The sequence below is a fragment of the Rahnella woolbedingensis genome (assembly GCF_003602095.1).
Taxonomy (GTDB): domain Bacteria; phylum Pseudomonadota; class Gammaproteobacteria; order Enterobacterales; family Enterobacteriaceae; genus Rahnella; species Rahnella woolbedingensis.
The window spans coordinates 1-103,302 of record NZ_RAHH01000022.1 but is presented as its reverse complement, the minus strand read 5'-3'; the positions used below and the strand labels follow the sequence as shown (position 1 = coordinate 103,302).

At 52.3% G+C, this 103,302-nt stretch carries 94 protein-coding genes, 1 tRNA gene and 1 other RNA gene; 55 read left to right on the top strand and 41 right to left on the bottom strand.

The window, feature by feature from the left end; genetic code table 11:
- The 6 genes from D6C13_RS18025 to D6C13_RS18000 form a co-directional block, all read left to right on the top strand.
- Nucleotides 1-1,374 (top strand): lipopolysaccharide biosynthesis protein (locus D6C13_RS18025; RefSeq protein WP_244212716.1); only part of this gene is annotated, 1,374 nt, incomplete at its 5' end.
- 8 nt (nt 1,375-1,382) lie between these two features.
- The gene (locus D6C13_RS18020) at nt 1,383-2,372 is read left to right on the top strand and encodes a glycosyltransferase family 2 protein (RefSeq protein WP_120134075.1); all 990 of its coding nucleotides are present in this window, start codon (nt 1,383-1,385) and stop codon (nt 2,370-2,372) included.
- Nucleotides 2,373-2,488: 116 nt separating this feature from the next.
- The gene (locus D6C13_RS18015) at nt 2,489-3,910 is read left to right on the top strand and encodes a mannose-1-phosphate guanylyltransferase/mannose-6-phosphate isomerase (RefSeq protein WP_120134074.1); all 1,422 of its coding nucleotides are present in this window, start codon (nt 2,489-2,491) and stop codon (nt 3,908-3,910) included.
- Nucleotides 3,911-3,924: 14 nt separating this feature from the next.
- Nucleotides 3,925-5,304 (top strand): phosphomannomutase CpsG, encoded by a 1,380-nt coding sequence (gene cpsG, locus D6C13_RS18010; RefSeq protein ID WP_120134073.1) that lies wholly within the window; start codon nt 3,925-3,927, stop codon nt 5,302-5,304.
- Between the two features lie 85 nt (nt 5,305-5,389).
- Nucleotides 5,390-6,544, top strand: a complete 1,155-nt coding sequence (locus D6C13_RS18005) for a glycosyltransferase family 4 protein (RefSeq protein WP_120134072.1) — start codon at nt 5,390-5,392, stop codon at nt 6,542-6,544.
- Between the two features lie 123 nt (nt 6,545-6,667).
- Nucleotides 6,668-7,738 (top strand): GDP-mannose 4,6-dehydratase, encoded by a 1,071-nt coding sequence (locus D6C13_RS18000; RefSeq protein ID WP_120134071.1) that lies wholly within the window; start codon nt 6,668-6,670, stop codon nt 7,736-7,738.
- A 78-nt stretch (nt 7,739-7,816) separates the two neighbouring features.
- Here D6C13_RS18000 and D6C13_RS17995 read toward each other — a convergent pair whose 3' ends face one another.
- Both D6C13_RS17995 and D6C13_RS17990 read right to left on the bottom strand, forming a co-directional pair.
- Entirely contained in the window at nt 7,817-8,149 is a 333-nt protein-coding gene (locus tag D6C13_RS17995; RefSeq protein WP_120134070.1) for a DUF1294 domain-containing protein, read from the bottom strand.
- A gap of 98 nt (nt 8,150-8,247) precedes the next feature.
- A tRNA-Phe gene (locus D6C13_RS17990) sits at nt 8,248-8,323 on the bottom strand.
- Nucleotides 8,324-9,008: 685 nt separating this feature from the next.
- Between D6C13_RS17990 and speF the strand changes: the two genes are divergently transcribed.
- Both speF and D6C13_RS17980 read left to right on the top strand, forming a co-directional pair.
- Nucleotides 9,009-11,171 carry an ornithine decarboxylase SpeF gene (speF, locus tag D6C13_RS17985; RefSeq protein WP_120134069.1) on the top strand — a complete coding sequence of 721 codons (2,163 nt, stop codon included), beginning with the start codon at nt 9,009-9,011 and terminating at the stop codon, nt 11,169-11,171.
- Between the two features lie 230 nt (nt 11,172-11,401).
- Nucleotides 11,402-12,796, top strand: coding sequence for a glycoside-pentoside-hexuronide (GPH):cation symporter (locus tag D6C13_RS17980; protein ID WP_120134068.1), 1,395 nt, complete (start codon nt 11,402-11,404; stop codon nt 12,794-12,796).
- Nucleotides 12,797-12,843: 47 nt separating this feature from the next.
- Here the strand turns inward: D6C13_RS17980 and mltC are convergent, their stop codons facing one another.
- From mltC to mutY, 3 genes are all read right to left on the bottom strand, one after another.
- Nucleotides 12,844-13,923, bottom strand: coding sequence for a membrane-bound lytic murein transglycosylase MltC (mltC, locus tag D6C13_RS17975; RefSeq protein WP_120134067.1), 1,080 nt, complete (start codon nt 13,921-13,923; stop codon nt 12,844-12,846).
- Nucleotides 13,924-13,999: 76 nt separating this feature from the next.
- Nucleotides 14,000-14,272 carry an oxidative damage protection protein gene (locus D6C13_RS17970; protein WP_120134066.1) on the bottom strand — a complete coding sequence of 91 codons (273 nt, stop codon included), beginning with the start codon at nt 14,270-14,272 and terminating at the stop codon, nt 14,000-14,002.
- Nucleotides 14,273-14,281: 9 nt separating this feature from the next.
- Nucleotides 14,282-15,349, bottom strand: coding sequence for an A/G-specific adenine glycosylase (gene mutY / locus D6C13_RS17965; RefSeq protein ID WP_120134065.1), 1,068 nt, complete (start codon nt 15,347-15,349; stop codon nt 14,282-14,284).
- Between the two features lie 235 nt (nt 15,350-15,584).
- Between mutY and trmB the strand changes: the two genes are divergently transcribed.
- The 4 genes from trmB to D6C13_RS17945 all read left to right on the top strand — a co-directional run bounded on the left by trmB (nt 15,585) and on the right by D6C13_RS17945 (nt 18,390).
- Entirely contained in the window at nt 15,585-16,304 is a 720-nt protein-coding gene (trmB, locus tag D6C13_RS17960) for a tRNA (guanosine(46)-N7)-methyltransferase TrmB (RefSeq protein WP_120134064.1), read from the top strand.
- Nucleotides 16,304-16,630: a YggL family protein gene (locus D6C13_RS17955; RefSeq protein WP_120134063.1), complete on the top strand. Its 327-nt coding sequence runs from the start codon at nt 16,304-16,306 to the stop codon at nt 16,628-16,630. Before trmB ends, D6C13_RS17955 begins: the two co-directional genes overlap by 1 nt.
- Nucleotides 16,631-16,704: 74 nt before the next feature.
- On the top strand, nt 16,705-17,631 hold the full coding sequence (glsB, locus tag D6C13_RS17950) for a glutaminase B (RefSeq protein ID WP_120134062.1): 927 nt from the start codon (nt 16,705-16,707) through the stop codon (nt 17,629-17,631).
- A 24-nt stretch (nt 17,632-17,655) separates the two neighbouring features.
- Nucleotides 17,656-18,390: a YggN family protein gene (locus tag D6C13_RS17945; RefSeq protein WP_120134061.1), complete on the top strand. Its 735-nt coding sequence runs from the start codon at nt 17,656-17,658 to the stop codon at nt 18,388-18,390.
- A gap of 67 nt (nt 18,391-18,457) precedes the next feature.
- On the opposite strand, the gene hemW is transcribed toward D6C13_RS17945, so the two are convergent.
- From hemW to D6C13_RS17915, 6 genes are all read right to left on the bottom strand, one after another.
- Entirely contained in the window at nt 18,458-19,594 is a 1,137-nt protein-coding gene (gene hemW / locus D6C13_RS17940; RefSeq protein ID WP_120134060.1) for a radical SAM family heme chaperone HemW, read from the bottom strand.
- Nucleotides 19,587-20,195, bottom strand: coding sequence for an XTP/dITP diphosphatase (locus tag D6C13_RS17935; protein WP_120134059.1), 609 nt, complete (start codon nt 20,193-20,195; stop codon nt 19,587-19,589). Before D6C13_RS17935 ends, hemW begins: the two co-directional genes overlap by 8 nt.
- 21 nt (nt 20,196-20,216) lie before the next feature.
- Nucleotides 20,217-20,522, bottom strand: a complete 306-nt coding sequence (gene yggU / locus D6C13_RS17930; RefSeq protein WP_120134058.1) for a DUF167 family protein YggU — start codon at nt 20,520-20,522, stop codon at nt 20,217-20,219.
- Nucleotides 20,507-21,061: a YggT family protein gene (locus D6C13_RS17925; RefSeq protein WP_120134057.1), complete on the bottom strand. Its 555-nt coding sequence runs from the start codon at nt 21,059-21,061 to the stop codon at nt 20,507-20,509. The genes yggU and D6C13_RS17925 overlap by 16 nt, the downstream gene beginning before the upstream one ends.
- Before the next feature lie 156 nt (nt 21,062-21,217).
- On the bottom strand, nt 21,218-22,039 hold the full coding sequence (gene proC, locus D6C13_RS17920; protein ID WP_120134056.1) for a pyrroline-5-carboxylate reductase: 822 nt from the start codon (nt 22,037-22,039) through the stop codon (nt 21,218-21,220).
- An 82-nt stretch (nt 22,040-22,121) separates the two neighbouring features.
- A complete protein-coding gene (locus D6C13_RS17915) occupies nt 22,122-22,841 on the bottom strand; it encodes a YggS family pyridoxal phosphate-dependent enzyme (RefSeq protein ID WP_120134055.1) in 720 nt (239 codons plus the stop codon).
- 21 nt (nt 22,842-22,862) lie between these two features.
- Between D6C13_RS17915 and D6C13_RS17910 the strand changes: the two genes are divergently transcribed.
- On the top strand, nt 22,863-23,900 hold the full coding sequence (locus D6C13_RS17910) for a type IV pilus twitching motility protein PilT (RefSeq protein WP_120134054.1): 1,038 nt from the start codon (nt 22,863-22,865) through the stop codon (nt 23,898-23,900).
- Here the strand turns inward: D6C13_RS17910 and ruvX are convergent.
- The 8 genes from ruvX to metK all read right to left on the bottom strand — a co-directional run bounded on the left by ruvX (nt 23,891) and on the right by metK (nt 31,162).
- Nucleotides 23,891-24,319, bottom strand: coding sequence for a Holliday junction resolvase RuvX (gene ruvX, locus D6C13_RS17905; protein ID WP_013576828.1), 429 nt, complete (start codon nt 24,317-24,319; stop codon nt 23,891-23,893). The two genes, D6C13_RS17910 and ruvX, sit on opposite strands and share 10 nt — an antisense overlap.
- Complete coding sequence (locus D6C13_RS17900) at nt 24,319-24,882, bottom strand: YqgE/AlgH family protein (RefSeq protein ID WP_120134053.1); 564 nt, start codon at nt 24,880-24,882, stop codon at nt 24,319-24,321. The genes ruvX and D6C13_RS17900 overlap by 1 nt, the downstream gene beginning before the upstream one ends.
- A 130-nt stretch (nt 24,883-25,012) precedes the next feature.
- Nucleotides 25,013-25,963 (bottom strand): glutathione synthase, encoded by a 951-nt coding sequence (gene gshB / locus D6C13_RS17895; RefSeq protein WP_120134052.1) that lies wholly within the window; start codon nt 25,961-25,963, stop codon nt 25,013-25,015.
- 11 nt (nt 25,964-25,974) lie between these two features.
- Nucleotides 25,975-26,706: a 16S rRNA (uracil(1498)-N(3))-methyltransferase gene (gene rsmE / locus D6C13_RS17890; protein WP_120134051.1), complete on the bottom strand. Its 732-nt coding sequence runs from the start codon at nt 26,704-26,706 to the stop codon at nt 25,975-25,977.
- Nucleotides 26,707-26,807: 101 nt separating this feature from the next.
- On the bottom strand, nt 26,808-27,521 hold the full coding sequence (gene endA / locus D6C13_RS17885; protein ID WP_120134050.1) for a deoxyribonuclease I: 714 nt from the start codon (nt 27,519-27,521) through the stop codon (nt 26,808-26,810).
- A gap of 92 nt (nt 27,522-27,613) precedes the next feature.
- A complete protein-coding gene (locus tag D6C13_RS17880) occupies nt 27,614-28,135 on the bottom strand; it encodes a SprT family zinc-dependent metalloprotease (protein WP_120134049.1) in 522 nt (173 codons plus the stop codon).
- Nucleotides 28,136-28,210: 75 nt separating this feature from the next.
- Nucleotides 28,211-29,605, bottom strand: coding sequence for a sugar porter family MFS transporter (locus tag D6C13_RS17875; RefSeq protein WP_120134048.1), 1,395 nt, complete (start codon nt 29,603-29,605; stop codon nt 28,211-28,213).
- A gap of 402 nt (nt 29,606-30,007) precedes the next feature.
- Entirely contained in the window at nt 30,008-31,162 is a 1,155-nt protein-coding gene (metK, locus tag D6C13_RS17870) for a methionine adenosyltransferase (RefSeq protein WP_104923205.1), read from the bottom strand.
- 880 nt (nt 31,163-32,042) lie between these two features.
- Between metK and speA the strand changes: the two genes are divergently transcribed.
- Nucleotides 32,043-34,022, top strand: coding sequence for a biosynthetic arginine decarboxylase (gene speA, locus D6C13_RS17865; RefSeq protein WP_120134047.1), 1,980 nt, complete (start codon nt 32,043-32,045; stop codon nt 34,020-34,022).
- A gap of 374 nt (nt 34,023-34,396) precedes the next feature.
- A complete protein-coding gene (locus D6C13_RS17860; RefSeq protein WP_120134046.1) occupies nt 34,397-35,878 on the top strand; it encodes an efflux transporter outer membrane subunit in 1,482 nt (493 codons plus the stop codon).
- Between the two features lie 48 nt (nt 35,879-35,926).
- Here D6C13_RS17860 and loiP (D6C13_RS17855) read toward each other — a convergent pair whose 3' ends face one another.
- Both loiP (D6C13_RS17855) and loiP (D6C13_RS17850) read right to left on the bottom strand, forming a co-directional pair.
- Nucleotides 35,927-36,685, bottom strand: a complete 759-nt coding sequence (loiP, locus tag D6C13_RS17855) for a metalloprotease LoiP (protein ID WP_120134045.1) — start codon at nt 36,683-36,685, stop codon at nt 35,927-35,929.
- Between the two features lie 196 nt (nt 36,686-36,881).
- A complete protein-coding gene (gene loiP, locus D6C13_RS17850; protein WP_120134044.1) occupies nt 36,882-37,634 on the bottom strand; it encodes a metalloprotease LoiP in 753 nt (250 codons plus the stop codon).
- Nucleotides 37,635-37,882: 248 nt separating this feature from the next.
- Between loiP (D6C13_RS17850) and tkt the strand changes: the two genes are divergently transcribed.
- The 11 genes from tkt (at nt 37,883) to D6C13_RS17795 (ending at nt 52,693) form a co-directional block, all read left to right on the top strand.
- Nucleotides 37,883-39,877, top strand: a complete 1,995-nt coding sequence (gene tkt / locus D6C13_RS17845; protein ID WP_120134043.1) for a transketolase — start codon at nt 37,883-37,885, stop codon at nt 39,875-39,877.
- A 495-nt stretch (nt 39,878-40,372) separates the two neighbouring features.
- Nucleotides 40,373-41,389: an erythrose-4-phosphate dehydrogenase gene (epd, locus tag D6C13_RS17840; protein ID WP_120134042.1), complete on the top strand. Its 1,017-nt coding sequence runs from the start codon at nt 40,373-40,375 to the stop codon at nt 41,387-41,389.
- A 72-nt stretch (nt 41,390-41,461) separates the two neighbouring features.
- The gene (gene pgk, locus D6C13_RS17835) at nt 41,462-42,628 is read left to right on the top strand and encodes a phosphoglycerate kinase (RefSeq protein ID WP_120134041.1); all 1,167 of its coding nucleotides are present in this window, start codon (nt 41,462-41,464) and stop codon (nt 42,626-42,628) included.
- A 126-nt stretch (nt 42,629-42,754) separates the two neighbouring features.
- Nucleotides 42,755-43,834 carry a class II fructose-bisphosphate aldolase gene (gene fbaA, locus D6C13_RS17830; protein WP_056773197.1) on the top strand — a complete coding sequence of 360 codons (1,080 nt, stop codon included), beginning with the start codon at nt 42,755-42,757 and terminating at the stop codon, nt 43,832-43,834.
- Nucleotides 43,835-43,967: 133 nt separating this feature from the next.
- Nucleotides 43,968-44,348 (top strand): lysozyme inhibitor LprI family protein, encoded by a 381-nt coding sequence (locus D6C13_RS17825; RefSeq protein ID WP_120134040.1) that lies wholly within the window; start codon nt 43,968-43,970, stop codon nt 44,346-44,348.
- Nucleotides 44,349-44,370: 22 nt separating this feature from the next.
- Nucleotides 44,371-45,453 (top strand): LacI family DNA-binding transcriptional regulator, encoded by a 1,083-nt coding sequence (locus D6C13_RS17820; protein ID WP_120134039.1) that lies wholly within the window; start codon nt 44,371-44,373, stop codon nt 45,451-45,453.
- Nucleotides 45,454-45,587: 134 nt separating this feature from the next.
- Nucleotides 45,588-48,686 carry a beta-galactosidase gene (locus tag D6C13_RS17815; protein ID WP_120134038.1) on the top strand — a complete coding sequence of 1,033 codons (3,099 nt, stop codon included), beginning with the start codon at nt 45,588-45,590 and terminating at the stop codon, nt 48,684-48,686.
- 60 nt (nt 48,687-48,746) lie between these two features.
- Nucleotides 48,747-50,015, top strand: coding sequence for an MFS transporter (locus tag D6C13_RS17810; protein WP_120134037.1), 1,269 nt, complete (start codon nt 48,747-48,749; stop codon nt 50,013-50,015).
- Nucleotides 50,016-50,150: 135 nt separating this feature from the next.
- Nucleotides 50,151-51,038 carry a small-conductance mechanosensitive channel MscS gene (gene mscS, locus D6C13_RS17805; protein ID WP_120134036.1) on the top strand — a complete coding sequence of 296 codons (888 nt, stop codon included), beginning with the start codon at nt 50,151-50,153 and terminating at the stop codon, nt 51,036-51,038.
- A 195-nt stretch (nt 51,039-51,233) separates the two neighbouring features.
- Nucleotides 51,234-51,851 (top strand): arginine exporter ArgO, encoded by a 618-nt coding sequence (gene argO, locus D6C13_RS17800; RefSeq protein WP_120134035.1) that lies wholly within the window; start codon nt 51,234-51,236, stop codon nt 51,849-51,851.
- Between the two features lie 104 nt (nt 51,852-51,955).
- Entirely contained in the window at nt 51,956-52,693 is a 738-nt protein-coding gene (locus D6C13_RS17795; protein ID WP_120134034.1) for an oxidative stress defense protein, read from the top strand.
- A gap of 63 nt (nt 52,694-52,756) precedes the next feature.
- Here D6C13_RS17795 and D6C13_RS17790 read toward each other — a convergent pair whose 3' ends face one another.
- On the bottom strand, nt 52,757-53,659 hold the full coding sequence (locus D6C13_RS17790; protein ID WP_120134033.1) for a LysR family transcriptional regulator ArgP: 903 nt from the start codon (nt 53,657-53,659) through the stop codon (nt 52,757-52,759).
- 227 nt (nt 53,660-53,886) lie between these two features.
- On the opposite strand from D6C13_RS17790, the gene rpiA reads away from it, so the two are divergent.
- Together rpiA and serA are read left to right on the top strand one after the other, a co-directional pair.
- The gene (gene rpiA / locus D6C13_RS17785; protein WP_120134032.1) at nt 53,887-54,549 is read left to right on the top strand and encodes a ribose-5-phosphate isomerase RpiA; all 663 of its coding nucleotides are present in this window, start codon (nt 53,887-53,889) and stop codon (nt 54,547-54,549) included.
- Between the two features lie 336 nt (nt 54,550-54,885).
- Entirely contained in the window at nt 54,886-56,124 is a 1,239-nt protein-coding gene (serA, locus tag D6C13_RS17780) for a phosphoglycerate dehydrogenase (protein ID WP_120134031.1), read from the top strand.
- 126 nt (nt 56,125-56,250) lie between these two features.
- Here serA and ydgU read toward each other — a convergent pair whose 3' ends face one another.
- The 5 genes from ydgU to zapA form a co-directional block, all read right to left on the bottom strand.
- Nucleotides 56,251-56,331, bottom strand: a complete 81-nt coding sequence (gene ydgU / locus D6C13_RS26300; protein ID WP_476655299.1) for a small membrane protein YdgU — start codon at nt 56,329-56,331, stop codon at nt 56,251-56,253.
- Between the two features lie 118 nt (nt 56,332-56,449).
- Nucleotides 56,450-56,923, bottom strand: coding sequence for an acid resistance repetitive basic protein Asr (asr, locus tag D6C13_RS17775; RefSeq protein ID WP_120134030.1), 474 nt, complete (start codon nt 56,921-56,923; stop codon nt 56,450-56,452).
- Between the two features lie 270 nt (nt 56,924-57,193).
- Nucleotides 57,194-57,790: a 5-formyltetrahydrofolate cyclo-ligase gene (locus D6C13_RS17770; protein WP_120134029.1), complete on the bottom strand. Its 597-nt coding sequence runs from the start codon at nt 57,788-57,790 to the stop codon at nt 57,194-57,196.
- 38 nt (nt 57,791-57,828) lie between these two features.
- Nucleotides 57,829-58,012, bottom strand: a non-coding RNA gene (gene ssrS, locus D6C13_RS17765) — 6S RNA.
- A gap of 47 nt (nt 58,013-58,059) precedes the next feature.
- Complete coding sequence (zapA, locus tag D6C13_RS17760) at nt 58,060-58,389, bottom strand: cell division protein ZapA (protein ID WP_112290630.1); 330 nt, start codon at nt 58,387-58,389, stop codon at nt 58,060-58,062.
- A 253-nt stretch (nt 58,390-58,642) separates the two neighbouring features.
- Between zapA and D6C13_RS17755 the strand changes: the two genes are divergently transcribed.
- From D6C13_RS17755 to D6C13_RS17720, 8 genes are all read left to right on the top strand, one after another.
- Nucleotides 58,643-59,215: a YecA/YgfB family protein gene (locus tag D6C13_RS17755; RefSeq protein ID WP_120134028.1), complete on the top strand. Its 573-nt coding sequence runs from the start codon at nt 58,643-58,645 to the stop codon at nt 59,213-59,215.
- A 41-nt stretch (nt 59,216-59,256) separates the two neighbouring features.
- The gene (gene pepP, locus D6C13_RS17750; RefSeq protein ID WP_120134027.1) at nt 59,257-60,573 is read left to right on the top strand and encodes a Xaa-Pro aminopeptidase; all 1,317 of its coding nucleotides are present in this window, start codon (nt 59,257-59,259) and stop codon (nt 60,571-60,573) included.
- A 1-nt stretch (nt 60,574) separates the two neighbouring features.
- Nucleotides 60,575-61,753, top strand: a complete 1,179-nt coding sequence (gene ubiH / locus D6C13_RS17745) for a 2-octaprenyl-6-methoxyphenyl hydroxylase (protein WP_120134026.1) — start codon at nt 60,575-60,577, stop codon at nt 61,751-61,753.
- A 17-nt stretch (nt 61,754-61,770) separates the two neighbouring features.
- Nucleotides 61,771-62,997, top strand: coding sequence for an FAD-dependent 2-octaprenylphenol hydroxylase (ubiI, locus tag D6C13_RS17740; RefSeq protein WP_120134025.1), 1,227 nt, complete (start codon nt 61,771-61,773; stop codon nt 62,995-62,997).
- A 310-nt stretch (nt 62,998-63,307) separates the two neighbouring features.
- Nucleotides 63,308-64,405: a glycine cleavage system aminomethyltransferase GcvT gene (gene gcvT, locus D6C13_RS17735; protein WP_120134024.1), complete on the top strand. Its 1,098-nt coding sequence runs from the start codon at nt 63,308-63,310 to the stop codon at nt 64,403-64,405.
- 62 nt (nt 64,406-64,467) lie between these two features.
- Nucleotides 64,468-64,854, top strand: coding sequence for a glycine cleavage system protein GcvH (gene gcvH / locus D6C13_RS17730; RefSeq protein WP_120134023.1), 387 nt, complete (start codon nt 64,468-64,470; stop codon nt 64,852-64,854).
- Between the two features lie 107 nt (nt 64,855-64,961).
- Nucleotides 64,962-67,835 carry an aminomethyl-transferring glycine dehydrogenase gene (gene gcvP / locus D6C13_RS17725; RefSeq protein ID WP_120134022.1) on the top strand — a complete coding sequence of 958 codons (2,874 nt, stop codon included), beginning with the start codon at nt 64,962-64,964 and terminating at the stop codon, nt 67,833-67,835.
- A gap of 355 nt (nt 67,836-68,190) precedes the next feature.
- Nucleotides 68,191-68,934 (top strand): SDR family oxidoreductase, encoded by a 744-nt coding sequence (locus tag D6C13_RS17720; protein ID WP_120134021.1) that lies wholly within the window; start codon nt 68,191-68,193, stop codon nt 68,932-68,934.
- 37 nt (nt 68,935-68,971) lie between these two features.
- On the opposite strand, the gene D6C13_RS17715 is transcribed toward D6C13_RS17720, so the two are convergent.
- From D6C13_RS17715 to D6C13_RS17705, 3 genes are read right to left on the bottom strand one after another with little or no spacing between them, the layout of a single operon-like run.
- Entirely contained in the window at nt 68,972-71,566 is a 2,595-nt protein-coding gene (locus D6C13_RS17715; protein WP_120134020.1) for a glycoside hydrolase family 38 N-terminal domain-containing protein, read from the bottom strand.
- Nucleotides 71,563-72,690, bottom strand: a complete 1,128-nt coding sequence (locus D6C13_RS17710) for a PTS fructose transporter subunit IIC (RefSeq protein WP_120134019.1) — start codon at nt 72,688-72,690, stop codon at nt 71,563-71,565. The genes D6C13_RS17715 and D6C13_RS17710 overlap by 4 nt, the downstream gene beginning before the upstream one ends.
- Entirely contained in the window at nt 72,683-72,997 is a 315-nt protein-coding gene (locus D6C13_RS17705) for a PTS fructose transporter subunit IIB (RefSeq protein WP_120134018.1), read from the bottom strand. Before D6C13_RS17705 ends, D6C13_RS17710 begins: the two co-directional genes overlap by 8 nt.
- An 843-nt stretch (nt 72,998-73,840) precedes the next feature.
- On the opposite strand from D6C13_RS17705, the gene D6C13_RS17695 reads away from it, so the two are divergent.
- Genes D6C13_RS17695 through rbsK form a run of 8 tightly spaced genes read left to right on the top strand, consistent with a single transcriptional unit; the run spans nt 73,841 to nt 81,925 of the window.
- Complete coding sequence (locus D6C13_RS17695) at nt 73,841-74,698, top strand: DeoR/GlpR family DNA-binding transcription regulator (protein WP_120134016.1); 858 nt, start codon at nt 73,841-73,843, stop codon at nt 74,696-74,698.
- Between the two features lie 18 nt (nt 74,699-74,716).
- Nucleotides 74,717-75,703: a substrate-binding domain-containing protein gene (locus tag D6C13_RS17690; protein ID WP_425272724.1), complete on the top strand. Its 987-nt coding sequence runs from the start codon at nt 74,717-74,719 to the stop codon at nt 75,701-75,703.
- A 2-nt stretch (nt 75,704-75,705) separates the two neighbouring features.
- Nucleotides 75,706-77,238, top strand: coding sequence for a sugar ABC transporter ATP-binding protein (locus D6C13_RS17685; RefSeq protein ID WP_120134015.1), 1,533 nt, complete (start codon nt 75,706-75,708; stop codon nt 77,236-77,238).
- A complete protein-coding gene (locus D6C13_RS17680) occupies nt 77,231-78,220 on the top strand; it encodes an ABC transporter permease (protein ID WP_120134014.1) in 990 nt (329 codons plus the stop codon). Before D6C13_RS17685 ends, D6C13_RS17680 begins: the two co-directional genes overlap by 8 nt.
- A gap of 11 nt (nt 78,221-78,231) precedes the next feature.
- Complete coding sequence (locus D6C13_RS17675) at nt 78,232-79,317, top strand: ABC transporter permease (protein WP_120134013.1); 1,086 nt, start codon at nt 78,232-78,234, stop codon at nt 79,315-79,317.
- A 38-nt stretch (nt 79,318-79,355) separates the two neighbouring features.
- A complete protein-coding gene (gene alsE / locus D6C13_RS17670) occupies nt 79,356-80,036 on the top strand; it encodes a D-allulose 6-phosphate 3-epimerase (protein WP_120134012.1) in 681 nt (226 codons plus the stop codon).
- Between the two features lie 15 nt (nt 80,037-80,051).
- Complete coding sequence (gene alsK / locus D6C13_RS17665) at nt 80,052-80,996, top strand: allose kinase (RefSeq protein ID WP_120134011.1); 945 nt, start codon at nt 80,052-80,054, stop codon at nt 80,994-80,996.
- The gene (rbsK, locus tag D6C13_RS17660; protein ID WP_120134010.1) at nt 80,993-81,925 is read left to right on the top strand and encodes a ribokinase; all 933 of its coding nucleotides are present in this window, start codon (nt 80,993-80,995) and stop codon (nt 81,923-81,925) included. Before alsK ends, rbsK begins: the two co-directional genes overlap by 4 nt.
- Before the next feature lie 56 nt (nt 81,926-81,981).
- Here rbsK and D6C13_RS17655 read toward each other — a convergent pair whose 3' ends face one another.
- Entirely contained in the window at nt 81,982-82,590 is a 609-nt protein-coding gene (locus D6C13_RS17655; RefSeq protein ID WP_120134009.1) for an HD domain-containing protein, read from the bottom strand.
- A 370-nt stretch (nt 82,591-82,960) separates the two neighbouring features.
- On the opposite strand from D6C13_RS17655, the gene trhA reads away from it, so the two are divergent.
- On the top strand, nt 82,961-83,611 hold the full coding sequence (gene trhA / locus D6C13_RS17650) for a PAQR family membrane homeostasis protein TrhA (protein ID WP_120134008.1): 651 nt from the start codon (nt 82,961-82,963) through the stop codon (nt 83,609-83,611).
- Nucleotides 83,612-83,671: 60 nt separating this feature from the next.
- Here the strand turns inward: trhA and D6C13_RS17645 are convergent, their stop codons facing one another.
- Nucleotides 83,672-84,952 (bottom strand): lysine N(6)-hydroxylase/L-ornithine N(5)-oxygenase family protein, encoded by a 1,281-nt coding sequence (locus D6C13_RS17645; protein WP_120134007.1) that lies wholly within the window; start codon nt 84,950-84,952, stop codon nt 83,672-83,674.
- Between the two features lie 152 nt (nt 84,953-85,104).
- Between D6C13_RS17645 and D6C13_RS17640 the strand changes: the two genes are divergently transcribed.
- Entirely contained in the window at nt 85,105-85,986 is an 882-nt protein-coding gene (locus D6C13_RS17640) for a PhzF family phenazine biosynthesis protein (protein WP_120134006.1), read from the top strand.
- Here D6C13_RS17640 and D6C13_RS17635 read toward each other — a convergent pair whose 3' ends face one another.
- Nucleotides 85,987-86,856 carry a LysR family transcriptional regulator gene (locus D6C13_RS17635; protein ID WP_120134005.1) on the bottom strand — a complete coding sequence of 290 codons (870 nt, stop codon included), beginning with the start codon at nt 86,854-86,856 and terminating at the stop codon, nt 85,987-85,989.
- 194 nt (nt 86,857-87,050) lie between these two features.
- Here D6C13_RS17635 and D6C13_RS17630 point away from each other — a divergent pair, with 194 nt between their 5' ends.
- The 5 genes from D6C13_RS17630 to D6C13_RS17610 all read left to right on the top strand — a co-directional run bounded on the left by D6C13_RS17630 (nt 87,051) and on the right by D6C13_RS17610 (nt 92,682).
- Entirely contained in the window at nt 87,051-88,253 is a 1,203-nt protein-coding gene (locus D6C13_RS17630) for a M20 family metallopeptidase (RefSeq protein WP_120134004.1), read from the top strand.
- A gap of 57 nt (nt 88,254-88,310) precedes the next feature.
- Nucleotides 88,311-89,105: a transporter substrate-binding domain-containing protein gene (locus D6C13_RS17625; RefSeq protein ID WP_120134077.1), complete on the top strand. Its 795-nt coding sequence runs from the start codon at nt 88,311-88,313 to the stop codon at nt 89,103-89,105.
- Complete coding sequence (locus D6C13_RS17620; protein ID WP_120134003.1) at nt 89,105-90,790, top strand: M28 family peptidase; 1,686 nt, start codon at nt 89,105-89,107, stop codon at nt 90,788-90,790. The genes D6C13_RS17625 and D6C13_RS17620 overlap by 1 nt, the downstream gene beginning before the upstream one ends.
- 210 nt (nt 90,791-91,000) lie before the next feature.
- A complete protein-coding gene (gene ada, locus D6C13_RS17615) occupies nt 91,001-92,098 on the top strand; it encodes a bifunctional DNA-binding transcriptional regulator/O6-methylguanine-DNA methyltransferase Ada (RefSeq protein WP_120134076.1) in 1,098 nt (365 codons plus the stop codon).
- Between the two features lie 53 nt (nt 92,099-92,151).
- Nucleotides 92,152-92,682, top strand: coding sequence for a GNAT family N-acetyltransferase (locus tag D6C13_RS17610; protein WP_120134002.1), 531 nt, complete (start codon nt 92,152-92,154; stop codon nt 92,680-92,682).
- Between the two features lie 39 nt (nt 92,683-92,721).
- Here the strand turns inward: D6C13_RS17610 and D6C13_RS17605 are convergent, their stop codons facing one another.
- The 7 genes from D6C13_RS17605 to gatZ all read right to left on the bottom strand — a co-directional run bounded on the left by D6C13_RS17605 (nt 92,722) and on the right by gatZ (nt 98,997).
- On the bottom strand, nt 92,722-93,423 hold the full coding sequence (locus tag D6C13_RS17605) for a GNAT family N-acetyltransferase (protein WP_120134001.1): 702 nt from the start codon (nt 93,421-93,423) through the stop codon (nt 92,722-92,724).
- A gap of 121 nt (nt 93,424-93,544) precedes the next feature.
- The gene (locus tag D6C13_RS17600) at nt 93,545-94,399 is read right to left on the bottom strand and encodes a tagatose bisphosphate family class II aldolase (RefSeq protein WP_120134000.1); all 855 of its coding nucleotides are present in this window, start codon (nt 94,397-94,399) and stop codon (nt 93,545-93,547) included.
- A gap of 4 nt (nt 94,400-94,403) precedes the next feature.
- Nucleotides 94,404-95,453, bottom strand: a complete 1,050-nt coding sequence (gatD, locus tag D6C13_RS17595; protein ID WP_120133999.1) for a galactitol-1-phosphate 5-dehydrogenase — start codon at nt 95,451-95,453, stop codon at nt 94,404-94,406.
- A 42-nt stretch (nt 95,454-95,495) separates the two neighbouring features.
- On the bottom strand, nt 95,496-96,863 hold the full coding sequence (locus tag D6C13_RS17590) for a galactitol-specific PTS transporter subunit IIC (protein ID WP_120133998.1): 1,368 nt from the start codon (nt 96,861-96,863) through the stop codon (nt 95,496-95,498).
- Nucleotides 96,864-96,866: 3 nt separating this feature from the next.
- A complete protein-coding gene (gatB, locus tag D6C13_RS17585) occupies nt 96,867-97,151 on the bottom strand; it encodes a PTS galactitol transporter subunit IIB (protein ID WP_120133997.1) in 285 nt (94 codons plus the stop codon).
- A 75-nt stretch (nt 97,152-97,226) separates the two neighbouring features.
- Nucleotides 97,227-97,709 (bottom strand): PTS galactitol transporter subunit IIA, encoded by a 483-nt coding sequence (gene gatA, locus D6C13_RS17580; RefSeq protein ID WP_120133996.1) that lies wholly within the window; start codon nt 97,707-97,709, stop codon nt 97,227-97,229.
- A complete protein-coding gene (gatZ, locus tag D6C13_RS17575) occupies nt 97,702-98,997 on the bottom strand; it encodes a tagatose-bisphosphate aldolase subunit GatZ (RefSeq protein ID WP_120133995.1) in 1,296 nt (431 codons plus the stop codon). Before gatZ ends, gatA begins: the two co-directional genes overlap by 8 nt.
- Nucleotides 98,998-99,276: 279 nt before the next feature.
- On the opposite strand from gatZ, the gene D6C13_RS17570 reads away from it, so the two are divergent.
- Nucleotides 99,277-100,059: a DeoR/GlpR family DNA-binding transcription regulator gene (locus D6C13_RS17570; RefSeq protein WP_120133994.1), complete on the top strand. Its 783-nt coding sequence runs from the start codon at nt 99,277-99,279 to the stop codon at nt 100,057-100,059.
- Between the two features lie 193 nt (nt 100,060-100,252).
- On the opposite strand, the gene D6C13_RS17565 is transcribed toward D6C13_RS17570, so the two are convergent.
- Complete coding sequence (locus tag D6C13_RS17565) at nt 100,253-101,032, bottom strand: ABC transporter substrate-binding protein (protein WP_120133993.1); 780 nt, start codon at nt 101,030-101,032, stop codon at nt 100,253-100,255.
- Nucleotides 101,033-101,403: 371 nt separating this feature from the next.
- On the opposite strand from D6C13_RS17565, the gene D6C13_RS17560 reads away from it, so the two are divergent.
- The 3 genes from D6C13_RS17560 to D6C13_RS17550 form a co-directional block, all read left to right on the top strand.
- A complete protein-coding gene (locus tag D6C13_RS17560) occupies nt 101,404-102,189 on the top strand; it encodes a capsid protein (RefSeq protein ID WP_120133992.1) in 786 nt (261 codons plus the stop codon).
- A 6-nt stretch (nt 102,190-102,195) separates the two neighbouring features.
- Nucleotides 102,196-102,372: an ogr/Delta-like zinc finger family protein gene (locus D6C13_RS17555; RefSeq protein ID WP_120133991.1), complete on the top strand. Its 177-nt coding sequence runs from the start codon at nt 102,196-102,198 to the stop codon at nt 102,370-102,372.
- A gap of 375 nt (nt 102,373-102,747) precedes the next feature.
- The coding region (locus D6C13_RS17550; RefSeq protein WP_147408187.1) for a hypothetical protein at nt 102,748-103,302 on the top strand (555 nt) is incomplete at its 3' end.

Genomic DNA, 103,302 nt, shown 5'->3' with positions numbered 1-103,302 from the left:
CTCTGTTCTAGGGGATTGAATCCGCCAGCTAAGATTATTGCATTTGGATCAATTTTTTTTATTGCCTTACTTGTTACACAGTTTTTTCGAAATGTCATATTCGATAGTATCGCAACATCTATCGTGAGAATGAAGTCACCGACATCTGTAGATTATAATTCTGCATTTTTTTTATGTTTCTCTTTATCTGCACCTGCATTTTTGATTGTTTTCTTTTCCGCCCCGCTTATAGAGGCGTATATGAAAGTACCGGAGCTGGCCAATGTGATCCGGGGAACAGGAATTATTATTGTCGTCAGCGGATTGAGCCGGACACACGAGGCTTGGTTAACGCACAATATGATGTTCCGCCCCTTAGCGATAAGATCAATCTGTTCTATCTCTATCGGGGGCGTTGTCGGGGTGGTGCTTGCATATAAAGGCTATGCTGTTACCAGTCTGGTGGTTCAGCAAGTTGTCACTTCCCTGATTTCTCTGGTCGTGCTGTGGGTGACAACTCCCTGGAAGCCAAAAATGAAAATTTCGAAGGATTCAATTCGCGAGTCTTTAGGGTTTTCTAAGCATGTGGCTCTGAGTAATATTACTAACTTCGCGAATCAAAATAGTGATGTTTTCTTTATTACATACTTTATTGGAACAGCAGGTGCCGGTGTTTATTCGGCTGGTAAGCGTATAGTAAACACCCTGAACACCGTTCTCTCGTCCGCATTAATGCGGGTTTCATTACCCGCATTCACCCGGTATAAAAATGACTTGAATGAATTTGGTAAAAAGTATCTGCAAGCAACCTATTTTACAGTTCTGGTAACAGCGCCTGCTTTTGTTGGCCTTAGTTCTTTATCCCATGATATTACTTTTCTGCTGCTGGGACAGAAATGGATGCCATCTGTACCCATAATGCAGATTGTCAGTGCTGTAGGTTTTGTTACATCTATTGGATATTACAATCATTCCGTCATGTTTGCCCGTGATAAACCCGAGTGGCAAGCCAGATTAACACTGCTTTATGCAATAAGTAATGTTTTGGCATTTTATATTTTTGTGCGATTTGGTTTGATTGCCACTGCACTGGTATTTTCCATCCGTACAATACTTCTTTACCCTGTTTCTGCATGGTGTGCATTAACATTGTTGAATTTAACATTCAGACAATACATAAGAGAGATTATTGTTCCCATTATATGCTCCGGGGGCATGTGTTTGATTCTGATGGGTATGCAGGAGTTTACGTTATTAAATGAGTCCTGGTCTGGAATAGCAATAAAAGTTCTCGTTGGTGCGATATTTTATTTTATTCTTATTTTCACTATCACGTCTAAGAGTAAGAAGATAATGATACTTTCATTCACGAGAAAGATATTTAAGAGGGGTTAGATAAATTTATGGCAACGCAATTAGCATTAGTTAGCATCCTTATTCCTCTTTTCAACTCTGAAAAGTATATCAGGAAGGCCCTGGAGTCTGTTGCTTTTCAAACCTATTCTAATATAGAAGTGGTTATTGTCGATGATTTTTCTAATGATACCTCAGTGGCAATCGTTGAAAATTTTTTTATTGAGCACGCTCATATTGCTCATAGTATTTCTCACAATGTCAAAAATGAAGGGGTATCTTTCACACGGAATGAGTTGGTGGATAATGCAAAGGGTGATTTTATTTGTTTTTTGGATTCTGATGACTACTTCGAGCATGATGCTATAAGTTATTTAATAAATATTGTGGTAAATAATAATACGGATATAGGCCAGTGCTTGTACTACTCTGAAACACCTGAAGGCGTCCAAACTGGTACAGTAAATAAATTTTCTCCCAATAGGACACTCAGAGGTAAAGAGGCTGTTTTTTCCATGCTGGACAATGAAATAACAGGTTTTCTTTGGCATAAAATATTCAAAAGGAATCTTTTCAGGAATGTTAGCTTTGATGCTAAGTTACCTGTTTTTGAAGACTACCTTGTTATTATGAAAATGTTTATCAATGGAGCTGACATCTCATTTGGCAGCGAACCTAAGTACCATTATATTCAGCATAATTCCTCGTTAACAAAAATGTCCTATCGAAAAGCGCTAGACAGAATGCAATACCTGGAAATTACAAAGTCACTGGTAAATCCTTTAATTATTTCAGGTTCAGATGAGTTGAAGATAATAAAACATGAGTATATTGTGAGTTTGATGGTTTTTATTAATGCAATTAAATTTGGTGCTCCGAAAAATGAAGTTAAAGAAATAGAAAAACACATCAATGTTTCTTATTTACTCAGGTTAAAATCTCAGCTTAATTATAAGAAGTTTTACTCAATACTCATGATTAAAATTTCACCTGCATTACTATTTTTTGCCTTTAAAACGATCTTTAAAATCAAAAAATAAATTACTCAATATTTGCCTGTACTCATTATGAATGATAATTCAGTTATTTCTCTACGCACCGAATCGTTATTTTCCATGATTTAATATTATCTGAATTTTTTCTTGAGACGAATATTATGATCCTTCCAGTAATCATGGCTGGTGGCACCGGTAGTCGTTTGTGGCCGATGTCTCGCGAGCTTTATCCAAAACAATTTCTTCGTCTGCATGGCGATCACTCAATGCTTCAGGAAACGATCACCCGTTTAGATGGGTTGAATGTTTCTTCGCCGCTGGTTATTTGTAATGAAGAGCATCGTTTTCTTGTCGCTGAACAATTGCGGCAAATAAACCAACTTTCGGACAATATTATTCTTGAGCCGGTCGGGCGCAATACGGCGCCTGCGATCACGCTGGCTGCGCTCAGTGCTATCGATGACGGCCATGACCCGCTGTTACTCGTCCTTGCCGCTGACCATGTAATTGAGTCTCCAGCGGCCTTTCATCGGGCCGTACAGAATGCTATTTCGTTTGCCGAGCACGGGAAACTGGTGACTTTCGGCATTGTGCCGACAGGCCCTGAAACCGGATACGGCTATATACAGCGGGGGACGGAATTCAGCGGTGATGCCGAATCTGTTTTTAGGGTGCAACGGTTTGTTGAGAAACCTAATCTTCCTACTGCATTGCAATATCTTGAAAGCGGCGAGTATTACTGGAACAGCGGCATGTTTCTGTTCCTTGCTAAGCGTTTTCTTGAGGAGATGCAGAAATTCAGACCAGACATACTCGAAGCTTGTCGCAAAGCTATTGAAACCGCGCAGTCGGATGAGCAACAGGATTTCATTCGTGTGGATAGAGAATCTTTTATTTCCTGTCCGGATGAGTCTGTTGATTACGCGGTCATGGAAAAAACCACTGATGCGATCGTGGTTCCTTTAGATGCGGGATGGAATGATGTGGGTTCCTGGTCGGCGCTTTGGGAAGTGAATGACAAAAACGGTGAGGGGAATGCCGTTAATGGTGATGTATTTACTCATAATGCGACGAATTGCTATATCAACACTGATGAGAAATTAGTGGCAGCGATTGGTGTGGATAATCTGGTGATTGTTAATACGAAAGACGCCGTATTAGTAATTGATAAAAACCAGGTTCAGGATGTTAAAAAAGTCGTCGAGTATCTGAAAAGTAATAAGCGCCGGGAATATCGTTTACATCGCGAATCATATCGGCCATGGGGACGTAACGATAATATCGTGACCGCGCCGCGTTATCATGTGAACAGGATAACCGTAAAACCCGGAGGACAGTTCTCATTACAAATGCATCATCACCGGACTGAACACTGGGTAATTCTTTCAGGTACCGCCAGGGTTATTCTCGAAGATAAGGATTATCTGCTCACTGAAAATGAATCCACTTTTATTCCCGTTGGTGCTCAGCATCGTCTGGAAAATCCTGGGAAAATTCCACTGGAGCTTTTGGAAATACAGTCGGGCTCTTATCTGGAAGATGACGATATTATCCGTATAAAAGATCACTATGGTCGCTGTTAATTTAGGGGTAAAATATGTCAGGTAAATTAACCTGCTTTAAAGCTTATGATATCCGCGGTGAATTAGGCATCGAATTAAACGAAGACATCGCTTACAGAATAGGTCGCGCTTATGGCGAATATTTAAAGCCTAAAAAGATGGTATTAGGCGGGGATGTCCGTTTAACCAGTGAATCATTAAAGTTTGCCCTGGCCAGAGGGTTGCAGGACGCTGGTACTGATGTGGTCGATATTGGGGTTACGGGAACGGAAGAGATCTATTTTGCCACTTCCTACCTGGCTTTGGATGGTGGTATAGAAGTCACGGCCAGCCATAATCCGATGAATTATAATGGCATGAAGCTGGTCCGCGAGAACTCAAAGCCTATAAGTGGCGATACCGGCCTGCGCGATATCCAGGCGCTGGCGGAAGCAAATGCTTTTGGGCTGGGGGACAGCGCTTCCCGTGGGACCTACGAAAAAGCCTCAGTGCTTGATGCTTATGTGGACAAGCTTCTTAGCTACGTCAATCTGGACAATTTTACCCGGCCACTGAAACTGGTCATCAACTCTGGTAACGGTGCTGCCGGACATGTTATCGATGCCATTGAGCAGCGTTTTATTCAGGCAGGCGCGCCGGTTGAGTTTATCAAAGTGCACCATCAGCCGGATGGCACCTTTCCGAACGGTATCCCTAATCCGTTATTACCGGAGTGCCGGCAGGATACCACTGACGCTATTATTAAACATAAAGCGGATATGGGGATCGCATTTGACGGGGATTTTGACAGGTGTTTTCTCTTTGATGATGCAGGTAACTTTATCGAAGGTTATTACATCGTGGGTCTGCTTGCGGATGCCTTTCTCGAAAAATATCCCAGCTCACGTATTATCCATGACCCGCGCCTGAGCTGGAATACCATTGATATAGTCACCGAAGCCGGTGGTATACCGGTAATGTCGAAAACCGGTCATGCTTTTATTAAAGAACGTATGCGTCAGGAAGATGCGGTCTATGGTGGTGAGATGAGCGCCCATCATTACTTTCGCGATTTCTATTATTGCGACAGCGGAATGATCCCCTGGTTGCTGGTCGCTGAGTTATTACATGTTAAAGGGAAATCACTACGACAATTAATTAATGACCGGATCACGGCTTATCCTGCTTCCGGCGAAATTAACAGTTACCTGCAACACCCCAATGAAGCTATTGCCCGCGTGTTAGCCATGTATCAAACTGATGCGGTTAAAGTGGATCATACTGACGGGATCAGTCTTGAATTTGATGAATGGCGTTTCAATCTCCGCAGTTCTAATACTGAGCCTGTGGTTAGGTTAAATGTAGAATCCCGCGCTAATACAAAACTCATGCAGGAACAAACCAGAAGAATTCTATCCATTCTTCGCAGTATGTAATGATTAATAATATTTTAATTAAGTGAGTGATAGTAACTCGCTCTGGATTCGCATTGCTCACTTATCAATTTATAAGGTTAAAAATATGTCACATGATGTGAGTGTGGGGATTGTCGCTGACTGGTTGGTGACATTTGCAGGGTCAGAAAAAGTTATCGCCGAATTTATTAAATTATACCCACACGCAGATATTTACTCTGTTGTCGATTTTCTTTCTGACGAATCGCGTAAGAAGTTCTACGGTAAGGAAGCGAAGACATCTTTTATTCAGCGCTTGCCTTTTGCTAAAAAGAAATATCAGCAATACCTGCCTTTAATGCCGCTGGCTATAGAACAACTTGATGTCACCGGGCATGACATTGTGCTCTCCAGCAGCCATGCGGTGGCAAAAGGAGTGCTGACCGGCCCTGACCAGTTGCATATTAGTTATGTGCATTCTCCGATCCGTTATGCCTGGGATTTCCAGCACCAGTATTTGCGCGAGGCAGGCCTGAACAAAGGTTTCAAAGGCAAGCTGGCCCGCTGGTTTTTGCATAAAATCAGGATCTGGGATTACCGGACCGCCAATGGTGTGGATCACTTTATCGCGAATTCGCACTTTATCGCCCGCCGGATTAAGAAAGTCTATGGCCGCGATGCTGATGTTATTTATCCGCCAGTTGATGTAGAGCGCTTTACATTGCAGGAGAATAAAGAGGATTTCTATTTTACGGCTTCTCGCATGGTGCCTTACAAACGTATTGACCTTATTGTTGAGGCCTTCAGCCAGATGCCAGATAAGAAGCTGGTGGTCATTGGTGATGGCTCTGAAATGAGCAAAATTAAAGCGAAAGCGGGCAGTAACATTGAAATACTGGGTTATCAGCCTGACGATGTAATGCAAGATTATATGCGACGTGCGAAAGCGTTTGTTTTTGCAGCGGAGGAAGATTTTGGCATTACGCCGGTTGAAGCGCAGGCCAGCGGGACACCGGTGATTGCTTTTGGCAAGGGAGGTGTTCTTGAAACTATCAGACCTTACGGTGAAAAGAATGCGACCGGAGTATTTTTCGCGGAACAAACAGCAGAATCACTCATTAAAGCCGTACATCACTTTGATACGATACAGAAATCTATTCTTCCGCTGGACTGTCGCGAAAATGCGTTAAAGTTTTCTGCACAACGTTTTCATAATGAACTGGATGAATATATCAAAACTAAATGGCATGACTTTAATGAGAGCAAACGCGTCGTTTATTAATATTGTTATTTTCATTTTATGTCGTTGACTTACTAATCTGCAATTCATCTCACTTACATAACCTTGCAATTATAATCGTGCATCTTTCCTGATGCTTTTTAAATTGTAATCTAAGGGTTTACTATGTCTAAGGTCGCTCTTATTACCGATATCTCCGGGCAAGACGGCTCCTATCTGGCTGAGCTTTTGCTTAAAAAAGGTTACATCGTCCACGGTATTATTCAACACCGTCCGGTTATGAATACTGAATCTTTCAATGATGATGAATATTTTAATCATCCTGATTTTCGTATTCATCATTATAACCAGGGCGAAATTTCCAATTCGGGTGGATTGCTGGCGTTGATTCGTCCGGATGAGATTTATAATCTGGATATCACCAGCGGGACAGCAACTCACTCCACTTTACCCGCCGTCGGGATCAGTGCTCTGAGAATGCTGGAAGCTATCCGTTCGCAGGGACTGGAGCACAAAACCCGTTATTACCATGCGTCATCTCCCACATTGTGCGGACTGGTTGATGGAATGTCGATCAACGAAATGGTCACATTTAATGTGCCTTCTGCGGATGCGGTCGCGCAAATCAGCGACTTCTGGACGGTGGTGAATTACCGGGAAACTTTTGGTATGCACGCCTGCAACGGCATTCTGTTTAACCATGAATCGCCGCGGCGCAATGAACGTTTTGTGACGCGTAAAATCACGCGGGGCCTGGCAAATATCACGCAGGGACTGGAGAAATGCCTCTATCTGGGCAATCTCAATGCATTACGCGACTGGGGCCACGCCAGGGATTATGTCAAAATGCAATGGCTAATGTTACAGCAGGATAAACCTGAAGATTTTGTCATTGCCACCGGCGTGCAATTTACAGTGCGTCAGTTCGTCACATTTGCCGCCCTTGAGCTCGGGATCAAGCTTCGCTTCGTCGGTAAAGGTATCGAGGAGAAAGGTGTGATCGCGGCGATTATCAGCCCGTTAGCAGCGGCACTCAAAGTCGGGGACGTCATTGTCGCCGTCGACCCCCGTTGTCTCCGCCCGGCAGAGGTCAGCAAGGTTTCAGCAAACCCGTCAAAAGCGCGGCGTCAGTTAGGCTGGGCCCCCGAAACCTCATTGCAGGATTTGGTGATTGAGATGGTGCTGGCCGATCTGGCCACGGCCAAAAGGGCTGCGCGCCTGAAGCTGTACGGATAACGGCAGCTGCCTTTTGTGAAGAAGTACAAAAAATCCGGAGAATGCGCTGACATTCTCCGGCTTTTTTTTGCCTGCTATTTACCGCCCGTACATCAGCCAGACGCCCACTGAAACAGCAGCAATATTGGCAGCGATGCTTAACATAAACCAGGTGCGGAAAGGTTGTTTATGCGTTTTATGCCTGAAAAGTTGCTGACCGACCAGGGCTCCGATCCAACCCCCGAGCAGCCCGAACAACAGTAGCGTGTTTTCCGGTATCCTCCGCCAGCCTCTGCAGGCTGCAAGCTTATCGGCCCCGTATATCAGCAGTGTCAGCAGGTTGAGCAGGTGCAAACCGATCCAGACAGGATATGGCGTAATGAGGCTGGTACCGACCACTAAAACCAGCAGGACGTAACACGCAGAATTCATTGAGATATCACCGGAAATTGAAGGAAGATCCCGTGTAACCAGTAAGGTTGTAAATGCCAGAAAGCAAAAAACCCGCCATAGGCGGGTTCTTCTAAATATGGTGCCCGGACTCGGAATCGAACCAAGGACACAGGGATTTTCAATCCCTTGCTCTACCGACTGAGCTATCCGGGCAACGGGGCGCATTAAACCGTATTGGGCATGTGTCGTCAACGGCTTTTTGTGACAACGGGGGTGTTCGTCATCTGAATGATGCTTTTTACGACGATTTGTCGATTTAACTGCCGCAATCGGCGGTTTGCCGGAAATTTACAGGATGAATTCCCGGCCAGGTGGTGTCGTATTTTGTAAGAAAATCGCGCGATTTACAGGGTTGAACAGGGGTCTAAAAGATGCCATTATTGCGCCGATTTATTAAACAACTCTGTTCCCGTTTTCACGCGACAGCTCAAGAGGGTTGCGGCATGGCTGGTTTATCACATCGCGCTTTTTATAAGTGCAGAAAAAATCTGATGATGATCTCCGGGTGCTGTAAACACCACGATTTCAGCTTTTCTCCTTATGCAGTTTCTTTCATGCGGTAAGGCTACCGTTTGTCCGCTGTTAGGCATTATTAAAAACAGAGAGTCATCCACAGGGCATTTCTCTGATTTTACTGTTGTCTATCAGACGTGGCTGGCCTGAAACTCGATTTGTCACCACTTTGCCGTACCGGCATTGTCCTGCCGCACTCGATAACTCGCTTCAGCTAACGTCATTTGCCGGGCCGGGATCTGCGCGCAATTGTTCTACGACGTAAGAACCTGCTCATTGCCGTGCCATCTGGCACACCCTCTTACTTAACCGTTTGAGAGTCTGAATGAAACACTTAAAACTTGCAGCAAGCGCTTCAGTCGCCCCTTATCTCCAGACGGCACGTCTGGTCGTTGACCTGCGTCGCGCCGATTACGCGGACGTTGCGGCCATCATCATTTCTGTGGGTGACCTCAACCACGGCCGGCTGGCGGAGATTGAAACGCTGGGATTTGGTATTCCCGCGTTTGTTGCTGTGCAGGGAACGGAGCAGGTTTCGCCGGAATTTTTACCGGTGCTGAAAGGCGTGATCACCTTATCGGATGCTAATCAGGCGTTTTATGCGGCACAAATTGAATCCGCCGCCCAGGCTTATGAGGAAGCGCTATTCCCGCCGTTTTTCGACACGCTGAAAAAGTATGTTGAGATGGAGAACGCCACGTTTGCCTGTCCGGGACATCAGGGGGGGGAGTTCTTTCGTCGCCATCCGGCCGGGCGTCAGTTTTATGATTTCTACGGCCCGAATATTTTCCGCTCCGACATGTGTAATGCGGACGTCAAACTGGGCGATTTGCTGATCCACGAAGGCTCGGCGAAAGACGCTCAAAAGTATGCTGCTAAAGTCTTCAGTGCCGATAAAACCTATTTCGTGCTCAATGGCACGTCTGCGGCCAATAAAGTCGTCACAAACGCGCTGCTGACCCGCGAGGACCTGGTGCTGTTCGACCGTAACAATCACAAATCAAACCACCACGGCGCGCTTTTGCAGGCAGGCGCGACGCCGGTGTATCTCGAAACAGCACGCAACCCGTTTGGGTTTATCGGCGGCATTGATGCGGCCTGTTTCGACGAAGCTTATCTGCGTAAACAGATCAAAGAAGTGGCGCCGGATCGCGCTGACGAGAAACGTCCGTTCCGTCTGGCGATTATCCAGCTCGGCACCTACGACGGCACGGTGTACAACGCGCGTCAGGTGGTCGATAAAATCGGTCATCTGTGCGATTACATCCTGTTTGATTCCGCATGGGTCGGTTACGAGCAATTCATCCCGATGATGAAAGAATGCTCGCCGTTGCTGCTGGAGCTTAACGAAAACGATCCGGGCATTATCGTTACGCAGTCGGTGCATAAGCAGCAGGCAGGATTCTCCCAGACTTCGCAGATCCACAAGAAAGACAATCACATCAAAGGCCAGAAGCGTCATTGCAGCCATAAAAAGCTGAACAATGCGTTTATGATGCACGCCTCCACCAGCCCGTTTTATCCGTTGTTTGCCGCACTGGATGTGAATGCGCGTATTCATGCCGGTGGCAGCGGAAAACATATGTGGATGGAGTGCGTGAAGCTCGGCATCGAAACCCGCAAAATGCTGTTGGATCAGTGCTCGATGATTTTGCCGTTTGTACCGCCAACGGTAGGTGGCAAACGCTGGCAGGATCATGAAACGAATGAGATGGCTAACGATGTGCGCTTCTTCGATTTTGTGCCGGGTGAGCGCTGGCACGCGTTCGACGGTTACGCTGAGAAGCAGTATTTCGTTGATCCGTGCAAACTGCTACTGACCACGCCGGGCATCGATGCATCCAGCGGTAAATACACTGAGTTCGGGATCCCGGCGACCATTCTGGCCAACTATCTGCGCGAGAACGGCATCGTGCCGGAGAAATGCGACCTGAACTCGATCCTGTTCCTGCTGACGCCTGCCGAAACACCGGCCAAAATGCAGTTGCTGGTGGAAGAGCTGGTGCGCTTTGAGCAGTACATCGAAGAAGATGCACCGCTCAGCGAAGTGTTGCCGACGGTGTATCGTAAAAACGAAGATCGTTACCGCAATTACACCATCCGTCAGCTGTGCCAGGAAATGCATAACCTGTACGTCAGTTTCGATGTGAAAGAGCTGCAAAAAGAGATGTTCCGCGAAAAGAGCTTCCCGAAAGTGGTGATGAATCCACAGGACGCGCACAACGAGTTTATCCGCGATAACATCGAGCTCGTGGCAATTGGTGATGCCGAAGGGCGTATCGCCGCAGAAGGCGCGTTGCCGTATCCTCCGGGCGTGCTGTGCGTAGTACCGGGCGAACTGTGGGGCGGGGCGGTACAGCGTTACTTTATGGCGCTGGAAGAGGGGATCAATCTGTTACCTGGCTTCTCGCCGGAATTACAGGGCGTGTATATCGAGAAGAAACCGGTCGGCTGGAAACGCGTGATGGGGTACGTTCTCGCGCAATAGTCCACCTGAAAACCCATCTCCGGATGGGTTTTTTATGGTTATCTCCCGGTAATAAACGGGCGTCCGGAACTGTGATGCAGGTCGAAAATAACCCTATCATTCAGTCAGAGTATAGATACCTGCGTCACAGTTGATTAAAAGCATAAAACGTAAATGAGAAATCACAATATTCAGAGTGATTTTCTGGAATTATAACTAATGCAGATCTCCATCTTAATAAAGGTGACTGCATGTCAGCATTAACTGAAAGGATCAGTGCGAAAGAAAAACTGGGTTTTGGATTAGGTGATGCCGCAAGTCACATTGTTTTTGATTCCTCTGTCGCTATTCTTGCTTATTTCTATACGAATATTTATGGCTTACCGCCGGCTGTAATGGGCACGCTGTTCTTAGTGGTCAGGGTGCTTGATGCGGTCACGGATCCTATTATGGGTGCCATTGCCGATCAGACAAAAAGTCGCTGGGGAAGATTTCGTCCCTGGTTACTGATTATTTGCATTCCTTTTGCCGTCAGTTGCGTACTGGTTTATTCGACACCGAACTTTGAACAGACCGGTAAAATTATCTATGCAGTCTTCGCCTATATATTTATGACCTTAATGTACACGGCGATTAATATTCCTTACTGCTCTTTAGGCGCGGCTATTACGGCGGATCCGCAGGATAATCTTTCCCTGCAATCCTGGCGCTTTGCGATTGCGCCGATCGGTGGCGCAATGGGCACGGCGCTTATCCTGCCGTTAGCGGATTATATCTCTCCAGGAGACCGTGCGACCGGCATGCAGTGGGCGATGGGCATCTTCGGCGTAATTGGTTGCGTGATGTTCTTTGTGTGTTTTCTGACGACGCGGGAACGTATTACGCCGGTGAAGGAAGAGAACATGAATATTGTCCGCGATGTCCGTGTTCTTTTGCAAAATGACCAGTGGCGGATCCTCTCCGTTTATAATCTTGCTATGTTATGCGGCGTGGTTGTTCGCGGCAGTTTGCTGGTTTATTTTGTGCAATATGTTCTTCATCAGGGAAGTGGAATTATTTCCATGTTCATGATGGCGACCACTGTTGCCGCCGTTATCGGCAGTTTATTTGCCAAAAAGCTCGGTTCGTGGATGTGTAAAATCCGCGCGTCGATTTGGGTAAATATATTAAGCGCATTCGCTGGATTACTCTTCTTTGTGCTCCCCACCGATTACTGGATCCCTGCCTTTATCGTGCATATTGCCCTTAACTTATTACAGGGGATAAATGCGCCGCTGCAATGGTCAATGATTACCGATGCCAATAATTACGGCGAATGGAAAACCCAGCGCCGTATAACCGGGATGAACATTGCAGCGAATATTTTTGTGATTAAGCTCGGTGTGGCGATTGGTGGCGCGCTGACAGGCTGGGGGCTGGCATGGTTTGGTTATCAGGCGGGCGTGGAACAACAATCGGCAGAAGCGGTACGCGGCGTTCTGATTTTATTCACCGTCTTACCGGCTATTTTCTATCTGATAACGGCTTTCTCTATCCGTTATTATCAGCTGACAGAAGAGCGCATGAATCACATTGTTAGTGATTTGGGTGAAGGTAAATTCCAGACGCAAAGTCTGCAAACGCAGAGTGTACAGATTCACAGTTAAGGCGTTCGTACCGGCTCCTCACGCCTGAAGAGCCGGTACGGTAAACGTTAATCCACGCGGCGGTAACTGCGCTGAGTATTGTTCACTTTGTACAGATAGCGGCGCGATTCTGCCGACGGGTGTTTTGTCGTCAGAGTGGTGTAAACGTCACCCGGTGCCATATTGTTGATGATGTTAAACGCCTGCGTTTTGTTCTGTGAGAACACGCGAAGAACGCTGCCTGCACCACCGTTATAAGCCGTAATCACTGCATAGCGACGTGAAGTCGGGTTATCGATATTCCCCAGATACACGTTTTGAAGCATCGCCAGATAAGCCGTACCGGTATTAATATTATTCTGTGGATCAAACAGATAGCTTCGGCTTGGTTTGCCCCATTTGCCCTCAGATTTGAACACATCCACCCCGGCGGTGTGCTGCACAACCTGCATCAGCCCCAGCGCATCGGCATTACTCACCGCATAAGGGTTAAAGGCAGATTCAGTTTGCATAATCGCGAGTATCAGTGACTGATCGACGCCATATTTGGCGGACGCCTCACGGATCATCGGCAGATATTTATGCGCACGTTTGTTCAGGTGGTTTGGCACCATCTGGATAGTCACGGAATAAATCACGTGCAGACCGGACTGACGGCGCATCAGCTTGTTCTGAATCAGATAATCAGCAAAGCTTGCCGCACGGCCTTCCCAGCGGATTGGCTGACCGGTGTTATCGAGAACCTGACCGTACAACATCGGTTCACGGCTGATCTGGATATCGTTGGCATCGGAATAGAGGTCAACATTGCCCGGATCGTCGCCCACCAGCAATGTGCTGACAATAGCCTGACGCAGGCTTGCCGCCGGATCCGTGCCTGAAATAGTTTCGAGGGTGATGGTACCCGCATCAAAGTTGATGTGACTGCGGGTGTAATACTGATCGCTATATTTCACGTAGTCTTTCGGACCCGCGATCAGCACTTCATTCATTCCCCAAATGTTTTCGATGTTGTGGGCAAACTGCCCCATCAAAATATCGAATCCGTTGGTGTCTTTTACATAAGCTTCGTTGAACTGGTCTTTCTTGCTGCCGGAGCAGGAGATCAACATGGGCGCGATAACCAGCAAAGCTAAAATTTTCTTCATCTTACAAACCGTTTCTGATGAAAGAAGCAGGCACCCGGAGTGCCTGCCTTAATGTTTCAACCATTGTAATAAATGATTATTTTGACGGCGGGGTATAGCCTTCGATATGAACGTCCTGGCCTTCGAACAGAAAGTTGACCATTTCCTGTTCCAGCAATTTGCGGTCTTCCGGATTCATCATGCTGAGTTTCTTTTCGTTGATAAGCATGGTTTGCTTGGTCATCCACTGAGACCAGGCTTCTTTAGAAATCTCATTAAAGATACGTTTGCCAATCTCGCCAGGGTACAGCTGGAAGTCTTGCCCTTGTGCATCACGCTTGAGAAAAGTACAAAAAATCGTTCTGCTCATGCTAATTCCTTATCGATCGTTCTTTTGGGTCGGTTCTTTGGCCAGTTGCGTCAACAGACGCTCTACCGGCGCGGCCAGCCCGACGGATTGTGGTTGCGCTAAGTTATACCAGAGACCCGCACCTTCATCCATGCAACCCGCAGCAGAACGCAGATTTAACCACATCGGGACAATATCCAGATGGAAATGGCTGAAAGTGTGACGAAAAGCGGTCTGCTGCTGCAACTGATTTTGCGTAACACCGTATTTTTTCAGCCCGAGAGCCAGTTCATCTTCGCTGGTAAATTGCGGGAAGCAGAACAGCCCGCCCCACAGGCCAACCGGCGGACGCTGTTCCAGCCAGACTTTATCTTCCTGCTGGATCATCAGCATAAACGCGGTCTTTTCCGGCAGGGTTTTCTTCGGTTTTTTACCGGGATATTTCGCCCAGCTGTGATGTGCATAAGCCTCGCAGCCTGATTTCACCGGGCACAGTTCGCACTTTGGCTTGCTGCGGGTGCAAACCATCGCACCTAAATCCATCATCGCCTGATTAAACTGGGCAACGCCTTCAGCGGGGGTGACATCTTCGCTTATCGTCCACAGCTTGTTTTCGGTTTTCTTCTCGCCCGGCCAGCCGTCAACGGCATAGCAGCGGGCCAGCACGCGCTTCACATTCCCGTCTAAAATAGGGTAGTGCTGATTGAGTGCCAGCGACAAAACCGCGCCCGCAGTGGAACGGCCAATGCCGGGCAGCGCGAGGATTTCATCAAAGGTCGTCGGGAACACGCCGCCGTGCTGACTGGCAATGGTCTGCGCCGCTTTATGCAGGTTACGCGCGCGGGCGTAATAGCCCAGACCGGTCCACAGATGCAGAACTTCATCGAGCGGCGCGGCGGCCAGATCAGACACCGTCGGAAAGCGTTGCATAAAGCGTTCAAAATACGGAATAACAGTCGCTACCTGCGTTTGCTGCAACATCACTTCTGAAAGCCAGACTTTATAAGGTGTTTTTGCGATTTGCCACGGCAGCGTTTTGCGGCCATAGCGCTGATACCAGTCGAGCACCAGAGGTGAGAAACGTTGGGCTTCCATCATGGGTGAATTACAGTCCGGCAGGGTTAAAAGACGGGGCTGATCACATCACAGTTCCCGTCTGGCTGTAAACCGGAACTTTCCGCACTGCTTTACGCACGCTATTGACGGATTTCCTGCCCGCAAGCCTTGCTAATCGGGAGTAAGTTTGGATAATGCGCCTTTCCTTATATGTAGTGACCAAAGCACAGGCATCCGCGCGCGGGTACCGCGTCTTGCCAATTGGAGTGGAAACACCATGAAAAACGACGTCATTTCACCGGAATTCGACGAGAACGGTCGCGCAATGCGCCGTATCCGTAGCTTTGTCCGCCGTCAGGGCCGTCTGACTAAAAGTCAGCAATTTGCGCTGGACAACTTCTGGCCGGTGATGGGCGTGGAGTTTCAGGCACAACCACTGGCAATTGATGCCTTATTTGGTCGCTCAGCACCTGTTGTACTGGAAATCGGTTTCGGCATGGGCACTTCGCTTGTGACGATGGCGCAGCAGAATCCTGATCAGAACTTTATCGGGATTGAAGTCCACTCGCCGGGTGTCGGCGCGTGTCTGGCGACCGCGCACGAAGAGGGTGTCAGCAACCTGCGCGTGATGTGTCACGATGCGGTTGAAGTGCTGGAAAAAATGATTCCGGATGGCTCGCTCGACATGGTGCAGCTATTCTTTCCTGACCCGTGGCACAAAGCGCGTCATAATAAGCGTCGTATCGTGCAGCCGGAGTTCGTTGAGAAGCTGCGCAAAAAACTGAAAGTGGGCGGTGTATTCCACATGGCAACCGACTGGGAGCCGTATGCGGAACACATGCTCGAAGTAATGACCCGTTTAGAAAGCTGGGCGAATCTGTCGCAGGATGGTCACTATGTCCCGCGTCCGGAATCGCGCCCGGTGACCAAGTTCGAAATGCGTGGCCAGCGTTTAGGCCACGGCGTATGGGATCTGATGTTTGAGAGGAAGCAATAATGGCTACAAATCGCAGTCGTCGTTTACGTAAGAAGTTACACATTGCCGAGTTCCAGGAACTGGGCTTCTCTGTAAAATGGCGTTTCCCGGAAGGTACCGCGGTAGAAACCATTGATGAATCTCTGGATAAATTCATCGACGGTGTGATCGAGCCAAACAAACTGGCTTTCGATGGCAGCGGCTATCTGCAATGGGAAGGTCTGGTTTGCCGCCAGGACATCGGTCACTGCACTGATGAACAGCGCGCGCAGGTCAAAAAATGGTTAGAAGACCATAAAATGGAAGACGTGGAAGTTTCCGAATTGTTCGATATCTGGTGGGACTGATCCCACCGGTCAGATAAATTCTGAATCTTTGAAAGGTGCCTTCTGGCACCTTTGTTACATCTGGAGGCAGGACGTTGGGTACCGAACTCGATAACAGTTTGCTGGAAGATATTCTGGCACAGGTCAGGCCGCTGATTGGCCGCGGCAAAGTTGCCGATTACATTCCTGCACTGGCCGAAGTCAGCCCCGATCATTTAGGGATTGCCGTGTTTACCACGAAAGGGGAGATCTTTCGTGCCGGTGATGCCGGAACCCGTTTTTCCATTCAGTCTATTTCAAAAGTGCTCAGCCTGACGCTGGCGCTGACCCGTTATCAGGAAAGCGAAATCTGGCAGCGCGTCGGCAAAGAGCCTTCGGGGCAGCCATTTAACTCTCTGGTACAGCTCGAACTCGAGCAGGGAAAACCACGCAATCCGTTTATCAATCCTGGCGCATTAGTGGTCTGTGATTTGCTGCAAACCCGCCTGACTGCACCGAAGCAAAGAATGCTGGAAGTGGTGCGTCAACTGGCCGGATCGGCGGATCTCAACTACGATCGGCACGTTGCACGTTCTGAATTTGAACATTCTGACCGCAATGCGGCAATTGCCTATCTGATGAAATCTTTTGGTAATTTCGACAACGACGTCATCACTGTTTTGCATACTTATTTCCACTACTGCGCACTGCGTATGAGCTGTGAAGAACTGGCGCGAACCTTTGTTTATCTTGCCAATAAAGGCCATCCGCTGGGCAGTGAAAAACCGCTCATAGATGCCCGTCAGGCGCGGCAGATTAATGCGATGATGGTCACCAGCGGCATGTACGACGGCGCGGGTGAATTTGCTTATCGCGTGGGGATGCCGGGCAAATCCGGCGTGGGTGGCGGCATTATTGCTGTCGTTCCCGGCGAAATGTGTATCGCGGTATGGTCGCCGGAACTTGATGCGGCAGGGAACTCTTTGGCAGGTATTGCTGCCTTAGAATTACTGGCGCAACGTATTGGCCGTTCAATTTTTTGAGTTTGCTGTCTTAAGGGAGAGTACATGTTAGTAAAAAGCGGAGTGGTAAAAACCGGATTGGCTGCATTGCTGGCGCTGACCGCGTGGAGCGCGCAGGCTGATTATCAGTGTGCGGTGCAACCTAAAGACGATGTTGTCATCAAGCCGCAAACCGTGCAGGTTGTGGGCAAAAACGGTGACTTACTGATTACCCCTAACGGTAACGTGACGCTTAACGGAAAAGACATGACCCTGAGCGCCAGACAGCGTCAGGAAGCGATCGATTACCAGGCCGGTTTGCGCCGCGACCTGCCGTGGATTGATCAGGGTGCCACGGCGCATCTCGAAAAAGGCCGCGTGGCGGTTGACCGGGTGATCGTCGAGAAACTTGGCACTGACAGCAATGTACGTAACCGTCTGGTCAAGCTGGACAAACAGCTGAAAGAGCAGATGAATCTCATCATTGAACATCGCACCGACGGGCTGACCTTCCACTACAAAGCCGTGGATCAGGTGAAACAGAATGGCCAGAAGCTGATGGAACAAACCATGGGCGGCGTGATGCAGGACAGCATCAACGAAATGGGCCTGAAACAGGCGGCCAGCGGCGGAAATCCGTTGCAGGCGATGATGGGGAATCTGGGCGGGTTACAACAGGCCGTTCAGGACGAGTGGAGCAAGCAGGAAAAAGAGTTCAAAGCCTTTGGCGATGACGTCTGTAAGCGCGTCACGAATCTGGATACCCAGCACAAAGCGTTGCTGGCAGATTTGAAGCAGTAATCTGCCGAATGACAGAGACAAAAAAAACCGCGATTACGCGGTTTTTTTATCTATGCAATCCCGAGACTTACTCCGCTAAAAACAGCTCAAGCAGCGAATTCAGGAACAGCTTCCCTTTGCTGGTGATCTGCCAGTGCGTATTGGTTTCTACCAGATACCCTTTGGCAATCGCTTCGTCTAACTGTACGCGGATCACCTGTTCATCCAGTCCGGTATACAGACCAAACTCTTCGCGCGGCGCGGCTTCCAGCAGGCGGAAGCGGTTCATGAAGAATTCAAACGGCAAATCTTCGGTCTCGACCGGATGCTGTTTATCCATGTAACGCCCCTGCATGTAACCGCGCGGGTGTTTGGTTTTCACGGTACGCAGAATTTGCCCGTCGGGTTGTGTCAGTTTGCCATGCGCGCCGCAACCGATGCCGAGATAATCCCCGAAGCGCCAGTAATTCAGGTTGTGCTGACACTGATAGCCCGGTTTAGCATAAGCAGAGGTTTCATATTGCTGATACCCGGCTGCGGTTAGCAGCTGATCGCCTTGCTCGAAAATATCCCACAGCGCGTCGTCGTCCGGCAGCTTAGGCGGGCGCGAGGCATACATCGTATTGGGTTCTATTGTCAGCTGATACCACGACAGATGCGGAGGATTAAGCGCGATGGCCTGGCGTAAATCATCCAGCGCTTCTTCCAGCGTCTGATCCGGCAGACCGTGCATCAGATCCAGATTGAAACTGCGCAGGTTCAGGCCGGTCGCCAGATGCGCCGCGCGTTTTGCTTCTTCAGGGCCGTGAATGCGTCCCAGACGCTCCAGTTTCTGCGCATCAAAACTTTGCACGCCGATGGAGATACGATTCACTCCGGCGCGCTGATAGCCGCTGAAACGGTCTGCTTCGACGGTACCCGGATTAGCTTCCATGGTAATTTCAGCACCCGCCTCGAGCGGTAAACGCGCGCGCACGCCGTCGAGCAGATTCTGCATCGCTTCGCTGCTCAGCAGGCTTGGGGTTCCGCCGCCGATAAAAATTGTCCCTACGTTGCGCCCGCCCACCAGATGCAGGTCCGCATCCAAATCGGCCAGCAGATGCGCGACATAATCGTCATGCGGCACTTCACCCTTTAACGCGTGCGAGTTGAAATCGCAGTAAGGGCATTTTTGCACGCACCACGGAATATGAATGTAGAGACTCAGCGGCGGTAATTTACGCATTCTTCTGTACGGCCTCTTTCATCGCGGCAAACAACAGTTTTAATGCCTGACCCCGGTGCGAAACCGCACTTTTTTCTTCGCGGCTCAGTTCTGCGGCCGTTTTACCCAGTTCCGGAACATAGAAAATGGGATCATAACCAAAGCCGCCTGCGCCTGCTTCAGCAAAGGTGATTTCGCCGGCCCAGCTGCCGTGGCAAACCAGCGGAGTCGGGTCTTCAGCGTGGCGCATATACACCAGCACGCAGTGGAATTGCGCACTGCGCTGGCCCTGCGGCACATCTTTTAACGCCACCAGCAGTTTATCGAGATTTTCCTGATCGCTGGCATCAACGCCTGCGTAGCGTGCGGAATAAATCCCCGGCGCGCCCCCGAGAAAATCCACCGCCAGACCGGAGTCATCAGCAACAGCAGGCAAACCGGTGATAGCTGCCGCGTGGCGGGCTTTCAGGATGGCGTTCTCAATGAACGTCAGGCCGGTTTCTTCGGCAGATTCAACGCCGAGTTCGGTTTGTGCGACCACGTCCAGCCCGAAATCGGCCAGAAGATGTGCGAGTTCACGTACTTTACCGGCGTTGCCGGTAGCTAATACGACTTTCTGCATGGGAGAGTCCTGACTTAAACGTTATTCAGCGAGCAGTACCGCGACCTCAGTCGGGATATTTTGCGGATTTGTAATGCGGACTTGTTTATGGCGGCCCAGCTCGCCCTTTTCGATGCTTATCTGACTTTTGGCGACTTTAAACTGTTTTGCGAGAAATTTCACCAGATGTGTATTGGCTTGTCCGTCTACCGGCGGGGCGGTGATGGCGACTTTCAGCTCATCGCCATGCAAACCCACCAGGCTGTCACGGCTGGCTTTGGGCTGGATAACCAGCCGCAAAACCAGCGCGTCAGACTGCCAGACGACCGGACTTAAAGCTGGAACCACAACGCACCCAGCAAATCCATACCGAGATAATTCAGCATATACAGGATAAGGATCACCACCATCGCTGAGAAATCGATACCGCCCATTGCCGGAAGAATACGGCGGATAGGTGCCATCAGCGGCTCAGTCAGCTGCATCAGCAGATAATCCATCGGGCCACGCCCCTGACTCACCCAGCTCATCAGCGAGCGGATAATCACCAGCCAGAACACCAGATAACCGGCCGCTTTGACCAGCGCTATCAGGCCAATCAGCAGGCTGCTCAGACTAAAGAAGATGGCTCCGCTTTGGATAAGCAACAGCAGCGGGAATTTGATGGTGCAAAGAATGAAAGCCAGCAGCAGACTTGCGCTGTCAATCGGGCCCAGCGGCGGAATAATCCGGCGAAGCGGTCCGATAATTGGCTGAGTAATCTTCACCACAAACTGTGAAAACGGGTTATAGAAATCTGTACGAGCCCACTGCATCCAGATGCGCAGCAGTAAAACCATCACGTAGAGGTCAAGGAGGGTCTTAACCAGAAAAGTCAGCGTTAACATAATTCTCCTATGCCCTTCATCCTTCGCGCTGCTTCTGCGTTGGCTGCCTTCGCAAACCCCGGTCACATACTGATATATGCTCCCGGCGATTTGACTCAGTTGCCGCCCTGACGCAACGCGAATGATTTTGGGCAGTATTATTTTTATTCGTTCTTATTAGAACAGTTTTTCCATTTCCTGCGCACGGGTAATGGCGGCCTGCATGGCCCCGGAGACAATCTCCGGTAATTTACGATCAGTGAACACTTTCAGTGCTTCAAAGGTCGTGCCGCCTTTGGACGTCACATTCTCACGAAGTTGTGACAATGGCGTGTCGGGGCTGGCTGCAACCAGTGCGCTGGCACCGCTGGCGGCTTGTTCAACCAGCATCCGCGCGGTTTCAGCGCTGAATCCCAGACGCTGCGCTTCGGCCTGCATCGCTTCCATAAACAGGAAGAAATAGGCCGGTGCGCTGCCCGCAGCAGCAATCACGTGGTTGATACCTTCTTCGGTATCGACCCAGCAAATTTTACCGACGGCGGTCATCAGTTCGCCGCTGTAATCACGATCAGCCTGTGAAACCTGTTCAGGTGCATACAAACCGCTCATGCCCTGACCGACCAGCGAAGGGGTGTTAGGCATAATCCGCACTACGTTCAGATTTTCGCCCAGCAGCTCGCAGAAACGCGCCACGCTGACGCCTGCGGCAATCGACAGTACCAGCTTGCCGCTAAAATCCACGTCTTTTTGCAGTGCTTTACACACATCCGCCATCATTTGCGGTTTTACAGACAATACAACGACATCTGCTGCTTTCGCACAGCCACTGTTATCGCTGCTGCTTTGTACGCCATATTTGGCGGCCAGCGCATCGCGATGGGTGGTGGAAGGGGCACAAACGCTGATCATATTGGCCGGATAACCACTTTCAACCAGTCCGGAAATGATGGCGCCTGCCATGTTACCGGCGCCGATAAAACATATTTTGCGATGTTGCATTCATGCTCCTTTCTTTTTATGGGGGCTGAATTGAGCCAATCAATAGTAAAGCCGTAAACCGGCAGATTCCGGTAAATAACGGTTACTGTTTTGCGCTGTAATCACGGGCACCGAAAATGGCGGTGCCGATACGAACCATGGTGCTGCCTGCGGCAATCGCGGCAGGCATATCATCAGTCATGCCCATCGATAAAGTATCTGCCTGCGGGCAAATCTTTTGTAACTCTTTCAGGGCATCACGCATTTGCCCGAAGACTTCCAGCTGGCGCGCATAGTCGGTTTCCACCGCCGGAATAGCCATCAGACCGCGCAGCGTCAGGTTAGGCATCGCCATAATCTGCGTCGCCAGTTCGCTCACTTCACCGACAGCAATACCGGACTTACTGGTTTCATCGCTGATGTTTACCTGTATCAGCACCTGTAATGGCGCTAAATCCGCCGGACGTTGCTCGTTCAGTCGCTGGGCGATTTTCAGGCGGTCAATGGTATGACACCAGTCGAAGTTTTCCGCCACCAGACGGCTTTTATTCGACTGTAACGGCCCGATGAAATGCCAGAGAAGCGCGGGCTGATGTCCGGCAAAGTGGGCAATCTTATCCACGCCTTCCTGCACGTAGTTTTCGCCGAACGCTAACTGCCCGGCGGCAATCGCTTCTTCGACAGCGCCCGCAGGTTTAGTTTTACTCACTGCAAGCAAGGTAATTTCTTCTGAAGGCCTGCCGCAACGTTGTGCAGCGGCTGCGATTTTCTCGCGGACATTGTGTAAGTTCTGCTCAATAGCGTTTTGCTGACTAAGGCTCATAGGGACTCAGAGGATTTCAACATGGATATTGATGGATTAGTGGGACGTAGTGTAAAGCAAAATGCCTCCGATCTGCACCTTTGTACCGGCTATCAGCCTGTGCTGCGCATCGGAGGGGAATTATGTCCCTGTGAAGACCTGCCGTTGATAGACGCTTCGCAGATGCAAAAGCTTGTCAGCCAGTGGCTGAATGTCGCGGAACAAACGACTTTACAGCTGACCGGACAATTCGATAAAGCGCTGACGCTGGCAGAGGGCGTGAGGATGCGCCTGAACGTGTTTCAGCAACTGCATGGTTTGTCGGCGGCACTCAGGCCGGTTCCCGCCCGTTGTCCTGAACTGGCAGCGCTGCTGGCGCCGGATATTTTGCAGCAAATCATTATGCGGGAAGACGGCCTGATTTTGGTCACCGGAGCAACGGGCAGCGGGAAGTCTACCACGCTGGCGGCAATGATTGACTATCTCAACCGCCATACCACGCAGCACATTATTACGCTCGAAGATCCGATTGAGCTTATCCACATCAGCAGACATTGCCTTATCCAGCAGCGTGAACTGGGGCTGCATACCCGTTCGTTTAGTGAAGCGGTGCGGGGGGCGTTGCGCGAAGACCCCGACGTGTTATTGCTGGGCGAACTGCGTGATACCGAAAGTATCCGGCTGGCACTGACCGCGGCAGAAACCGGGCATCTGGTGCTGGCAACGCTGCACACGCGAAATGCGACGCAGGCCGTCGACCGGCTGATTGATGTTTTTCCGGCAGAGGAAAAAGCTTTTGTTCGGGCGCAGCTGGCGGGCAGTCTGCGGGCTGTCGTCGCGCAAAAACTTGTCGCGCAAAAACGGGCGGTGACGGAAGAAAAGGACGGTAAACAATTGGGAAGGGTGGCGCTGTTCGAAGTGCTGACCTCAACGCCCGCAGTGTGCAATATGATCCGCGAAGGCAAAACTCATCAGCTGGCGGATATTCTGCAAACCGGCGCACAGGCCGGAATGCAGACATTTGCCCAAAGTCGTCAGCAGCGGCAAATTGCCGGGCTGCTGGCCGAAAATCAGGACTGACTCCATTGTTTCTCGAACCAGCTTTCCAGGATGATCACCGCAGAGGCGGCGTCCACGCTGCCTTTGTCCAGTGCGCGGAATCCGCCACGATCAAACAGATCAGCGCGGGCTTCAACGGTGCTCAGACGTTCATCATGCAGCTCTACCTGTACGCCAAAACGGCCATGCAGGCGGTTGGCAAATTTGCGCGCGCGGGCGGTCAGCGGTTGCTCGGTGCCGTCCATATTCAGTGGCAGACCCACAACGACCAGATCCGGCAGCCATTCTTTCAGCAATTTTTCGATTTTCTGCCAGTCCGGCGTGCCGTCCTGCGCTTTAAACGACGTCAGCGGGCGGGCTGTGCCGGTCACTTCCTGACCGATGGCCAGACCGATACTTTTCGTGCCGAAGTCGAAAGCAAAAACGGTACGGTTAGCCATTATGCGTGTCCTGCATGTGTGGCGAGCTGGCTGACATCGACGCCGATCATTTTCGCGGCTTCACGCCAGCGGTCAGCAATCGGGGTGCGGAATAAAATGTCACTGCTGGCCTCAATGGTCAGCCAGGAGTTTTCCAGCAACTCTTTTTCCAGCTGGCCCTGTTCCCAGGCGGCATATCCGAGCGCCACCAGAACATCTTTCGGCTGGTGCGGCGTGCCCAGTGTTTCCAGCACGTCTTTAGATGTCGTGATCATGGTGCTGTCCGAGATAAGGATACTGGAGCCAAAACCTTCGCGCGGCGTATGCAGAATGAATCCGCGATCGTCAGCCAGCGGACCACCGGAAAAGACCGGGCGGTCGAGGCGGATGTTCAGGTCGCGAGGCTCGGGGGTAATGTCCAGTTTGTCGAGGACGTTCTCTACGGTGAAATCTTCGACCAGTTTGTTAATCACCAGACCCATTGCGCCGTCTTCATTATGTTCGCAGATATAGACGACCGAACGTTTGAACTGGGGTTCATCCAGGCCAGGCATCGCAATAAGAAAGTGATGTTGTAGATTCATGGTATGTAGGATGTTTAACCTCAGAAAATTGAAATACAGCGAAGAGGGCAGTGTAGTACGTCATCCGCAGCAAAAAAAGTGGGTTATCCAGCATCGCTGAACAACCCATCAGATTATGCGGTCAGACCGTTCAGCGGGCAGCCAGACGCTTTTCGATAGCGTCCATCAGCATACCGGTGATGGAAATCGGGAATGCTGCTTCGATTTCACGCGCACAGGTCGGGCTGGTGACGTTAATTTCAGTCAGACGGTCGCCGATAATATCCAGACCGACAAAAATCAGGCCTTTCTGCTTAAGGATTGGCGCGACAGTGCGGGCAATCGCCCAGTCGCTTTCGCTCAGCGGACGTGCTTCACCACGACCACCGGCAGCCAGATTGCCACGGGTTTCACCCTGTGCCGGAATACGCGCCAGGCAGTAAGGCACCGGTTCACCATCGACCACCAGAACGCGTTTGTCACCGTCTTTGATGGCTGGCAGATAATTTTGCGCCATACAGAAACGGCTGCCGTGTTCGGTCAGGGTTTCAATCACCACAGAAACGTTCGCATCTTCCGGTTTCAGGCGGAAAATAGAAGCGCCACCCATGCCGTCCAGTGGCTTGAGGATCACGTCAGTGTGTTCTTTGTGGAACGCTTTCAGCTGTGCCGAATTGCGGGTGACCAGCGTATCCGGCGTCAGTTCCGGGAACCACGCGGTGAACAGCTTTTCATTACAGTCACGCAGGCTTTGTGGCTTGTTAACGATCAGCGTGCCTTTTTCTTCGGCGCGCTCAAGGATGTAGGTGGCGTAAATGAATTCGGTATCGAACGGGGGATCCTTACGCATCAGGATGACATCCAGTTCCTGCAGGGCGATATCCTGCTCAGTACCAAACTCATACCAGCCGTCGTAATCCTGCTTCACACTGAGTTTTCTGGTGGTCGCACGGCCTTCGCCGCCGCGCAGATACAGGGAATTCATTTCCATGTAGTGCAGTTCGTAACCACGACTCTGCGCTTCCAGCAACATAGCGAAACTGGTGTCTTTTTTGATGTTGATGGAAGAAATCGGGTCCATCACGATGCCAAGCTTGATCATTTGGTCTCCTCTTAACCCAGATCGCCGAAACGAACCTGTAAGGCCGTTATCGCGGTGAGTGCTGTGGTTTCTGTACGCAGAACACGGGGTCCCAGCAGGATATCAGTAAATCCGTAGCCGGAGGTCATTGCAATTTCGTCAGCGGATAAACCGCCTTCCGGGCCGATCAGTAAGCGGACGTGGCTCACCGGCAGCGGCAGGGTATTAATACTGTGGCTGGCGCGCGGATGCAGGTTCAGCTTCAGGCTGTCATCCTGTTCGGCACACCAGGCTTCAAGCTGCATCGCCGGGCGAATTTCAGGGATGCGGTTACGCCCGCACTGTTCGCAGGCTGCGATGGCAATTTTCTGCCATTGCTGCAATTTTTTCTCCAGGCGTTCGCCGTCAAGTTTGACGCCACAGCGTTCAGAGAACAGCGGGGTGATGGTATTCACGCCCAGTTCGATGGATTTCTGAATGGTGAATTCCATCTTCTCGCCGCGTGAAATCACCTGACCGAGATGCAGATTCAGCGGGGATTCATTGTCTGACAGCACGCCTTCGCTCAGGCTGACGCGGACACTTTTCTTATCAACCTGGGTGATGCTGGCTTCGAAAACCTGATTACTGCCGTCAAATAACTGGATCGCCTGACCGGGCTGCATCCGCAGAACGCGTCCGACATGATTGGCGGCATCTTCGCTCAGCGCAATCTCGCTGTCAGCTGTCAGGGGTTGCGGATGATAAATGCGGGGTATGCGCATGTGAGGCTGCTGTCCTTAAAGTCTTTTCTGAAGGGCTATTTTGGCGTGATTAGCCCGCGTTGTCGCGAGCTAATGTGCCCTGATGACGTGTTAATACTAAGTTAGCTTTTTCGTTGTGCGCAAGCCTGCTGAACGTAAGGGTTATGATTGCCCTGTACGCTGGCGATGCGGTTGTCGCGTTCACATTCCCATGAAGTGACCGGATACTGGCGATCCCAGGCGGTAAACAGCTGGGTTTGCTGGCGGGACAGATTCAGTTTGTACTGGTCGCGCATGTAGAAATAGGTGCGCGCGATGGTGCCGCGGGCGCGGACCGGTGGCTCGGCGGCTTTGGCTTTGAAGTCGACTTTCATTTCGCAGCGACCATATTGTCCTTCTCCACCATTCCACTGACCGTACATGAAGTTATTGCGGTCGCCGTTCACTTCACCGATGGCCGGTTCAAGGTTATGCAGATCAGTTTCTACCTGACGATAATCGGCGTTTTTCGCGCAATTTTTGCGTCCGCCATCCTGCCAGCACTGCATCTGATGACCGAACTGCCACGCGGGAACCACATGTTCCCACTCAATCCGGCTGGCGCGCTGTTCACTTTTACGCACCTGATAGCCGCAGGATTGCAGGTCCGGCGTGCCTTTTTTACCCTGCCAGTTAATGTCACAGCCGCAATAAAATGTTGGCGCGCCCTGATTAATTTTGACCGCTGCCGCTTTGGCCTGGCTGAAGTTATTGATGGCGTTGCCGGACTGGCTGAAGGCGCTCAGCGGGGCAAGGCAACTGATAAACAGAAAAGATAAGAACGTTTTACGAAACATGTTTCTGAAAGGCCTGAGACTAAAAGGCCGGAAGGGTAACGGATACCACAGGCTGTGACAATGAGACTTTGCCGCGATTACTGATTGAAAAATCAGCAGTTAGTAGTGCCTTTAGCATTAAAACGTAACAGCTCTCCGCAATGGCGGCAGCGATATTCTGACTCTTTGCGCATCACTTTATTATGACGACGGACGGTGAGCTGGTGATCACGACAGGCGCATAAATAGGGATAGGTTTTGCTTTGCACCGAGGCGACTTCGAACTTATGCGTTCGGCTGGCGGAAACGCCCAGCACATGTTCCATCATCCAGCGCCACTCTTTGCCATGCGGCGCAGGTGCCCGGCCAAACCGACGGTATACCAGCAAATGTGCCAGTTCGTGGGGAACGACTTCATCAATAAACGGCTGTTGATTTTCCATCAGCAGCACCGGATTCAGGCGGATTTGCCAGTGTTGCAGATACGCGCTTCCCGCGCTGGTACCGCGTTGCTGATAGGTGATTTCCGGCTCGGAGTAATCGGTGCCGAAAAACTGATTGGCCATCTGGAGTTTTTCCCGCAGGCAGCGCATAACGGCTTGCTGAAGGGCGATGGGGAGACGTGAGGTTTTCATCTGGCGAAGGATAAATCTGGCGGGGGAGAGATGCAATATGGAATTCCTCCCCTTTGCAGGGGAGGAATGGCGGACTTACTTACCGATGTCGCGCAGGGCTTCGCCTTTCATCAGGTTGCGTTCGATGTGTTCCAGAGAGACGTTTTTGGTCTCAGGGATCAGCGCAATGGTGATGAAGATGAAGACCACGTTCAGCGCGGCGTACACCCAGAAGGTGTTGGCGTTGCCGAGGCTGTCGAGCATAGTCAGGAAGGTGGCGCCGACGATCATGTTGGCAATCCAGTTGGTCGCAGTGGAAACAGTGATACCGAAATCACGGCCTTTCAGCGGCTGAATTTCAGAACACAGTACCCAGATCAGCGGACCGGCACTCATCGCAAAACCAACGATAAACATCAGCAGCATGGCGATGGAGAAGTATTTCGCCGCATCGGATTCGACACCGATGTGCAGCATGGTACCCAGCACGCCCATACCCACAGCCATCACCAGGAAGCCCAGTTTCAGCGTTGGCTTACGGCCCCAGCGGTCAACCAGACCGATAGCAATGAAGGTCGCCAGAACGTTGACCAGACCAACAATTACCGTGCCCCACATCTGCTGAGAGGTGCTGGCGAAACCGGCGATACCAAAGATTTTTGGCGCGTAGTACATGATGACGTTCATACCGGTGAACTGCTGCATGACCTGCAACAGAATGCCGAGGTAAACCGCACGACGGAAGTTTTTGTTGTTAACAAACAGACCCCAGCCGCTTTGTTTTACTTTCAGGCTTTCACGGATTTCATCCAGTTCGCGTTTTGCCTGCTCGCTGGAATCACGCAGTTTTTCCAGTACGCGGCGCGCTTTACCGTCATCGCCACGGGCCGCCAGCCAGCGCGGACTGTCCGGCAGGAAGAAGACGCCAACCAGCAACAGCAATGCAGGGATGGTGATGATGCCCAGCATCCAACGCCATGAGCCGCTGTAGCTGAAGGCGGTATCAGACAGATACGCAGCCAGAATACCGATTGTAATCATCAGCTGGTACATGGAAATCATGCTGCCGCGGATTTTTTCTGGTGCAATTTCTGACAGATAAATCGGCGCAGTATAAGACGCGATACCGACCGCCAGACCCAGCAGAACGCGGGCAACAATCAGAATTTCAGCGTTAGGCGCAAAGGCAGAACACAGGGAACCGATGACGAACAAGATAGCGCCGATCATCAGGCTATACTTACGTCCGAGGCGGAAATTCAGCCAGCCACTGCCCACAGCACCGACAGCAGCACCAAACATCATAGAACTAACAACCCATTCCTGTTGGTGGTTGGTAATTTGAAAGTCATGGCTGATAAATGGCAGGGCACCAGCGATGACGCCGATATCTAAGCCGAACAGCAGTCCGGCCAATGCAGCGAGAAAACAGACAAAGAAAGTGACGCTTTTGTTAGAGCGTTTTCCTTTGGTCGATGTTGAGTTGTTCATCCGGTCTCCAAAATAATGCAATCGTTTTGAGTTTGTAATAATGCTTAGGTTGTTATGTTATTTACCCTGCTCACAGCTTAACGTGAACCCGGTCACAGTGTTGTAATCGTTTACACTTATAGGTGCGATTGGGATCGTTGTTCGGTAAGGGTTTCAAGGAGATATGCAGCAGGAGAGGGACTTTCATGCAGAGTAATAGCCCATAAATTGATTTATATCAATCAAAATTATGTGACACATTTTTAATCATGAAAATAATCTATTAATTTATAACAAGTTATTATCTGTAACCGTTTTCATTCTTCATCAAAATTCAGACTCCCTCACCATAAATCCCCTAAAAACAGGCAATAAAAAACCCCGCCGCAGGGGCAGGGTTTTTGTGCAGAAAAGTCTGAAATATTATTTCAGGCCTGCTGCCTCGCGCAACTGAGCCGCTTTGTCGGTTTTTTCCCAAGGGAAATGTTCACGACCAAAGTGACCGTATGCAGCGGTTTCTTTGTAGATAGGGTGCAGCAAATCCATCATCTGAATCAGGCCGTATGGACGCAGGTCGAAGAACTCGCGTACCAGCAGAGTCAGCTGTTCGTTAGAAACTTTACCGGTACCGAAAGTTTCCACCATGATGGAAGTCGGTTCTGCCACGCCGATTGCGTAAGACACCTGAATTTCACAACGGTCAGCCAGACCGGCAGCCACGATATTTTTCGCGACATAACGTGCAGCGTAAGCCGCTGAACGGTCAACTTTAGACGGATCTTTACCAGAGAATGCACCGCCACCATGACGTGCCATGCCGCCGTAAGTATCCACGATGATTTTACGACCGGTCAGACCGCAGTCACCCATCGGACCGCCGATAACGAAACGGCCAGTCGGGTTGATGTGGTATTTAGTCCCGGCGTTCAGCCATTCTGCCGGCAGTACAGGTTTGATGATTTCTTCCATCACCGCTTCCTGCAAGTCTTTCAGCGCAATATCTTCAGAGTGCTGAGTAGACAACACCACCGCATCGATACCGACGATTTTGCCTTCGTCATACTGGAAAGTGACCTGGCTTTTTGCATCCGGACGCAACCATGGCAGCGTCCCTGATTTACGAACTTCAGCCTGACGCTGTACCAGACGGTGCGCGTAAGTAATCGGGGCTGGCATCAGCACGCTTGTTTCGTTGGTTGCATAACCAAACATCAGACCCTGGTCGCCTGCGCCTTGTTCCAGCGGATCGGTACGGTCAACGCCTTGATTGATGTCCGGCGATTGCTTGCCGATAGCGCTCAGAACTGCGCAGGAATTGGCATCGAAACCCATGTCAGAATGGATATAGCCAATTTCACGAACAGTCTGACGCGTGATTTCTTCAACGTCGACCCATGCGCTGGTGGTGATTTCACCGCCAACCAGGACCATGCCGGTTTTGACATAAGTTTCACATGCAACACGTGCTTTTGGGTCTTGCTCTAAGATTGCGTCCAGGACTGCATCGGAAATCTGGTCAGCAATTTTATCTGGATGTCCTTCCGAAACGGATTCGGACGTGAAGAGGTGTTTAGCCATTATGTTCTTTACCTTACATACGACGGGTTAGATATCACTGCATAGCACTGGGGTGACTGGCAGATGAGGAGCTGAGCTCGTCATTGTCGCAATGCGTCCTGCATGTCCCCATTAGGCAAAGCCTTGAAGCAGTTTGCGCGTCAATCCACCCAAGCGTGCGGACGGATTAACATCTGGACGGCTATTTTAGGATAGCAGATGCCGCAATTGCCAGTCATTTTTGTGATGGAAATGGCGTTATTGTGCGGGATTGCAGTGATATTCACGTCCGGAAACTATTTGCACTGCATTTTCATTTTGCAATTACAGCGGGTTGCCGGTATAAACGGCGCGCGCTATGCACATTTCTGTAGTCCCTATAGAAGCAGCGTATTCCAGTAATTACTGTTTTTCAGCTCGAATGCCCGCGGGTGATGCGTGGCACGTGTGGAGGTGGTTAGTTTAATGACCCACTTTTTACCGTTTGTAACCGTTCAACAGCATCCCCTGCAGCCTTCATTGCGTTCTGCAGCACTTCTTTCAGACCTTCAGTCAGAAAAGCGTCTGTCAACTCTGCGATGTTTCAGACAGCCTGACTATAGACAGGTCAGTCGCCGACATCGGTACGCTACTCAGTAATCTCCGGTTTGCGTGAACATCGCAATCCCGACATATAACTGATGTAGCCTGCAACCTCTTGGGGCATTCATCCCCTGATTTCTCCCGACTCGTTACACGGAGTCTAAAAACGTGTTTTACAATGATATGAGTGGAAAACAGTCCCGTGGCTGTGGCTCGCAGGGTTTTATCCTGTCTGAAAGCCAGCCTTACGGGTTGTTCTCACCTGTTGTTACTGCGATAGTGGCTGGCCATGTTGTCAGTATAGAAAGAGGATTTACCTATGTCTGATGACATCCAGTCCCACCGTCCGTCACTCGCGGGCGATACTGTTTCTTTGCGCTCCATGCAGGAGGTTGCCGTGAACGATCGTGATGCCAGCAAGATGCTGCGCACTTACAACGTTGCCTATTGGGGTAACAACTATTTTGACGTCAACGAACTGGGCCACATCAGTGTTTGCCCGGATCCTGATGAGCCTTCTGCCCGTGTTGATCTGGCACAACTGGTAAAAGACATGCGTGAGCAGGACGGTCAGCGTCTGCCGGCATTGTTCTGTTTCCCACAAATTTTGCAGCACCGTCTGCGTTCGATTAACGCTGCGTTCAAACGTGCGCGCGAATCGTTTGGCTACGAGGGTGACTACTTTCTGGTTTATCCGATTAAGGTCAACCAGCACCGCCGCGTGATTGAATCACTGGTGGAATCCGGTGAACCGCTGGGTCTGGAAGCCGGTTCGAAAGCTGAGCTGATGGCCGTTCTGGCGCACGCCGGGATGACCCGTTCCGTGATCGTTTGTAATGGCTACAAAGACCGTGAATATATCCGTCTGGCGCTGATTGGCGAGAAACTCGGCCACAAGGTATATCTGGTTATCGAGAAGATGACTGAGATTAAACTGGTGCTGGAAGAAGCCGAACGTCTGAACGTGATCCCGCGTCTGGGCGTGCGTGCGCGTCTTTCTTCGCAGGGTTCAGGTAAATGGCAGTCAAGCGGTGGCGAGAAATCCAAATTCGGTCTGGCGGCATCTCAGGTTCTGCAACTGGTCGAAATGCTGCGAGAAGCCGGGCGTCTGGAAAGCCTGCAACTGCTGCACTTCCATCTGGGTTCTCAGCTGGCAAATATCCGCGATATCTCAACAGGTGTACGTGAATCTGCGCGTTTCTACGTCGAACTGCACAAGCTGGGCGTCAACATTCAGTGCTTCGACGTCGGCGGCGGCTTGGGTGTGGATTACGAAGGCACCCGTTCGCAGTCTGACTGCTCGGTGAACTACGGCCTGAACGAATATGCCAACAACGTCATCTGGGGTATCGGCGATGCCTGTAATGAGCATGGCCTGCCACACCCGACGGTGATCACCGAGTCAGGTCGCGCCGTGACCGCGCACCATACCGTGCTGGTATCCAACGTGATTGGCGTTGAACGCAACGAGTTTAAAGAGCCGGTTGCGCCTGAAAATGACGCACCGCGCGCACTCGGCAGCATGTGGGATACCTGGAATGAAATGCACGATCCGGAAAATCGCCGCTCACTGCGTGAATGGCTGCATGACTGTCAGATGGATCTGCACGATGTCCATTCGCAATATGCACACGGTATTCTGGATCTGACGCAGCGTGCCTGGGCAGAAGACATCTACCTGAATATCTGCAATAAAATTCAGGATCAGCTGGATCCGAGTAACCGTGCGCACCGTCCGATCATCGACGAATTGCAGGAGCGTATGGCGGACAAACTGTACGTCAACTTCTCGCTGTTCCAGTCAATGCCGGATGCGTGGGGTATCGATCAGCTGTTCCCGGTTCTGCCGCTGGAAGGTCTGGATAAGCCACCGGTAGGTCGGGCAGTTCTGCTCGATATCACCTGTGATTCCGACGGCACTATCGATCACTACATCGATGGTGACGGCGTGGCGACCACCATGCCAATGCCGCCGTACGACCCTGAGAATCCGCCAGTGCTGGGCTTCTTTATGGTCGGCGCGTACCAGGAAATCCTGGGTAACATGCATAACCTGTTCGGTGATACGGCGGCGGTCGACGTGTTTGTCTTCCCTGACGGCAGCATCGAAGTGCAGCAGTCTGACGAAGGCGATACCGTCGCTGACATGCTGGAATACGTGCAACTGGATCCGAATGTGCTGCTGGCCCGTTTCCGCGATCAGGTGAAAGAAACCGATCTGGATGCTGAGTTGCAGGCGCAGTTTGTCGAAGAATTTGAAGCCGGTTTATACGGTTACACCTATCTGGAAGACGAATAAGGACAGGCATCTCCCGTTTCAAAGTAAACCGGAGATAACGCGTTAAATTTAAAATCCCTTTTCGTTGTACTGATGACGGAAAGGGATTTTTTTATCCACGTTTTCCGTAGTTAACGGTTCCGGTGAACAAGCAGAAAGACATGCCGTGAAAAGAACTCGCCCCTTGTTTTATATATTTTATGAATTAATTTAATTTTAAACATAATAAATATTGATTATTCATTTCCATTATAAAATCTGACACCTAAAATAATTACCCTGCAAATAACAAGCGTCCGCACTGTTTCATAATTAATTAATCTTTCGATACCTTATTCTGTCTTCCTTTCATACCCAGTTTCTCTCGTGTTTCATCTATTCAGCGAATAATTTAAATGAAATTCATCCATGATTTTTATACAAATAAAATAATCTTTCCGGTTATTTTATTCTCATTATTCATTTCTCTCGGCGGTTGCGCCTGGAAGCATGATGAAAAACCTGCACTTCCCGTGACTGATGTGGCGCAGTTGCGTACACCGCAAATTCCGCAAGCTGCCATGCAGCACTGGCCGGGTTCAGACTGGTGGCAGAAATACCATAATCCGCAATTAAATCAGCTGGTGGCGCAGGCTCTCAAAGATTCTCCGACGATTGCGGTGGTACAGCAACGTGTCGAACTGGCAAAAGCGCAGGTTAAAATGGGCGAAGCCAATGACGGCCCGCAGGTGAATTTTGGGGCCGATGTTGAACGGCAAAAAATGTCATCCGAAGGCGTGATGGGGCCATTTGCTCTTGATGATCCCGCTGCCGGCACCACCGGGCCGTGGTATACCAACGGGACATTCGGTTTGCAGGGCAGTTATGAACTTGATTTGTGGGGTAAAAACCGCGCAGAAATTCAGTCGGCACTCGGTGTCGCGCAGGCGAAACAAGCTGAGCTGGCCGAAGCCCGCCTGCTGGTATCGTCCGCTGTCGTAGAGATTTTCTGGGATCTGCAGGCGGATATGGCACTGCATCAGATGCTGCTGGATTTGCGCGAACAGGAAAGTGTGATCGCCCTGACCAACAAACAGCTGTATGCCGAAGGTGTGACGCCTTCGGATAATGATACCGGCAGCCAAATCAATCTGGCGAAAATTGACCAGCAGATTGAGGCGTCGGACGGGCAAATTCGGATATTACAGACATCACTTCAGGCGATGTTGGGGCTGAAATCGCATGCGATAGCGCTCCGTCCTGTGGCGCTCCCTGCCATGCAGCAAAATCTGCCGCCGTCTTTGGGGTATGAATTGCTGGCTCGTCGTCCTGATTTACAGGCCGCACACTGGTATATCGATGCGTCACTGAGTGAAGTCGACGCTGCCCATGCGGCGTTTTATCCGACCATTAACCTGATGGGATTCCTGCAAAACGATGCACTGCATATGAGTGATTTGTTCCGCGGTTCTGCTCAGCAGATGGGGTTAACGGCCGGGCTGACGCTGCCGATTTTCGACAGCGGCAGACTGAATGCGAATCTGGGCATCGTGCGCGCGAACAGTAATCTGAGCATCGCTTCCTATAACAAAGCCGTTGTCGACGCAGTAAGTGAAGTGGTCAAAAACGCCAGTCAGGTACAGGCTCTGGCGGATGAGAATGCGCAGCAGAACACCGTGGTGCAAGGACGTGAGCACATTTTCACCCTGGCCACGCAGCGGTTTGATGTCGGTATTTATAGTGGTGCAGAAGTGGCAAAAGCGAAACTGCCTTTGCTTGAGGAACAGGCCAAACAAATTCAGTTGCAGGGCGAATGGATCAGTGCGGATGTACGTCTGACGCGCGCGCTGGGAGGCGGGTATCGGGCAGAGAATACAGATTCTCTGCATCACGGCTGATATAAAACAGGGCGCATAATTTTTGCGCCCTGAGTCTGATATCTGACTTTATTTGTTAGCTGCAATACGCTGTTTGATATGGTCGGCGCGTTCCTGAGATGGCGGATGCGAGCTGAATAAACTCTTCTCGCTGCCACCGCTCATTTTCGCCAGTTTCTCAAAGGCCGTGACTAAACCTTTGGTTGGCAGACCCCGTTTTTTCAGCAGGTCATAGGAATAATCATCTGCGTCAGATTCCTGTTTCTGCGAGAACTGAGCGTTGATCAGGTCTTCACCCAGATCAGCCAACTGCGTACTGGAAAGTTGTCCTGCAATGCCACCGGCTGCGCCCGCAGCATTGTGCGCGGCAGAGGCGCTGTAAGCGACCTGCATGGCTTTTTTGGTGTGACCGAGGGCAACGTGACCCATTTCATGACCCAGAACGCCTTCCACTTCATCATCTGTCATCATGTCCATCAGCCCGCTGTAAACGCGGATACAACCGTTGGCCATCGCCCAGGCGTTAACATCGCTGGTGATATAAACTTTATAATTCGCCGGTGTGCCATTGATATTATTGCCGAGGTTTTTGGCAATCTTATTCAGACGCTTGGTGTATTTGCTTTTTGATGAGGCAATCTGAGATTCGCCATCCATCGCCTTACAGGCTCCGTCAGTCATATTGATGACATCCTGATCCGTCAGCGTAGCCGCTTTGTAAGCATCTGAGCCAGATCGCATCATCGCGTCAGTATTTAATGCGCCGTTCTGACAGCCGCTTAATAATACCGCCACGCCTAATGCAATTGAAGTTAAACGAAAATTCATAATCCATCTTCCTTAATAGTTAAATTAAATGCTGAGGAAGAATAACCAATCGGATTTAGGAAGCGAGGAAAAGCACGGCGGTGATGTTATTTTCAGATTTAGTGATGGCTAATTTCTATTAATCAGAAAGTTAAAGAAAAAATAGAAGATTTTGGATTTAAAACGGGATGAGAAAATAACGCATCCCGTGAAATGATTACTTTCCGGAAGCTATGCGATCGCGAATATGTTGAGCGCGGGCTTCGGAAGAAGGATGATCGTCAAACCAGCCGATGCTGCTTCCCTGATCCAGTTTTGCCAACTTCTCAAAACTTGTCGCCAGACCGGTAGGATCAATGCCGCGTTTCTTCAGCAAATCAAAAGAGTAATCATCGGCTTCAGATTCCTGTTTCTGCGAGAACTGCGCGTTCACGTATTTCTCACCCAGATCCGCCAGCTGTGATTGCGACAGAGTGGCGCTGACACCGCCGAGTGATGAAATCGCAGAACGCGCCGCCGTGGTGCTGTAAGCCACCTGCATGGCTTTACGGGTATGGCCCAGCGCGACGTGACCCATTTCATGGCCGAGCACGCCTTCGACTTCATTGTCGTTCATCATATCCATCAGCCCGCTGTAAACGCGGATACAGCCGTTGGCCATCGCCCAGGCATTGACGTCTTTGGTCAGATACACCTTGTAGTTGGCGGGCGTGCCGTTGATGTTATCGCCCAGCGCCGCCGAAATCTTCTTCAGGCGCTGTGCATATTCACTGTCGTCGGGAGCAATCTGTGCTTTTTTATCCATTTCTTCACAAGACTGCACACTCAGCGTTTTGACGTCAGCATCGCTGAGCGTATACGCCTGATAAGCCTGAGCGCCGGACTGCATTAAAGTATCGGTATTGACGGTTGCACAGCCGCTGACCAGCGACGCGGCAAAAAGACTCAACATAACAGGACGAAATTTCATCAGTTCAGATTCCCAGAGAAGATAAGCAAAGGTGGAAAAGCAGTCACAAAAAGACCCTGACTGTAAGGATAGCGTTAAGATAGGTTTTTCGCAGCACCCGATCTATAGTGTAAGTCCGAAAAAACGCACTGATTTAAAAGCGGATTTTGTGAACTTAATCACGAGAGTGATTAGAGATTGCCGTTTTAATGCTGAGTCTGAGAAAATGACTTTCTTGACTGCTTTTTTAATCCGACCTGGAGTAGAACATGTCCTCTCGTAAAGAGCTTGCGAACGCTATTCGCGCACTTAGTATGGATGCCGTGCAGAAAGCGAATTCCGGCCACCCTGGTGCCCCTATGGGCATGGCAGACATTGCCGAAGTGCTGTGGCGCGATTACCTGAACCATAACCCGACGAACCCACACTGGGCTGACCGTGACCGCTTCGTGCTGTCCAACGGCCATGGTTCAATGCTGATTTACAGCCTGTTGCACCTCACTGGCTATGATCTGCCGATGAGCGAACTGGCAAATTTCCGCCAGCTGCATTCCAAAACCCCGGGTCACCCTGAATACGGTTACACTCCAGGCGTTGAAACCACCACGGGGCCGCTGGGGCAGGGCATCGCGAACGCCGTCGGTTTTGCTATTGCAGAACGTACGCTGGCTGCGCAGTTCAACAAACCAGGCCATGACATCGTCGATCACCAGACTTATACATTCCTGGGCGACGGCTGCATGATGGAAGGCATTTCTCACGAAGTGTGTTCTCTGGCCGGTACCATGAAGCTCGGCAAACTGACCGCGTTTTATGATGACAACGGTATCTCCATCGACGGCCACGTAGAAGGCTGGTTCACCGATGATACGGCTAAGCGTTTCGAAGCTTACGGCTGGCACGTCGTGAGCGGAGTTGATGGTCACAATCCTGACGCCATAAAAGCGGCTATCGAAGAAGCACATAAAGTGACCGATAAGCCCTCCCTGCTGATGTGCAAAACGGTAATCGGTTTCGGTTCGCCGAACAAAGCCGGTACTCATGATGTACACGGCGCGGCGCTGGGTGCGGCTGAAGTCGCTGCAACTCGCGAAGCACTGGGCTGGAAATACGCTGCGTTTGAAATCCCGCAAGATATCTATGCTCAGTGGGATGCTAAAGAAGCCGGCAAAGCGAAAGAAGCTGCATGGAACGACAAGTTCGATGCTTACGCTAAAGCGCACCCTGAACTGGCAAAAGAGTTCAAACGTCGTGTGAACGGCGAGCTGCCAGCGAACTGGGAAACCGATGCACAGAAATTCATCGAACAGCTGCAGGCTAATCCGGCGAACATCGCCAGCCGTAAAGCGTCCCAGAATGCACTGGAAGCCTTCGGTAAAGTGTTGCCTGAATTCCTGGGCGGCTCCGCTGACCTGGCACCAAGCAACCTGACTATGTGGTCTGGTTCTAAGTCTATCGGCGACGATCAGGCGGGTAACTATATCCATTACGGCGTGCGTGAATTTGGCATGACGGCGATCACCAACGGTATCGCGCTGCACGGCGGTTTCCTGCCGTACTCTGCCACCTTCCTGATGTTCGTGGAATACGCGCGTAACGCCGTGCGTATGGCCGCACTGATGAAAATCCGCAACGTGTTCGTGTACACCCATGACTCTATCGGTCTGGGCGAAGACGGCCCGACGCACCAGCCTGTTGAGCAAATCGCCAGCCTGCGCGTTACGCCAAACATGAGCACCTGGCGTCCTGCGGATCAGGTTGAATCTGCTGTGGCATGGAAATACGCGATTGAGCGTAACGATGGCCCGGTTACCCTGATCTTCTCCCGTCAGAACCTGACCCAGCAACCACGTACCGCTGAGCAACTGGCAAACGTGGCGCGCGGTGGTTATGTGCTGAAAGATTGCGACGGTACGCCGGAAGTGATCCTGATCGCGACCGGTTCCGAAGTGGGTATCACCGTGGAAGCGGCTGATAAACTGGCTGCTGCGGGCACTAAAGTGCGTGTGGTTTCCATGCCTTCCACTGACGCCTTCGACAAACAGGACGCGGCTTACCGTGAATCCGTACTGCCGAAAGCCGTTTCTGCACGTGTTGCCGTGGAAGCGGGTATCGCTGACTACTGGTTCAAATACGTTGGCCTGAACGGCGCAATCGTCGGTATGCACAGCTTCGGCGAATCTGCTCCGGCAGACCTGCTGTTCAAAGAGTTCGGTTTCACTGTGGATAACGTGGTTGCCCAGGCACAGGCGTTACTGAAGTAATCTGACTTTTTGAAATCAAAAGCACCTTCGGGTGCTTTTTTTTCGTCTGCAATTTCATGCGCAGGTTCTCAGTTTCGCGCGAAATGACGCAGGTCAAACCCTTCAGGCGCGGACTCAGCTAAACTCCCTGCATCCTGACACTGTTTCATTGCGTCGGTTTTTGAGAATAATCACTGTCGAAAAGGTGATGGAAAAGTAAAATCACTGTGAATAGACAGAATTGACTGATGTTTTTTTAAGCGTTTGGCGCGATTAATGCGCCTGAGACTGACGAATTATTCCTTTTGTTGACCGTTTGGTTTATTCTCAGCTGAACCGTTTCAGTCGGGCTATTTGAGCTTAACATCCTCACCAGGTTGTTATCGTGCCGGAAACTGAAGTTTTTCTGCCGCACGCATTGTGCTGACAGATGACGATGGTGATTCACCGTAAACGCACGCTGCATTACTATAGGTGTTACTGATATTGAGTAACAACCGTGTAACAGGGAGATGTATGCCAATACGTATTGCAATTAATGGCTTTGGTCGCATTGGCCGTAGCGTATTGCGCGCGTTATACGAATCCGGGCGTCGGGCGGAAATCTCCGTCATTGCCATCAATGAAATTGCCAGCCCTGAAGGCATGGCCCATCTGCTTAAATACGACTCCAGCCACGGGCGCTTCGCCTGGGATGTCCGCCAGGAAGGTGAAAACCTTTACGTCGGCGATGACTCCATCCGTTTACTCCATCAGCCCGATGCCAGCCAGTTGCCCTGGGGCGAACTGAGCATTGACGTGGTACTCGATTGCACCGGCGTTTATGGCAGTCGCGAAGACGGTGAAGCACAGCTTGCAGTCGGAGCCAAAAAAATTCTGTTCGCGCACCCGGGTGGTCATGATCTTGACGCCACCGTGGTTTACGGTGTGAACCACGATCTGCTCGAACGCCAGCACCGCATTGTGTCCAATGCGTCCTGCACCACCAACTGTATTATCCCTGTGATCAAACTGCTCGACGATGCCTTCGGCATTGAGTCTGGCACGGTAACGACCATCCACTCTTCGATGAATGACCAGCCGGTTATCGATGCGTACCATGCGGATTTACGCCGTACGCGCGCTGCCAGCCAGTCCATTATTCCGGTCGATACCAAACTCGCCGCAGGGATCACGCGCATCATGCCAAAATTTTGCGATCGCTTTGAAGCGATCTCGGTGCGCGTGCCGACAATCAATGTCACAGCCATTGATCTGAGCGTATTTGTCGAGGGTTCTGTGACGGTAGACGAGGTGAACCAGCTGCTGCAAAAGGCCGCAACAGGTGCTTTTCGTGGTATAGTTGACTATACCGAACTACCATTAGTCTCGACAGATTTTAACCACGATCCCCACAGCGCCATCGTAGATGGAACGCAGACGCGGGTAAGTGGAAAGCACCTGATAAAAACACTGGTCTGGTGCGATAACGAGTGGGGTTTTGCCAACCGAATGTTGGATACAACATTGGCAATGTCCGCTAGCGGTTTCTAGTACGGCTGTTCCGGCCTTCTGGCCGAAATTGCCTTCAAGCAACTTTAAAGAGAATCAACGAGAGGATTCACCATGTCTGTTATTAAGATGAGCGATCTGGATTTAGCGGGTAAACGCGTACTGATCCGTGCCGATCTGAACGTGCCAGTAAAAGATGGCAAAGTAACTTCAGATGCACGTATCCGCGCTTCTTTGCCAACCATCGAAATTGCCCTGAAACAAGGCGCACGCGTGATGGTTACCTCGCATCTGGGTCGTCCGACTGAAGGCGAATATAACGAAGAGTTTTCTCTGCTGCCTGTTGTTAACTACCTGAAAGACAAACTGTCTTCTCCTGTACGTCTGGCTAAAGACTATCTGGATGGCGTTGAAGTTGCCGAAGGCGAGCTGGTTGTTCTGGAAAACGTTCGCTTCAACAAAGGCGAAAAGAAAGACGACGAAGCCCTGTCCAAAAAATACGCTGCCCTGTGTGACATCTATGTGATGGATGCATTCGGTACTGCGCACCGCGCGCAGGCTTCTACTCACGGCGTGGGCAAATTTGCTCCAATCGCTTGTGCGGGTCCGCTGCTGTCAGCAGAACTGGAAGCACTGGGTAAAGCTCTGGGTAACCCGGCTCGTCCGATGGTTGCTATCGTGGGTGGTTCTAAAGTTTCTACCAAACTGACCGTTCTGGATTCCCTGTCCAAAATCGCTGACCAGCTGATCGTTGGCGGTGGTATTGCGAACACCTTCGTGGCTGCTCAAGGCAACAACGTCGGTAAATCCCTGTACGAAGCAGACCTGGTAGGCACCGCAAGCAAATTGCTGGAAACCTGCGACATTCCTGTTCCTACAGATGTTCGCGTGGCGACTGAGTTCTCTGAAACTGCAACTGCCACTGTGAAGTCTGTTAAAGACATCAAAGATGACGAACAAATTCTCGACATGGGCGACGAGTCTGCATATCGCCTGGCTGAGATCATTAAAAACGCTAAAACCATTCTGTGGAATGGTCCTGTAGGCGTGTTCGAGTTCCCTAATTTCCGTAAAGGGACCGAGATTGTGGCGCAGGCTATTGCTGACAGCGAAGGTTTCTCTATCGCAGGCGGCGGCGACACTCTTGCAGCGATCGACCTGTTCGGTATCGCTGACAAAATTTCCTATATCTCTACTGGCGGTGGCGCATTCCTGGAATTCGTTGAAGGGAAAGCACTGCCAGCGGTTGTGATGCTGGAAGAGCGTGCTAAGAAGTCATGAACCCTGAGCGGGGAGCCAGCGGCTTCCTGTTCTTCTTTGCCGCGCGAGGGGCTGCACAGTGGAACTCGCGCGACATAGCAAACCGATTCAATCCATCTACGGCCGACGAATACAGGACAAAGAACTATGTCTAAAATTTTTGATTTCGTAAAACCAGGCGTTATCACTGGTGATGATGTACAGAAAGTTTTCGCTATTGCTAAAGAAAACAAATTTGCTCTGCCAGCGGTTAACTGCGTAGGCACCGACTCTATCAACGCCGTTCTCGAAGCGGCTGCGAAAGTCCGTTCACCGGTTATCGTTCAGTTCTCTAACGGTGGCGCTGCGTTCATCGCGGGTAAAGGCCTGAAAACTGACGTGCCACAAGGCGCGGCAATTCTGGGCGCAATCTCTGGCGCGCACCACGTGCACCAGATGGCAGAACATTACGGCGTGCCAGTTATCCTGCACACCGACCACTGCGCGAAAAAACTGCTGCCATGGATCGACGGTCTGCTGGACGCGGGTGAAGCTCACTTCGCTAAAACCGGTAAGCCACTGTTCTCTTCACACATGATCGACCTGTCTGAAGAATCTCTGGAAGAAAACATCGAAATTTGCAGCAAGTACTTAGCTCGCATGGCAAAACTCGACATGACTCTGGAAATCGAACTGGGTTGCACCGGCGGTGAAGAAGATGGCGTGGACAACAGCCATATGGACGCATCAGCACTGTATACTCAGCCACAAGACGTTGATTACGCATACGAAAAACTGAACGCCATCAGCCCGCGTTTCACTATCGCTGCGTCATTCGGTAACGTACATGGTGTCTACAAACCAGGTAACGTTAAACTGACTCCAACGATCCTGCGTGATTCTCAGGAATACGTTTGCAAGAAACACAACCTGCCACACAACAGCCTGAACTTCGTATTCCACGGCGGTTCCGGTTCTACTGCAGCAGAAATCAAAGAATCTGTAGGCTACGGTGTTATCAAAATGAACATCGATACCGACACCCAGTGGGCTAACTGGGACGGCATCCTGCAGTTCTACAAGAAAAACGAAGCTTACCTGCAAGGTCAGTTGGGTAACCCGGAAGGCGCGGACAAACCTAACAAGAAATTCTATGACCCGCGCGTATGGCTGCGTTCTGCTCAGTCTTCCATGGTGACTCGCCTGGAACTGGCATTCAAAGAACTGAACGCAATCGACGTACTGTAATTCTTATCCTTCCGGTGCTTGACCACCGGAATGTGAGGATCATCGTCAAAGGGGCTTCGGCCCCTTTTTTATTGCCCGTTTTATCGTCACAATGTCAGTTCTGTTAACGGAAACGCCACTGGCGGAGAAAATTATGCGTATAGCCTTGTTCGCGTTATTTGCCCTGACACCCTTTGTCCATGCTGCTGAAATTGATTGTAAAAATGCCACGACGCAGATTGATATGAACATTTGTGCCGGACAGGATTTCAAGCGCAGCGATACGTTGTTAAATCAGGCCTACAAACAAAAAATGGCGCAACTTTCGCCGGAGCAGCAAACCAAATTCAAAGCCGCCCAGCGCAGCTGGATTGCATTTCGTGATAACGACTGCGCGTTTATGTCTTCCGGCGTTGACGGGGGCTCAGTTCAGCCGATGATTTATTCCGGCTGTCTGCAACTGAAAACCGAGCAGCGCACCAAAGAAATTAATGACATTCTGCATTGCGAAGAAGGCGATTTAAGCTGTCCATAACATGAAGTCTGAAGGTAGAGCCATGAAGCCAAAATCTGTCACCCTTGATGATGTTGCGCGCCACGCCGGTGTGTCCTATCAGACCGTCTCGCGCGTGCTGAATCAGGCGGCGCACGTGTCGGTCAGAACGCGCAATAAAGTCGAGCAGGCGATGGCTGCGCTTAACTACGTGCCCAACCGGGTTGCCCAGCAACTGGCAGGTAAACAGAGCTACACCCTCGGACTGGCGACCACCGAACTGGCGCTGCATGCGCCTTCGCAAATCGCATCGGCGATGAAAACCCGCGCCAATCAGTTAGGTTTCAACGTCGTGATTTCGATGATTGATAATCTGAGTCTGGCCGCCTGCCGCACGGCGGTGAACGAGCTGATGTCGCAGCGGGTGGATGGCGTGCTGATTAACGTGCCGCTGTCGAATGAGGATGCTGGCGCAATTGCGCAGCTTTGTGGCAATTTACCGGCGCTGTTTCTGGATGTGGATCCGCAGGCTGACGTCTTCAAAATTCTGTTCGATCCGCACTGCGGGGCACAGCAGGGTGTGGAACATTTGCTGGCGCTCGGACATCAGCAAATCGCGGTGCTGACCGGCCCGCTGGAATCCATCTCTGCGCGCTTACGCTATGAAGGCTGGCTTAATACCCTGGCGACGCGTGATATTACGCCCTGTGCGGTTCAGCACGGCGACTGGAGCGCTGCGTCCGGTTACCAGCAGGCGTTGTTGTTACTTAGCGAGGCAGTGCGGCCTACGGCGATCCTGGTGGCCAATGACCAGATGGCGCTGGGCGTGCTACGGGCTGTCCATGAGTTTGGCCTGCGTGTGCCGGAGCAAATCTCGGTGATTGGCTATGACGATACCGAAGACAGCGCGTTTTTCTTCCCGCCGCTGACCACCATCAAGCAGGATTTCCGCCAGCTCGGTCACGAGAGCATCAACCGGCTGGTCGATCATCTGCATCATCACGGCGATCACCCTGGCGACTCGCTGTTGCTGCCCACGTCCCTGGTGGAGCGTCACACAACGGCCAGACCAGGCGCAGAAAATGTGTCGCAGGAAACCTTATCTCAGGAACTGATCCGCATTGCGCGTCAGCTCAGCGCGCTGTGATCCTCTTTTAACGATCCCATGACGCGGAATTTGTGATCCGCGTCCCTTTCCGGCATCCCTCTGCTTTACTTACTCTCTCCGGTTACGCATGTTTATATTATTGTGAGCGCATAACAATTTACCGGGGAGATATTATGAGTCCATCAGCGGAAGATACATTATCATCGCTGGCCATCGTTCTGGCCCGCCGTGACTGGGAAAAACCGGCCTCAACGCAGTGCAACAGATTGCCAGCACATCCACCGTTCAGCAGCTGGCGTGATACTCAGAAAGCCAGAGAAGATAAGCCTTCAGAGAACACCCGCAGCCTGAATGGCGAGTGGGTGTTCAGCTATTTTACCCGTCCCGAAGCGGTGCCGGAACAATGGCTGCAACAGGATCTGGCTGATGCAGACCGCGTGCAGGTGCCGTCGAACTGGCAGCTGGCAGGGTATGACGCGCCGATTTATACCAACGTTCAGTATCCGATCCCGGTAGATCCGCCGTTTGTGCCGGAAGAAAACCCTACCGGTTGTTACTCGCTCACAGTTTCTGTCGATAATGACTGGCTGAGCAGCGGACAGACGCGCATCGTGTTTAACGGTGTCAATTCGGCGTTCTATCTGTGGTGTAACGGTCAGTGGATAGGTTATTCGCAGGACAGCCGTTTACCGGCAGAATTCGATCTCAGCCATGTGCTGCACGCCGGTGAAAACCGTCTGGCGGTGATGGTGCTGCGCTGGAGCGACGGCAGCTATCTGGAAGATCAGGATATGTGGCGTATGAGCGGAATTTTTCGCGATGTCACCCTGCTGCATAAAGCGGCTGAGCAAATCACTGACTTACAGGTGCGCACGCATCTGTTCCACAGCTTCACGCAGGCCGAACTGGAAGTGCAGGTCAGCGCCGCGGTGCCGCAGGAAAGCGCGGCGGATTATCAGGTGCACGTCCAGCTGTGGCAGGGCGATAAGCTGGTCGCAGAACATCAGCAACCGCTGGGCAGCGAGATCATCGATGAACGCGGCGTGGCATATGATCGCACCACGCTGCGTCTTCCGGTCAGCCAGCCGGCATTGTGGAGCGCAGAACAGCCCGCTCTTTACCGCGCAGTGGTTTCCCTTATTTCTGCGCAGGGGCAGCTTATCGAAGCCGAAGCCTGCGACGTCGGTTTCCGTCAGGTGGAAATCAGCAACGGCCTGCTGAAAGTGAATGGTCAGCCGGTGCTGATCCGCGGCACTAACCGTCATGAGCATCATCCTGAAAACGGTCAGGTGATGGATGAAGCGACAATGCGTCGGGACATCGTGCTGATGAAACAGCACAACTTTAACGCGGTGCGCTGCTCGCATTATCCGAACCATCCGCTGTGGTACAAACTTTGCGATGAATACGGCCTGTATGTGGTCGATGAGGCCAATATTGAAACCCACGGCATGCAGCCGATGAACCGTTTGTCTGACGATCCGGTGTGGTTCAACGCTTTCAGCGAACGCGTTACGCGCATGGTTCAGCGCGACCGCAACCATCCGTGCATCATCATCTGGTCGCTGGGCAACGAATCCGGGCATGGCGCGAATCATGACGCGTTGTACCGCTGGATCAAATCTGTCGATCCGACGCGTCCGGTACAGTACGAAGGTGGTGGCGCTAACAGTGCGGCAACCGACATTATCTGTCCGATGTATTCCCGCGTCGAACAGGATCAGCCTTTCCCGGCCGTACCAAAATGGTCGATCAAAAAGTGGATCAGCATGCCGGACGAAACACGCCCGCTGATCCTCTGTGAATACGCGCATGCCATGGGCAACAGCTTCGGCGGCTTCGATAAATACTGGAAAGCGTTCCGCCAGTTCCCGCGTTTACAGGGCGGTTTTGTCTGGGACTGGGTGGATCAAAGTCTGCTGCGTACCGGCGAAGACGGAGAGCGTTACATGGCCTACGGCGGTGATTTTGGCGATACGCCAAACGACCGTCAGTTCTGTATGAACGGCCTGGTGTTTGCCGACCGCACGCCGCATCCGTCCTTGTTTGAAGCGCAGCGCGCTCAGCAATTCTTCCAGTTCTCGCTGACCGGCACCTCGCCGCTGACGGTGGAAATTCAGAGCGAATATCTGTTCCGTCACAGCGATAACGAGCAGCTGGTCTGGCGCATTGAACGTGACGGAGAAGTCATTTCAGAGGGCGCAGGGGAACTGAAAATCGCGCCAAACGGTAAACAAACACTGAATCTTGGCGATATCCCGCAGGCAGAAGGCGACTTGTGGCTGAATGTCGCGGTACATCAGCCGCAGGCGACCACATGGTCAGAAGCCGGACACCGCAGCGCCTGGGATCAATGGCAGTTGCCGCAACCGCTGACCCTGCCGGTACCCGAGAAAATCTCCGCCGCAGCGCCGGTACTCGATCAGCAAGGCGACCAGATTTCTGTCGTGCACGGCGCTCAACGCTGGCAGTTCAGTCAGCAGAGCGGGCAACTGGAACAGTGGTTCGATGGCAAAACGCCGCGTCTGCTTTCTGCACTGCGCGACCAGTTTGTCCGTGCGCCGGTGGATAACGATATCGGTGTCAGCGAGGTGACGCGCATTGATCCGAATGCCTGGGTGGAATGCTGGAAAGCCGCCGGAATGTATCAGCTGGAATCGCGTCTTCTGAATATCTCTGCCGATCAGTTACAGGACGGCGTAGTGATCATCACCACGCACGCGTTTATGGCGGGTGAGGAGACGCGTCTGCTGAGCCGCAAAATTTTCCGCATCGATAATCAGGGCGAGCTGCATATCAGCGCTGATATCCGGGTGGCATCCAACGTACCGTCACCGGGACGCATCGGTCTGACCTGTCAGCTGGCTGAAACGTCAGAAAACGTCAGCTGGCTGGGGCTGGGCCCACACGAAAACTATCCGGATCGCCGTCTGGCCGCGCAACACGGACGCTGGACTCTGCCGCTGGCGGAGCTTTATACGCCATACGTTTTCCCGACCGAAAGCGGTCTGCGCGGCGAGACACGCGAGCTGGATTACGCGGGCTGGAAATTGCGCGGTAATTTCCACTTTGGCCTGAGCCGCTACAGCCTGCAACAGCTGACAGATACCAGTCATCGCCACTTATTGCGTGAAGAAGAGGGCACCTGGCTGAACATCGACGGCTTCCATATGGGCGTCGGCGGCGATGATTCGTGGAGCCCGAGCGTCAGTCCGGACTTCCTGCTGACGGCCGGTCAGTACCATTATTCGTTCACCTGGAAACGTGCCTGACCGCCTGCGCCGTGGCGATTTTTTGCCACGGCGCGACATTCAGACGTAAGGAAACTGCTTATGTATTACCTGAAAAATACTAACTTTTGGATGTTCGGGCTGTTCTTCTTCTTTTACTTTTTCATCATGGGCGCCTACTTCCCGTTCTTCCCGATCTGGCTCCATGACATTAATCAGATCAGTAAAAGCGACACCGGCATTATCTTCGCCAGCATTTCGTTATTCTCGCTGATGTTCCAGCCGGTGTTTGGTTTACTGGCCGATAAACTGGGGCTGAAAAAGCACTTGCTGTGGATCATCACCGGTATGCTGGTGTTGTTCGCCCCCTTCTTCATTTATGTTTTTGGCCCGTTGCTGAAGATAAATATTTATCTCGGATCGGTGGTCGGCGGGATTTATCTCGGTCTGATATACAACGCCGGTGCGCCAGCCATTGAGGCCTACATCGAAAAAGTCAGCCGCCGCAGCAGCTTTGAATTTGGTCGTGCGCGTATGTTTGGTTGTGTCGGCTGGGCGCTGTGTGCGTCAGTGGTCGGTATCATGTTCACCATCAACAACGAATTCGTGTTCTGGCTCGGCTCCGGCTGTGCGGTGATCCTCGCCATTCTGTTGCTGATCGCCAAACCGGAAGTGACCTCGAGCGCCCGCGTGGCCAATGAACTGGGAGCCAACTCTAAACCCTTCAATCTCAAACTCGCGCTCGAACTGCTGAAAGACAAAAAACTGTGGTTCCTGGCGCTGTACGTGATCGGCGTTTCCTGCACTTATGACGTATTCGACCAGCAGTTTGCCAATTTCTTTACCTCGTTCTTCTCATCATCTTCAGAAGGGACCAGGGTCTTTGGCTATGTGACCACGATGGGCGAATTGCTCAACGCCTGCATCATGTTCTTCGCGCCGCTGATTGTGAACCGTATTGGGGGTAAGAATGCCTTATTGCTGGCCGGGATGATTATGTCAGTGCGCATTATCGGCTCTTCATTTGCTTCTTCGCCGCTGGAAGTCGTGGTGCTGAAAACGCTGCATATGTTTGAAATACCGTTCCTGATTGTGGGCTGTTTTAAATACATCACGTCAGTGTTTGAAGTGCGTTTCTCCGCCACGATTTATCTGGTCACATTCTGCTTCTTCAAACAGGTGGCGATCATGTTTATGTCCGTTTTTGCCGGGAACATGTATGACCGCATCGGTTTCCACGGAACGTACCTGATCCTTGGTCTGGTCGCACTGACCTTCACGATAATCTCAGTCTTTACGCTGAGTGGCCGTGGACCTCTTCAGGCATTCAAAACTCCGGAACCGTTAAAAAACAGCCCAGCAAATGTTTAATTCACCGGAAGTCTTTCGTGCAGAATTGGCACTTCATCACTTTGTTAGTTAACCTTAAAGCACACTTGCTGCCCGCATTGTCGGGCAATTTTGTTTTCTTACTACCCGTCAGGGTGTAATTTTGAGGTACTTTAAATGGATGATTTAAACGTGGTAGGCAGCATTAATAATGCTGGCAACTGGCTGGTGAGAAACCAGGCGTTACTGCTTCATTATGCCGTGAATATTGTGGCTGCTATTTTCATTCTGATTGTCGGTATGATTATCGCCCGCGTCGTCTCCGGTACCGTCAGCCGGGTTTTAAAAGTTCGTGGCATTGATATCACCGTTTCCGATTTCCTTTCCGCGATGGTGCGTTACGCGATTATCGCATTCACGCTGATTGCGGTTCTGGGGCGAATTGGCGTACAAACCACCTCTGTGATTGCGGTCATCGGTGCCGCCGGTCTGGCCGTGGGTCTGGCATTACAGGGGTCGCTGTCTAACTTTGCAGCAGGCGTTTTGCTGGTGATCTTCCGTCCGTTCCGCGCCGGTGAGTATGTTGATCTCGGTGGTGTAGCCGGTACGGTCACTCAGGTGCAAATTTTCTCGACGACCCTGCGTACGCCAGACAACAAAATCATTGTGGTGCCAAACGGTAAAATCATCGCCGGTAATATCATCAACAACTCCCGCGAACCGACGAGTCGTATCGATCTGACCATTGGCGTGGGTTATGACTCTGACATCGATCTGGTGAAGCAGCTTCTGACCGAAATCGTCTCTGCCGATCCACGCGTTTTGAAAGATAAAGACGTCGTGGTTCGTATGAACGAAATGGCCGCTTCTACCCTGAATTTTATTGTTTACGCATGGACCAACAACGGTGATGCGCAGAACGTGAAATGGGATCTGCTGGAATCGTTCAAGCGGGCACTGGATAAAAACAAAATCAATATTGCCTATCCGCAGATGGATGTTCACCTTTATCAGGTGGCGAATGCGGCGGGCAACCAGCAGGAAGAACGACGCTCGTTCGAGTAACAGATTCTTGACGGATTCAGATTTTCACAGGCGCCTGCGGGCGCCTTTTTCATGCCTCAGATTTACAAACCGCTTTTATAAGTCAGTCTAATGACCGATTAGAAATATCCATTTCCTCTTATGCCAGCAAAGCCCTTACACTGCGCGCAATCTCTGTTATTTACTCTCTGTTATCAACTCTCTGAAGGATATCCCGTGCTGGCTATTTTCCTGCAAGGACTGGCGATGAGCGCCGCAATGATTTTACCGATTGGTCCGCAGAATGCGTTTGTGATGAACCAGGGCATTCGCCGACAATATCACCTGATGATTGCCGGATTATGCGCGCTGAGCGATATCGCGCTGATCTGTGGGGGCATCTTTGGCGGTAGCGCGCTGCTGAGTCAATCCCCGATCTTACTGTTACTGGTGAGCTGGGGCGGCGTGGCATTTTTACTTTGGTATGGCTGGGGTGCGTTTCGCACGGCATTCAGTAAAAATCCCGAACTGGTGCAGGCCGAAGTGGCGAAACAAAGCCGCTGGAAAATCGTCGTCAGTATGCTGGCGGTCACCTGGCTGAATCCGCATGTTTATCTGGATACCTTTGTGGTGCTTGGTAGTCTCGGCGGCAGCCTGAGTCACGATGAGCGTTCGTGGTTTGCGCTCGGCGCGGTCAGTGCTTCAGTCATATGGTTCTTCGGGCTGGCGATCCTCGCTGCCGTACTGGCACCCTGGCTGAATACCGGCAAAGTGCAGCGGGTCATCAACTTTATCGTCGGGGCGATTATGTGGGGAATTGCCGTACAACTGGCGCGTCAGACCGGGGTATTTTGACTTTTGTCACTAATCTTAGTTTCAGTTGTAACGGATTATGCTACGGTTTCGCAGATTGTTTTGACCTATCTATTGCCAGATCTTTGATGATTAATGGAGGCACTGTGAAACTGAAAGCATTAGCTGTAGCAGCGATGTTGGGATTAGGGACATTACCTTTGGCGTTGCAGGCGGCGGAATTACCTGCCGGACCGCATGTGGTGACGTCAGGCACGGCGAGCGTTGATGCAACGCCGGATATCGCGACGCTGGCGATTGAAGTCAGCGTGTCGGCGAATGATTCAGCCAGCGCCAAGAAACAGGCCGATGAGCGTGTAGCGGAATATTTTGCATTCCTGCAAAAAAACGGCATTGAGAAGAAAGATATCAATGCGGCTAACCTGCGCACTCAGCCGGAATATAACTATCTGAAAGACGGGACATCACAGCTGAAAGGCTATCGTGCCGTGCGTCAGGTTCAGGTGACATTGCGTCAGCTGGACAAACTGAACGAGCTTCTGGATGGCGCACTGAAGTCAGGTCTGAATGAAGTGCGTGCGGTGGAACTGGGCGTGGCAAATCCGGATAAATTCCGTGATGAAGCGCGTCAGAAAGCGATCGAAAACGCCACGCAGCAGGCAAAATCTCTGGCCGAAGGTTTCCACACCAAACTGGGGCCGGTTTACAGCATTCGCTATCACGTAGCCAACTATCAGCCTATGCCGGTCGCGCGGATGTATAAAACCGCCGAAGCCGCAGGGCAGAGCGATGTCGCACAGACTTACGAGCAGCAAAGCATTCACTTCGACGATCAGGTCGATGTGGTGTTCGAATTGCAGCCGCAGGCTGCGGCTGCGCAATAATGAAGTCGTAAAAATGAAAAACCCGCTCCGGCGGGTTTTTTGTTTTCGGGCATAACAGGAGTTTCAGTCCTGACGCAATACCTGATGGCCGTGGGCGAGCAGCGCGTCGGTAACTTTTCGCATCATGCGGCTTTCCGGCGCAAAGCGGTGCCAGTAAAGCATACGCCGCTGGAACAGGCCGGGTGTCAGGTCGATCAGTTCGCCGCTTTCCAGCTCTTTCTCAATCTGTAAATGCGGGATCATACAGCAGGTGGTGCCCTGACGGGCCAGTTGCACGAAGGCCTCCGACGAGTTAACGATATGACACGGAACGCTGCCCGGCGAAAGATCGAAGTTCTGTTGCAGGAAGGCCTGATGCATATCATCCAGATGGTCAAACGCCACCGCAGGTGCTTTCAGCAAGGCGGAGCGGGTGACGCCGTTCGGGAAATAGCGATCGGCAAATGGTTTGGAGCCGACAAATAAATAGTCCAGCGCGCCAAGCTGATCCACCAGACAACTCGGCAGCGGCTGTGGCTGAATACTCACCGCACCCACCACTTCACCGCGACGCAGACGTTCCTGCGTGCGCGTTTCATCCTCTACCTGCAAATTCAGACGGACAGGCGAATCGACCAGCACCGATTTCAGCGCCGGTAACAGCCAGGTTGCCAGACTGTCGGCGTTGACCGCCAGCGAAAGCAGCAATGGCGTATCATTGCTTTCATTATTGCTGTCACTGCCCAGCCATTCTTCTTCCAGCAATTCCACCTGATGCAGCAATGCCAGTAATTTCTGACCCTGCTCGGTCGGGCGGGGCGGTACGGTACGCACCAGCAAAGGCTGGCCGAACAAATTTTCCAGTTGTTTAATGCGCTGAGAGACCGCCGATTGAGTGATGCAAAGCTTCTGTGCCGCGCGCTCAAAACCGCGCTCGCGGATCACCGCGTCCAGTGCCTGCAGCGTTCTATAGTCCGGGCGTTTCATCGGAGTTCTGTCCCTTAGATTTAATTTTATCCGAACACTATGCCACAGATTGTCAGGATTTGTGGTGAGGAAAATCTTTGTGTTTGCAGCACAATTGCACTTAATAAGTGTGATCTGGCTGCGGTGTTGCTTATCCAAATTGCCGGCACATGCTTTATAATCACCGCCACTATTCGTTCCATCGAAGCATTCACGCCACTTTCGTGTTATCAGACAGAGAAGCCATTATGACGCAGGAAGAATTGAAAAAAGCAGTCGGCTGGGCCGCACTGGATTACGTCACACCGGGCACCATTGTCGGTGTCGGTACCGGATCCACAGCCGCACATTTCATTGACGCACTGGGTTCCATCAAAGGCCAGATTGAAGGCGCGGTTTCCAGTTCCGACGCCTCTACCGCTAAACTGAAAAGTTTAGGCATTCACGTTTTCGACAGCAACGAAGTAGATTCGCTGGATGTATATGTCGATGGCGCTGATGAAATCAACGGCTCAATGCAAATGATTAAAGGCGGCGGTGCAGCGCTGACCCGCGAAAAAATCATTGCGGCGATTGCCAAAAAATTCATCTGTATCGTGGATGCTTCCAAGCAGGTTGACGTGCTGGGCAAATTCCCGCTGCCGGTGGAAGTGATACCGATGGCGCGTTCTTACGTGGCGCGTGAACTGGTGAAACTGGGCGGCCTGCCGGAATACCGTCAGAATGTCCTGACCGACAACGGCAACGTGATTTTGGATGTGCATAACCTGAGCATTGTGGATGCCGTTGCGATGGAAAATAAGATCAACAGTATTGCCGGTGTGGTGACTGTCGGCCTGTTCGCCAACCGTGGCGCTGACGTGGCACTGGTCGGCACTTCTGAAGGCGTTAAAACTGTTAAGCTGAAATAAGTCAGCGATAAGCAGAAGATCTGGCTGCTCAGAGAAAAGCAGCCAGACACACTCCTGTCATAACGCAATGTTATGAAGATGATAATTTTCTGGATGAATCATCTTTTCTTCAAAAGCCTTAATTTGGTGACTTATGTCACATTCCTCACATTCTCCTCCTGAACGTCTGGCTCCATAAATTCTAACCAGCACGAAATGCTGAAAACCATCAGGCGAAGTGAGCCTTCTGCTACGGGGCAGGCAATCGTTTGTATTGATGATGGCGGATTTTTTGTTATGTTGACTGAGCAGTCACCTAGCAGTTCGAATTCAGTCAGAAAAATATAGGGTCGGGAAATGGCAAAAGTATCACTTGAGAAAGACAAGATTAAATTTTTGTTAGTGGAAGGCGTCCACCAAAGTGCGGTTGATACACTCCGTGCCGCGGGTTACACCAATATTGAATTTCACAAAGGTGCTTTAGATACGGAGTCGCTGAAAGAATCGATCCGTGATGCGCACTTTGTTGGACTCCGATCGCGTACTCAGCTGACTGAAGAAGTGTTCCAGGCAGCCGAAAAACTGGTGGCTGTTGGGTGTTTCTGTATCGGGACTAACCAGGTTGATCTGAAAGCAGCGACCCGTCGCGGTATTCCGGTCTTCAACGCACCGTTCTCTAATACCCGTTCGGTTGCCGAAATGGTGCTGGGCGAAATGCTGCTGATGATGCGTGGCATTCCTGAAGCCAACGCCAAAGCGCACCGCGGTATCTGGAACAAACTGGCGGTCGGCTCGTTCGAAGCGCGTGGTAAACGTCTGGGTATTATCGGTTATGGCCACATCGGTACGCAACTGGGGATCCTCGCGGAAAGCCTGGGGATGCGCGTCTTCTATTATGACATTGAAAGCAAGCTGCCTTTGGGCAACGCGCAGCCGATTGCTACTCTGAATGAACTGCTCAGCACCAGCGATGTCGTGACCTTGCACGTGCCGGAAACCCTGAGCACCAAAGACATGATTTCTGAAGTGCAGCTGGCGCAGATGAAGCCGGGCGCACTGCTGATCAACGCCTCACGCGGTACGGTCATCGACATTCCTGCCCTGTGCAACGCACTGCGCAGCAAGCATCTTTCCGGTGCGGCAATTGACGTCTTCCCGGAAGAACCTGCAACCAACAGCGATCCGTTCATTTCTCCGCTGTGTGAATTCGATAACGTATTGCTGACGCCACACATCGGTGGTTCGACGATGGAAGCGCAGGAAGGTATCGGTCTGGAAGTGGCAGGAAAACTGGCAAAATACTCTGATAACGGTTCAACGCTTTCCGCGGTTAACTTCCCGGAAGCCTCTTTGCCAGCGCATACCGAGAAAGCCAGCCGTCTGCTGCATATTCACGAAAACCGTCCGGGCGTGCTGACCAGCATCAACCAGATTTTCGCGGAGCAAGGCATCAACATTGCGGCACAGTACCTGCAAACCAGCCCTGAAATCGGTTATGTGGTGATTGACGCAGAAACGGATATCAATACGCTGACTACCGCGCTGCAACTGATGAAAGCCATTCCGGGCACCATTCGGGCACGCCTGCTTTACTGATCGTATCAGCCGTAAATAACAAAGCCGCCGAAAGGCGGTTTTTTTTGGGGATTTTTGGGAAATAAAGAATGGGCATCAGGGAAGTAAAGAATATCAGGGAGGGATATAACCAGGTAACGAAAGCATTCAGAAGTAAAAGGAGAGGGCGACCAGACCGCAAAGGATCAGCGATGACAGGGTGATTTCAAACTGGTAGCGGCGCAGCATCATCTGTCAGTACCTCGGAATAAAAACCGGAGAAAAAAACACCCGGCGAACCGGGTGTTAAATTAACAGTCTTGATAAGAGCGAGCAGTGGTGCTCACGAAGACTTCTTCGTTACTTCTTATGCTGCCGGAGTTGCTTTTGCAACCGGAGCAGCTTTCTTAGCATGTTTTACGTGTTTTTTAGCAGCCTGGGCTTTCTGAGCTACCGGAGCCGCTTTCTTAGCGTGTTTTACGTGTTTTTTAGCAGCCTGAGCTTTCTGAGTTACCGGTGCAGCTTTTTTAGCGTGTTTCACGTGTTTTTTAGCAGCCTGGGCTTTCTGAGCTACCGGAGCCGCTTTCTTAGCGTGTTTCACAGGTTTTTTAGCCGCCTGAGCTTTCTGAGCTACTGGCGCTTTCTTAGCTGCTTTTTTGTGTTTCTTGGCAGCCTGAGCTTTCTGCACAGGTTTTTTGTGTGCTTTATGTTTAGTTGCATGAGCCGGAGCAGCGGTAGTTGCTGTTGCAGTTGGTGCCGGAGTTGCGGTGGTTTCAGCAGCGAAAGCAACTGAAGACAGGCCCATTGCAGCGGCTACAACCAGAGCTAATACTTTTTTCATTGGGTATTCCTTTAGAATTTTGGTTTAAGTGTCTGCCCCACTGCGGGGCCGGTGAGAGGATAATAGGCGTGGCGAACAGCGTTGTCCGTGAGTGATTGGTATCGGCGTGTAACGGTATGTATAAAATGAGGATATGCTTTATTTCAACGAGTTAGCTGTGATGTGTTACGCGCGTCGTTGAAAGTTAACTTGCTTAGTTACAACATACTAATGGGTTGCACAATACTTCTGTCGTATCTGCACTTTATTGAGATGTTTTCTTGCCTGGCATTACCACGTCCATATTTTCCCGGGCGTAATGACTGCGGGTAACGGCACATCCCAGTGTTCCACCGGTAAAGCATCGACATGCTGGCAATCGTGCGCCAGACCAATCGGATATGGCCCGCATTCCTGCCAGTGCTCAAGAGTACGGTCATAAAAGCCGCCACCCATACCTAAGCGCTGTCCGGTGCTGTCGAAGGCGACCAGCGGCGTGAGGATGACATCCAGCTGTGATAATGGAATGACCTGCGTGACGTCCAGCTGCGGCTCGAGAATTTTGAGGCGATTGCGCACCAACGGTGTATCGGGCGTGTAACGCAGAAAAAGCAAATTGCCCGCAGAGAAAGGGTGAAGCACCGGCAGACAAAGCTGTTTGCCTTCTCGCCAGAAACGGTCGATCAGAGGTTTAGTATCCAGCTCGCCATCAAAAGACAGAAAGACGGAAATTGTTTTTGCGGATTGAATCTTTGGGTGTGTCACGACGCGCTCTGCGGCCTGAAGCGCAAAATGCGATTGCTGCTCAGCGGTCAGATTATTTCTGCGTTGACGTATTTCAGTGCGAAGGGTTTGTCGGGCTGATGCAAACAGAGGTGTGTAGGGCATAGATACAAACACCAGAAAGGGATGTACCGAAAGAAAGGGGAATCTCCGAGATGCCGTCGCAGGCTGTAACCCTTGAACCCATGGTTCAAGGTGAACGTGCTGTCGCAATCTTTAGGCTTCTCGGACGGACCGAGCATGCGCACCGATTACGGATCATCACATTCTGTTGGTACTAATTATCGGCTCAGGGGACGGGCCCGCTGGCGAACATCTCAGAGAAATTTTTTACCGTTTCTGACGACCTGTGACCAGCCAGTCAGCAACGTGTGTTATTCGAAAGGCGCCCCTTCACGTTCAGAGATCCGACCTTGTTCGAGCAATGCCTGCTCGATGGTTTGTTGCAACATCCGGATACGTTGTTCCATATTGGATGCGTAGTCGCGTGTTTTCAACCTTTCCTGAGCAAGTTCGTGACATACGTTCAATGCCGCGATGAAAACCAGTTGCTCTGTATTGGTGACTCTAGTGCGAACTTTCAGATCTTGCAACCGCTGATTAAGATCATCAGCTGCCAGATTCAGTGCTTCCTGTTGTTCTGGCGGACAATTCACTCGTAAAGAGCGACCAAAAATTTGAATATCTACCGGTTGTGCAGACATGCCACCTTCCTGCTAAATTATTCGTCCGCCCCAACGTGACCACTACGACCTGGCGCAGGATGTTGGAAGCGGGCGCCACTATAACTATCTCAATACCAGGTTACAACCCCATGACCGACTGACTGCTGCCCGATTGTTCAGGGCGTGCCATTCATGTCTTATACCACCCGATCGCGGGCTGCTAATCTGGTACTACGACAGACCTTGGTGGTAGCATAACACGAACTTAACCAGCCAACGATGGCGAATGCGCATGTCTATTGAGAATACTTACCCTACTTACGATTCGTTGGATCAAAACCTGAAACAACAATCAGTTGCTTTGACCGCAGCAGAAATGCACGGTTTGATCAGTGGCTTGCTGTGCGGTGGCAATCGCGACGGCAGCTGGCTGACGATGGTGCATGATCTGACTAACGAAGGCATGGCCTTCCCGCACACGCTGGCAGATTTGCTGCAACAACTGCGCAAAGTGACGTCAGACACTCTCGAAGATGACAGCTTCGAATTCAAAATGCTGATGCCTGACGATGAAAAACACGTCTTTGAGCGTGCCGATGCGCTGGCCGGATGGGTCAACCACTACCTGCTCGGTCTGGGCATGATGCAACCCAAACTCGCTAAAGTGAAAGGCGAAGTCGGTGAAGCTATCGACGATTTGCGTAGCATCGCGCAACTTGGTTACGACGAAGATGAAGATCAGGAACAACTGGCGCAATCTTTAGAAGAAGTGGTGGAGTACGTTCGCGTCGCTGCCATTTTGTGCTTCGGTGAATTTGGTCACAGCCGCCCGACGGCCGCGGAAAATCACCGTACATTGCACTAATTAAAATGATGCATTAATTAAAACGATTTCAGGAGAAGGTGATGACTCAGCAAGAGTACGAGAATCGTCGTCAGGCGCTGTTAGCGAAGATGGCACCGGGAAGCGCTGCGATAATTTTTTCTGCGCCGGAAGCACCACGCAGTGCCGACAGTGAATACCCGTATCGTCAGAGCAGTGATTTCTGGTACTTCACCGGTTTCAATGAACCGCAAGCGGTGCTGATCCTGGTGAAAAGTGATGAAAATCATAACCACAGCGTGCTGTTCAACCGCGTGCGTGATCTCACCGCTGAAATCTGGTTTGGTCGTCGTTTAGGTCAGGAAGCTGCGCCCGCCAAACTTGGCGTGACTAAAGCGTTGCCTTTTGACGATATCAACGACCAGCTTCATCTGCTGTTTAACGGCCTTGATGTGATGTATCACGCGCAGGGCGATTACGCCTATGCCGACGAAATCGTAAACCGTGCCATGGAAAAACTACGCAAAGGTTTCCGTCAGAACTTCTCTGCTCCGGCAACCGTCATCGACTGGCGTCCGTGGGTGCACGACATGCGCCTGTTTAAATCGGCGGAAGAAATCGCCATCCTGCGCCGCGCCGGAGAAATCACCGCGCTGGCTCATACCCGTGCGATGGAAAAATGCCAGCCGGGCATGTTTGAATACCAGCTCGAAGGCGAGATTCACCACGAATTTAACCGCCACGGCGCGCGTTATCCCTCCTACAACACCATTGTGGGCGGCGGCGAAAACGGCTGCATCCTGCATTACACCGAAAACGAATGCGAACTGCGTGACGGCGATTTAGTTCTGATCGACGCCGGTTGTGAATATCGTGGCTATGCCGGTGATATCACCCGTACGTTCCCGGTGAACGGTAAATTCAGTAAAGCGCAGCGTGAAATCTACGACATCGTTCTGGCGTCAGAATATAAAGCGCTGGAAGTCTTCGGGCCGGGCAGCAGCATTCAGGCCGCGACCGAAGCCGCAGTGCGCGTCATGATTGAAGGTCTGGTGAAGCTGGGCGTGATGAAAGGCGACGTTGAGACCCTGTACGCGGAGCAGGCACACCGCCAGTTCTTTATGCACGGTTTGTCTCACTGGCTGGGGCTGGACGTTCATGACGTCGGTCATTATGGTTCAGTTGACCGCAGCCGTACGCTGGAACCGGGTATGGTACTGACCGTTGAACCGGGTCTGTATATCGCGCCGGACGCTGACGTACCGGAAGCGTACCGTGGTATCGGTATCCGCATCGAAGACGACATTCTGATCACCGCCACCGGCATTGAAATCCTGACCGGCGATGTGGTGAAAGAAGCCGATGATATTGAAGCGTTAATGGCGGCGGCACAGAAATAATATGAGCATCGTAATTGTTGGCGGCGGAATGACCGGTGCCTCTCTGGCGCTGGCAATTTCCTCGCTGACGAAAGGCAGTTTACCGGTGCATCTGGTGGAAGCCACTGCGCCGGAACATCACGGGCATCCGGGTTTTGATGCCCGCTCGATTGCGCTGGCGCAGGGAACCTGTCAGCAATTAGCCCGCGTCGGCATCTGGCCTGCGCTGAAGGCTATCGCCACGCCCATCCGTGATATTCATGTCAGTGACCGCGGTCATGCGGCCTTTGTGAATCTCAATGCCGCCCATTACGGCGTGGAAGCGCTGGGACAGGTGGTTGAGCTGCACGAAGTTGGCAAACGCCTGTTTGCCATGCTGAAAAATGCGCCCGGCGTGACGCTGCATTGTCCGGCGAAAGTCACGGATGTCGCGCGCTCGCAAGATTCTGCCAGCGTAACGCTCGATACCGGCGAAACGCTGCACGCACAGTTGCTTGTCGCCGCTGACGGTTCGCATTCTTCGCTGGCAAAAGCCTGCAACATTGGCTGGCAGCGTGAAGATTATGGCCAGATTGCCGTCATCGCTAACGTGGCGACCAGCGAGCCGCACAACAACCGTGCTTTCGAGCGCTTCACCAAACACGGACCGCTGGCACTGCTGCCGATGTCCGATGGCCGCAGTTCTCTGGTCTGGTGTCATCCGCGTGAAGCGAAAGAAGAAATTGATAACTGGAGCGAGGCACAGTTCCTCAGCGAGCTGCAAAATGCGTTTGGCTGGCGTCTGGGCACCATGAAACAGGCCGGTAAACGTTTCAGTTATCCGCTGCAATTACAAAAAGCCAACAGCCATATCAGCCACCGTCTGGCGCTGGTCGGCAATGCGGCGCAAACGCTGCATCCGATTGCCGGACAGGGCTTTAACCTCGGTCTGCGCGATGTCATGACGCTGGCACAAACGCTGTCCGGTGCGGCTGCTAAGGGCGCCGATATCGGCAGTTATCGCGTGCTGAGTGAATATCAGCGTCGCCGTCAGCCCGATCAGCAGGCCACCGTCGGCGTGACCGATGGCCTTATCCATCTCTTTGCCAACCGCTGGCTGCCGCTAATGGTCGGACGTAACCTCGGTCTGCTGGCGATGGAAGGTATTACGCCGTTGCGCGATGCTTTCACCCGCAGGACGCTGGGTTGGGTTGACCGTTAATCCTTACAGGAACAATTATGCAATCTTTTGATGTGGTTATCGCCGGTGGCGGAATGGTCGGTCTGGCGCTGGCGTGTGGTTTACAGGGCAGCGGCCTGCGTGTTGCGGTGCTGGAAAACCAGCAGCCGGATCTCGATTCACCGTTACCGGAACAGCCGGGTTTGCGGGTTTCTGCTATTAATGCTGCCAGTGAACGTCTGCTGAAATTTATCGGCGTCTGGGACAACATTATTGCTCAGCGCGCGAATGCCTATCAGGGGATGGAAGTCTGGGATCGCGACAGCTTCGGCAAAATCGCGTTCCGCGGCGAAGAGTACGGTTTCAGTCATCTTGGCCACATTATCGAAAATCAGGTGATCCACCGTGCCTTGTGGCAACGTGCGGAAAAATGTTCCGACATCACTTTGCTCGCACCAGCGACCCTGAAGAATGTGGCGTGGGGCGAAAATGAAGCGTTCATTACCCTCAGTGATGACCGGCAGCTCAGCGCTCGGCTGGTGGTCGGTGCGGACGGCGCGCAGTCATGGTTGCGTCAGCATGCCGACATTCCGCTGACGTTCTGGGATTATCGCCATCATGCACTGGTTGCGACCATCCGCACTGAAGAACCGCACCAGTCTGTTGCACGCCAGGTCTTCCACGGTGAAGGCATTCTGGCATTTCTGCCGCTGGCTGATGCCCATTTGTCTTCTATCGTCTGGTCAGTTTCGCCAGATGAAGCGCAGCGCCTGAGCGCGCTGGAGCCTGAGGAGTTCAACAAAATCCTCGCCAGCACCTTTGACCTGCGTCTGGGCGTTTGTACTGTACAAAGCGAACGTATGACCTTCCCGCTGACCGGCCGTTATGCCCGCAGTTTTGCCGGGCAACGTCTGGCGCTGGTCGGAGATGCTGCGCATACCGTCCATCCGCTGGCCGGTCAGGGCGTCAACTTAGGTTTCATGGATGCTGCTGAGCTGGCTTCAGAAATCAAACGCCTGCAAAAAGAAGGCAAAGATTTCGGCCAGCACATGTACCTGCGCCGCTACGAGCGCCGCCGTAAACACAGCGCCGCGCTGATGCTGGCGGGTATGCAGGGCTTTCGCGAACTGTTTGCCGGTGACAATCCTGCCAAGAAACTGCTGCGTGATATCGGCCTGACGCTGGCCGATTCCCTGCCGGGCGTTAAACCGAAACTGGTCCGTCAGGCGATGGGGCTCAATGATTTACCTGAGTGGTTACAGGATGATTCGGTTCGATTGAAATAATCTAATTTCAGCTCAATTTTTCCATTACATTTTCTAATCCGGGGTCGGGTTTCTTATTCTGCAAATGGTGAGAAATCCGGCCTTGCCGTTATATAACATCGATACTTTTGATGTTTATTTGTAGATTTTGCGCCATAAACCTCAGTTTTCCAGTCAAAAACTCTGCACAATGCCCCTGTGAAATCACTGACATTATCTCTGCTTTGCATATTTTAACTTATGGTTAGTGAGCTTATTCAGTGGTAACGTCCAAGAAAAGGTATCGTTTGCGCGGTGTACCGTTTATGCACTTAATTCAATGAGGAATAAGATGGTTAAGCAGACTCAGCTTTATGAACAACATGTTGCGTGCGGCGCGCGTATGGTCGATTTCCACGGCTGGATGATGCCTTTGCATTATGGCTCTCAGCTGGATGAACACCACATCGTGCGTCAGGATGCGGGTATGTTTGACGTCTCGCACATGACCATTGTCGATCTCCACGGTGCCCGTACCCGTGAATTCCTCCGTTACCTTCTGGCGAACGACGTCGCCAAACTTACCGTTCCCGGTAAAGCGCTGTACACCGGCATGCTCAATGCATCCGGCGGCGTGATTGACGATCTGATTGTCTATTTCCTCAATGAAAATTACTTCCGTCTGGTGGTGAACTCCGCCACCCGCGAGAAAGATCTGGCATGGATTTCGCAGCATGCAGAACCGTATGGCATCGAACTGACCGTGCGTGATGATCTGGCGCTGGTAGCCGTGCAGGGGCCTCATGCAAAAGAAAAAGCAGAAACCCTGTTTACCGCTGAACAAAAACAAGCCGTCGCGGGCATGAAACCGTTCTTCGGCGTGCAGGCAGGCGATCTCTTTATCGCCACCACCGGTTACACCGGTGAAGCAGGTTATGAAATCGCACTGCCGCAGGAACAGGTTGCCGATTTCTGGCAGAAACTGCTGGCAGCAGGCGTGAAACCTGCCGGTCTGGGCGCGCGCGACACGTTGCGTCTGGAAGCGGGCATGAATCTTTACGGTCAGGAAATGGACGAAGGTGTTTCGCCCCTGGCAGCCAACATGGGTTGGACCATCGCGTGGACGCCTGAAGACCGCAACTTTATTGGCCGTGACGCCCTGGAAAGACAGCGCGAGCAGGGCTCCGAGCAACTGGTCGGCCTGGTGATGACCGAAAAAGGCGTACTGCGTAACGAACTGCCGGTGCGATTCACCGACAGTGCAGGCAATACGCTGGAAGGCGTGATCACCAGCGGCTCATTCTCTCCGACGCTGGGCTACAGTATTGCTCTGGCACGCGTTCCGGCGGGCATTGGCGAACACGCCATTGTGCAAATCCGTAACCGCGAAATGCCGGTGAAAGTCACCAAGCCAGGTTTTGTCCGTAATGGCAAACCGCTGGCGCAGTAAAGAATTCGTCATAAAAATTATCCAGTTAACGCTGAATTAAGCACTTTTTTGGAGAAAGTATAATGAGCAACGTTCCAGCAGATTTGAAATACGCCCCTTCCCACGAATGGGTCCGTTCAGAAGGCAACGGCGTTTACACCGTAGGCATCACCGAACACGCGCAGGAATTACTGGGCGACATGGTTTTCGTGGATCTGCCAGAAGTGGGGCGCGAAGTAGCTGCCGGTGAAGACTGCGCCGTGGCGGAATCCGTTAAAGCGGCTTCCGATATTTACTCTCCAATCAGTGGCGAAATCGTTGCTGTTAACGGCGAACTTGAAGGTTCCCCGGAGCTGGTCAACAGCGAGCCATACGGCACTGGCTTCCTGTTCCAGATTAAAGCGTCAGACGAAAGCGAACTGGCTAATCTGCTTGATGCACAGGCCTACGCTGCTTCCGTAGACGAATAAGAAAGATTGCAAGACCGCCCCGCAACCCGCTTGCGGGGCACATCCAGACCCGTAGCTTTTGTCAGTATCCCAAGACACCTCCAGCAGATTTCAGGAATGCGTAGCAAATGACTCAGACTCTCAGCCAACTCGAACACAGCGAAGCCTTTATCGGCCGCCATATCGGTCCGTCTTCCCAGCAGCAGCAACAGATGCTGGAAACGGTCGGTGCGGATTCCTTAAACGCGCTGATCCAGCAGATCGTTCCGGTCGATATTCAGTTGCCGGGACCACCGGCCGTCGGCGATGCCGTGACGGAACATCAGGCTCTGGCTGAGCTGAAAGCCATTGCCAGCCAGAACCAGCGCTACAAATCCTACATCGGTATGGGCTACAGCGCGGTGCTGACGCCGCCGGTTATCCTGCGCAACATGCTGGAAAATCCGGGCTGGTACACCGCGTATACCCCGTATCAGCCGGAAGTATCTCAGGGCCGTCTTGAAGCGCTGCTGAACTTCCAGCAACTGACATTAGATCTGACCGGTCTGGATCTGGCTTCTGCCTCTTTGCTCGACGAAGCGACTGCTGCCGCCGAAGCGATGGCACTGGCAAAACGCGCCAGCAAACTGAAAGACGCTAACCGTTTCTTCGTGGCTGACGACGTACATCCGCAAACGCTGGACGTCGTTCGCACCCGTGCGGAAACGTTCGGTTTTGACATCATCGTCGATAAAGCCGAAAAAGTGCTCGAGCTGGAAGGCGTGTTCGGCGTGCTGTTACAGCAGGTTGGCACTACCGGCGAAGTGCACGATTACACGGCGCTGCTAGGTGAGCTTAAATCCCGCAAAATTATCACCAGCGTTGCCGCTGATATTATGGCACTGGTGCTGCTGGCCGCACCGGGCAAGCAGGGCGCAGACGTGGTCTTCGGCTCCGCGCAACGCTTTGGCGTGCCGATGGGTTACGGCGGTCCGCACGCGGCTTTCTTCGCCTGCGTAGACGAATTCAAACGTTCCATGCCGGGCCGTATTATCGGGGTTTCCCGTGATGCTGCTGGCAAAACTGCACTGCGCATGGCGATGCAGACCCGCGAGCAACATATCCGCCGCGAGAAAGCCAACTCTAACATCTGTACCTCGCAGGTTTTACTGGCCAACATTGCCAGCCTGTATGCGGTATTCCACGGCCCTGAAGGCCTGAAACGCATTGCGTCACGCATTCACCGCCTGACCGACATTCTGGCCGCAGGCCTGAAACAGGGCGGCCTGACGCTGCGCCACAACACCTGGTTCGACACGCTGACCGTTGAAGTCAAAGACAAAGCCGCCGTGCTGGAACGCGCGCTGAGCTTCGGTCTGAACCTGCGTACCGATATTCACGGCGCGGTCGGTATCACCCTCGATGAAGCGACCTCCCGCGAAGACGTTCAGGTGCTGTTCGCTGCCCTGCTGGGTGACGACAACGGCCTGGACATCGACAAACTGGACAAAGCTGCATCGACTGACAGCAACTCCATTCCTGCGGCGATGCTGCGTGTGAACCCGATCCTCACCCATCCGGTCTTCAACCAGTACCACAGCGAAACCGAGATGATGCGTTATATGCACCGTCTGGAGAAAAAGGATCTGGCGCTGAATCAGGCGATGATCCCGCTGGGCTCCTGCACCATGAAACTGAATGCTGCAGCAGAAATGATCCCGATTACCTGGCCGGAATTCGCTGAACTGCATCCGTTCTGCCCGACAGAACAGGCTGGCGGTTATCAGCAAATGATTGGTCAGCTGTCACAATGGCTGGTTCAGCTCACCGGTTACGACGCGGTTTGTATGCAGCCAAACTCCGGCGCACAGGGCGAATATGCCGGTCTGCTGGCTATCCGCCGCTACCACGAAAGCCGTAACGAAAGCAGCCGTCACATCTGTCTGATCCCAAGTTCAGCGCACGGCACTAACCCGGCATCCGCGCAGATGGCGAGCATGACTGTGGTGGTGGTCGCGTGCGACAAACAGGGCAACATCGACCTGAGTGACCTGCGTGAGAAAGCGGCGAAAGCAGGCGACGAACTGTCTTGTATTATGGTGACTTACCCGTCAACGCATGGCGTTTACGAAGAAACCATCCGCGAAGTTTGCCAGATTGTGCATCAGTACGGCGGTCAGGTTTACCTCGACGGCGCGAACATGAACGCCCAGGTCGGCATCACGACGCCGGGCTACATCGGCGCGGACGTTTCGCACCTCAACCTGCATAAAACCTTCTGTATTCCGCACGGCGGTGGCGGCCCGGGTATGGGTCCTATCGGCGTGAAATCGCATCTGGCTCCGTTCGTTCCGGGTCACAGCGTGGTGCAGATTGATGGCGTACTGACCCAAAACGGCGCGGTTTCTGCGGCACCGTTCGGCAGCGCTTCTATCCTGCCAATCAGCTGGATGTACATCCGCATGATGGGCGCGGAAGGTCTGAAACAAGCCAGCCAGGTTGCGATCCTCAATGCGAACTACATCGCCACCCGCCTGAAGGACGCCTATCCGGTGCTCTACACTGGCCGCGATGGTCGTGTGGCGCATGAATGCATTCTGGATATCCGTCCGCTGAAAGAAACTACCGGCATCAGCGAAATGGATATCGCCAAACGTCTGATCGACTACGGATTCCACGCGCCAACGATGTCCTTCCCTGTGGCAGGTACGCTGATGGTTGAGCCAACTGAATCAGAAAGCAAAGTGGAACTGGATCGCTTTATCGATGCGCTGCTGGCAATCCGCAGTGAAATCGACCGCGTGGCGAAAGGCGAATGGCCGCTGGAAGACAACCCGCTGGTGAATGCACCGCACGTGCAGAACGAGCTGGTCAGCGACTGGAATCATCCTTACACCCGCGAAGTGGCGGTATTCCCGGCCGGTTACGACAACAAGTACTGGCCGACCGTGAAACGTCTGGATGACGTGTACGGAGACAGAAACCTGTTCTGTTCTTGCGTACCGATGTCAGATTACGAGTAAAACTCGTTTTAACTGAGGCCGCCATTATTTGCGGCCTCAGTTAACGTCAAAATCAAGGTCGTGGGCGCCGGCCCACACCGGGTTAAGGTGCGTAAACGCGCCCCTGAACAATCCTGCGTTTTTTCACTCCGCGCTGTCGCATTCACGACGGACCTGTTCCGTAACAATAGTGAGTGGCGCAAAATGCCATCGCTGCGCGATTCCCTCATTTCAGGCTTCGAGCCTTTCGGTCTCGAACCGTTCATTCGGTGTCATTTTTAAGCACGCCAATCGACATATCTGAGAGATAAAAAAACAGATTGCTGTTGAATTTTCCTCTTCTACACTTTTCTCACTTTCTAAAAAGGGGTCACTCATGAAAATCGCTCTCGTCACTGGCGCCAGTCGCGGTATCGGCCGTGCAACGGCTCTTCTCCTTGCCCAGCAGGGTTACGCTGTCGGCGTTAATTACGTCAATAACGAAACCGCAGCGCAATCCGTCATTGATGAAATCCATCAGGCCGGGGGTAAAGCGATAGCGCTGAAAGCCGATATCGCTGATGAAGCGCAGGTTGTGGCAATGTTCAAACGTCTGGGCGAAGAACTCGGGCCGGTCACCGCGCTGGTGAATAATGCCGGGATCTTGTTTCAGCAGATGACCATTGAAAATCTCTCCGCCGAACGTATCAACAAAGTGCTGTCCACCAACGTGACCGGTTACTTCCTGTGCTGCCGCGAGGCGGTGAAAATCATGTCGCATCGCCATGGCGGAAAGGGCGGGGCGATTGTGAATGTGTCTTCGGCGGCTGCCCGTCTGGGTGCGCCGGGTGAATATGTGGATTACGCCGCGTCGAAAGGCGCGGTGGATACCCTGACCACCGGTCTGGCGCTGGAAGTGGCGGCGTACGGTATTCGCGTTAACTGCGTGCGTCCGGGTCTTATCTACACCGAAATGCATGCCAGCGGCGGTGAGCCGGGGCGTGTCGATCGCGTGAAAGCCAACCTGCCGATGCAGCGCGGCGGCCAGCCGGAAGAAGTGGCCGAGGCGATTTCCTGGCTGCTGTCGGATTCCGCGTCCTACGTCACCGGCAGCTTTATCGAACTGGCGGGCGGGAAATAGAGACAGAACGGGGAGCGTTCCCCGTCCTTAGCTTGCTTTAATTCTCCATTAAAAATGTCACCGGCGCACAAACGGCAGTGACCTCACAGAAACGTTCTCCGCTGAGCACTTCTTCTGCCAGATTCGACGGCACCACTCCCTTCGCTGATTTCACTTCACCGGTTTTCACCGGATATGCGCAAGGGTTCCACCCGCGTATGACCCAGTGATCGCCACGTTGCGACTTTTTCAGCGTGCTGAAATGCAGCGGCGTGTCCCAGCTCAGTAAACTGTAATCTGCCGGGAATTCCCGCCCGTGCGGATTAAGCCGGAAGCGTGACCAGCCGGTAGCCAGATACGCCAGCATCGGTGTTTTCCATTCTTCCACCCGCCGCCAGAAAGCCGCATCAGGCGCGCCGGTCAGCGGCATTACCGCCAGTGAACAATGATGAATGCCGGGGATTTGCGATTCAGGCGAAGGCAGAACCATACCCGATGCGCGTCCCGGCCGGTAAGGCATATTGGCGCGTCCCAGCCAGCCGACGCTGCGCAGTAAAGTGATCGCCAGCACATCGTTTTGCGCTTCGGGGATTTCATACTCGCGCAGTCCTTCGGTCACCGTGCACAGCCCGCGTTGTTCATCGTGCATCATCACCAGACTTTGCATCGGATACAGCGCAGCGGGGGCTTCGCTCCAGTTTTCCTCCTGCCACATTTTCATCGCGGCAGATTGATTGTCGCGCTGGAAAAGCCCGAACGGCTGGTCAGCGAAATGCACCCGACTGGCCGCGCCGGTCGGCATCAGTACCTGCAAACGATGATCGCGAGTCTGATTATCCACGGTGATATCTACGTTCAGCTCCGGTGAATTGTGCGCCAGCGTCAGGGTTATCGTGACATCAAGCTTTGCCTCCGTCAGCCCCTGCTGCCGTGAGTCCAGATCCTGCGGAACCGGCAGCCGGTAACGCAACACCATCCGGTTAAACAGACTGCCGCCATCGGTGTGACATTCCAGTAAATGGCCGTCACCGGTAATTTTCCAGTCTTCCTCCGGCGGCGAATAATTGTAGTTATCGCCCGCATCCCCGCCGTCCACCAGTTGCAGTAGCTGGTGATAATGCTGGCCGCTACGTTTGTCGGTCAGCGTCAGCACGCCGTGCGCATCGGCACGCAGATGCAGAAAATGATTCTCCAGCTGATGAGGATTTACCGTATGCGCAAGATGCCGGGAGACTTCACCGGGTTTAAACCACAGCGTGGTGTAGCCGCAAGCCGGGATATTTTTCACTTCCACCTGCAACTCGCATTTACGGAACCAGGTCGTTTCGGTGCTGTTCGACAGCTCCTGCACCACCGTCGACATATCCTGCGGCTGTTCGCTCACCAACTGCCAGTGACAGTCGTTGCCGTGGCTGTCGCACAGGCGAAAATCACGTTCAGGCGTCATTACCGTCAGCCTCACGGCTCCGCTGCGGGTTCGTGGCAGGCTGTTAAACAGCACGATTTTTGTACCGTCCTGCGTGGCGGTGATGCCTTCGCTGAGCTTCTGGAAGTTGAGATCCAGCAACTGCTCCGCCATTTCCAGGCCGGATAGCAGACGGTTTTTCACCATCGCATTCACGCGATCCGAATTGCAGCCGCCGATGCTGTCATGGGCGTGAGATTTCATCGCTTCGCGCCAGAGAGTGTCCACGGCGGTTTGCGGATATGGCAGGCCGAGCGCGGCATTGAGCGTCAGCAGCGGCTCGAGATACTGGCTGACCGTTTTCTCCAGTTTCGCATTCAGTTTTTTGATATCGATGCGGGTCGAGAAAATGCCGCGATGGATACGCATATATTTCGGGCTGAGCAGCTCGCCGTGATAGTCCGGCAGCTTTTCGCGCTGTGTTTCCAGCGCCGCAAAAAAGTCACTGAAACTGCTGTTCACAAAGCGGAATTCATCCTGCTGCTGATTCAGTGCCTGCAACATTTCCGGCACCTGATATTCAAACGGCGACTGGTCATTGCCGTTAGGTAACAGAATCTGGTCGGTGGCGGCAAACTGCGCCTGTTTGTGGCTGGCTTTCAGCACCACCGGCAGCGCCTTTTGGGTCTCAGCAGGTAACCATTTGGCGCAGCCGTAACCCCAAGGCAATACCGCCGCGGTGACCTGACTGCCGTCGTCGCTGTGCCAGATAAACTCGGTTCTGGCGACGTCGTGCTCGCTCCAGCCACGCCAGAGCACTGCGTGACGGATGCCAAACTGATTCAGAAACATCGGCAACTGCGCGCTCTGGCCGAAGGAATCCGGCACATAACCGACCGGCATTGGCGTGCCGTATTTGCACGCGCCTTCAATCCCCAGCAGCAGATTACGGGCGATAGATTCCGCACCCACCACCAGAAAATCGGTTTGCGTATACCACGGGCCGATGAGGATCCGCCCGTCGCGAATAAGCGCGGTCAGGCGCGCAAGATTTTCCGGCGCGACCTGCAAATAATCGTCGAGGATCACCGTCTGCGCATCGAGCACGAACGGCGGCAACTGCGGATCGGCTTCCAGCCGGTTAAGCAGATCATCCATAAAATAATAAAGAACGGCTTTGGAATCATTTTCAGTGAAATACCATTCACGATCCCAGTGGGTGTGCTGAATCAGATGGACGGTTTTCATTGGCGGTTCACCTTAAATTTGGGGGCAGCAGAGGCGGCGGGTTTAATCACGGTTTCGGTATCACCGTGGCGGAATACCAGCAAGGATCCGAAGGCGACCACCGCAGAACCGGCGGCAATCGACAGCACATAAACCGGCCAACCATCCACTGCCAGCCAGCCATAGAAACCGGAAATAGGCGCATGATTCACGGCACCTAAACCGACCGCCATGGCCGCACCGAGCGCGGAGCCCACCACGTTAATCACAATAATTTTCGGATTCGACAGCGCGAAAGGAATGGCCCCTTCGGACACGCCGATTAGCCCCATCAGCGTCGAGGCTTTGCCCGCCTCGCGCAGGGATTCGGGGAAACGTTTTTTCCACAGTAATGTCGCGACGCCTAAGCCAATCGGCGGAATGATGATCGCCACCTGCGCCGCAGTATTCGGGTCATAAATGCCGGAAGCCAGAAGTGCCATCGCCGTCGTCACTGCCGCTTTGTTCACTGGGCCGCCGAGATCAAACCCGACCATGCCGCCGATCACCGCCGCCAGCAGGATTTTATTGGTGCCGGACATCGTCATCAGCCAGGCTTCCATACCGCGATTCAGCGCCGCCAGCGGAGTGCCGACCACAAACGCCATGATGATGCAGGTCAGCAGCGTGCCGCCGACCGGCAGAATAAAAATGGGTCCGGCGGAGGCCAGCGCACGCGGCAGTTTAATGAAACGCACCATCCAGCGGACGATATACCCCGCGACAAAACCGGCCACCAGCGCGCCGATAAAACCGGTGCCGAGATTGCTGGCCAGCAGCCCGCCAATCATGCCGGGTGCGATCCCCGGTTTATTCGCCAGCGCGAAACTGATGTATCCGGCGACAACCGGCAGCATCAGCGAAAGCGCCAGGCCGCCGAATCCGTCAAACTGATGCAGCAGTTTCACCATCTGACTGGCGGCCTGCGCGTGACTGTTGTCCCAGATATTATCGATGCCGTACATTGATGCGCCGATACGTGCGATGCCCATGATTACCGCACCGGCGATCACGAAAGGCAGCATGTACGAAACGCCGGTCATGATGGCGTTTTTCACATCCGTGCCGACGTGTCCGCCACCGCCTTCTGCCCTGAATTTAGCCATTAGCGACCTCCTGTTCGATCGCTTCGAAAACGGCGTCGCCGTGTTTGATCGGATCACTGACGCTGCATTCGAGCGTGATCATGCCGTCGAAGCGTTCTTTATTATTGATGGCAACATCGGCGGCAAGAATAACGCCGTCGGCACGCGCCAGATCTTCTTCGGTAATGACATTTTCAGCCCCCAGACTCCCCTGAGTTTCGACTTTAATTTCGTGTCCGCGTTTTTTTCCCAGGACTTCAAGCGATTCTGCGGCCATATAAGTATGGGCAACACCGGTCGGGCAGGCAGCAATACAAACGAAATACATAATGAATACCTCGGGTTTGGCATGATTTCAGACATAAAAAAAGCACAACGGCGAAATTGCGCGTTGTGCCTTCTGGGGAAACAACAAAAATAAAATCAGACTCCGTGGCCGGAGCGCCGCTCAGACGATGGCAGCAACGCAACTGACTGACTAAATGCGATAAATTACAAAACGCCAGAAGCTGACGTAACTGAACCACCAGACGAACGCTGACGGAAATAGCCTTATGATCCGCATGGGAAATAAACGGCGGCTTTTTGACTTCCTGAAACAGAGAATTTCCGGCGCAGCACCACAGCTGTTTCCACTGGTCACTGAAATCCGCAGAGTTTATTTCGGCGCTTTCTTCTGTGGCCGCACTCAGATTATCGACAGAGTTAAAACAGCAGCATCCCAATATAAACGCTTTTATTCCGCAGACTGGCGTCAGCAGAATCAGTAACAGGCGTTTAATATCGGAAGATAAAAACATAAGTGCTCCGCAAAAAGTGAACCTGTAGTAAACAGGAATCGGAAAATGAGCGCTGTGATGTTCTGCACAAACCCTGCTCACTCCCTTCAAACGGTCAATTCCACGCAAACGGTCATTAACGGTCATAAGAAAGCACGAGGAATTGTGACCGTTTGCAAATCTGTCGCTGTCTTATTGCAAGGCAAATGACGATTTAATGCCGTTCCCGCCACAGATCCAAACTTTAACATTTCATCTTTTCTCAGCTTTTCGTGACAACTATCACAGGACGATTGTGGCAAAAAATGCGCACAGTCGCCTTTGAGGCACTGCGCATTCCGTAAACATCCGGCTGCGTATCCTAATCGACATCGGGAAAGAGGAATCACCACATGCTGCCAGTAGAGCGACATCGTTATATCACCGAAATTCTCAGCCAGCGCGGGCGCATTCTGGTGCAGGAAGTGGCGCAGTTATGCCGCATCTCGCTGGAGACGGCGCGGCGGGATCTGGCGCTGCTGGAAAAGCGCGGCGTGTTGTTACGCAGCCATGGCGGCGCGGTGTTTATGGAGCATTCGGCGGCGGAAAAAACCTACGTACCGTCGCAGATTGAACAGGGCGAATCGTTTCGGGATCGCAGTAATCAGTCGCCGGACAGTAAAACGCGCATCGCCAAACGGGCATTACAGCTGATCAATCCTGGCGATTGTCTGCTGCTCGACAGCAGTTCCAGCAGCTGGTTTCTGGCGCGTCAGTTGCCAGACATTCAGCTGGTGGTGCTGACCAACTCGGTACACATCATTCAGACACTGGCGGTAAAAGCCAACGTACGGGTGATCGGGCTGGGCGGTGAGTACTCGGCGAAATACGAAGATTTTGTCGGCGTACTGGCCGAACAAATGCTGAAAGAGTTCGTCATCAACAAACTGTTTTACTCCTGTCACGGCATCAGCCACGAAGGCGGTATCCGTGAAAGCAACGAACATCATGCGCGGCTGAAACAGCAAATGCTGCTTTCCTCCGAGCACAAAATTTTGCTGGCTGACTCCAGCAAATTCGGCCGCCGCTCTTTTGCGCGGATCTGCCACTACCGGGAAATCGACACACTGATAACAGACCATCTGGAGGATGAAGAATTCCGCCAGGAACTGGCCTGGAGCAACGTTAATGTGATTGAAGTTTCTCCGTCACCCCTACAGAAAAAAACTAAAAACAGCCGCAACGGCCCGTTAGCTGCGGCAAATAACTGACCTACCAGGAGAGTAAACATGATCAAGAAATCCGTTCTTGCCTGCCTGTTCGCCACAGCCATGTTGTCCCTGTCGGCGCACGCCGCCGACAAAATCCGCATGGGCGTGGTAGTGAAAGTGGGCGGTAACGCCTGGTTCAACGCGATGGAAGCCGGGATCAAAAGCGAAGCCGCCAAACGCGGGATCGATGCGTGGCAGGTCGGGCCGACCAGCGCGGATCCCGCATTGCAGGTGCGTGCGATTGAAGATCTGATTGCCCAGAAAGTGGATGTGATCGGCGTGGTGCCAAACGACGCCCGCGTACTGGAGCCGGTACTGAAACGTGCTCACGATGCCGGGATCAAAGTCATCGTGCATGAATCGCCGGATCAGAAATATGCCGACTGGGATTTCGAAATGGTCGATGCCACACAGCACGGCATTAATCACATGGTCGCGCTGGCGCAGTGTATGAAAGAGAAGGGCGATTATGCGGTGTACGTCGGCAGTCTGACCGTGCCGTTGCATCAGAAATGGGCCGATGCCGCCATCAATTACCAGAAAGAACACTATCCGAATATGCATCTGGTCGGCGACAAATTTGGTGTGGGTGAATCACTCGATGACAGCATCCGTACCACTAATGACCTGATGTCCAAAGACGCCAACCTGAAAGGCATTCTGGCGATTGGTTCTCAGGGCCCGATTGGCGCAGGCCGCGCGGTGCTCAACCGTGGCAAAACTGACGACATCTGCGTATTCGGGCCATTCAGTCCGGGCCAGGGCGCAAGTCTGGTGAAAGCGGGAGCCATCAAAGGCGGCTTTATCTGGAACCCGATGGTCGCCGGTGAAGTCTTCGTGCGCATCGCCGAGAAGCTGGAAAAAGGCGAGAAAATCACTGACGGCATGACCATTGAAGGCATGGGCAAAGTGAAAGTCGACGAGGCAACGCACACCATTCTGGGCAACGAAACTGAAAGCCTGGATAAAGCGAACCTGCCGAAACTGGTCAAAATGGGGCTGTAATCATGGCAATCTCCGAGATCATTCAAACAGACAACGCGCCGCTGATTGATGTGCAAAACCTGTCAGTGACGTTTGGCGGACAGCGTGCACTCAACGACATTTCCCTGCGGCTGATGCAGGGCGAAGTTCACTGCCTGGCGGGCACCAACGGCTGCGGAAAAAGTACGTTGATCAAAGTGATCTCGGGGGTTTATCAGCCGGATAACGGTTGCCAGATCACGCTCAGTTCGCCGTCCGGCGGCAGCCAGAGTTTCAGCAAACTGTCACCGGATCAGGCGCGGCAGTTTGGCGTGCAGGTGATTTATCAGGACCTGTCGCTGTTCCCGAACCTCAGCGTGTTCGAAAACATCGCCTTCGACCACAACCTGCAAGGGCTGATGGGCTGGTACCGTCCGGCACGCCTGCGGGAAACCGCGCAGCGCATTCTGACAGAACTGAATTACACGCTGGATCTCGACAGCAAAGTGTCCACGCTGCCGATAGCCCAGCGCCAGCAGGTAGCGATTTGCCGCGCGCTGGTGGCCGATGCGCGGCTGGTGATTATGGATGAACCGACCGCCTCGCTGACCCGCACCGAAGTGAATCAGTTGCTGCGCACCGTGCATTATCTGAAAAGCAAAGGCATCAGCGTGGTGTTCGTCAGCCATCGCCTGGATGAGGTGCTGGAGATTTCCGACAGCGTGACGGTTATCCGTGACGGCAAAAGAGTCGGTACGTTCCCGGCATCTGAAGTCAGCAGTGAACGCCTGACCGAACTGATGACCGGTCTGAAACTCGATTACCGTCTCAAAGCCGCCAACATGAATGACGAACGCATCATGCTGGAAACCGACAAACTCAGCCGCGCAGGGCAGTATCACGACGTCAGTTTCAAACTGCACGCCGGAGAAGTGCTCGGTTTATGCGGGCTGCTTGGCAGCGGTCGCACCGAGCTGGCGCTCAGCCTGTTTGGCATGACCAAACCGGACAGCGGCAAAATCTACCTCGACAGCAAACCGGTGCGTTTTCGCAGTCATGAAGACGCGATCAAATCCGGCGTCGGTTACGTCTCGGAAGACCGTCTGACACTGGGACTTATCCAGCAGCAGTCGGTCGGTGACAACACCGTGCTGGCGATCATGGATCAGCTGCGCAGCCGTTTTCATCTGATCGACGAATACCGGAAAAACAAGATCATCCAGCAGTGGATCGAAAAACTCGGCGTCAAAGTCGCCAGTCCTGATCAGGCAATTTCCACGCTTTCCGGCGGCAACCAGCAAAAGATCGTGCTCGCGAAATGGGTACTGACGCAGCCGAAAATCCTGATCCTCGATTCGCCTACCGTCGGCGTCGATGTCGGCGCAAAAGCCAGCATTTATCAGCTGATCCATCAGCTGGCGGAAGAGGGGATTTCCATTCTGCTGATTTCCGACGAAGTGCCGGAAGTCTATTTCAACTGCGATCGCGTGCTGCATTTCAGTGAGGGCACGGTGGTCGGGGAATATCTGCCGGGCGCGATTACCCAGCAACAACTTGCGGAGGCGGTCAATGCTTAAGCTCAGCCGGTTACGCCCGTCCAGTAACGAAGGCTATTTAGCCTGGGTATTGCTGGTGGTGATCGTCACCTTTTCATTACTCACCAACCAGTTTCTGACTTTGCAGAACCTGCTGGATCTGACCGAAAGCTACGCCGTCAGCGGCATCTTTGCTCTCGGCCTGTTTGTGGTGCTGGTCACAGGCGGTATCGATATTTCGTTCGCTGCCGTGGCCTCCGTCGTGCAGTACATCATCGCTACGCTGGCGATCCACTACGGCCTGAGCAGTCCGGCTGGCAGCATTTTACTGGCGGTCGCCATCGGCACCGTGCTCGGAACTATCAACGCTATTCTGATCTACTGCCTGCGCATTGTGTCGATCATCGTCACCATCAGTATGCAGTCACTGCTGTTCGGCATGCTGATGTGGCTGACCAACGGCACCAGTCTGTACGACCTGCCGGACTGGCTGACCACGCCAATCCGCGTGCTGCCGTTCAGCGTCGGCGAGCAGCATTATCAGATTGGTTTGCCGGTAGTCGTGATGCTGGCCGTCGCAGGGCTGAGCTGGGTCTTGCTCAACAAAACCCATCTCGGACGCCAGCTGTTTGCCGTCGGCGGTGACCAGGAATCCGCGCGCCGTATCGGTATCCGCGTCGGGTTGCTGCATCTGTTTGCTTACGGATATCTCGGCGCGATGGCGGCGATTGGCGGACTGGTACAGGTGTATCGCGTCGGTGAAGTAGTGCCGAATGCGCTGGTCGGCGGTGAGCTGGATGTGCTGGCCGCAGCCGTCCTCGGCGGTGCCAGCCTCAACGGCGGCAAAGGCAGCGTGGTCGGCACACTGATGGGCGTGTTCCTGATTGGCGTGCTGAAAAACGGCCTCAACCTGATCGGTGTTTCCAGTTACTTCATGAACATCGTCATCGGCGTGGTGATCGTCGCCGCCATCACCGTCACCCATTATAAGAAACGCAAAGAAACCGAAGTCGGCTTCGCCTGAGGAAAACCGCTATGTTCGCAAAAAGCAGAAATGTGAGTCTTAAAGCGAAGCCCGATGCGCGGCCTCGCCTTAAAATCGGCAACCTGAAAATAGACAATACGACGCTGGGATTATCGCTGTTATTGCTGGTGGTGATCATCGGGTTCAGCGTGGCGATGCCGGGGCGTTTCTTCAGTGACGCCACTTTTACGAGCGTCGCCTTTCAACTGCCGGAACTCGGTTTACTGACGCTGGCGATGTTTATCCCGATCCTCAGCGGCGGCCTGAACCTGTGCATTATCGCCACCGCTAACCTGACCAGTTTACTGATGGCGTGGGTGTTTCTCACCTGGCTGCCACCGGATGCCAGCATGGCGATGCAGGCGGTCTGGCTGACGCTGGCGCTGGTCGGCGCAATGATTCTGGCGCTGGTGATTGGCATGCTGACCGGCGCGCTGGTGGCGTATGTCGGCGCGCATCCGATTCTGGTGACGCTGGCGACCATGACCATGGTGAACGGCGTCGGGATTTACCTTTCACGCGGCGCGGCGATCAGCGGAATGCCAGATATCGTGCGCTTTATCGGCGCAGAAACCCTGCTCGGCGTGCCGGTTCCGCTGATTATCTTCCTGCTGACGGCGGCATTAATTGCGGTGTTCTTAGAACGTACCCCCCTCGGCAAATATATCTACATGAGCGGCAGTAACATCAACGCTACCCATTTCAGCGGCATCAATACCCACCGCGTACTGATCGCCATCTACGTGATTTCCAGCATGTTATGCGTGATTGCCGGGCTGATTATGATGGCGCGCTTCAACTCGGCGCGCATGGGGTACGGTGATTCCTATCTGCTGCTGACGGTGCTGGCCATCATTTTGGGCGGCACGGATCCCAACGGTGGATTCGGCAAAGTCGCGGGCGTCGTGCTCTCGCTGATTGTCCTGCAGGTGATTTCCACCGGCCTGAACCTGATGAACGTCAGCCCGCATTTCAGTCTGGCGATGTGGGGCGCGGTACTGATTGTGGTACTGGCGCTGAAATTCTTCCGCAGCCGTTATCTGCAAAAAAGGGCGGGGCGAATGAGCGCTGCCAAAGCGCGGGCGGCTCAACCTTAAACACCTTTTTAAAATTGCCTCTGACTTAGGAAAACATCATGGAATACAAAATTTCTCCGTCGCTGATGTGCATGAGCCTGATCGACATTAAGCAGCAACTCGAAGTGCTGAACCGCCGCGCAGACATGCTGCATATCGACATCATGGACGGCCATTACGTCAAAAATATCACGCTGTCGCCGTTCTTTATCGAGCAGATCCGCCCGTACACGCCGCTGGTTCTGGACGTGCATATGATGGTGGAAAATCCGGCTGACTTTATCGAACCGATAGCCCTTGCCGGTGCCGATTTTATTTGTCCGCACGCCGAAACCATTAACCGCGACGCGTTCCGCATCATCCATCAGATCCGCTCGCTGGGTAAAAAAGTCGGCGTGGTGCTTAACCCCGCGACGCCGGTAGAGTACATCCAGCACTACATTCATCTGCTGGATAAAATCACCGTGATGACCGTGGATCCGGGTTATGCCGGTCAGCCGTTCATCCCTGAAATGCTCGGGAAAATCGCTCAGCTGCGTGATCTCAAACAGCAAAAAGGTTACCGCTATCTGATCGAAATCGACGGATCCTGCAATCTGCGTACTTATCAGGACTTGATGGGCGCGGGCGCAGAAGTGCTGATCGTCGGCAGTTCCGGCCTGTTCACGCTGGACAACGATCTGGATGTTGCCTGGGACAAAATGCTCGATCAGATGCGTCAGGCGCGTCACGCAGCCTGAGGGCAGGAGAGCCGTATGCCACACTTTCTTGGAGTGGATGTCGGGGGCACCAATACCCGTTTAATGCTGATGGACAGCCAGCAAAATTTTCGCGGCTACCACAAAACTCCGACCCAAAGCTGGGCGGGGCAGACTGACCCGTTGCAGGGACTGGAAAACCTGATCACAACGTATTTGCAGGAGCAGGATCCGCATCATCAGGTGGCGCAGGTCATGCTCGGGCTGCCGGGCATATTGTCGCGTGACCGGCAAACGGTATTGTCGCTGCCGTTTATCTCCGCGCTGGATAACCAGCCGGTGGCGGCGCGGCTTTCAGCGCGTTTGCATCTGCCGGTGGCGATGGATAAAGACGTTAACCATCTGATGTGGTGGGATTTAACGCAGCACAGCGCGCTGCCGGATGTCGCCGTCGGGCTGTATCTCGGCACGGGTCTTGGCAACAGTTTGTGGATCAACGGGGATTTTTACCACGGCGCGCACGGCGGTGCAGGCGAACTGGGGCACATTCCGCTGGCGGGGGATCCGCTACTCTGTCCATGCGGCAAAACCGGCTGCGTCGAGACGCTGACTTCCGGCAACTGGCTGACCGGCTGGGCGCGGCAACATGCGCCGCAAACGCCGTTCGCTGACCTGTTTGTGCGTCATGCAGGGCATGTGGATTTAACCGAATTTGTGGCACGACTGGCGCGCACTGTCGCCAGCGAAATGAACATTCTGGATCCCGAATATTTAGTGCTGGGCGGCGGTGTGCTGGCGATGGAAAACTTCCCGCTGGCCGAACTCGAACAGCAGTTACGCAGTCATTTACGCAGTCCGTATCCGGCGAACGGGCTGACTATTCATTTCAGCGCCGTCACCGACGAGACCGGTTGTCGTGGCGCGTGTTTAGCCGCACAGCGCGTTTTTCCGACGCAGCCAGCTCTGGCCGCCGGAACATTTTCCTTCAGGAGAGAGGCATGAACAAAGGCAAGGTATGCGTATTTGGTTCTTTCAACCTCGATATCGTCGCAGGCATGGCGCGTTTCCCTAAACCGGGAGAATCCCTGATTGCCCGTAACAGCATGATGGGCGCGGGCGGTAAGGGCGCAAACCAGGCGGTCGCTGCGCTGCGCGCCGGTGCGCGGGTGCATTACATCGGCAAAGTGGGGCGCGATGATTTCGGTATGTTTGCCCGCCGTCACCTCGACAGCGCCGGTTTTGATGCTGTCACGCTGTTTTCCACCAGCGAATGCCCGACCGGCAACGCGCTGATTTATGTCGCCGGAGCCGATGCGGAAAACATGATTGCGGTCGATCCGGGTGCCAATCTGACCGTTACCGACGAAGAAGTCGAACAGTGCCGTCCCGCTGTCGCGGCGGCGGATATCCTGCTGACCCAGCTCGAAAATAATCTGCCAGCGATTGAAAAACTGATCGGCATCGCGAAGGACAACGGCACCTACATTATCCTCAACCCCGCGCCGTTCCAGCCGGTTTCCGATCATCTGCTGGCGCAGGTGGATTTACTCACCCCGAACGCTACGGAATGCACGCTGCTGACGGGTATCGACGTCCGCGATATTCCCTCCGCCGGACGCGCCGCCCACGCGCTGCACGCCAAAGGGATCCAGGCGCTGATCATCACCTTAGGCACCCAGGGCGCGCTGCTTTCGGCGAACGGTGAAACGCAGATTATCGCCGCCTGTCCTGCCACACCCGTCGATACCACCGGTGCAGGCGACGCCTTCAACGGCGCGCTGGCATCACAGCTTGCCGCCGGTGCCACGCTTTCAGACGCCGCGCAGTTTGCATCCGCTTATGCTTCTGTTTGTGTGGAAAGGGCCGGTGCGGCGACATCGATGCCGACATACGAAGAAGCGCGGGATAGAATGGGGGTTGCGGTGGTTTGAGTCGGTTTTGTTTTGCTCCTCCCCTTCGCAGGGGAAGAGCAAAACAGAGGCTAAAATTACTTCAGCCAGCCCTGCTGATGGGCGTTATCCAGATGACCGCGGATATGCAGCCAAAGCTGTGGATGGATATCGGCGATAAAGGCATTACGCGCCAGTACCTGCTCCAGACGGATATTGTTTTCCACCCAGCTCTGACCCTGATTACTCAGGTTCATGACCATCGGCATTACGCGGTCGATCACCAGCGCAAAACGCGCTTCCGGGGTTTCGCCCGCTTCGTATTCATTCCACAAATCCAGGAACTGCGTGCTCAGCGGCGCAGGCAGCAGGCCAAACAGGCGGTTTGCTGCAATGATTTCCTGATCATGAACCGCCGCGCGGGCAGCAAGATCGTAAACCAGCACATCACCGGCATCGATTTCCACGATGTCGTGGATAAGCGCCATACGGATGACTTTATTAATATCCACACCTTCCGGCGCGAAAGGTGCCAGCGACATCGCTGCGACGGCGAAATGCCAGCTATGTTCCGCGGAGTTTTCCTGACGCTCAGTGCCTAACACTTTGGTGCGGCGTTGCACGCTTTTCAGCTTGTCGATTTCCATCAGGAACTGAAAAACTTCGGTCATTGCTCCGAAATTCAGCGGAGTAGTTGCTGCAGACATAGTCAAACCTTAGTCATATTGACGACATTAATAACGGCGTTATCAGAGATTTCCGGTACACCTTAATCGCTTGATGACAAAAAATCATGTTTTTGGGTGCGGAAAATCCCGCTGTCGTCAAAATGTCACATGGGTAAATTATAAACAAAGTTAATGAATTGAAGGAATTCCAGTCAGAGTCATAATGAAATGATGATCCCGCTAAGAGACTGTTACATCGGGAAATACTCATTTTAAGCTTACAGGTGTACACTGGAATAGTTCTCAGCTAATCTGCTCGCGGTATGTTTTATAATCAGCAGGAATAAACGGCTGAAGACTGCAATATCTTGTGTATTTTCATAAATTTTGTCTCGAGGGTTCTCAACGTATGGGTAAGTTGTCACCATCACCACAGGGATATCCGTGGGCTGAAGAAATCGCCAACAGCCTGAGTCATGGCGTTGGTCTGGTATTTGGGATTGTCGGTCTGGTGTTGTTACTGGTTCAGGCGGTGGGCGAAAACGCCAGCGCGATGGCCATCACCAGCTACAGTTTGTACGGCGGCAGCATGATTTTGTTGTATCTGGCCTCCACGCTGTATCACGCGATACCGCATCAGAAAGCCAAATACTGGCTGAAAAAATTTGACCACTGCGCGATTTATCTGCTGATCGCCGGGACCTACACGCCGTTCCTGCTGGTCGGGCTTAACTCCCCGCTGGCGAAAGGACTGATGGCGGTGATCTGGGGGCTGGCGCTGTTCGGTGTGATTTTTAAACTGGCGTTTGCGCACCGTTTTGAGGTGCTTTCGCTGGTGACGTATCTGACGATGGGCTGGCTGTCACTGATTGTGATTTACCAACTGGCGACCAAGCTTTCGTTAGGCGGCGTGACATTACTGGCGCTGGGCGGCGTGGTGTATACGCTGGGCGTCATTTTCTACGCTTCGAAACGGTTTCGTTTCGGTCACGCTATCTGGCACGGATTTGTGCTCGGCGGCAGTGCCTGTCACTTTTTAGCCATCTATTTTTACGTCTGATTTGTGTTGTGAAGTCAGTAAAAGGAAAGCGGAGCCTGATGCTCCGCTTTTTTGTGCCTGCTATTTATCAGCCCACCATTGCACCAGCGAAGGCACCGGTCGTAAATCGTAGTGCGCATCACCCAACAGGTGATTGAGGATTTTCGCCGAGCGCCACGCGGTGAGCGTCAGCTGACCTTCGGCGCTGCCGTGACTGTGAATACCGGCGTTTACCGCATAAATCCGGTTCTGCTCCGGCCCGTCCCAGCGCAGATTGAAATTCGGCTGCAGCGGCAAATGCTGCTCGCGGTCATAAGGAATGCGGTTCAGCAACGGCTCAAGATAATCCGGTAAACCGGGACGGTAACCGGTCGCCAGGATCACGATATCGGCGCTGAAATGCTCCTCGCATTTTTCCAGCCCGTGTTTTGCCTGCAAACTGAAATCCCCCTTGGCGTTACGCACAATATGATCGAGCGCGCGGTGCGGCAGTAAACGCACGTTGCGCGGCTGATGCAGTACGTCGAAACGGTGATAAAGCTGCTTATAAATATCTTCCAGCGTGTGATAACTGATGCCGTCTGACGGTAATTTTTGCGTTTCGATTTCCTGCCCGCGCACGTCTTGCGGCAGCGTATAGAAGTAATTCACATACTCCGGTGTGAAATACTCATTAGTGAAGATGGATTCATCCAGCGGCTGAAAATTCGGGCGTCGTGATATCCAGCTCAGTTCGGCGAACTCGCCCCAGTGGCCGCTCAGCGCGTTGAGAATAATGTCAGCGCCGCTTTGTCCCCCACCGATAATCGCCACGCGTTTGCCGGTGAAATCAGGCTCACGCAGTTCTATTTCGGCGGCATGGAAACAGTTATCCCCCAGCGCCGCCCGCGCCGGTTTGGGGATCCACGGCGCATGGCCGGTGCCGAGGCAGATATTGCGCGCGCGGTGTTCGGCTTTTTCACTCTGCACAATAAATTCCTGCCGCTTATCGTCGAAATCGATTCGCTCAACCGGCTCTGAGAAATGCAGATCAGGGATGCGGTCGCACGCCCAGCGCAGATAATCGGAAAACTCGTCGCGGCTGATAATCAGCTGTTCCGTCGCCAGAAAGCGGTAAATTTTTTTCTGTTCCACCAGATAATTGATGAAAGAAAATTCGCTGCGCGGGGCAACGGTGGTCACCAGATCCTGCAAAACATAGGTTTGCATGGTGGCCGTCGGCAGCAGCATACCGGGGTGCCAGCTGAATTCCGGATTAGCATCAAAGAAGGCGGCGTTGAGTTTTCCGGTATCTTTTGCCATCGCGGCGAGACTTAAGTTAAAGGGACCGATACCAATACCTATCAAATGCTTCGCGGACATCTTTCTGTTCCTTATGTTTTTAGGATATTTTGGAAACTCTGTTAAGCATAGGCCAGCCGTCAGTTGCTGACATTTTTCTCGATAACTTCTCGAAATATTCCTAAACTCAGTGACTTCGCCGTTTCTTACTCAATGATTAGAAAGGATTTGCTATGACCCGCCAGCGCCGTTTTAAACAAGTTGATGTATTCACCGCTAAGCCGCTTAAAGGCAATGCACTGGCCGTGATACTCGATGCCGAAGGGCTGACAGACGACGAGATGTTTGCGATGGCCCGCTGGACCAATCTTGCGGAAACCGCGTTTGTGCTCAAACCGACTTCACCGCAAGCGGATTATCGTGTGCGGATTTTTACCACCGATAAAGAGCTGCCGTTCGCCGGACACCCGACGCTGGGCACGGCGTACGCGCTGTTGCAAAGCGGGCTGAAACCGAAAAATGACGGTTATCTGGTGCAGGAATGTGGCGTGGGTCTGGTGCAGGTGAAACAGCTGGCTGAAGGCGGACAGGCATTTTGCGCGCCGCCGGCACAGCAGACACCGCTTGAAAGTCAGCATCTTGAATTGCTGACCACGGCATTACGCGGTGGAAAGATTCAGGCCGATGTCATGCCGGTCGAAGTCGATATGGGGATCATCTGGCTGGTGGTGCGGATGGAAAGCGCGCAGGATTGCCTGAACATCACCGCCGATGCTGCGGCTGTCAGTCAGCTGCAAAGCCAGCTGGGCATTAACGGCATCGCCGTCTACGGTTTGCACGATAAAAACGGTCCGGCGGATTATGAAGTGCGGGCGATTATTGATGAGGATGGCGTGCTGAAAGAAGATCCGGTCACCGGCAGCGCCAATGCCTGTCTGGCGCGGGTGCTGAAAGCGGCGAATTTCCCGGATGGTGCACATATGGCGGAAATTTACCGCGTGCGTCAGGGCACTAAATTGCAGCGCGATGGCCGTGTCACCGTGACGTTTGTCGATGGCGAACCCTGGGTCGGTGGTGATACCTGTACGCTCATCGACGGCACGTTAGATCTCTGATCAGCGTGGCGTCAGCCCATGCTGCGCCGTCTGTAACAGGTGAATAAACGCCTGCATATAGGGCGTGGCATTCAGGTTATGACGATGCAGCAGCCAGGTGCGGTTTTTTACCGTCGTGCCGTCCACGTTGATCGGGCGGCGGTAAAAATGTTCCGGCAGCGGTAAATACGTGGCGACAATCGCATATCCCAGTCCGTGTTCCACCATCGCCATACACACTTCCAGTTTGTCGACTTCCATGGTGATATTCGGCGCATGGGAAAAATGGGCATTCCACCAGCGTTCAATCAGTTGCGTGACATGCGCGCCGTGATGGATTTTAATTTGCGGCATGTGCGGCAGCAGAGCGAAATCAAAATCCTGACTGTTGACCAGCACATAGTCGTCCTCCTCAATCAGGTGTTTGGCTTCCTTCCAGTTAAAATCGTCCTTCACGAGTGCCATATCAATTTCGCCGCGCAGCAGTTTCTGAATGATTTCCTCGCTAAAACCACTCATCAGATTTACGCGGATCCCCGGATGCGTTTGCCGGAACTGGCTGAGCAGCGGCGGCAAACGATAAGCCGCATAGTTGCTCGACACGCCCAGCGAAATCTCGCCCTGTTGTTCCTGATCCAGACTGTGCAGATTGAGTTTCAGTTGCTGCAAATCATTTAAAACATTCACCGCGTGCTGTGCCAGATATTCCCCCTGCGCGCTGAAGGTCAGCCCCTTATGCCCTTCTTCAAACAAACGGATCGCCAGCTTGCGTTCAATCTGACGTAAACGGTAACTGAGCGCAGGCTGCGATGTGTAAAGCTGCTCCGCCGCGCGGGTAATGTTTTTATGCTGATATACCGCCCGCAGGATCAGCCAGTCTTTCTCATTCATTGTTTTTCGCCACCCGTGAATTCTGACTGCCATAAAATAATTTTTGCGTAAAAAGCGCAACAGATAAAAAGGCTCAATTTGACCGAAAACGCCAAAAGCCCTATTTCTGTTAATGATAGAGACGAGTTACCGCAACGCCACAATACATTCATCCGAAAATAATTTTTGGTTTTGCACCATCGCAGGGAATAAATATGTCGGATTGCACTACATCAGTTCATAACCACAACCAACACAAAGTTCAGATTATCGCCGCCGTGGATTCACTCGCCCCGCAGGTCACCGCGCTGGCGCTGAATATTCACGCCAATCCGGAACTGAGTTTTGAGGAAGTCAATTCTGCGGCGGCGCTGATTGCCCCTTTGCGCGCGGCAGGTTTTGAAATTGAAGAACAGCTCGGCGGCCTGCCGACGGCGTTTCGCGCGACCTTTGACAGCGGCAAGCCGGGGCCGGTGATTTCGCTGCTGGCGGAATACGATGCGCTGGTTGATCTCGGGCATGCCTGCGGTCATAACCTGATCGGCACAGCTTCGGTCACTGCCGCGCTGGCGCTGAAACAGGTTTCGCACCTGCTGACCGGCAAGCTCGAAGTGGTGGGAACGCCGGCGGAAGAAGAGGGCGGCGGAAAGATCATCCTCAGTGAAAAAGGATTTTTCGATCACGTTGACGCGGTGATGATGTTCCATCCTCGCGATAAAACTATGGTGGTGCGCGGCGGTCTGGCTTGCGTCGATGCGGTGTTTAAATTCTATGGCAAAGCAGCGCATGCGGCATCGGCACCGCAAAACGGCATCAGCGCGCTGGACGCCGTGATCCACACCTTTAACGGCATTAACGCGCTGCGTCAGTTATTCACCGACGACGTGCGGGTGCACGGCATTATCTCTGACGGCGGCAGCGCCACCAATATCGTTCCGGCTTACAGCGAAGCGAAATTCCTGATGCGTGCCAGCACGGTCAGGGGGCTGGCGGTCGTAAAGCAAAAAGTGTTTGATGCCGCGCGTGGCGCCGCGCTGATGACCGGCGCACGGCTGGAAATCGAAGAAGGGCTGACTTACGCCGAGCGCAATAACAACCTGACGCTGGCGGAATACTTCAAACAGAATCTGGAAATCCTCGGCGTGGAAGTGGTGCCGCCACCGAAAAGCGGCGGTATTGGCTCTTCGGATATCGGCAACGTCAGCCAGATTACGGCGGCGATCCACCCTTACATTCGCATCGGCGACGTATTACCGCATACGCCGGAATTTGCGCAGGCCGCCGGTTCCGAAGCGGGCTTACAGGCGATGTTGCAGGCGGCGAAAGCGCTGGCGATGACGACGGTGGATTTGTGTCAGGACGAAGCAAAGTTGTCGGCGGTGCGGGAAGAGTTTTTAACCTGGAAGTCCCATTTTTAACTTAACAATCAAAATAATAACTTTGGGTGAGAGGAGAGCATTATGATGATAAAAACACTGATGAAGAAGACACTGACGGCTGCTGTTCTGGCACTGACATTTGGCAGCGCGCTGGCGCATGCCGAAGGGGAAACTTTGCGTGTGGCGGCCGATTTAGGCTATCCCCCGTTCCAGTATCGTGATGCGACGGGGAGACCCACCGGTTTTGAAATCGATGTGACCAGCGCGATTTGCAGCGAGATGAAAGTGAAGTGTGAATTTGTTGTCAGCAGTTTTGACGCCGAAATTCCGTCGCTGATTGCTAAAAAAGTGGATTTCATTTCGCCGCAGGGCGCGACAGAAAAACGCCGTAAAGTGATCGACTTCAGCGATTTTGTTTACCATATTCCAACCAAACTGGTGGTGGCAAAAGGCAGCCCGCTGCTGCCGACGCCGGAATCATTGCAGGGCAAACGCATTGCCGTGCAGCAGGGATCGATTCAGGAAATGTACGCCAATACGTTCTGGCAGCCGAAAGGCGTGGAAGTGGTGGCTTATGCCGATCAGGACACCATTTATCAGGACCTGATTGCCGGACGTCTGGATGCGGCGCTGAGCCCGGCGGTTGCCGTGACTTTCGGTTTCCTCAACAAACCGGAAGGCAAGAATTTCACCCTGACCGGCCCGGAAGTGCGTGACGACAAACTGTTCAGTATCGGCTCATCTTACGGCCTGCGTAAGGGCGACGATCACATCAAAAAACTGCTTAATGACGGTCTGGCGAAAATCATCGCCGACGGCACCTGGGAAAAAATTAAGACCCAATACTTTGGCCCGCTGGATATTTCCGTTCATCAGGAGAAGGCCCAATAATGCTGCTGCGCCCGCCGGTTCGTGAACATTTATTGCCGCTGATGGATGGCCTGTTGCGCGAGTTTTCTACGCTGCACCGGCTTTCCGGTTGCGAGGGTGCTGAACAGGCGGCGCGGCGCATGGTGTCTTTGTTGCAGGAACAGGGGCTGGACGCCCGTCTGATGCATTGTCCGTTGTATCTGAGCGATCCGCTGGCCGGACGTCTGCGTTTGCCGGAACAGCCGCAATGGCAGTGCGACGCCAAAACCCGTTCGTTCTCGGCGCACTGTCCGCAGGGTGTGGAAGGGCGTGCATATTACGATGCCGTAGCCTGTGAACCGCGCACAGATCTCGAATGGAGAAGCTGGGCGCAGGATGTAAGAGGCAAAATCGTGATCGCCGGTCAGGGCTTTGAAGATTACGTGCAACGTTTATGCGCGGCAGGTGCCGCCGGGCTTATCCATATCTGGGGATCGGCGGAAACAGCGCTGCATGAAGAAACCGTCGGGCCGGTCTGGGGCACGCCGGAACCGGACGATTTTCTGCGTTACCCGCGACTGCCGGTGATTTGTGTCAATCAGCAGGACGGGCAACGGTTGCTGGCGCAACTACAGCGGGAGCCGCTTTTGGTGCTGGAAATCGCCACCGAACTGAATTTCCACGTCGCTGAATGCAGTATGCCGGTAGTGGATATTCCCGGTACCACGCCGGAATTTGTGCTGCTTTCTTCGCATTATGACGCCTGGCATGAAGGCGTCACGGACAACGCCACCGGCAATGCGCTGTGCCTGGCGATGGCGATCCATTTCCATCAGCAACCGCAAACGCTGTTGCGCGGGCTGCGGATCATCTGGTGGTCCGGACATTCCAATGCCCGCTACGGCGGCTCGACGTGGTATGCCGACAATTACCGCCAGCAGCTGAAGCAGCATTGTGTGGCGCACATCAACGTCGATTCGCCCGGTTGTCTGGATGCTGTGGACGTGGTGCTCAATGCCAGCGGTGCGGAATCGCACGTATTTCTCAATGCCGCGGTGGAAGCCGTGACCGGCGAACCGGCGCGACGCATCACAACGCTGGGCAAAGGCGGCGATCAGTCATTCTGGGGATGCGGTTTGCCTTTGCATTTTGCGTTTCGCGAAGTGCCGCTGGAAAAAACCAGTCAGTCACCGGGCAGTGGCGGAGGCTGGTGGTGGCACACTGAAGCGGACACTTACGATAAAGTGGATCTGAATATTCTCTGGCGCGATACGCAGATCCACGCGCACTGGCTGGAAAGCCTGCTGACGCAGCCCGCGTTGCCGCTGGCTCCGCTGGCGTATCTGAATGGTTTACAGCAGTCTCTGGCAGAACTGATTTCAGCCATCTCACCGGAATTTGATCTCAGGTTGGTAGCTGAAAAATTACAGCAATTACAGCCCGTTTTGGCAGAACTGACTGCGAAGTGGCAGAAGGACCCAATGACGTGGCAGCCGCAGTTAAAACAGGCTATCGCCGGTTTGCATCGCCTGCGATACAGCTCTGTGGACGATTTTCATTACGATCTGAGCTATCGCGGCGGCGCGTTTCCCGGTTTTCAGGAACTGGCTGCGCAGCGTGGAGAGACATCACCGGAAATGTGGCTGATGATGACCACGCGCTTCTGCCGTCAGCGTGATCGTGCCCTGTCGTTACTCGAAAATGTGGCGGCTATTTGTCGCTCATAATCCGCAGCTTCACTGCCGACCATTAAAAACCTCGCCATACCGACAGCATGACAGACTGGCTTACCATTAAACGGATCACTAAACTGACCCATATCCTTCCGGTCGCAGACCGAAAGTCCGGCGCCGAATGAGAAAGCAAGAGCCGGAGGGCGCAGGGGATAATGGCGGCATATGCTGACATTCATCCAGTCGGGAAACGTGAGGCAGAAAATGTCAGGTAAAACACAAGGCATCAACAATACGGCAGCGGAAAAGACAGCCAGCGCACAGAGCCAGGATCCGCGCTGGCAGGCGGTCGTCAGCTGTGATGCGAATGCGGATGGCAAATTTGTTTATGCCGTCAAAACCACCGGGATTTACTGCGCGCCTTCCTGTTCGTCGCGACAGCCGAAACCGGAAAATATCCTCTATTTTGATGACGCCGAATCAGCCGAACAGGCCGGGTTTCGTCCCTGCAAGCGTTGCCGTCAGGGGCTTATCTCACGGGCGCAATTTCACGCTCAGCGCGTCACTCAGGCCTGCCGGTTGCTGGAACAATCTGCCGACATGCTGACGCTCAATCAACTGGCCGCTGAAGTGGGCATCAGTGCTTACCACTTTCATCGTCTGTTTAAGGCGCAAACCGGTGTGACACCTAAAGAATACCAGCAGGCTCAGCGCGCCCGTCGTGTCCGTGAAAAACTGGCAGAATCATCGACAGTCACTGAGGCGATTCACGCGGCGGGATATCCTTCCGATGGCCGGTTTTATGAAACGTCCGCAGCAACGCTCGGCATGACGCCGCAAAGTTTCCGCTCGGGTGGTCGTGACATCAGCGTCTGGTTTGCCATCGGCAAGTCTTCATTTGGCGATATTCTGGTGGCTGAAAGTCAGCGTGGGATCTGTGCCATTTTGCTGGGTGACGATCCTGAAAAGCTGATCAGCGAGCTGCAAAACAGTTTCCCACAAGCGGAATTATTGGGCGGCGATCCGGAATTCGAACAGCGAATTGCTACAGTTGTCGGCTTTGTTGAAGCGCCCCATATCGGGCTGGATTTGCCACTGGATATTCGCGGCACGGCTTTCCAGCAACGCGTGTGGCAGGCATTACGTGATATCCCTGCGGGAACTACCGCCAGTTATGCCGAGATTGCCAATAAAATCGGCTCGCCCAAATCAGTCCGCGCCGTGGCCGGAGCTTGTGCCGCGAACCTGCTGGCGGTCGCCATTCCTTGTCATCGGGTGGTAAAAACCGGCGGTAACATTTCCGGTTACCGCTGGGGCGTGGAACGAAAATGCAGTTTGCTGGCGCGGGAAGAGAAAGGCTGACTATACTCAGCTGACTTTATGATTTTCCAAACATTTTGATGACGAGGAATGCCGTGCCAGCCTGCACTTTACGGATTGCTGAACCCAAAGATATCGAGGCTCTTGCTAAATTACACGTCGCCGTCTGGCGTGATACCTATCGTGAACTGGCACCACCCGACGCATTTGCCGCTCTGGACGTGCCAAAACGGATATCATTCTGGCGAGACAAGTTTGCGCATCCCGCTGTCAGTCAGGGCATTTTTATCGCGGAGGTCGGCGGAGAATTAGCCGGATTCAGTCTGGCTTCGGGTTCTTCAAATCCCGAATTTGGCGATATGGCCGAAATCAAATTTTTGTATGTTTCGCCTGTCTTTAAGCGTCAGGGAATTGGCAGACGTTTGATCGACATAGCTGCCACGCATCTGATCGCAGAAGGTTACCGCAGCGCAGGGCTTGGCGTTGTTGAAGGCAACGAGCCAGCTATTCGATTTTACCGGGCTTTAGGTGGCCTTGAAGCGGGGCGCTATAACGATGCCGGGCCACTCTGGCGTTCGCCTAATATTATCTATTCCTGGCCAGATATTTCAGTGTTAACTCTTTAAATTCAGCCCGCGTTCAAAGAGCCACGCGGGCTGAGAGGATTAACGAAACTCTTCCAGACGTTTCTTCTGCTGACCTTGTGCACTGAAATTGTCTGCACTTAACCAGTGATCAAACGCGGCCTTTGAGGCTGGCCATTCGTAATCAAGAAGCGAATACCAGCAGGTGTCGCGGTTATGACCTTTATTGATGATGGCCTGACGGAACATACCTTCATATTCAAACCCGAAGCGTTTGGCCGCCAGTTTTGACGGCTCGTTCAGACTGTGGCATTTCCATTCGCAGCGGCGATATTTCAACGTATTAAACAAATAACGTTGCAGCAGATAAATGGCTTCAGTGCCAAAACGTGTGCGTTTCATCAGCGGTGACCAGTTCACCCAGCCAATTTCGGCAACGCCATTCACGGCATCAATACGCATCAGAGAAACGCTACCCACCGCGCGCTGTGTTTCGTTGTCGATAACAGCAAAAAATAGCGGATCCTGGCTTTTCTCCTGCTGGGAAATAAACACGTCGCAATCTGCCTGAGTTGCTGGACGATCAACAGCGAGATAAGTCCAGTCACGATTGTCATCAATGCTATGCCAGGCGTTAAATAAATCCTGACTGTGGCGTTCGCAGGACAGAGGCTCAAGATGACACCAGAGGCCATCAAGCTGGACAGGTGCAGGGCGCTCACGGGGTTGCCAGTCGGGGAGGGCATCACCAATGGGTTGGCCAAAGTGGTTCAGGGTGGTCATAGCAGTTTCCATTTTACTATTAATGAACTTCCATAAAATCAGAATGAAATGGCGGCTGCAACCTGCACTTTAATAAAAATCCGCAAAGCGGGCGCAGGCCCGCTTCATTAATACAGGCCTGTCATAAGCGCCCGCTACTTCCGCAGATCCTGATTTTTTCTTCCACGACTTTTTGCATCGCGAGTTTCCCCGGCACAATGTATTTACGCGGGTCGTTAGCGTCCGGATGTTCTGTAAAATACTCTTTCACAGCACCGGCAAAGGCAATTTTCAGTTCGGTCGCCACATTCACTTTGCAAATCCCCAGACCTATAGCCCGGCGGATCATTTCCTCCGGAATACCTGATGCACCATGCAGAACCAACGGAATATCCACCTGCTGACGGATTTGCCCGAGACGGGTGAAATCCAGTTTGGGCTCTCCCTGATACAAGCCGTGAGCGGAACCAATGGCGACGGCCAGTGAATCAATACGCGTGGCTTCAACAAAGTGTTTTGCCACTATCGGATCGGTAAAGAAGCTGTCGCCGTCTTCCACCACCAGATCGTCTTCCTGACCACCCAGACGGCCTAACTCCGCTTCGACACTGGCATCAAAACCATGGCAAAGCCTGACGGCTTCGCACACCTGTCTGATATTTTCTGCCAGCGGGAAGTGCGAGGCGTCTATCATGACGGAGCGGATCCCTGCGCGGACTTTACCTTCAATGTCAGCATGATCCTCATGATGATCCAGATGCAGGGCCAGCGGAATGCGGTACTTTCGTGCGGCTTCCTGACATATCGAGATCAGATAGTCTGTTCCTGCATAGCTGAAAGTTCCTGGTGTTCCTGCAAGAATGACGGGTGAGTTCATGGCTGCCGCAGTTTCGGCGACTACTTGTACTGTCTCCAGATTGTGGACGTTGAAAGCCGGTACGGCATAGCCTTCGCGCTGGGCGGCAAGCAGCATTTCCCTATTTGAAATCAGATACATTGTCTCAGTTCCCTGTCATATCCAGTAAAATTTTCCCTGTCATCGGCTTTCCTGCGAGTGCCGTCACTTCTCTGACAAATTCTTCCGCTGCTCCAATGCTTGCGATCAGCGCTTCCAGATTTATCTTTTGCTCTGCAAAAAGTTGTGTCGCCTGCTGCCATTCACTGCCAGGCCAGGGAGCGGAATAATTCATCCAGCTGCCCAGCAATGTCAGTTCTTTACGCAGGATATGGCTGAAGGTCGCAACATTCAGGGTCAGATCTTTGTGCAATGTTCCAACCAGCGCCACCTGAGCTTTAGGGCCTGCGATATCAAGGGAAAGCGCCACGGTTTGCGGCGTGCCCGCTGTTTCAATAATCAGCTGGTTAAAGCGTCGTTCATGTGTTTTCTGACGGATGTCATCGGCGCTCAGCGTCGCGCTGTTAAAGGCATGACTGGCACCAGTTTCCAGCGCAAGAGCCAGGCGCTGAGGATTAATATCAATGGCTGTTACGGATTTTGCACCCAGTGCGCTGGCCGCCTGAATGATGAGTTGTCCGATGGTACCCGCGCCAATCACAATGACCTCTTTATCCTGACACCCACCGGCCAGTTTGAGGGCATGTAAACCGACTGTGATAGGCTCGAGGAATGCGCCCTGCAAAAGGGAGGCATTTTCCGGTAATTTGAATAAATTTTTGCGGGAAACCACCGCATATTCAGCGTGCCCCCCCTCGCGGCGTGAGCCAATAAAGTCGTAATGCTTGCACTGTGAATAAGCTGCTTTCTTGCATTCTTCACATTCAAAGCACGGGAGTAACGGTACGCAGGCTACTGCATCACCTTCCTCCAGGTCGTGAATATCTTTCCCGATGCTGACGACATGACCGCTAAATTCATGGCCGAGGGTGATGGGATAAAAATGCGAGCTATTGGCGAAGATGCGCGGAATATCTGACCCGCAAAGCCCAGAATAAGCGATGCGAACCAATACATCGTCAGAGGCATTGAGTGTCGGGGCCGGACGTTCTTCAATCGTCATCTTCCCGCCGGTATTTACAACAACAGATTTCATAGTCGGTTCCTTGAGCGGGGGCATCCCCCCGCTGAGATGAAGTTAAGAAGTGGCCTGTGCAACAACTGCCAGTTTTTCAGCCTGAGTAAACTTGCGTGCACGACGCCATGTCAGGAAGACCCCGATGGCATAGACGACGCCAATAACGCTCAGCCCCACGATATTCTTCAGTGTGCAGAGCTGGATCAGCAGATAGGTGATGGGTGAACCGCCCTGATCCATCGATGCGACTCTGCCGCCTGCGGTAAGTGCACCGGCATTCGCTGCCAGCTGCGTATGCAGGTCGATAGTCTGAGTCGCAATCCACAACGTGATGCTCATGATGATGCAGCCGGAGATAAGGGTGCGGAACAGGTTGCCCTGATGGACGGCGACGGCGATGGCAACGAAGAAACCGATAGTGGCCAGATCCCCAAACGGCAGGACCTGATTGCCCGGTACCAGTACGGCAATCAGAATGGTCAGTGGAATAAAGATCAGGCTGGCAGAAACCACTGCGGTATGACCGAGCAGAAGGGCGGGATCCAAACCAATCAGGAATTCCTGTCCACCAAAGCGGGCTTGCAAACGGGTACGGGCATGGCGGGCAATAGGTGTTAAGCCGTCCATGATCGGTTTGATGACTCTTGGCATCAGGAGCATCACTGCCGCTGTTTTAACGGCCAGTTGCAGTACACCTTTAACGTCATAACCGGCGAGGAAACCAATGATCAGCCCCATTACAAAACCGACGGTGACCGGTTCCCCAAAGGGACCGAAACGTTTTTGAACATCGTCAGCGCTGAAATGAATTTTGTTCAGGCCGGGGATCTTCTCGATAATGGTATCGACCAGTACAGCGATCGGGCCAAGATAGGCCGAAGAACCGTGCGGGATCGCAATGCCTTCAAGATTAAAGAAATCCCGTGTGTCCTTCGCGAACCAGTCACCCAGTTTGTAGACAAACGCCGCATGCACCACGACACCCATAATCCCCAGCCAGTAAGAGCCGGTAGCCAGATGCAACATGGCACCGGTGAATGTCATGTGCCAGATATTCCAGATATCCACATTGACCACACGCGTCATGCGGGTCAGCAGCATCACAATATTCACACCGATAGCAATCGGAATGGCAACCAGTGCAATTTGTGAAGCCCAGGTCATTGGGGACGAACCTGGCCAGCCAATATCGATAACCTGCAGATTGATTTGAAAGTGCTCAGCCATGGCTTTTGCTGCGGGACCGATAGAGTCGAGCATCAGGCCGATCACTAATCCGATACCGACAAAACCGATGCCGATATGAATTGCCGATTTAAAAGAATCCCCCAGTTTCATCCCTAATATCAGAGAGAATACGATGATGACGCCGGGCAACATGACAGTCGGCCCGAGATCGAGGATGTAGCGCATTATTTCGGTAAACATGGCTTACTCCTGTAACAGGGTCAGTATTTGCTGGCGCAATGTATCCATGCCCACACCCGAGATAAACGGCATCCCGTGAACCACCGGAATGCTGCCGAATGTCCGGTCGACTTTGGCGGTAGTACAGATCAGATGAGCACCGTGCATATAGGTTTCGATCTCTGTTACGCGACACTGCACGAGATCCACTTTTATGCCGTTTGCCTCACACAGTTCTTTGATTTCTTCTGCTGCCAGCGTAGATGTGGCAACGGCTCCGCCACAGGCAACAATAATTTTTCGCTTCACGTTAAGGCTCCTTAATAGGTTGTTTTTGATATTATTTTTTTAGGTAAGACGTCAGATTCATTACCGAGAATGCGTTCAGGTGCAAACTGCGGATCGCTTCTCCGGTTGTGAAATAAAGATGTGTTGTTTAAACAGCGCACAAAGCTGCTCTTCAGGCGCCGTCAGCAAGCTATTGTAAAAAACGGGATCTTGTAACTGGCTGAATAACTGACGTAATAAGTTCAGCTGTTCAGAAGGATGAGTGACTATCAGGGCAATAATCAGGGATGCCGGAATGGTACCGTCGTCGTCTGCCTGAAAAAATTCCACCGCTGTGTCGGGTCTGATCAGATAAATGGCCGGGCTGCGGGCATGTGACGCTTCACAGTGGGGAATGGCGACCGCATGGTGTTCCAGCTGGATCCCCGTTGGAAATTCAGCTTCACGATTGATCAGCGCGAGTGGATACGACGTTTCCACTACGCCTTCCTGAACCATTCGTTCGCCGATATGCGTGAGCGCCTCGTGATGATCCGCAAAACTGATACCGGTTTTGACGAAAATCTCGCAGTTATGCATGACAGGATCCTTCCTGAACGCCTTGCCGGGGTGTGCAACCAAAGTGGTATGCACGTAAAACATCCTGAATTTTGTCGATAATAAGTTCGTGCGGATCACTGGCGAGTTTGCCGGTCATCACCCGTTCAAACTGAGCAGGAAGATATTGGCTCAGCAGGCCAAGTGGGATATCCACTGAACGCAGGTTAGTGATTAAAACATCCATTGCCCGGTTGATGCGGGCATGTGGCCAGTAGTAGCGAATGCGATCGGACAGACTGAAATGCAGGTCGATGAGTGAAAGGCTGAATGTCGGGTTGTAATATTTTTTCCAGTAACCAGGTTCATCCAGCATGACGCCATCAATGACTGTCAGAAGCTGGCTGCGGGACTCAGGTGCAATGAGTACCTGTTCAATGTTTGCCAGTGCGAAAACGGCTTCCCGTAAGGCAAAAGTCAACGCAGGGCCTACTTTCAGGATGGCGAAGTGATCGTTGACCAGGCTGCGATAGGAATCGCGGGTCTGGTAATCGGTGGAATGGGCCTCGTAAATTAGCGGAGTCGTCGCGATATAAGCGGACAGCTCCCTGGCGAGTTCGGGCTGGTAGTGGATGACACGGCTATGATCGAATTCAACACCTGGCTGGACTACGACGGCGATAATTCTGCCTATTGCGTCATTGAGCCCGAGTTCACGAAATGCCTGATGATGCATGTCGAGAGTGGCTTTGGCGTCTGCGGCTTTGGTGACATGGACATGCTCAATGGCGGAAGACTCACCGCCGGGCACCGGAACTTCGGTACCGATGACATAGGTCAGCCGTTGTTTCTGTTGTGCCGTAGCGACGTTTTCCGCGACCTGGCATAAACGCGCTGCTCGCTGAGCCACCACGAAGGGATCCAGAGGAACAGGATCGTCCGCGCAAGACATGGACGCATCCAGATGAATTTTGCTGAACCCGGCTTCAACATAGCGGGCAATCAGCACCTCGGCTTTTGCCATTGCGTTTTCAGCGCTTTCATTCTGCCAGCAGTTCGGCCCCAGATGGTCACCCCCTAAAATCAGACGATGCGTAGGGAATCCCATTTTTTCGGCAATCGCGAGAACGAAATCTCGAAAATCCATCGGCAGCATTCCGGTATAACCACCAAACTGATTGACCTGATTGGACGTCGCTTCGATCAACACTTTGCGATCGGTATGCAGGTCTTCGCGTAACGCCGCTTCAATCACCAGTGGATGCGCAGAGCACACTGAACATATGCCGATCCTTTCACTTGTCTTATGTTTAGCAATAATGTCTTTCATTTTATGCCTCCGTTTATTTTCGAAGAGGATCGTACCTTTACGAAAGTCAAACAATAGCGTTTTCTGCATAATGTGATGGAGATCGAAATGTTTCGTAAGTTTATTGCATTCGTTTTCTTTCGTTTAAGGTGGCGTAGCGGAAAATGAAAAGCTAAAATCTCTGTCAGCAGCAAAGCGGCATCGGGAGTTGCTGCGATTCACATCGCAGGGAATTTTTACTCCTCATTAAGTTGTCTTTTGTTTACACTGTGAGGAATATGACCTTTCGGATTACTCATAATGAATACCTATGAACGTCGTAATAGAATCATTGATTTAGTGAATGAGAATGGCAGTGTTCTGGTGACGGACCTTTCGAGTGCTTTCGAAGTTTCGGAGGTGACCATTCGTTCGGATTTGAGTCTGCTGGAACAAAAAGGCGCTCTTAGCCGCTTTCATGGTGGTGCGGCAAAATGGACGGCGAAGGAAGCTTCCGGCCAGGAAAAACCGCCGGGAGAATTGGTTTTAGAAGAGCGCTATCTTCAGGCTAGCGACCCCAAAAAACGTATCGCACAAGCTGCTGCCGGCATGGTTAAACCCGGCGATACCGTGATCCTCGACAGCGGTAGCACAACGATGTTGCTGGCCGAGGAACTCGTAAAATCAGGGGACATTACGGTCATCACCAATAATCTTCCTGCCGCTTTTGTTTTGTCTGAAAACCCAGACATCACACTGGTAGTTTGCGGGGGAACGCTGCGGCATAAAACCCGTTCATTACATGGCAATATCACTGAATACGCGTTGCAGGGCATTGTGGCCAACCTGATGTTTGTCGGCGCCGATGGTCTGGATGCAGCCACCGGGATCACGACATTTAACGAAGGCTACAGCATCAGCGGCATCATGGCCGATGCGGCTCAGCACGTCGTCGTTGTCACGGATTCCACTAAATTTGGACGCCGTGGTTACAACCTTGTTCTGCCGATGGAAAAAATCGACACCATCATCACAGACAGTGAGATAACTGAAGATGCATGCGCAGCGTTGAAACGGACGTCAACAAAACTCATTCTTGTATAACCTTTAAAGCGATGACTTAAGGTGGCGCTGACTATAAGCCTGCTTTGAAAGAGGGGATATGGGGTGTTTCGATGATTGCATAACATCACGCAGAGAATGTAATGCGTTGCAGTAATTGAAATTAGTTAGTGGAAGATGGTTCGCGGGAAATGCCTGCTGCAGAGCGTGGGTCATGCGACAGGCAGAAGTGATGTCAGGATTTTTTGTTGTACACCCCAAAGCTGAAATATTTCTTTTCCAGCTTTTCGAAGGTGCCATCTTTGTGGATTTCAGCCAGCGCATTGTTAATTACTGCGAGATGAGTCTTGTCATCTTTGCGCAAACCGATAGCAGTCCCTTCACCTAAGTAGCGGGTATCATTTAAAGGTTCGCCAGCGAAAGCGTAATCAGTGCCTTCCTTCGTTTTTAGAAAGCCCGTCTCAGCCGCTGCAGCGTTAGTTAACGTGACGTCGATGCGTCCGGATGCCAGATCCTGATTTATAAAATCCTGATTCTGATAAGAAACCACATTCACACCTTTCTTCTGCCATTCACTTTGCGCGTAAGCTTCCTGCGTGGTGCCCTGAGCTACACCGACAGTTTTACCTTTCAGGGAATCTGCCGTGGGTTGTAAGCCACTGCCTTTCCTGGCAATCAGAATACTCGGCACGTGATAAAGCATGTGGGAGAAATTGACCTGCGTTTTACGTTTTGGCGTCATCGACATTGCTGACAGTACTGCATCAAACTTTTTGGCATTCAGCGCCGGGATAATGCCGTCATAGGCGGTTTCGACCCATTCACATTTCACTTTCGCCTGCGCGCAAATAGCGTTGCCTAAATCGATATCAAAACCGACAAGCTGACCATCGGGGGCCTTAGATTCGAAAGGGGGGAACGACGGATCGACACCAAATCGCAGTGTGGTATCCGCCTGCGCCATCCCGCTGGTGGTGGTTAATGCTGCGATGATCAGCAAGCTGCTTCTTTTCATAAGTGTTCTCCGGTGGTACCCAATAAAAACAACCCCCCGACCGGCTGCGACGAGGGTAAAAAGATCGTTCTATATTTTGAATATGACGACTGGGTTCATTGTGGTCAAGCGGCAAACTTATGTGCAAAACGGGCAGCAGTGCGAGATAAGGATGATTGGTTTTTGGGCAGAATATGCGAGGGAAGTAATGGAGTGTGTAGCAGGATAAGTTCTGCAATACACTTTAAAAACAACAGGATGGATAGGCGAGTATCAGCAGGTATCAGGTAATAAAAAAGCCGCAAACCCTTGCGGGTTGCGGCTTTCTTTGCGGTAACGGGCCAGCCTCCCCACAATATCCTCACATTGACAACATATTGCTGAGGTATGCCATGAAACCCGATTCAACCAAAACCGTCGAAGCTGTTATCCAGGACTTTCTTCAGGTCAAAGCCGGTCACAACGAAAAGCCATCATCAGGAAACGCGGAAGGTGCTATCCAACACTTTGAGCAGGCCAAAGCGGCGTTTGCGAAGAAAAAGCAGGCACTTGAAGAAATTGAAAGTTCGATTGCGCGATGCGCCCAGGAAAAAGAAACGGCGAACAGCGAAATCAAAGAGAACGAAGAGAGCTGGCGTTCGCGTTTTCGCAAGTCACGCGGGGTTATGACTGACGAACTCAAGAACGTACACAGTCAGCGGGCTATTCAGCAGGGATTAGTTAAAGAGTTCGATGACCTGATTGAAGAATTGAATGTCGAGAAACAGTCGGCGATGTTGCATTGTGCTAATGCCGGGGATGCGTTGATTAGCGCCCACCGCAGCGCACTGAATGCCTATGCTGATACACAGTGGCGCATGGCCATCAACCATCTCAGTCCGGCGCTTGTGCGAGCTGTGAAACTTAAACTTCTGGCGTTATCCACCGTAAGTTATCAGGAAACACAATCCGGTCATTATGTAGAGCCCGCCAAGATTATCAGCGCTGAAATTGGCAACGCGTTAGTCGGTGCGGCTCACATAGGTCAGTTCAACATGGATGCAGAACCTGTGCTGGAGAAAATCGGGATGCATTCTCCTGCGCTGCCTGGTGTCGATATGGCGCTATTGCAAAGCCCGATAAAAAGGCAATTACTGGCACAAAAACTCTCCCAGCGTATCGATTCAAACAAGGAGTAATAGCAAATGATGCGCTGCCCGCTTTGCAGCTCTGTTTCTCACATTCGCACAAGCCGTTATATCACCGAACAGACTAAGGAGTCTAATTATCAGTGCACCAGGCTGGAATGCTCATGCGCATTTAAAACAAATGAAAGCGTCAGTAAAATCGTCAAAAGAGAAAATCTAAAGCGGAAAATATAAATTTCAGCTCGTTTCAATTCCCCAAAAAAATAATCTCAAGTGCCGCTTTCGCAGAAGGCGGTATTTTTCATTAATACGGTGCAAAACCGTCCCTCCTGACAGCCTTTTCTCTGGCTAGCCTGCCCTTGTGAGCTCTGCATGCATAGGGTGCATGGTTTTGCATGCATTCGGGAGTGCTCAAAATGGCTCTAACCCCATGCTACACGGGCTTTCAGCGGTTTTTCTTCATGCATTAAAACCAGCGAGCTAAGTCAGCAGCGGGCAGGCGGGGAGAATTGCGCGCAGAGTATCTTAATGCTCTAATGTAGGACGTTGTGGAATGTTTATTTTTGTATTTTAATTTTTTATCACATTAGTGAGAAGTCTAGGTGACATATGAATAAAGATAACTGGCCGGATTATTACTGGGAGCACTTAGCCTATTTAGAGGCTTCGTGTTTAGAGAATAACTTTAAGTTGGTCAAAGATTGGGATTCCCTAGCGCAAAAATGCATGCTTCTTGCTATTAAGGCTCCATTTCTTGTGAAAAGCGAGAGAAATAAATTATCCCTTAAAGTGGCTTCTGCATTTATGAAGCGAACCATGAGCGATTTCAGAGGTGCGTGGCTCTTACTAAATATCGGATACCCATATCAAGCTGCTTGTGTTGCAGCCTCCTTATATGAAAATTCTTTGATCGTGAACTGTATTAGTGATAGTGATGACTTAGCAACTAAAGCACTTGAATGTAGAGGTGGAGATATTCCATGGGGCCCTAAAAAACTTGCACAAATGGCTGCTCAAAAGGATCTTTATGGAGTGATAAAAAATGACCAGCCAAATAATGTTGAGTATAAAAAAGCTTGGGAATTATGTTATCATAATTATAAATTACTATGTAAGATGAAACATCCAACAATTCAGCAATTGAAAGAAGAAGTAAAAAATACG

Excerpts from the sequence above, each read along its gene's own strand:
- D6C13_RS17955 (WP_120134063.1), top strand. The coding sequence starts at position 16,304 with ATGGCTACAAATCGCAGTCGTCGTTTACGTAAGAAGTTACACATTGCC.
- rbsK (WP_120134010.1), top strand. The coding sequence starts at position 80,993 with ATGAACAAAGGCAAGGTATGCGTATTTGGTTCTTTCAACCTCGATATC.
- loiP (WP_120134045.1), bottom strand. The coding sequence starts at position 36,685 with ATGAATTTTCGTTTAACTTCAATTGCATTAGGCGTGGCGGTATTATTA.
- trmB (WP_120134064.1), top strand. The coding sequence starts at position 15,585 with ATGAAAAACGACGTCATTTCACCGGAATTCGACGAGAACGGTCGCGCA.
- gcvH (WP_120134023.1), top strand. The coding sequence starts at position 64,468 with ATGAGCAACGTTCCAGCAGATTTGAAATACGCCCCTTCCCACGAATGG.
- D6C13_RS17685 (WP_120134015.1), top strand. The coding sequence starts at position 75,706 with ATGGCAATCTCCGAGATCATTCAAACAGACAACGCGCCGCTGATTGAT.
- D6C13_RS17565 (WP_120133993.1), bottom strand. The coding sequence starts at position 101,032 with ATGAAAAGAAGCAGCTTGCTGATCATCGCAGCATTAACCACCACCAGC.
- ubiH (WP_120134026.1), top strand. The coding sequence starts at position 60,575 with ATGAGCATCGTAATTGTTGGCGGCGGAATGACCGGTGCCTCTCTGGCG.
- D6C13_RS17980 (WP_120134068.1), top strand. The coding sequence starts at position 11,402 with ATGTCAGCATTAACTGAAAGGATCAGTGCGAAAGAAAAACTGGGTTTT.
- D6C13_RS17555 (WP_120133991.1), top strand. The coding sequence starts at position 102,196 with ATGATGCGCTGCCCGCTTTGCAGCTCTGTTTCTCACATTCGCACAAGC.
- D6C13_RS17690 (WP_425272724.1), top strand. The coding sequence starts at position 74,717 with ATGATCAAGAAATCCGTTCTTGCCTGCCTGTTCGCCACAGCCATGTTG.
- D6C13_RS17790 (WP_120134033.1), bottom strand. The coding sequence starts at position 53,659 with ATGAAACGCCCGGACTATAGAACGCTGCAGGCACTGGACGCGGTGATC.
- D6C13_RS17645 (WP_120134007.1), bottom strand. The coding sequence starts at position 84,952 with ATGTCCGCGAAGCATTTGATAGGTATTGGTATCGGTCCCTTTAACTTA.
- D6C13_RS17755 (WP_120134028.1), top strand. The coding sequence starts at position 58,643 with ATGTCTATTGAGAATACTTACCCTACTTACGATTCGTTGGATCAAAAC.
- D6C13_RS17880 (WP_120134049.1), bottom strand. The coding sequence starts at position 28,135 with ATGAAAACCTCACGTCTCCCCATCGCCCTTCAGCAAGCCGTTATGCGC.
- D6C13_RS17720 (WP_120134021.1), top strand. The coding sequence starts at position 68,191 with ATGAAAATCGCTCTCGTCACTGGCGCCAGTCGCGGTATCGGCCGTGCA.
- alsK (WP_120134011.1), top strand. The coding sequence starts at position 80,052 with ATGCCACACTTTCTTGGAGTGGATGTCGGGGGCACCAATACCCGTTTA.
- zapA (WP_112290630.1), bottom strand. The coding sequence starts at position 58,389 with ATGTCTGCACAACCGGTAGATATTCAAATTTTTGGTCGCTCTTTACGA.
- pgk (WP_120134041.1), top strand. The coding sequence starts at position 41,462 with ATGTCTGTTATTAAGATGAGCGATCTGGATTTAGCGGGTAAACGCGTA.
- D6C13_RS17560 (WP_120133992.1), top strand. The coding sequence starts at position 101,404 with ATGAAACCCGATTCAACCAAAACCGTCGAAGCTGTTATCCAGGACTTT.
- D6C13_RS17705 (WP_120134018.1), bottom strand. The coding sequence starts at position 72,997 with ATGTATTTCGTTTGTATTGCTGCCTGCCCGACCGGTGTTGCCCATACT.
- D6C13_RS17875 (WP_120134048.1), bottom strand. The coding sequence starts at position 29,605 with ATGAACAACTCAACATCGACCAAAGGAAAACGCTCTAACAAAAGCGTC.
- speA (WP_120134047.1), top strand. The coding sequence starts at position 32,043 with ATGTCTGATGACATCCAGTCCCACCGTCCGTCACTCGCGGGCGATACT.
- cpsG (WP_120134073.1), top strand. The coding sequence starts at position 3,925 with ATGTCAGGTAAATTAACCTGCTTTAAAGCTTATGATATCCGCGGTGAA.
- asr (WP_120134030.1), bottom strand. The coding sequence starts at position 56,923 with ATGAAAAAAGTATTAGCTCTGGTTGTAGCCGCTGCAATGGGCCTGTCT.
- D6C13_RS17640 (WP_120134006.1), top strand. The coding sequence starts at position 85,105 with ATGACCCGCCAGCGCCGTTTTAAACAAGTTGATGTATTCACCGCTAAG.
- D6C13_RS18000 (WP_120134071.1), top strand. The coding sequence starts at position 6,668 with ATGTCTAAGGTCGCTCTTATTACCGATATCTCCGGGCAAGACGGCTCC.
- mscS (WP_120134036.1), top strand. The coding sequence starts at position 50,151 with ATGGATGATTTAAACGTGGTAGGCAGCATTAATAATGCTGGCAACTGG.
- D6C13_RS17630 (WP_120134004.1), top strand. The coding sequence starts at position 87,051 with ATGTCGGATTGCACTACATCAGTTCATAACCACAACCAACACAAAGTT.
- gcvT (WP_120134024.1), top strand. The coding sequence starts at position 63,308 with ATGGTTAAGCAGACTCAGCTTTATGAACAACATGTTGCGTGCGGCGCG.
- D6C13_RS17935 (WP_120134059.1), bottom strand. The coding sequence starts at position 20,195 with ATGCAGAAAGTCGTATTAGCTACCGGCAACGCCGGTAAAGTACGTGAA.
- D6C13_RS17910 (WP_120134054.1), top strand. The coding sequence starts at position 22,863 with ATGGATATTGATGGATTAGTGGGACGTAGTGTAAAGCAAAATGCCTCC.
- D6C13_RS17860 (WP_120134046.1), top strand. The coding sequence starts at position 34,397 with ATGAAATTCATCCATGATTTTTATACAAATAAAATAATCTTTCCGGTT.
- D6C13_RS17770 (WP_120134029.1), bottom strand. The coding sequence starts at position 57,790 with ATGCCCTACACACCTCTGTTTGCATCAGCCCGACAAACCCTTCGCACT.
- D6C13_RS17675 (WP_120134013.1), top strand. The coding sequence starts at position 78,232 with ATGTTCGCAAAAAGCAGAAATGTGAGTCTTAAAGCGAAGCCCGATGCG.
- ada (WP_120134076.1), top strand. The coding sequence starts at position 91,001 with ATGTCAGGTAAAACACAAGGCATCAACAATACGGCAGCGGAAAAGACA.
- D6C13_RS17695 (WP_120134016.1), top strand. The coding sequence starts at position 73,841 with ATGCTGCCAGTAGAGCGACATCGTTATATCACCGAAATTCTCAGCCAG.
- D6C13_RS17570 (WP_120133994.1), top strand. The coding sequence starts at position 99,277 with ATGAATACCTATGAACGTCGTAATAGAATCATTGATTTAGTGAATGAG.
- ubiI (WP_120134025.1), top strand. The coding sequence starts at position 61,771 with ATGCAATCTTTTGATGTGGTTATCGCCGGTGGCGGAATGGTCGGTCTG.
- alsE (WP_120134012.1), top strand. The coding sequence starts at position 79,356 with ATGGAATACAAAATTTCTCCGTCGCTGATGTGCATGAGCCTGATCGAC.
- gatA (WP_120133996.1), bottom strand. The coding sequence starts at position 97,709 with ATGCATAACTGCGAGATTTTCGTCAAAACCGGTATCAGTTTTGCGGAT.
- hemW (WP_120134060.1), bottom strand. The coding sequence starts at position 19,594 with ATGCGTAAATTACCGCCGCTGAGTCTCTACATTCATATTCCGTGGTGC.
- fbaA (WP_056773197.1), top strand. The coding sequence starts at position 42,755 with ATGTCTAAAATTTTTGATTTCGTAAAACCAGGCGTTATCACTGGTGAT.
- rsmE (WP_120134051.1), bottom strand. The coding sequence starts at position 26,706 with ATGCGCATACCCCGCATTTATCATCCGCAACCCCTGACAGCTGACAGC.
- ydgU (WP_476655299.1), bottom strand. The coding sequence starts at position 56,331 with ATGCTGCGCCGCTACCAGTTTGAAATCACCCTGTCATCGCTGATCCTT.
- gatZ (WP_120133995.1), bottom strand. The coding sequence starts at position 98,997 with ATGAAAGACATTATTGCTAAACATAAGACAAGTGAAAGGATCGGCATA.
- ruvX (WP_013576828.1), bottom strand. The coding sequence starts at position 24,319 with ATGGCTAACCGTACCGTTTTTGCTTTCGACTTCGGCACGAAAAGTATC.
- D6C13_RS17655 (WP_120134009.1), bottom strand. The coding sequence starts at position 82,590 with ATGTCTGCAGCAACTACTCCGCTGAATTTCGGAGCAATGACCGAAGTT.
- D6C13_RS17715 (WP_120134020.1), bottom strand. The coding sequence starts at position 71,566 with ATGAAAACCGTCCATCTGATTCAGCACACCCACTGGGATCGTGAATGG.
- D6C13_RS17820 (WP_120134039.1), top strand. The coding sequence starts at position 44,371 with ATGAAGCCAAAATCTGTCACCCTTGATGATGTTGCGCGCCACGCCGGT.
- D6C13_RS17900 (WP_120134053.1), bottom strand. The coding sequence starts at position 24,882 with ATGAATCTACAACATCACTTTCTTATTGCGATGCCTGGCCTGGATGAA.
- D6C13_RS17635 (WP_120134005.1), bottom strand. The coding sequence starts at position 86,856 with ATGAATGAGAAAGACTGGCTGATCCTGCGGGCGGTATATCAGCATAAA.
- D6C13_RS17915 (WP_120134055.1), bottom strand. The coding sequence starts at position 22,841 with ATGAGCCTTAGTCAGCAAAACGCTATTGAGCAGAACTTACACAATGTC.
- gcvP (WP_120134022.1), top strand. The coding sequence starts at position 64,962 with ATGACTCAGACTCTCAGCCAACTCGAACACAGCGAAGCCTTTATCGGC.
- trhA (WP_120134008.1), top strand. The coding sequence starts at position 82,961 with ATGGGTAAGTTGTCACCATCACCACAGGGATATCCGTGGGCTGAAGAA.
- gatD (WP_120133999.1), bottom strand. The coding sequence starts at position 95,453 with ATGAAATCTGTTGTTGTAAATACCGGCGGGAAGATGACGATTGAAGAA.
- D6C13_RS17605 (WP_120134001.1), bottom strand. The coding sequence starts at position 93,423 with ATGACCACCCTGAACCACTTTGGCCAACCCATTGGTGATGCCCTCCCC.
- rpiA (WP_120134032.1), top strand. The coding sequence starts at position 53,887 with ATGACGCAGGAAGAATTGAAAAAAGCAGTCGGCTGGGCCGCACTGGAT.
- D6C13_RS17815 (WP_120134038.1), top strand. The coding sequence starts at position 45,588 with ATGAGTCCATCAGCGGAAGATACATTATCATCGCTGGCCATCGTTCTG.
- metK (WP_104923205.1), bottom strand. The coding sequence starts at position 31,162 with ATGGCTAAACACCTCTTCACGTCCGAATCCGTTTCGGAAGGACATCCA.
- D6C13_RS17600 (WP_120134000.1), bottom strand. The coding sequence starts at position 94,399 with ATGTATCTGATTTCAAATAGGGAAATGCTGCTTGCCGCCCAGCGCGAA.
- proC (WP_120134056.1), bottom strand. The coding sequence starts at position 22,039 with ATGCAACATCGCAAAATATGTTTTATCGGCGCCGGTAACATGGCAGGC.
- loiP (WP_120134044.1), bottom strand. The coding sequence starts at position 37,634 with ATGAAATTTCGTCCTGTTATGTTGAGTCTTTTTGCCGCGTCGCTGGTC.
- mltC (WP_120134067.1), bottom strand. The coding sequence starts at position 13,923 with ATGAAGAAAATTTTAGCTTTGCTGGTTATCGCGCCCATGTTGATCTCC.
- mutY (WP_120134065.1), bottom strand. The coding sequence starts at position 15,349 with ATGATGGAAGCCCAACGTTTCTCACCTCTGGTGCTCGACTGGTATCAG.
- D6C13_RS18020 (WP_120134075.1), top strand. The coding sequence starts at position 1,383 with ATGGCAACGCAATTAGCATTAGTTAGCATCCTTATTCCTCTTTTCAAC.
- serA (WP_120134031.1), top strand. The coding sequence starts at position 54,886 with ATGGCAAAAGTATCACTTGAGAAAGACAAGATTAAATTTTTGTTAGTG.
- epd (WP_120134042.1), top strand. The coding sequence starts at position 40,373 with ATGCCAATACGTATTGCAATTAATGGCTTTGGTCGCATTGGCCGTAGC.
- D6C13_RS17710 (WP_120134019.1), bottom strand. The coding sequence starts at position 72,690 with ATGGCTAAATTCAGGGCAGAAGGCGGTGGCGGACACGTCGGCACGGAT.
- D6C13_RS17970 (WP_120134066.1), bottom strand. The coding sequence starts at position 14,272 with ATGAGCAGAACGATTTTTTGTACTTTTCTCAAGCGTGATGCACAAGGG.
- tkt (WP_120134043.1), top strand. The coding sequence starts at position 37,883 with ATGTCCTCTCGTAAAGAGCTTGCGAACGCTATTCGCGCACTTAGTATG.
- endA (WP_120134050.1), bottom strand. The coding sequence starts at position 27,521 with ATGTTTCGTAAAACGTTCTTATCTTTTCTGTTTATCAGTTGCCTTGCC.
- gshB (WP_120134052.1), bottom strand. The coding sequence starts at position 25,963 with ATGATCAAGCTTGGCATCGTGATGGACCCGATTTCTTCCATCAACATC.
- D6C13_RS18015 (WP_120134074.1), top strand. The coding sequence starts at position 2,489 with ATGATCCTTCCAGTAATCATGGCTGGTGGCACCGGTAGTCGTTTGTGG.
- D6C13_RS17620 (WP_120134003.1), top strand. The coding sequence starts at position 89,105 with ATGCTGCTGCGCCCGCCGGTTCGTGAACATTTATTGCCGCTGATGGAT.
- D6C13_RS17680 (WP_120134014.1), top strand. The coding sequence starts at position 77,231 with ATGCTTAAGCTCAGCCGGTTACGCCCGTCCAGTAACGAAGGCTATTTA.
- D6C13_RS17825 (WP_120134040.1), top strand. The coding sequence starts at position 43,968 with ATGCGTATAGCCTTGTTCGCGTTATTTGCCCTGACACCCTTTGTCCAT.
- pepP (WP_120134027.1), top strand. The coding sequence starts at position 59,257 with ATGACTCAGCAAGAGTACGAGAATCGTCGTCAGGCGCTGTTAGCGAAG.
- D6C13_RS17810 (WP_120134037.1), top strand. The coding sequence starts at position 48,747 with ATGTATTACCTGAAAAATACTAACTTTTGGATGTTCGGGCTGTTCTTC.
- D6C13_RS17590 (WP_120133998.1), bottom strand. The coding sequence starts at position 96,863 with ATGTTTACCGAAATAATGCGCTACATCCTCGATCTCGGGCCGACTGTC.
- D6C13_RS17995 (WP_120134070.1), bottom strand. The coding sequence starts at position 8,149 with ATGAATTCTGCGTGTTACGTCCTGCTGGTTTTAGTGGTCGGTACCAGC.
- speF (WP_120134069.1), top strand. The coding sequence starts at position 9,009 with ATGAAACACTTAAAACTTGCAGCAAGCGCTTCAGTCGCCCCTTATCTC.
- D6C13_RS17925 (WP_120134057.1), bottom strand. The coding sequence starts at position 21,061 with ATGTTAACGCTGACTTTTCTGGTTAAGACCCTCCTTGACCTCTACGTG.
- D6C13_RS18005 (WP_120134072.1), top strand. The coding sequence starts at position 5,390 with ATGTCACATGATGTGAGTGTGGGGATTGTCGCTGACTGGTTGGTGACA.
- D6C13_RS17945 (WP_120134061.1), top strand. The coding sequence starts at position 17,656 with ATGTTAGTAAAAAGCGGAGTGGTAAAAACCGGATTGGCTGCATTGCTG.